The sequence below is a fragment of the Erythrobacter litoralis genome (assembly GCF_001719165.1).
GTDB classification, from domain to species: Bacteria; Pseudomonadota; Alphaproteobacteria; order Sphingomonadales; family Sphingomonadaceae; genus Erythrobacter; species Erythrobacter litoralis.
The window spans coordinates 1,232,979-1,343,470 of sequence record NZ_CP017057.1 but is presented as its reverse complement, the minus strand read 5'-3'; the positions used below and the strand labels follow the sequence as shown (position 1 = coordinate 1,343,470).

General features: G+C 65.6%; 115 protein-coding genes and 1 tRNA gene (2 of these 116 cut by a window edge). 44 read left to right on the top strand and 72 right to left on the bottom strand.

Annotated elements, in window-relative coordinates:
- Positions 1-1,278: the 3' portion of an ATP-dependent helicase gene (locus tag Ga0102493_RS06350; RefSeq protein ID WP_034904913.1), read on the top strand. 1,029 nt of this gene lie to the left of the window's left edge; the window shows 1,278 of its 2,307 coding nt (coding positions 1,030-2,307); its start codon lies off the left edge, out of view; the stop codon is at positions 1,276-1,278.
- A gap of 19 nt (positions 1,279-1,297) precedes the next feature.
- Here Ga0102493_RS06350 and Ga0102493_RS06345 read toward each other — a convergent pair whose 3' ends face one another.
- From Ga0102493_RS06345 to Ga0102493_RS06330, 4 genes are all read right to left on the bottom strand, one after another.
- Positions 1,298-1,876 carry a fasciclin domain-containing protein gene (locus tag Ga0102493_RS06345; protein WP_051698168.1) on the bottom strand — a complete coding sequence of 193 codons (579 nt, stop codon included), beginning with the start codon at positions 1,874-1,876 and terminating at the stop codon, positions 1,298-1,300.
- A gap of 10 nt (positions 1,877-1,886) precedes the next feature.
- Positions 1,887-2,888 (bottom strand): hypothetical protein, encoded by a 1,002-nt coding sequence (locus tag Ga0102493_RS16125; protein ID WP_034905207.1) that lies wholly within the window; start codon positions 2,886-2,888, stop codon positions 1,887-1,889.
- A 244-nt stretch (positions 2,889-3,132) separates the two neighbouring features.
- Positions 3,133-4,563 (bottom strand): DEAD/DEAH box helicase, encoded by a 1,431-nt coding sequence (locus Ga0102493_RS06335; RefSeq protein WP_034904914.1) that lies wholly within the window; start codon positions 4,561-4,563, stop codon positions 3,133-3,135.
- Between the two features lie 143 nt (positions 4,564-4,706).
- Positions 4,707-5,345, bottom strand: coding sequence for a hypothetical protein (locus Ga0102493_RS06330; protein ID WP_236922311.1), 639 nt, complete (start codon positions 5,343-5,345; stop codon positions 4,707-4,709).
- 124 nt (positions 5,346-5,469) lie between these two features.
- Here Ga0102493_RS06330 and Ga0102493_RS06325 point away from each other — a divergent pair, with 124 nt between their 5' ends.
- Both Ga0102493_RS06325 and Ga0102493_RS06320 read left to right on the top strand, forming a co-directional pair.
- On the top strand, positions 5,470-6,918 hold the full coding sequence (locus Ga0102493_RS06325) for an FAD-binding oxidoreductase (RefSeq protein ID WP_034904915.1): 1,449 nt from the start codon (positions 5,470-5,472) through the stop codon (positions 6,916-6,918).
- A 188-nt stretch (positions 6,919-7,106) separates the two neighbouring features.
- Positions 7,107-7,904: a SapC family protein gene (locus Ga0102493_RS06320; RefSeq protein WP_034904916.1), complete on the top strand. Its 798-nt coding sequence runs from the start codon at positions 7,107-7,109 to the stop codon at positions 7,902-7,904.
- 282 nt (positions 7,905-8,186) lie between these two features.
- On the opposite strand, the gene Ga0102493_RS06315 is transcribed toward Ga0102493_RS06320, so the two are convergent.
- The gene (locus Ga0102493_RS06315; RefSeq protein ID WP_236922310.1) at positions 8,187-9,218 is read right to left on the bottom strand and encodes an N-formylglutamate amidohydrolase; all 1,032 of its coding nucleotides are present in this window, start codon (positions 9,216-9,218) and stop codon (positions 8,187-8,189) included.
- A 158-nt stretch (positions 9,219-9,376) separates the two neighbouring features.
- On the opposite strand from Ga0102493_RS06315, the gene cpdR reads away from it, so the two are divergent.
- From cpdR to Ga0102493_RS06285, 6 genes are all read left to right on the top strand, one after another.
- Positions 9,377-9,781 (top strand): cell cycle two-component system response regulator CpdR, encoded by a 405-nt coding sequence (gene cpdR, locus Ga0102493_RS06310; protein WP_051698174.1) that lies wholly within the window; start codon positions 9,377-9,379, stop codon positions 9,779-9,781.
- A 98-nt stretch (positions 9,782-9,879) separates the two neighbouring features.
- Positions 9,880-9,954, top strand: a tRNA-Val gene (locus tag Ga0102493_RS06305).
- Between the two features lie 225 nt (positions 9,955-10,179).
- Positions 10,180-11,400, top strand: a complete 1,221-nt coding sequence (locus Ga0102493_RS06300; protein ID WP_034904918.1) for an NADP-dependent isocitrate dehydrogenase — start codon at positions 10,180-10,182, stop codon at positions 11,398-11,400.
- A 106-nt stretch (positions 11,401-11,506) separates the two neighbouring features.
- Positions 11,507-13,147 (top strand): bifunctional GNAT family N-acetyltransferase/carbon-nitrogen hydrolase family protein, encoded by a 1,641-nt coding sequence (locus Ga0102493_RS06295; RefSeq protein ID WP_034904921.1) that lies wholly within the window; start codon positions 11,507-11,509, stop codon positions 13,145-13,147.
- 34 nt (positions 13,148-13,181) lie between these two features.
- Complete coding sequence (locus tag Ga0102493_RS06290; RefSeq protein ID WP_034904922.1) at positions 13,182-14,981, top strand: cation:proton antiporter domain-containing protein; 1,800 nt, start codon at positions 13,182-13,184, stop codon at positions 14,979-14,981.
- A gap of 78 nt (positions 14,982-15,059) precedes the next feature.
- A complete protein-coding gene (locus Ga0102493_RS06285; RefSeq protein WP_034904924.1) occupies positions 15,060-15,242 on the top strand; it encodes a hypothetical protein in 183 nt (60 codons plus the stop codon).
- A 24-nt stretch (positions 15,243-15,266) separates the two neighbouring features.
- Here the strand turns inward: Ga0102493_RS06285 and alaS are convergent, their stop codons facing one another.
- The 6 genes from alaS to dapA form a co-directional block, all read right to left on the bottom strand.
- The gene (gene alaS / locus Ga0102493_RS06280; RefSeq protein ID WP_034904925.1) at positions 15,267-17,930 is read right to left on the bottom strand and encodes an alanine--tRNA ligase; all 2,664 of its coding nucleotides are present in this window, start codon (positions 17,928-17,930) and stop codon (positions 15,267-15,269) included.
- A 233-nt stretch (positions 17,931-18,163) separates the two neighbouring features.
- Positions 18,164-19,228: a recombinase RecA gene (gene recA, locus Ga0102493_RS06275; RefSeq protein ID WP_034904926.1), complete on the bottom strand. Its 1,065-nt coding sequence runs from the start codon at positions 19,226-19,228 to the stop codon at positions 18,164-18,166.
- A 132-nt stretch (positions 19,229-19,360) separates the two neighbouring features.
- Positions 19,361-21,805, bottom strand: a complete 2,445-nt coding sequence (locus Ga0102493_RS06270; RefSeq protein ID WP_034905217.1) for a response regulator — start codon at positions 21,803-21,805, stop codon at positions 19,361-19,363.
- Positions 21,806-21,947: 142 nt separating this feature from the next.
- Positions 21,948-22,481, bottom strand: a complete 534-nt coding sequence (locus Ga0102493_RS06265; RefSeq protein WP_034905221.1) for a DUF2062 domain-containing protein — start codon at positions 22,479-22,481, stop codon at positions 21,948-21,950.
- Between the two features lie 265 nt (positions 22,482-22,746).
- Positions 22,747-23,229, bottom strand: a complete 483-nt coding sequence (gene smpB, locus Ga0102493_RS06260; RefSeq protein ID WP_034904927.1) for an SsrA-binding protein SmpB — start codon at positions 23,227-23,229, stop codon at positions 22,747-22,749.
- Positions 23,230-23,285: 56 nt separating this feature from the next.
- A complete protein-coding gene (dapA, locus tag Ga0102493_RS06255) occupies positions 23,286-24,167 on the bottom strand; it encodes a 4-hydroxy-tetrahydrodipicolinate synthase (protein ID WP_034904928.1) in 882 nt (293 codons plus the stop codon).
- A 147-nt stretch (positions 24,168-24,314) separates the two neighbouring features.
- On the opposite strand from dapA, the gene Ga0102493_RS06250 reads away from it, so the two are divergent.
- The 3 genes from Ga0102493_RS06250 to Ga0102493_RS06240 are packed head-to-tail and all read left to right on the top strand — an operon-like array spanning position 24,315 to position 27,302.
- Complete coding sequence (locus Ga0102493_RS06250) at positions 24,315-26,294, top strand: lytic transglycosylase domain-containing protein (protein ID WP_034904929.1); 1,980 nt, start codon at positions 24,315-24,317, stop codon at positions 26,292-26,294.
- 14 nt (positions 26,295-26,308) lie between these two features.
- Positions 26,309-26,791: a transcription elongation factor GreB gene (gene greB, locus Ga0102493_RS06245; protein ID WP_034904937.1), complete on the top strand. Its 483-nt coding sequence runs from the start codon at positions 26,309-26,311 to the stop codon at positions 26,789-26,791.
- Complete coding sequence (locus Ga0102493_RS06240) at positions 26,784-27,302, top strand: invasion associated locus B family protein (protein ID WP_034904938.1); 519 nt, start codon at positions 26,784-26,786, stop codon at positions 27,300-27,302. Before greB ends, Ga0102493_RS06240 begins: the two co-directional genes overlap by 8 nt.
- 59 nt (positions 27,303-27,361) lie before the next feature.
- Here Ga0102493_RS06240 and Ga0102493_RS06235 read toward each other — a convergent pair whose 3' ends face one another.
- Positions 27,362-28,027 (bottom strand): outer membrane protein, encoded by a 666-nt coding sequence (locus Ga0102493_RS06235; RefSeq protein WP_034905223.1) that lies wholly within the window; start codon positions 28,025-28,027, stop codon positions 27,362-27,364.
- Between the two features lie 283 nt (positions 28,028-28,310).
- Between Ga0102493_RS06235 and rlmN the strand changes: the two genes are divergently transcribed.
- The 3 genes from rlmN to Ga0102493_RS06220 all read left to right on the top strand — a co-directional run bounded on the left by rlmN (position 28,311) and on the right by Ga0102493_RS06220 (position 30,642).
- Positions 28,311-29,561 (top strand): dual-specificity RNA methyltransferase RlmN, encoded by a 1,251-nt coding sequence (gene rlmN / locus Ga0102493_RS06230; RefSeq protein ID WP_034904940.1) that lies wholly within the window; start codon positions 28,311-28,313, stop codon positions 29,559-29,561.
- A gap of 164 nt (positions 29,562-29,725) precedes the next feature.
- Positions 29,726-30,277, top strand: a complete 552-nt coding sequence (locus Ga0102493_RS06225) for a hypothetical protein (protein WP_034904941.1) — start codon at positions 29,726-29,728, stop codon at positions 30,275-30,277.
- Between the two features lie 26 nt (positions 30,278-30,303).
- Positions 30,304-30,642, top strand: coding sequence for a PRC-barrel domain-containing protein (locus Ga0102493_RS06220; RefSeq protein ID WP_150132434.1), 339 nt, complete (start codon positions 30,304-30,306; stop codon positions 30,640-30,642).
- Positions 30,643-30,646: 4 nt separating this feature from the next.
- On the opposite strand, the gene Ga0102493_RS06215 is transcribed toward Ga0102493_RS06220, so the two are convergent.
- On the bottom strand, positions 30,647-31,870 hold the full coding sequence (locus tag Ga0102493_RS06215; protein ID WP_034904943.1) for an APC family permease: 1,224 nt from the start codon (positions 31,868-31,870) through the stop codon (positions 30,647-30,649).
- Between the two features lie 193 nt (positions 31,871-32,063).
- Here Ga0102493_RS06215 and Ga0102493_RS06210 point away from each other — a divergent pair, with 193 nt between their 5' ends.
- From Ga0102493_RS06210 to Ga0102493_RS06195, 4 genes are all read left to right on the top strand, one after another.
- The gene (locus Ga0102493_RS06210) at positions 32,064-32,594 is read left to right on the top strand and encodes a glycine zipper 2TM domain-containing protein (RefSeq protein ID WP_034904944.1); all 531 of its coding nucleotides are present in this window, start codon (positions 32,064-32,066) and stop codon (positions 32,592-32,594) included.
- A 135-nt stretch (positions 32,595-32,729) separates the two neighbouring features.
- Positions 32,730-33,509, top strand: a complete 780-nt coding sequence (locus Ga0102493_RS06205; protein WP_034904945.1) for an SDR family oxidoreductase — start codon at positions 32,730-32,732, stop codon at positions 33,507-33,509.
- On the top strand, positions 33,506-34,189 hold the full coding sequence (locus Ga0102493_RS06200) for a cytochrome b/b6 domain-containing protein (RefSeq protein WP_034904946.1): 684 nt from the start codon (positions 33,506-33,508) through the stop codon (positions 34,187-34,189). The genes Ga0102493_RS06205 and Ga0102493_RS06200 overlap by 4 nt, the downstream gene beginning before the upstream one ends.
- Positions 34,182-34,931 (top strand): molybdopterin-dependent oxidoreductase, encoded by a 750-nt coding sequence (locus Ga0102493_RS06195; RefSeq protein ID WP_034904947.1) that lies wholly within the window; start codon positions 34,182-34,184, stop codon positions 34,929-34,931. The genes Ga0102493_RS06200 and Ga0102493_RS06195 overlap by 8 nt, the downstream gene beginning before the upstream one ends.
- On the opposite strand, the gene Ga0102493_RS06190 is transcribed toward Ga0102493_RS06195, so the two are convergent.
- Entirely contained in the window at positions 34,928-35,371 is a 444-nt protein-coding gene (locus Ga0102493_RS06190) for a DUF1801 domain-containing protein (protein WP_034904948.1), read from the bottom strand. The two genes, Ga0102493_RS06195 and Ga0102493_RS06190, sit on opposite strands and share 4 nt — an antisense overlap.
- A 96-nt stretch (positions 35,372-35,467) precedes the next feature.
- On the opposite strand from Ga0102493_RS06190, the gene Ga0102493_RS06185 reads away from it, so the two are divergent.
- The gene (locus Ga0102493_RS06185; RefSeq protein ID WP_034904949.1) at positions 35,468-36,736 is read left to right on the top strand and encodes a class I SAM-dependent methyltransferase; all 1,269 of its coding nucleotides are present in this window, start codon (positions 35,468-35,470) and stop codon (positions 36,734-36,736) included.
- Positions 36,737-36,760: 24 nt separating this feature from the next.
- Here Ga0102493_RS06185 and Ga0102493_RS06180 read toward each other — a convergent pair whose 3' ends face one another.
- On the bottom strand, positions 36,761-37,189 hold the full coding sequence (locus Ga0102493_RS06180; RefSeq protein ID WP_199796943.1) for a hypothetical protein: 429 nt from the start codon (positions 37,187-37,189) through the stop codon (positions 36,761-36,763).
- A 237-nt stretch (positions 37,190-37,426) separates the two neighbouring features.
- On the opposite strand from Ga0102493_RS06180, the gene Ga0102493_RS06175 reads away from it, so the two are divergent.
- Positions 37,427-38,641 carry an argininosuccinate synthase gene (locus Ga0102493_RS06175; protein ID WP_034904950.1) on the top strand — a complete coding sequence of 405 codons (1,215 nt, stop codon included), beginning with the start codon at positions 37,427-37,429 and terminating at the stop codon, positions 38,639-38,641.
- 352 nt (positions 38,642-38,993) lie between these two features.
- Here the strand turns inward: Ga0102493_RS06175 and Ga0102493_RS06170 are convergent, their stop codons facing one another.
- Positions 38,994-39,284 (bottom strand): hypothetical protein, encoded by a 291-nt coding sequence (locus tag Ga0102493_RS06170; RefSeq protein ID WP_069297476.1) that lies wholly within the window; start codon positions 39,282-39,284, stop codon positions 38,994-38,996.
- A gap of 330 nt (positions 39,285-39,614) precedes the next feature.
- Between Ga0102493_RS06170 and Ga0102493_RS06165 the strand changes: the two genes are divergently transcribed.
- Positions 39,615-40,304 carry a septal ring lytic transglycosylase RlpA family protein gene (locus Ga0102493_RS06165; RefSeq protein WP_034904952.1) on the top strand — a complete coding sequence of 230 codons (690 nt, stop codon included), beginning with the start codon at positions 39,615-39,617 and terminating at the stop codon, positions 40,302-40,304.
- 84 nt (positions 40,305-40,388) lie between these two features.
- Here Ga0102493_RS06165 and Ga0102493_RS06160 read toward each other — a convergent pair whose 3' ends face one another.
- Complete coding sequence (locus tag Ga0102493_RS06160; RefSeq protein ID WP_034904953.1) at positions 40,389-40,862, bottom strand: CHRD domain-containing protein; 474 nt, start codon at positions 40,860-40,862, stop codon at positions 40,389-40,391.
- A 184-nt stretch (positions 40,863-41,046) separates the two neighbouring features.
- A complete protein-coding gene (gene uvrA, locus Ga0102493_RS06155; RefSeq protein WP_034904955.1) occupies positions 41,047-43,974 on the bottom strand; it encodes an excinuclease ABC subunit UvrA in 2,928 nt (975 codons plus the stop codon).
- A 271-nt stretch (positions 43,975-44,245) separates the two neighbouring features.
- Here uvrA and Ga0102493_RS06150 point away from each other — a divergent pair, with 271 nt between their 5' ends.
- The 14 genes from Ga0102493_RS06150 (at position 44,246) to Ga0102493_RS06085 (ending at position 61,606) form a co-directional block, all read left to right on the top strand.
- Positions 44,246-45,385 carry a hypothetical protein gene (locus Ga0102493_RS06150; RefSeq protein WP_150132433.1) on the top strand — a complete coding sequence of 380 codons (1,140 nt, stop codon included), beginning with the start codon at positions 44,246-44,248 and terminating at the stop codon, positions 45,383-45,385.
- Positions 45,386-45,645: 260 nt separating this feature from the next.
- Positions 45,646-46,383: a lysozyme gene (locus Ga0102493_RS16365; protein ID WP_034904958.1), complete on the top strand. Its 738-nt coding sequence runs from the start codon at positions 45,646-45,648 to the stop codon at positions 46,381-46,383.
- Between the two features lie 587 nt (positions 46,384-46,970).
- Positions 46,971-48,035, top strand: coding sequence for a cell wall hydrolase (locus Ga0102493_RS06140; protein WP_236922309.1), 1,065 nt, complete (start codon positions 46,971-46,973; stop codon positions 48,033-48,035).
- 238 nt (positions 48,036-48,273) lie between these two features.
- The gene (locus Ga0102493_RS06135) at positions 48,274-48,633 is read left to right on the top strand and encodes a hypothetical protein (RefSeq protein WP_034904959.1); all 360 of its coding nucleotides are present in this window, start codon (positions 48,274-48,276) and stop codon (positions 48,631-48,633) included.
- Between the two features lie 161 nt (positions 48,634-48,794).
- Entirely contained in the window at positions 48,795-50,765 is a 1,971-nt protein-coding gene (locus tag Ga0102493_RS06130; RefSeq protein WP_069297475.1) for a putative bifunctional diguanylate cyclase/phosphodiesterase, read from the top strand.
- 257 nt (positions 50,766-51,022) lie between these two features.
- Positions 51,023-51,985 (top strand): malate dehydrogenase, encoded by a 963-nt coding sequence (gene mdh, locus Ga0102493_RS06125; protein WP_034904961.1) that lies wholly within the window; start codon positions 51,023-51,025, stop codon positions 51,983-51,985.
- Entirely contained in the window at positions 51,969-52,469 is a 501-nt protein-coding gene (locus Ga0102493_RS06120; protein ID WP_150132432.1) for a hypothetical protein, read from the top strand. The genes mdh and Ga0102493_RS06120 overlap by 17 nt, the downstream gene beginning before the upstream one ends.
- Positions 52,470-53,360 carry a succinate--CoA ligase subunit alpha gene (gene sucD, locus Ga0102493_RS06115; RefSeq protein ID WP_034904967.1) on the top strand — a complete coding sequence of 297 codons (891 nt, stop codon included), beginning with the start codon at positions 52,470-52,472 and terminating at the stop codon, positions 53,358-53,360.
- Between the two features lie 77 nt (positions 53,361-53,437).
- A complete protein-coding gene (locus Ga0102493_RS06110; RefSeq protein WP_034904968.1) occupies positions 53,438-56,257 on the top strand; it encodes a 2-oxoglutarate dehydrogenase E1 component in 2,820 nt (939 codons plus the stop codon).
- A 49-nt stretch (positions 56,258-56,306) separates the two neighbouring features.
- Positions 56,307-57,572, top strand: a complete 1,266-nt coding sequence (gene odhB / locus Ga0102493_RS06105; protein ID WP_034904970.1) for a 2-oxoglutarate dehydrogenase complex dihydrolipoyllysine-residue succinyltransferase — start codon at positions 56,307-56,309, stop codon at positions 57,570-57,572.
- 10 nt (positions 57,573-57,582) lie between these two features.
- A complete protein-coding gene (locus Ga0102493_RS06100; RefSeq protein WP_034904971.1) occupies positions 57,583-57,924 on the top strand; it encodes a hypothetical protein in 342 nt (113 codons plus the stop codon).
- Positions 57,917-59,335: a dihydrolipoyl dehydrogenase gene (gene lpdA / locus Ga0102493_RS06095; protein ID WP_034904972.1), complete on the top strand. Its 1,419-nt coding sequence runs from the start codon at positions 57,917-57,919 to the stop codon at positions 59,333-59,335. Before Ga0102493_RS06100 ends, lpdA begins: the two co-directional genes overlap by 8 nt.
- Before the next feature lie 25 nt (positions 59,336-59,360).
- Positions 59,361-60,719 (top strand): amidase family protein, encoded by a 1,359-nt coding sequence (locus Ga0102493_RS06090; RefSeq protein ID WP_034904973.1) that lies wholly within the window; start codon positions 59,361-59,363, stop codon positions 60,717-60,719.
- A gap of 128 nt (positions 60,720-60,847) precedes the next feature.
- Positions 60,848-61,606 (top strand): trimeric intracellular cation channel family protein, encoded by a 759-nt coding sequence (locus tag Ga0102493_RS06085; protein ID WP_034904975.1) that lies wholly within the window; start codon positions 60,848-60,850, stop codon positions 61,604-61,606.
- A gap of 6 nt (positions 61,607-61,612) precedes the next feature.
- Here Ga0102493_RS06085 and Ga0102493_RS06080 read toward each other — a convergent pair whose 3' ends face one another.
- The 35 genes from Ga0102493_RS06080 to rpsL all read right to left on the bottom strand — a co-directional run bounded on the left by Ga0102493_RS06080 (position 61,613) and on the right by rpsL (position 86,044).
- On the bottom strand, positions 61,613-62,638 hold the full coding sequence (locus Ga0102493_RS06080; RefSeq protein ID WP_150132431.1) for a hypothetical protein: 1,026 nt from the start codon (positions 62,636-62,638) through the stop codon (positions 61,613-61,615).
- Between the two features lie 249 nt (positions 62,639-62,887).
- Positions 62,888-63,445: a hypothetical protein gene (locus Ga0102493_RS06075; protein WP_034904978.1), complete on the bottom strand. Its 558-nt coding sequence runs from the start codon at positions 63,443-63,445 to the stop codon at positions 62,888-62,890.
- Between the two features lie 173 nt (positions 63,446-63,618).
- Positions 63,619-65,064 (bottom strand): serine hydrolase domain-containing protein, encoded by a 1,446-nt coding sequence (locus Ga0102493_RS06070; protein ID WP_034904980.1) that lies wholly within the window; start codon positions 65,062-65,064, stop codon positions 63,619-63,621.
- An 87-nt stretch (positions 65,065-65,151) separates the two neighbouring features.
- Positions 65,152-65,574: a 50S ribosomal protein L17 gene (gene rplQ, locus Ga0102493_RS06065; protein ID WP_034904982.1), complete on the bottom strand. Its 423-nt coding sequence runs from the start codon at positions 65,572-65,574 to the stop codon at positions 65,152-65,154.
- Between the two features lie 120 nt (positions 65,575-65,694).
- Complete coding sequence (locus Ga0102493_RS06060) at positions 65,695-66,750, bottom strand: DNA-directed RNA polymerase subunit alpha (RefSeq protein ID WP_034904983.1); 1,056 nt, start codon at positions 66,748-66,750, stop codon at positions 65,695-65,697.
- Positions 66,751-66,862: 112 nt separating this feature from the next.
- Positions 66,863-67,252 (bottom strand): 30S ribosomal protein S11, encoded by a 390-nt coding sequence (gene rpsK / locus Ga0102493_RS06055; protein WP_034904984.1) that lies wholly within the window; start codon positions 67,250-67,252, stop codon positions 66,863-66,865.
- Positions 67,253-67,310: 58 nt separating this feature from the next.
- Positions 67,311-67,679 (bottom strand): 30S ribosomal protein S13, encoded by a 369-nt coding sequence (gene rpsM, locus Ga0102493_RS06050; protein ID WP_034904985.1) that lies wholly within the window; start codon positions 67,677-67,679, stop codon positions 67,311-67,313.
- 376 nt (positions 67,680-68,055) lie between these two features.
- Complete coding sequence (locus tag Ga0102493_RS06045) at positions 68,056-68,796, bottom strand: SRPBCC family protein (protein WP_069297473.1); 741 nt, start codon at positions 68,794-68,796, stop codon at positions 68,056-68,058.
- A 63-nt stretch (positions 68,797-68,859) separates the two neighbouring features.
- Positions 68,860-69,504, bottom strand: a complete 645-nt coding sequence (locus Ga0102493_RS06040) for an adenylate kinase (protein ID WP_034905238.1) — start codon at positions 69,502-69,504, stop codon at positions 68,860-68,862.
- A 94-nt stretch (positions 69,505-69,598) separates the two neighbouring features.
- Positions 69,599-70,963: a preprotein translocase subunit SecY gene (secY, locus tag Ga0102493_RS06035; RefSeq protein ID WP_034904986.1), complete on the bottom strand. Its 1,365-nt coding sequence runs from the start codon at positions 70,961-70,963 to the stop codon at positions 69,599-69,601.
- 173 nt (positions 70,964-71,136) lie between these two features.
- Positions 71,137-71,652: a 50S ribosomal protein L15 gene (rplO, locus tag Ga0102493_RS06030; protein ID WP_034904992.1), complete on the bottom strand. Its 516-nt coding sequence runs from the start codon at positions 71,650-71,652 to the stop codon at positions 71,137-71,139.
- 87 nt (positions 71,653-71,739) lie between these two features.
- On the bottom strand, positions 71,740-71,916 hold the full coding sequence (gene rpmD / locus Ga0102493_RS06025) for a 50S ribosomal protein L30 (protein ID WP_034904994.1): 177 nt from the start codon (positions 71,914-71,916) through the stop codon (positions 71,740-71,742).
- 22 nt (positions 71,917-71,938) lie between these two features.
- Positions 71,939-72,769, bottom strand: coding sequence for a 30S ribosomal protein S5 (gene rpsE, locus Ga0102493_RS16360; RefSeq protein WP_051698184.1), 831 nt, complete (start codon positions 72,767-72,769; stop codon positions 71,939-71,941).
- Positions 72,769-73,113, bottom strand: a complete 345-nt coding sequence (gene rplR / locus Ga0102493_RS06015) for a 50S ribosomal protein L18 (RefSeq protein WP_034904997.1) — start codon at positions 73,111-73,113, stop codon at positions 72,769-72,771. The genes rpsE and rplR overlap by 1 nt, the downstream gene beginning before the upstream one ends.
- Position 73,114: 1 nt before the next feature.
- Positions 73,115-73,648, bottom strand: coding sequence for a 50S ribosomal protein L6 (rplF, locus tag Ga0102493_RS06010; RefSeq protein ID WP_034905000.1), 534 nt, complete (start codon positions 73,646-73,648; stop codon positions 73,115-73,117).
- A complete protein-coding gene (gene rpsH / locus Ga0102493_RS06005; RefSeq protein WP_034905002.1) occupies positions 73,648-74,043 on the bottom strand; it encodes a 30S ribosomal protein S8 in 396 nt (131 codons plus the stop codon). The genes rplF and rpsH overlap by 1 nt, the downstream gene beginning before the upstream one ends.
- An 11-nt stretch (positions 74,044-74,054) precedes the next feature.
- Positions 74,055-74,360: a 30S ribosomal protein S14 gene (gene rpsN / locus Ga0102493_RS06000; RefSeq protein ID WP_034905004.1), complete on the bottom strand. Its 306-nt coding sequence runs from the start codon at positions 74,358-74,360 to the stop codon at positions 74,055-74,057.
- Positions 74,361-74,402: 42 nt separating this feature from the next.
- The gene (rplE, locus tag Ga0102493_RS05995; protein ID WP_034905006.1) at positions 74,403-74,984 is read right to left on the bottom strand and encodes a 50S ribosomal protein L5; all 582 of its coding nucleotides are present in this window, start codon (positions 74,982-74,984) and stop codon (positions 74,403-74,405) included.
- A complete protein-coding gene (rplX, locus tag Ga0102493_RS05990; protein WP_034905007.1) occupies positions 74,977-75,297 on the bottom strand; it encodes a 50S ribosomal protein L24 in 321 nt (106 codons plus the stop codon). Before rplX ends, rplE begins: the two co-directional genes overlap by 8 nt.
- A 2-nt stretch (positions 75,298-75,299) precedes the next feature.
- A complete protein-coding gene (rplN, locus tag Ga0102493_RS05985; protein ID WP_010411138.1) occupies positions 75,300-75,668 on the bottom strand; it encodes a 50S ribosomal protein L14 in 369 nt (122 codons plus the stop codon).
- Positions 75,669-75,744: 76 nt separating this feature from the next.
- A complete protein-coding gene (gene rpsQ, locus Ga0102493_RS05980; protein WP_034905009.1) occupies positions 75,745-76,035 on the bottom strand; it encodes a 30S ribosomal protein S17 in 291 nt (96 codons plus the stop codon).
- Between the two features lie 10 nt (positions 76,036-76,045).
- Positions 76,046-76,255, bottom strand: a complete 210-nt coding sequence (gene rpmC, locus Ga0102493_RS05975) for a 50S ribosomal protein L29 (RefSeq protein WP_034905242.1) — start codon at positions 76,253-76,255, stop codon at positions 76,046-76,048.
- Positions 76,256-76,266: 11 nt separating this feature from the next.
- Positions 76,267-76,701 (bottom strand): 50S ribosomal protein L16, encoded by a 435-nt coding sequence (rplP, locus tag Ga0102493_RS05970; protein ID WP_034905010.1) that lies wholly within the window; start codon positions 76,699-76,701, stop codon positions 76,267-76,269.
- 31 nt (positions 76,702-76,732) lie between these two features.
- Positions 76,733-77,428 carry a 30S ribosomal protein S3 gene (rpsC, locus tag Ga0102493_RS05965; protein WP_034905011.1) on the bottom strand — a complete coding sequence of 232 codons (696 nt, stop codon included), beginning with the start codon at positions 77,426-77,428 and terminating at the stop codon, positions 76,733-76,735.
- A 3-nt stretch (positions 77,429-77,431) separates the two neighbouring features.
- On the bottom strand, positions 77,432-77,809 hold the full coding sequence (rplV, locus tag Ga0102493_RS05960) for a 50S ribosomal protein L22 (RefSeq protein ID WP_034905014.1): 378 nt from the start codon (positions 77,807-77,809) through the stop codon (positions 77,432-77,434).
- Positions 77,809-78,084, bottom strand: a complete 276-nt coding sequence (gene rpsS, locus Ga0102493_RS05955) for a 30S ribosomal protein S19 (protein WP_034905016.1) — start codon at positions 78,082-78,084, stop codon at positions 77,809-77,811. The genes rplV and rpsS overlap by 1 nt, the downstream gene beginning before the upstream one ends.
- Before the next feature lie 6 nt (positions 78,085-78,090).
- Positions 78,091-78,927 carry a 50S ribosomal protein L2 gene (gene rplB / locus Ga0102493_RS05950; RefSeq protein ID WP_034905018.1) on the bottom strand — a complete coding sequence of 279 codons (837 nt, stop codon included), beginning with the start codon at positions 78,925-78,927 and terminating at the stop codon, positions 78,091-78,093.
- Positions 78,928-78,940: 13 nt separating this feature from the next.
- Positions 78,941-79,249 carry a 50S ribosomal protein L23 gene (locus tag Ga0102493_RS05945; protein ID WP_034905019.1) on the bottom strand — a complete coding sequence of 103 codons (309 nt, stop codon included), beginning with the start codon at positions 79,247-79,249 and terminating at the stop codon, positions 78,941-78,943.
- Complete coding sequence (rplD, locus tag Ga0102493_RS05940) at positions 79,242-79,865, bottom strand: 50S ribosomal protein L4 (RefSeq protein ID WP_034905021.1); 624 nt, start codon at positions 79,863-79,865, stop codon at positions 79,242-79,244. Before rplD ends, Ga0102493_RS05945 begins: the two co-directional genes overlap by 8 nt.
- A gap of 3 nt (positions 79,866-79,868) precedes the next feature.
- Complete coding sequence (rplC, locus tag Ga0102493_RS05935; protein ID WP_034905243.1) at positions 79,869-80,672, bottom strand: 50S ribosomal protein L3; 804 nt, start codon at positions 80,670-80,672, stop codon at positions 79,869-79,871.
- Positions 80,673-80,930: 258 nt separating this feature from the next.
- Positions 80,931-81,242, bottom strand: coding sequence for a 30S ribosomal protein S10 (gene rpsJ / locus Ga0102493_RS05930; RefSeq protein WP_034905023.1), 312 nt, complete (start codon positions 81,240-81,242; stop codon positions 80,931-80,933).
- Between the two features lie 334 nt (positions 81,243-81,576).
- A complete protein-coding gene (gene tuf, locus Ga0102493_RS05925) occupies positions 81,577-82,767 on the bottom strand; it encodes an elongation factor Tu (RefSeq protein WP_034905026.1) in 1,191 nt (396 codons plus the stop codon).
- A 93-nt stretch (positions 82,768-82,860) separates the two neighbouring features.
- Positions 82,861-84,954, bottom strand: coding sequence for an elongation factor G (fusA, locus tag Ga0102493_RS05920; RefSeq protein WP_034905028.1), 2,094 nt, complete (start codon positions 84,952-84,954; stop codon positions 82,861-82,863).
- Between the two features lie 161 nt (positions 84,955-85,115).
- Positions 85,116-85,586, bottom strand: a complete 471-nt coding sequence (gene rpsG / locus Ga0102493_RS05915; protein ID WP_034905030.1) for a 30S ribosomal protein S7 — start codon at positions 85,584-85,586, stop codon at positions 85,116-85,118.
- Between the two features lie 86 nt (positions 85,587-85,672).
- Positions 85,673-86,044 carry a 30S ribosomal protein S12 gene (rpsL, locus tag Ga0102493_RS05910; protein ID WP_006831873.1) on the bottom strand — a complete coding sequence of 124 codons (372 nt, stop codon included), beginning with the start codon at positions 86,042-86,044 and terminating at the stop codon, positions 85,673-85,675.
- A gap of 2,189 nt (positions 86,045-88,233) precedes the next feature.
- Between rpsL and Ga0102493_RS05905 the strand changes: the two genes are divergently transcribed.
- Positions 88,234-88,923 (top strand): hypothetical protein, encoded by a 690-nt coding sequence (locus Ga0102493_RS05905; RefSeq protein ID WP_051698186.1) that lies wholly within the window; start codon positions 88,234-88,236, stop codon positions 88,921-88,923.
- Here the strand turns inward: Ga0102493_RS05905 and Ga0102493_RS05900 are convergent.
- Together Ga0102493_RS05900 and Ga0102493_RS05895 are read right to left on the bottom strand one after the other, a co-directional pair.
- Positions 88,920-89,663, bottom strand: a complete 744-nt coding sequence (locus Ga0102493_RS05900) for a PilZ domain-containing protein (RefSeq protein WP_034905033.1) — start codon at positions 89,661-89,663, stop codon at positions 88,920-88,922. The genes Ga0102493_RS05905 and Ga0102493_RS05900 overlap by 4 nt on opposite strands.
- A 581-nt stretch (positions 89,664-90,244) precedes the next feature.
- Complete coding sequence (locus Ga0102493_RS05895) at positions 90,245-90,523, bottom strand: hypothetical protein (RefSeq protein WP_034905037.1); 279 nt, start codon at positions 90,521-90,523, stop codon at positions 90,245-90,247.
- A 184-nt stretch (positions 90,524-90,707) separates the two neighbouring features.
- On the opposite strand from Ga0102493_RS05895, the gene Ga0102493_RS05890 reads away from it, so the two are divergent.
- Entirely contained in the window at positions 90,708-91,940 is a 1,233-nt protein-coding gene (locus Ga0102493_RS05890) for a hypothetical protein (protein ID WP_034905039.1), read from the top strand.
- Here Ga0102493_RS05890 and Ga0102493_RS05885 read toward each other — a convergent pair.
- From Ga0102493_RS05885 to Ga0102493_RS05840, 10 genes are all read right to left on the bottom strand, one after another.
- Positions 91,868-92,443, bottom strand: a complete 576-nt coding sequence (locus Ga0102493_RS05885; protein WP_051698216.1) for a GNAT family N-acetyltransferase — start codon at positions 92,441-92,443, stop codon at positions 91,868-91,870. The genes Ga0102493_RS05890 and Ga0102493_RS05885 overlap by 73 nt on opposite strands.
- Positions 92,444-92,451: 8 nt before the next feature.
- Entirely contained in the window at positions 92,452-93,240 is a 789-nt protein-coding gene (locus tag Ga0102493_RS05880) for a LysR family transcriptional regulator (protein WP_034905046.1), read from the bottom strand.
- A 60-nt stretch (positions 93,241-93,300) separates the two neighbouring features.
- A complete protein-coding gene (gene apaG, locus Ga0102493_RS05875) occupies positions 93,301-93,714 on the bottom strand; it encodes a Co2+/Mg2+ efflux protein ApaG (RefSeq protein ID WP_034905060.1) in 414 nt (137 codons plus the stop codon).
- 144 nt (positions 93,715-93,858) lie between these two features.
- Entirely contained in the window at positions 93,859-94,236 is a 378-nt protein-coding gene (locus Ga0102493_RS05870) for a hypothetical protein (RefSeq protein WP_034905063.1), read from the bottom strand.
- Positions 94,237-94,285: 49 nt separating this feature from the next.
- A complete protein-coding gene (locus Ga0102493_RS05865) occupies positions 94,286-94,588 on the bottom strand; it encodes a hypothetical protein (RefSeq protein WP_150132430.1) in 303 nt (100 codons plus the stop codon).
- Positions 94,589-94,705: 117 nt separating this feature from the next.
- The gene (locus Ga0102493_RS05860; protein ID WP_051698188.1) at positions 94,706-95,500 is read right to left on the bottom strand and encodes a helix-turn-helix transcriptional regulator; all 795 of its coding nucleotides are present in this window, start codon (positions 95,498-95,500) and stop codon (positions 94,706-94,708) included.
- Between the two features lie 101 nt (positions 95,501-95,601).
- Positions 95,602-96,222 carry a 2-hydroxychromene-2-carboxylate isomerase gene (locus Ga0102493_RS05855; protein ID WP_034905068.1) on the bottom strand — a complete coding sequence of 207 codons (621 nt, stop codon included), beginning with the start codon at positions 96,220-96,222 and terminating at the stop codon, positions 95,602-95,604.
- Between the two features lie 141 nt (positions 96,223-96,363).
- On the bottom strand, positions 96,364-97,878 hold the full coding sequence (locus Ga0102493_RS05850; protein WP_034905072.1) for a SulP family inorganic anion transporter: 1,515 nt from the start codon (positions 97,876-97,878) through the stop codon (positions 96,364-96,366).
- Between the two features lie 333 nt (positions 97,879-98,211).
- Entirely contained in the window at positions 98,212-99,429 is a 1,218-nt protein-coding gene (locus Ga0102493_RS05845; RefSeq protein ID WP_034905074.1) for a trans-sulfuration enzyme family protein, read from the bottom strand.
- Positions 99,430-99,487: 58 nt separating this feature from the next.
- Positions 99,488-100,012 (bottom strand): TetR/AcrR family transcriptional regulator, encoded by a 525-nt coding sequence (locus Ga0102493_RS05840; RefSeq protein ID WP_034905076.1) that lies wholly within the window; start codon positions 100,010-100,012, stop codon positions 99,488-99,490.
- A gap of 94 nt (positions 100,013-100,106) precedes the next feature.
- Here Ga0102493_RS05840 and Ga0102493_RS05835 point away from each other — a divergent pair, with 94 nt between their 5' ends.
- Both Ga0102493_RS05835 and Ga0102493_RS05830 read left to right on the top strand, forming a co-directional pair.
- Positions 100,107-100,526 (top strand): hypothetical protein, encoded by a 420-nt coding sequence (locus tag Ga0102493_RS05835; RefSeq protein ID WP_081845693.1) that lies wholly within the window; start codon positions 100,107-100,109, stop codon positions 100,524-100,526.
- 59 nt (positions 100,527-100,585) lie between these two features.
- Positions 100,586-101,944: a phospholipid carrier-dependent glycosyltransferase gene (locus tag Ga0102493_RS05830; protein ID WP_081845694.1), complete on the top strand. Its 1,359-nt coding sequence runs from the start codon at positions 100,586-100,588 to the stop codon at positions 101,942-101,944.
- Here Ga0102493_RS05830 and Ga0102493_RS05825 read toward each other — a convergent pair.
- The 5 genes from Ga0102493_RS05825 to Ga0102493_RS05805 all read right to left on the bottom strand — a co-directional run bounded on the left by Ga0102493_RS05825 (position 101,941) and on the right by Ga0102493_RS05805 (position 105,653).
- Positions 101,941-103,041: a glycosyltransferase family 2 protein gene (locus Ga0102493_RS05825; protein WP_034905078.1), complete on the bottom strand. Its 1,101-nt coding sequence runs from the start codon at positions 103,039-103,041 to the stop codon at positions 101,941-101,943. The genes Ga0102493_RS05830 and Ga0102493_RS05825 overlap by 4 nt on opposite strands.
- A 15-nt stretch (positions 103,042-103,056) precedes the next feature.
- Positions 103,057-104,115: a 3-isopropylmalate dehydrogenase gene (gene leuB / locus Ga0102493_RS05820; RefSeq protein WP_034905081.1), complete on the bottom strand. Its 1,059-nt coding sequence runs from the start codon at positions 104,113-104,115 to the stop codon at positions 103,057-103,059.
- A gap of 10 nt (positions 104,116-104,125) precedes the next feature.
- Entirely contained in the window at positions 104,126-104,740 is a 615-nt protein-coding gene (gene recO, locus Ga0102493_RS05815) for a DNA repair protein RecO (RefSeq protein ID WP_034905083.1), read from the bottom strand.
- Between the two features lie 18 nt (positions 104,741-104,758).
- Complete coding sequence (locus tag Ga0102493_RS05810; protein WP_034905085.1) at positions 104,759-105,010, bottom strand: accessory factor UbiK family protein; 252 nt, start codon at positions 105,008-105,010, stop codon at positions 104,759-104,761.
- A gap of 85 nt (positions 105,011-105,095) precedes the next feature.
- Positions 105,096-105,653: a TspO/MBR family protein gene (locus Ga0102493_RS05805; protein WP_034905087.1), complete on the bottom strand. Its 558-nt coding sequence runs from the start codon at positions 105,651-105,653 to the stop codon at positions 105,096-105,098.
- Between the two features lie 376 nt (positions 105,654-106,029).
- On the opposite strand from Ga0102493_RS05805, the gene Ga0102493_RS05800 reads away from it, so the two are divergent.
- Positions 106,030-106,284, top strand: a complete 255-nt coding sequence (locus Ga0102493_RS05800; RefSeq protein WP_051698190.1) for a hypothetical protein — start codon at positions 106,030-106,032, stop codon at positions 106,282-106,284.
- Between the two features lie 119 nt (positions 106,285-106,403).
- On the opposite strand, the gene Ga0102493_RS05795 is transcribed toward Ga0102493_RS05800, so the two are convergent.
- Entirely contained in the window at positions 106,404-107,168 is a 765-nt protein-coding gene (locus tag Ga0102493_RS05795; protein ID WP_034905090.1) for a TlyA family RNA methyltransferase, read from the bottom strand.
- A 34-nt stretch (positions 107,169-107,202) separates the two neighbouring features.
- Between Ga0102493_RS05795 and Ga0102493_RS05790 the strand changes: the two genes are divergently transcribed.
- From Ga0102493_RS05790 to Ga0102493_RS05780, 3 genes are all read left to right on the top strand, one after another.
- Entirely contained in the window at positions 107,203-107,805 is a 603-nt protein-coding gene (locus tag Ga0102493_RS05790) for a hypothetical protein (RefSeq protein WP_034905091.1), read from the top strand.
- Positions 107,806-108,470: 665 nt separating this feature from the next.
- Complete coding sequence (locus Ga0102493_RS05785; RefSeq protein ID WP_034905092.1) at positions 108,471-109,550, top strand: branched-chain amino acid aminotransferase; 1,080 nt, start codon at positions 108,471-108,473, stop codon at positions 109,548-109,550.
- 34 nt (positions 109,551-109,584) lie between these two features.
- The gene (locus Ga0102493_RS05780) at positions 109,585-109,965 is read left to right on the top strand and encodes an STAS/SEC14 domain-containing protein (protein ID WP_161490047.1); all 381 of its coding nucleotides are present in this window, start codon (positions 109,585-109,587) and stop codon (positions 109,963-109,965) included.
- Positions 109,966-110,072: 107 nt separating this feature from the next.
- Here Ga0102493_RS05780 and Ga0102493_RS15690 read toward each other — a convergent pair.
- The gene (locus Ga0102493_RS15690; protein WP_150132387.1) for an IS5 family transposase occupies positions 110,073-110,492 on the bottom strand (it continues 341 nt past the right edge of the window). Within the gene, positions 110,073-110,492 belong to an annotated coding region that runs on past the window's edge; the region does not span the whole gene.

Here is a 110,492-nt window from a genome sequence, read left to right as displayed (position 1 = left end):
GAAGCGCGCCGCGTGGGCGAGGAGATCGAGCGGCTGGAGGGCGAAGGCGCGAGCCTCGACGAGGTCGCGATCCTTGTCCGCGCGCAATACCAGACCCGCGAATTCGAGGACCGCTTCATCCAGATCGGGGTCAATTACCGGATCATCGGGGGTTTCCGCTTCTACGAACGCGCCGAAATCCGCGATGCGCTCGCTTACTTGCGCGTCATAGCCCAGCCGCAGGACGACCTCGCCTTCGAACGCATCTACAACCAGCCCAAGCGCGGATTGGGCGCGAAGACGCTGGAAAAGATGCACCAGCACGCGCGCCGCGTGGGCCTGCCGCTCGCCGCCGCCTCGCTGCAACTGGCCGACAGCGACGAATTGCCCAAGCGCGCGGCGAACACAATCGGCGGCCTGCTGCGCCAGTTTCTCGCGTGGCGGGAGGCGGCGGAACAGATGACCCCGGCCGACCTCCTTCGTCTCGTGCTCGAGGAATCGGGCTACAACGCGATGCTTTCCGCCGACCGCTCCGCCGAAAGCGCGGGGCGCGCGGAAAACCTCACCGAACTCGCCCGCGCGATGGAGGAATACGAGACGCTCGGCGATTTCCTCGAACACGTCTCCCTCGTCATGGACAACGATCGCGGAGACGAGGAGGAGACGGTCACGATCATGACGATCCACGCCGCCAAGGGGCTCGAATTCGACCATGTCTTCTGCGTCGGCTGGGAGGAAGGCGTCTTTCCTTCCCAGCGCGCGATCGACGAAGGGGGGCTCGCCAGCCTCGAGGAAGAGCGCCGCCTCGCCTATGTCGCGATCACCCGCGCGCGCAGGCGCTGCATGATCCTCCACGCCGCCAATCGCCGCATCTACGGCCAGTGGACGAGTTCGATCCCCTCGCGCTTCATCGAGGAATTGCCCGAGGACCATATCGAGCAGGAAACGACGCTGACCGGCGGGGCGAGCCTGTGGCGCGCGAACTGGAGCGAAAACGAGGACCCCTTCGCCCATGTCGCGCGAGACCGGCCCGACCGCGCGCAGGCCCGCGGCCCCGGCTGGCAGCGCGCCATCGCATCCGGCTACGAGACGAAGCAGCAGCGCATCCGCGAAAGCGGGCGTTCGGCGGCGAGCTTCGCCGGACAGGCGCGCAGCGACATCGCGATCGGCGCGATGGTCCACCACGACAAGTTCGGCACCGGCTGCGTGATCGACCAGGAAGGCAACAAGCTGACGATCAATTTCGAGGAAGCGGGCGAGAAGCGCGTGATCGACAGCTTCGTGACAGTGGTGGGCTAGGCCGAACCGCTTCGACCGGTCATGAACCGGGCAGTTGCGACGGATCGACGAGCACGGTGTCGATCGGGATCACCACGCCGTTGCCGGCGCGAATCGCGGTTCCTGCAAGCGTCGCCTCTCTGCCGCCGTCGGTAGCGACGACGAGACGGTCGTCCTTGCGGCTGAAGACGAGGACTTCTCCGGCGAAATTGGTCATGGTCGCCTCGCCGTCAGCATCAGGGAGCGCCTGTCCGATCGAGTCCGGATCGAGCGCGCCCGGAATGATGTGGCTGCGCAGGACAGCGGCCGCGATGGCGCCGTTTTCCTCGTTTTCGAAAACGTCATTGCCCGCGCTGCCAAGGGCGCCGAATGCCTCGTCCGTGGGGACCAGCACCGTGTAGCTCGCCGGACCTTCGAGGATCCCTGCAAGGCCCGTTCGCTCGAACGCATCGCGCGCCTTCGATAGCGAATTCTCCCCGGCGATGGCCTCGGCGAGCGTTCCCGCCTCTTTCATCACGGGCGTTTCGGATGCGGCGATGTCGCCCGCTTCCTCGTCGCAGGCGGCAAGCGTGAGGGCCAGAGCCGTCAGGAGGCCGGTCACGCCGGTCCGATTGTTCATGCGTATCCCCTCAGAGCGCGAGTTCGATAGCGGACGCCACCAGCGCGGTCTCCGGATCGATCTCGTAGATGTACCCGTCGGCATAGCGATAGCGCGCTTGGGGCGTGTCGTAATAGCGGTCGCGGTAGGCATAGGGAACGTTGTAGACATCGTAACCGCGGGGCATCGGACGCCCGATCCGGATATCGCTCCCGGTCAGCAGGGCTGCGACCGAAGTGATCGCGGCGGTTTCAGGCTCCACGCGATAGATGACGTTGTCGGCGTAGCGATAGCCGCGCGGATTGCCGAGCCGGTAATAGTCGGAATAATAGCGCGGCAGCGGCCGAGGCTCGTAGAACGACGGCCAGACATTGCCGATGCCCAGTGCCCCGCCGAGCAGCGGCAGGAAGCCGGCAAGGCCGTCGTCGCGGTAGCGCAGCAGATAGCCGTCATTGTAGAAATATCGCCCGCGCTCGGCCCCGAACAGGCCGAAGAAACCGGGATCGTAATTGCGAAAGCGCTGGCGCGCCTGTCCGGGGGGAAGGCAGCCATTGCGCTTCTTTGCAAGACCGGGGGGACACCCGCCGATGAGACGCGGACGAACGCCGAAGGTGTCCCTGAGGTCGCGCAGCGCGAAATTCAAGGCGTACTCGCCCCGCCCGTCGCCACTGCGATCGGTCCGGCGCGCACTGCCCCGCTGACCGCCGGGAGGCGGATTGCCGCCGCCGCGGCGCCCATCGAAAGCCTGCCCGGCATTGCCTCTGCCGCGGGCATCGTTCCCGCCTTCCTGCCGCGGGTTTCCACGGGGATCGCGCGCGCCTGCCTGCCCGGGAGGCCCGCCACGCTCCTTTCCCGCATTGCCTCGACCCGCGCTTGGCGGTCCGCCGCCACCCGGCTTGCCGCGATCCTTCTGCGCGGCGGCGGGCGGCCCGCCTGCGTTCTTGTCATTGCCCTTGCCCTGCGCAAGCAGAGGCGGCGCGGCGATCAGCGCTAGCAGCGCTGCGCCGGTTTGCAGGATTATCAGGCTCCGCATCTTCACGCTATCTCTCCTCGCTTGGCTCGAGCTTAGCAGAATGCGGGGATTGCGAAAGCGGTCCGCCTCGGCCGCTCAGGCACAGGCGATGAACGCGGACGGCAGGCTGGCGCGCGTTATCTCAACCCCCGATCCGGAACCACAAACAGGGGATGAAGGACTTGCGAGCCGATCCTGAAGGCAGTCCCCCGGTCGGGTCAGCGCGCTTGTCTTTTGTCGCTTTGAGCCTGCTAAGAGAAGGCCGTCAGCCCACGCCGACGTCGAGAAAGCTCGGCCTCGGGCCGTTCCATTCGCCCGGCGGGACCGGCTCGTCATCGTCGTCGCGGCGACGCGAGCGGGGCTTGCGCTCGGGTTTTTCGTCGGCGCGCTCCTTGCGCGGCGCACGCTCGCGCCTCGGCTTTTCGGCGGGGCTGTCGGCCTCGTCCCGGCGTCGGCGCGACTGGCGCTTTGGCTTTTCCTGGGCTTCGGGCTCGGAATCGTCCTCGCCCTTGCTGCTTTCCTTGTCGCTGCCCGCGCCCTTGCCTGCGTCGGAGCCGGGCTCGGCGAGGGGGACGCGCACGTCCTCCTTGCCAAAGACCTTGATCGCGCTGCCGGTCAGTTTCTCGACATTTTCGATCGCCTCGGCATCGTCTTCGGAAACGAAGGTGAAGGCGCGCCCCTTGGCCCCGGCGCGGCCGGTGCGACCGATGCGGTGGACGTAATCGTCCGGGTGCCAGGGCGTGTCGAAATTGAAGACGTGGGAGACGCCCTTGATGTCCAGCCCGCGGGCGGCGACGTCGGAGGCGACGAGGATGTTGACCTCGCCCTTCTTGAAGCGGTCGAGTTCCTTGATCCGGCTCGACTGATCCATGTCGCCGTGGATCTCGCTCGACCGGAAACCGTCGCGCTGCAACTGCTTGTTGAGTTCGCGCACCGTCGTCTTGCGGTTCGAGAAGATGATAGCGGTCTCGACCTGGTCGTTCTCGAGCAGCCAGCGCAGCGTGTCGCGCTTCTGGCGGGCCTTCACGGGAATCTTGAAGGCGGTGATGTTCTCGTTGGTGGATGCTGCCCGGCTCACCTCGATCCGCTTGGGATTCGACAGGAATTTCGCCGCCAGTTTCTCGATCGGCGGCGGCATGGTCGCCGAAAACAGCATGGTCTGGCGCGTCTCGGGAAGCTTGGAGCAGATGAACTCGATATCGGGGATGAAGCCCATGTCGAGCATCCGGTCGGCCTCGTCGATGACGAGCAGTTCGCACCCATTCAGCAGGATCTTGCCCCGTTCGAACAGGTCCATCAGGCGGCCCGGCGTCGCGATCAGCACGTCGACGCCTTCATCGAGGGTGCGCAGCTGGTCGCCCATCTGCACGCCGCCGATCAGCAGCGCCATCTTGAGGTCGTGATTGGCCCCGTATTTCTCGAAATTCTCGGCAACCTGGGCGGCCAGTTCGCGGGTCGGTTCGAGGATCAGGGAACGCGGCATCAACGCACGGCGGCGTCCGGAGGCCATGACATCGATCATGGGGAGCACGAAGCTCGCGGTCTTGCCGGTGCCGGTCTGGGCGATGCCGATGAGGTCGCGCATCATCAAGACGGCGGGAATGGCCTGGGCCTGAATCGGGGTCGGCTCGGAATAGCCGGCGTCCTCGACGGCCTTGAGCAATTCGGGGGAAAGGCCGAGATCGGCGAAAGTCATGCGTGTGGTAATGTCCGGGTAAAGGCAGGACTGCCCTGCCGCTTGCTGTATCCGGCAGGCGCAATGCGCTGCCAGCCGCGCGCGCCTTCGCCGAAACGGCTGCGAAAGTCAAGGAAACCCGCGCGCGGCGGGGCCGAAAGGCGCTATTCCTTCACCGCGACGAGCTGGCGCATGCGTTCGACATCGCACTTCACCCCGGTGCGGCTCTTGATCTTGTCGCGGCTGGCACAAAGATTCCCGTCCTCGTTCTTCTCCACATAGAAGCCCGAGTAGAAATCGCGCGCGCGGCAATTCTTCTCGAGATTGACGGTGACCATGCGCTTGTCGGTGAGGAACAGCAGCAAGCGGTTGCCCGAGCCCGTCTGGACGCCCGCGATCCGCTCGACGGGCAGGCACTTGTCCATCTTGCGCTCTTCGAAGCGGGTCTCGATCTCCTCGCGCGGGAGAGTGGCGAGCAATTGCTGGCGCGCGGTCGGGCGCTGCGGGCTGATGCGGATGACGACGCGCTGCTCGATCCGGACCTGGTGCGCGACCTGCCGTTCGCGGAAAGCCGAAAGCGGCGCTGCCGCCGGGAGCGGGGCCGGCGGGACGGCGCGCGCAGAGGCCTGTTCAGGCTCCTCGTGATCGGGGCCGCCGGGTGCGATCATGGCCGGCTCCCCGGCGAGGGCCTGCAAGGGCACGGCAAGCCCCTGCCCCAGGACAGGGACAAAAAGCGCAAGCGGCGCTGCATAGGCCAGCAGGCTTGGCATGAATGCGGTGAAGACCTCCTTTATCGCGGGCACGCCCCCGGTGCGATCACGCGAACATCTGCAAACTAGCCCGCGCGATTGAACCCCGGCTTAATCGCCCCTCTTCTCATGGCAAGCCACTGGTCACTTGGCGCCGAACTGTGGCATGGGGGCCACAATGACACTGACCGCTGAAAGAACCGCCGCCGAGACCTTTCTCGCCGAAGCCACCGAATTGCTGGGCGCCAAGGGCATCACCCAGGATCCCGATCTGATGGAGCCGTGGCTGACCGACTGGCGCGGGCGCTATACGGGCCGCGCGCTCGCCCTCGCCTCGCCCGGCTCAACCGAGGAGGTCGCCGGGCTGATGAAACTGTGCGCGCGCCACGGCGTGCCGATCGTGCCGCAGGGCGGGAATAGCGGCATGGTAGGCGGGGCGACCCCCGATGAAAGCGGGCGCGGCATCCTCCTTTCACTGCGGCGGATGGACAGGGTGCGCGACCTCGACACGGGCGCCGGCCAGGTCGTGTGCGAGGCGGGCGTGATCCTGCAATCGCTTCACGAGCTTGCCGATGAAAACGGCCTGCGTTTTCCCCTCACGCTGGGCGGCAAGGGATCGGCGACAGTGGGCGGGCTGATCTCTACCAATGCCGGGGGCACGCAGGTGCTGCGCCACGGGACGATGCGCGCGCAGGTGCTGGGGATCGAGGCGGTGCTCGCGGACGGATCGGTCTATGACGGGCTGACCGCGCTGAAAAAGGACAATCGGGGGTTCGACTTGAAGCAATTGCTGATCGGTTCGGAAGGCACGCTCGGCATCGTCACCGCCGCAACGCTGCGCCTTCTCCCCGCACCGACGGCGCGGGTGACGGTATGGGCCGGGCTTTCGGGCATCGTCGAAGCACGCACCCTGCTCAGGGCGATGGAGCGAGCGATGGGCGACACGCTCGAAGGGTTCGAGGTCGTGCCCGCCCATTGCCTCGACAGCGTGGTCGCTCACCTGCCCGATGCCCGCCCGCCGCTTTCGCAGCGGCACGAATGGAACGCGCTCATTGAATTCGTCGCCTCCGGAATGGACGAGGGACGCCTGCGCGAACGGGCCGAGAGGGCTCTTGCCGAGGCGATGGAAGACGGCCTGTTCGACGATGCCGCGATCGCGGCGAACGAGACCCAGGCGGAAGACTTGTGGACCCTGCGCGAATCGATCTCCGCTGCCGAGCGCGCGCGCGGCCCGGCGATGCAGCACGACATTTCGGTGCCGGTCGAGAAGATGCCCGAATTCATCCTCGCCGCGATCCCCGCGATCGAAGGGGAGTTTCCCGGTACGCGCGGCATTGCATTCGGCCATCTGGGCGATGGCAATGTCCATTTCCACATCCTCGCCCCGGCGGGGGCGGTACCGGGCGAATGGGAGGAGGACGAAGGCAGGCGCGTGAGCGGCCGGGTCTATGACCTCGTGACCGATTGGGGCGGCTCGATCAGCGCCGAACACGGCATCGGGCAGGTCAAGATCGGCGAACTTGCCCGGCTCGGCGATCCCGTGGCGCTGGCGATGATGCGCAGCGTGAAGCGGGCGCTCGATCCCGACGGCCTGCTCAATCCCGGCAAGCTCGTGCCCGGAGCCTGAGCGGGGGGGCCTGAGCGGGGGGGGCGTTCTGTCGCCCGTGCGATGACCCGTGCCGGATGTGGGCGGCAGGCGGCTTGCGCCTCCAAGCACAAGCGCCTAAAGCGCGCCGCGACCGGCGGAAGGGGGCTGGCCATGGGGCCAACCGTTCGCTGCGAACAGACACAGAACCAGTCTTCGGAGACATATTCATGGCCAGCGCGCCGCAGCAGCCGCAACTTCCGCTGTTCTACAAGGACCTCCTGCCGCTCAACAGCCGCGACCACGCCGACTGGAAGGTGAGCCCGTTCGGCACCGCCGCCCATGTCGCGCAGACCCACGCGATCCCGCTCACGGTCGACGAATTCATCGACGCGCAGCGCAATTACCCGATCGTCTTCACCGCCGGCGACAATCCGCTGCCGATCGCGCTCATGGGCCTCAACGAAGGGGTCAACACCTTTGTCGGCGACGATGAGAAGATCATCGCGGGCGTCTATGTCCCGGCCTATATTCGCCGCTACCCCTTCATTCTCGCCAAGATGCGGCCCGACAGCGACGAGATGTCGCTGTGCTTCGATCCGACCGCGGGCGTGATCGGCAAGCAGGACGCCGGCAACGAGGGGGGCCAGGCCCTGTTCGACAGCGAGGGTAAGCCGACCGACTACACAAGCCAGGTGCTCGATTTCTGCTCCAAGTTCGAAGAATCGGGCCAGCGCACGCGCGCCTTCCTCGAGGAGCTGAAGAAGCTCGACATCCTGATGGACGGCGAAGTCGCGATCACCCGCGGCGACAATCCCGACAAGCCCTTCGTCTATCGCGGCTTCCGCATGGTGGACGAGAAGAAGCTGCGCGAATTGCCGACCGAAACGCTCGAAGCGCTCAACAAGAACGGCCTCTTGATGCTGATCCACGCGCACCTGTTCTCGATGAACCTCATGCGCATGATCTTCGAACGCCAGATCGCGCAGGGCAAGATGCCGCAAGCCCAGGCGGCCCCCGTCAACTGACCTCCGACAGGATCGCGCAAGCGACTGCGAAACGGCGGGAAACAGCCGTTCCGGACCCATTTCGAGGCGGGCGGGGCTTGAAGTCCCGCCCGCCTTTTACCATGTCAGATAAAGGCGGTGTTTCCCCTCATCTACCGCCTGGAGCCGCGCCTCAGAGCGCGCTCCCCCCTGAACCTGGTCCACCTCGTGCATCCCCCCTCTTGCACGGGGTGGCGCTTTTTGATCGGGGGCAGCTTCCTTCTCGAAGAACCTGGCTTGTCGAATTACCTGACGCGCGGCGACTCATTCGGCGGCCTGCGCGAAATCGCCTCCTGATGCGAGCCTTGCCGTCTCCGCGCCCAGTTCGCGGACCAGCGACGCGATCATCCTAGCGACAGGGACAAGGCCCGGCGAAGGCTCGGCCAGATCGACATCGAGATAGGCCGAACGGCAGATCTCGACCTGGATCGCATGCAGCCCGCGAGCGGGAGCGGCGTGTCGGTCGAGCACGTAGCCCCCGGCATAGGGCCGGTTGTGCGCGCTGGCGCAACCTTCCGCATCGAGATGACGGAAGGCGCGGCCGATGAGCCGCGCATCGCACGAAGCGCCGAACCGGTCGCCGAGGACATAATGCGGCGCGCGGCTCTCCCCGGCCTGAAGGCGCAGGGGCGGCATCGAGTGGAGATCGATCAGCAGTGCTGCGCCCCATTGCGCGCGCACCCGGCGCAGTTCGCGTTCGAGCAATTCGTGATAGGGCCGATGGATACGCTCGATCCGGCCCTCGATCTCGCCCATTGCGAGCGGTCGCTTCCAGATCTCGCCGAAGCCCGGGAGTCGGCGCGGAACCAGACCGAGCCCGCTGCGGGCGCGGCGGTTGGAGCGCCCCTGCCCTTCGACCCTCGCTGCCCCTTCGCCCTGACAATCGGCCTGACGATCGCTTAGGCGCCCGCCTTCGACCATGCCCCAGTCGACATCGTCTTCCGCGCGGTTGAGATCGAGCAGCGCGCGCGGCGCATGGGCGATCAGGAGCGCCGCCCCGGTGGTGCGCGCGACCTCCTCTGCGACGAGATCGACCAGCCGGTCCTCGAGCCGCAATTGCGACAGCCGCACATCGCGCATCGCCGCCAGCGTCTCGGCCGGATAGACCCGGCCCGCATGCGGCACGGCGACGATCACGGGAAGCGGCATCACCCCCGGCGCGCGATAGGTGAAGGCCGGCCCGCATACCGGATCGCCGACCGCGCCGCCCTGCAGCGTCACTCCGCCGCGCGGGCTGCCCGGGGTCGCACCGTCGCCCGGCGCATCGCTGTCATCGGAGGGGTCGCGCATGATCATGGGGGCTGCCTTGCTGAACGCATTGCGCGCGCGTGTCAAAGCGTAGCTTCGCGTGAAGCGCAGGCGCAGTTGAGGTTCGCGATCCGACCCGTTCCAAAGCTGGTCACGGGAGAAGGCCAGACAAGATTTCTTAAGCGCCACGTGTTACGCATGCGTGCATGACAGCAGACCATTCCCCCAAGAGCGATTCCCCCCGCATCCTCCTTGCTGAAGACGAGGAGGCGATGCGCACCTATCTGGCCCGCGCGCTGACCAATGCCGGCTACGAAGTGCGCGCGGTCGATCGAGGCACCGAAGCCATCCCGCTGCTCGAAAGCGAGCGCTTCGACCTGCTGCTTTCCGATATCGTGATGCCGGAAATGGACGGGATAGAGCTCGCCCAGTGCTGCGCCGAGATTTCGCCGCACACACGGGTCATGTTCATCACCGGCTTTGCCGCAGTAAGCCTGCGCGCGAGCCGCGAGCAGCCCGAGGCAAAGGTGCTTTCCAAGCCGTTCCACCTGCGCGACCTCGTGCTGGAGGTAGAGCGCGTTTTCGAGGAACAGGCCGAAGCAAGCCTCTAGCCGCTTCGAATCGCTTGCAAGCGCGCGCGGGCCGCGCTAATGGGCCGCTCCGCCTTCGGACCGGCTCGGTCACGAAGGACGCTCCGGCAGATGGGTTCGGGCGTATAGCTCAGTGGTAGAGCACTGTGTTGACATCGCAGGGGTCGGAAGTTCAACTCTTCCTACGCCCACCATCGCCGACCGGCCGCTTTCGCGTAGAAACGATGCCGGATGGAAAGCCCGCCGCAAGGCGGGTTTTTTGTGTCCGGCGCGCAGTTGCGAACCCCCTCGCCGCCCGGCTTGCACAGCCGCTTTGCTCTGCTAAAGCCTGCGCCAGGGATTACACCAGACATTGAAACGCGGCGCGCATACCCCCGTTCGCGGCGCCGCAGGACACCTCAAGGAAGGCGGGACACTCCATGCAGAAAATTCAGGTCAAGAACCCGGTCGTCGAACTCGATGGCGACGAAATGACGCGGATCATCTGGCAATGGATCCGCGAGCGGCTGATCCTGCCCTATCTCGATATCGACCTGAAATATTACGACCTCTCGATCGAGAAGCGCGACGAGACCGACGACCAGATCACGGTAGATGCCGCGAACGCCATCAAGGAATACGGCGTCGGCGTGAAATGCGCGACGATCACGCCGGACGAAGCGCGGGTCGAGGAATTCAGCCTCAAGAAGATGTGGCGCAGCCCCAATGGCACGATCCGCAACATCCTGGGCGGCGTCGTCTTCCGCGAACCGATCGTGATCGACAACGTGCCGCGGCTCGTGCCGGGCTGGACCGACCCGATCGTGGTCGGCCGTCACGCTTTCGGCGACCAGTACCGCGCGACCGACACGCTGATCCCCGGTCCCGGCAAGCTGCGCCTCGTATTCGAGGGCACCGACGGCGAAAAGATCGACCTGGAAGTGTTCGAGTTCGAAAGCTCGGGCGTCGCGATGGCGATGTACAATCTCGACGATTCGATCCGCGCCTTCGCCCGTGCCTCGATGAATTACGGCCTCGACCGCAAGTGGCCGGTCTATCTCTCGACCAAGAACACGATCATGAAAGCCTATGACGGGCGCTTCAAGGACCTGTTCGAGGAGATCTACGAGAACGAGTTCAAGGACAGGTTCGAAGCCGCCGGCATCCATTACGAACACCGCCTGATCGACGACATGGTGGCCTCCGCCCTCAAATGGTCGGGCAAGTTCGTCTGGGCGTGCAAGAACTATGACGGCGACGTTCAGTCCGATACCGTCGCGCAGGGCTTTGGCTCGCTGGGCCTGATGACGAGCGTTCTGATGACCCCGGATGGCAAGACCGTGGAGGCAGAAGCCGCGCACGGCACCGTTACCCGCCATTTCCGCCAGCACCAGCAGGGCAAGGCGACTTCGACCAACCCGATCGCCTCGATCTTCGCCTGGACCCGCGGCCTGATGTATCGCGGCAAGTTCGACGAGACGCCCGACGTGGTGCGCTTTGCCGAGACGCTGGAAAAGGTCTGCATCCGCACGGTCGAAAGCGGCTCGATGACCAAGGACCTCGCGCTGCTGATCGGCCCGGGCCAGAACTGGCTGACGACCGAACAGTTCTTCGAGGCGATCGTCGACAATCTCGAGAAGGAAATGGCCAACTGGGCCTGATCCGCATCGCAGGGCACTGGAACAGCCGCGCCCATGCGGCGTAGGTCAAGGGCGGTCCCGTTTCTTCGCGGGGCCGCCTTTTGCAATTCGTGAGGAGGGGCGTTTCATGGCATCCACCAGCAGCAAGGCACGGCTCGAAATCAGGCAGGCCAAGCTCAAGGACGTTCGCGCGATCGGCGATCTCGTCCGGCGCGCCTATGCCGAACTGCCCGCCTACACGCAGGGCGAGATCCGCGGGCAGATCAACAACTACCCCGAAGGCTGCTTCGTCGCCAAGCTCGACGGCAAGCTGGTCGGCTATTGCGCGACCATGCGGCTGGACGAGGATGTCGCACTGTCCGATCACAGCTGGGACGAGGTGACCGGCAACGGCTTCGGCGCGCGGCACGATCCCACCGGCGACTGGCTCTATGGCTATGAGATGTGCGTCGATCCCAAGGTGCGCGGAACCCGGCTCGGCCGCAGGCTGTACGAAGAGCGCCGCGCGCTGGCCGAACGGCTCGATCTGAAGGGCATCGTTTTCGGCGGGCGCATGCCGGGCCTTGCCCGGGCGATGCGGCGCAAGAACAACCGCGCCGAAGGGCCGGAGGACTACCTCCAGAAAGTGATCGACACCAAGATCCACGATCCCGTCCTGCGGTTTCAGCTGGCGAACGGTTTCGAGCCGCATGGCATCCTCGAAAACTACCTGCCCGAGGACAAGGCGTCGCGCGCCTACGCCGTGCGCATGATCTGGCGCAACCCCTATGTCGATGTCGATTCCCCGCCAAAACACCGCATGCCGCGCAATGTCGAAGGGGTGCGCATCGCGACCTGCCAGCTCCAGGCGCGTGCGGTCGCCGATTTTGACGAATTCATGCGCCAGATCGAATATTTCGTCGATGTCGCGGCGGATTACGAAAGCGATTTCATCGTCTTTCCGGAAATGTTCACGCTGATGCTGCTTTCCGCGGAAGGCCGCGAGCAGAGCCCACTGGAAGCGATCGAGACGCTGAGCGAATTCACGCCCAAGATCCGCGCCGCGCTGTCCGAAATGGCGCTTTCCTACAACATCAACATCATCGGCGGATCGCATCCCACCCGCATGCCCGACGGCGACATACATAATGTCGCGATCGTCTGCCTGCGCGACGGATCGGTCCATTCGCAGGAGAAGATCCACCCGACACCGAACGAGGCATACTGGTGGAACATCAAGGGCGGCGATTCGATCGACGCCATCCCGACCGATTGCGGGCCGATCGGCGTGCTCATCTGCTACGACAGCGAATTCCCCGAACTCGCCCGCCGGCTGGTCGATGAAGGGGCGCGGATCATCTTCGTACCGTTCTGCACCGATTCGCGGCAGGGATACATGAGGGTGCGCTATTGCGCACAGGCCCGCGCGATCGAGAACCAGTGCTATGTCGTCCTTTCGGGCAATGTCGGCAATCTGCCCAATGTCGCCAACATGGACATCCAGTACGCCCAGTCCTGCATCCTCACCCCTTGCGATTTCCCCTTCGCGCGCGACGGGATCGCGGCGGAGGCTTCCGAGAACGTCGAGACGCTGACGATCAGCGACGTGAACCTTGCCGACCTCAGCTGGGCACGGGCCGAGGGCACGGTCCAGAATCTCGCCGACCGCCGTTTCGACCTCTACCGCATCGAATGGGACAAGCGCGTGGGCAACATCACCGATCCCTTCGGCGAGGACCACGACAGTTCGATCTCCCGGCCTCTCGGCCCGCCCCATGGCGGCGGTTGATGACTTGCTGAGCGGGGCGCGCTAAGTCTCACGCATGGCAGGCGAATTGACCCTTTCCCCGGTGATGTCGGACGCCCTGGTGATCCTGGGCTCGGCCGGCATCGTCATCCCGGTCTTCGCCCGCTTTCGCGTCACGCCGATCATCGGCTTCATCCTGATCGGCGTTCTCGTCGGCCCCTATGGGCTGGGGATGCTGGTCGAGGACGTTCCCTGGCTCAGTCACATAACCATATCCGATTCAGAGCGATTGGCCCCCTTTGCGGATTTCGGCATCATCCTGCTGCTGTTCGCGATCGGGCTGGAGCTGAGCTTCAACCGCCTGTGGCAATTGCGAAAACTGGTGTTCGGGCTCGGCAGCCTCGAACTGCTCATCATCGGCAGTTTTTCCGCGCTGTTCTTCGGCTATGCGAGCGACATGGAGACGACCGCGGCGCTCGCGCTCGGTTTTGCGCTGGCTTTCTCCTCGACCGCGATCGTGCTGCCGATTTCGGGCACGAGTTCGCCGGTCGGGCGCGCGGCGCTTTCGATGCTGCTGTTCGAGGACATCATGATCGTGCCGATCATCTTCATCCTCGGCGCGCTCGCCCCCAACGCGGAAGGCGGCTGGGGCGCGATTACGGACACGCTCTGGCAGGGCGCGGTGGTGATCGCGATCCTGCTGGTGCTGGGCCGCGTCGCCCTCCCCCGCCTGTTCAGCCAGGCCGCGCGGACGAAAAGTCCGGAACTGTTCCTCGCCGCCTCGCTGCTGGTCGTGATCGGCGCGAGCCTCGCCACCGCCGCGGTCGGCCTGTCGCCCATCGTCGGCTCACTGATCGCAGGGCTGCTGATCGCCGAGACCGAATATCACGGCGAGGTCGAAAGCATCATGGAACCGTTCAAGGGCCTCGCTCTGGGCGTGTTCCTCATCACCATCGGAATGAGCATCGACCTGATGGCGATCTGGAGCGATCTCGGGACGATCATGGCAGCGGTGGTCGGCGTGCTTGTCTTCAAGGCGATCGTGACCGGCACGCTTCTCAGGCTGATGGGCGCGCGGCGCAGCACCGCGACAGAGACCGGCGTGCTGATGGCCTCCCCCAGCGAGACGACACTGATCGTCCTTGCCGCCGCGACCAGCGCGCTGGTGATCGATCCCGAAACCGCGCAGTTCTGGCAGATCGTCACCGCCATCGGTCTTACGGTGACACCGCTTCTCGCCAAGCTTGGCCGGGTCATCGCCCGCCGTGTCGACGGGGTACCCGAAGTGCTCGACGGAGACGGCGAGGATGAACCGCGCACGATCATCATCGGCGGCGGGCGCGTGGGGCGGCTCATCGCGGACATGATGACGCGGCACGAACAGGCCTATGTCATGCTCGATTCGGACCCCGACCTTATCTCGCGCGCACGGCGCGAAGGTTACCGTGCGGTGTTCGGAGATGCGGGGCGCGGCGATGCGCTCTCGCGGCTCGGGGTCGAAAGCGCGCCCGCAGTGGTTCTGACCATGGACGAACCGGTCCTCGCCCAGCGCCTCGTCGCCAAGCTGCGCGGCGAATATCCCGACCTCCTGATCGTCGCCCGCGCGCGCGACAGCGAGCACGCCGCCGCGCTCTACCGGGCGGGGGCGAGCCATGCGGTGCCGGAAAATCTCGAAAGCTCGCTCCAGCTGTCCGAGGCCGTGCTGGTCGATATCGGTGTCGCGATGGGCCCGGTCATCGCCTCGATCCATGACAAGCGCGACGAATATCGCGAACGGATCGAACGCGAAGGCGGCCTTGCGCACAAGCCCGCCCTGCGCACGACGCCGAGCAGCAAGCCCGCCGCCGCCCGCGACGCGCAGGGTGCCACCACCTGACCGTTCCTCTCGTGCAACTCACGGATTTTCCGGAGCTTTCACCTTCCCTCATGCATTGATCGGGAAAGGAGAAAGACCATGGGCAAGGACATCGATCCCACCAAGCCGATCCCGAATGACGAAAAATTCAAGCCGCAGAACGTCAAGGGCCCGCTCAAGGACCGCGCCCCGAATTCCGGTCGCGGCAAGCCCGGCGACACTGAGGGCGACGACATCGAACAGGGCAGTCAGCCCGTCACCAACAAGCGCCCGAGCAGGTAGGGCACCGGCGGGGCGCGGGCCGGGCTAGCCGGCGAGGACGCGCCGTACCGCTTCGATTGCCTCATCCGCTTTCGAGCCGTCGGGCCCGCCGCCCTGCGCCATGTCGGGCCGGCCGCCGCCGCCCTTCCCGCCGAGCGCCTCGACGCCCGCACGCACCAGATCGACAGCGCTGAACCGCTCGGTCAGATCGTCCGTCACCGCAGCGGCAATGCTGGCCTTGCCGTCATTGACCGCGACGATCGCTGCGACGCCGGAGCCGAGCCGCGACTTTGCCTCGTCCAGCAGCGGCCGCAATTCCTTGGGGTTGAGCCCGTCGAGCACCTGCCCGGCGAAACTGACCCCGGCGACCTCTTCCTGCGCGGCGCCCGCGCCGCCCGAAGTACCGCCGCCGCCGCCGCCGAGTGCAAGGGCCTTCTTCGCTTCGGCCAGTTCCTTTTCGAGCCGCTTGCGTTCGTCGAGAAGCGCTGCGATGCGCCCTGGCACTTCCTCGGGCGTCGCGCGGATCGCGCTGGCAGCCGCTTTCAAGGCTTCCTCGCGCCCGACGAGCCACTCGCGCGCGGCCTCGCCCGTCAGCGCCTCGATCCGGCGGACGCCCGACGAAACGGCGCTTTCGGATACGATCCGGAACAGGCCGATATCGCCGGTCGCCTCGACATGGGTTCCGCCGCACAATTCGACCGAATAATTGCGCCCTTCCTCGCCCGGCCGGCCCATTGCAAGCACGCGCACCTCGTCGCCGTATTTCTCGCCGAACAGCGCAAGCGCGCCGGCCTCGACCGCTTCGTCCGGGCTCATCAGGCGCGTCGTCACCGTCTCGTTGGCGCGGATTTCGGCGTTCACCTCTGCCTCGATCGCGGCGATGTCTTCGCCCGTGAGAGCGCTCGGGTGGGCGAAATCGAAACGCAGCCGATCCTCGGCGACCAGCGAACCTTTCTGCGTGACATGCCCTCCGAGCCGGTTGCGAAGCGCCGCGTGAACCAGATGGGTCGCCGAATGGTTCGCCCGGATCTTCGTCCGGCGATCGGCATCGACGTCGAGTTGCACGTTGTCGCCGAGAGCGACCTCGCCCGCTTCGATCGTCGCATGATGCGCGTGGAGCCGGCCGAGCGGCTTGCTGGTATCGGTCACACTGGCGCGCAGGCCCGCCGGGGTCGAGATCGTGCCGGTATCGCCGGTCTGTCCGCCGCTCTCGCCGTAAAAGGGCGTCTGGTTGGTAAGGATCACCACGTCCTCGCCCGCCTTCGCGGTTTCGACCTCGGCGCCGTCCTTGAGGATCGCCACGACGCGGCCTTCCCCGGTGGTCGCGGCATAGCCGGTGAATTCGCTCGCGCCCTCGCGCTCGGCGATGTCGAACCAGATTTCGCCCGACGCGGCCTCGCCCGAGCCCTTCCATGCGGCGCGCGCGGCCTTTTTCTGCCGGGCCATCGCCTCGTCGAAGCCCTCGCGGTCGACCCCGAGCCCGCGCGCACGCAGCGCGTCTTCGGTCAGGTCGTAGGGAAAGCCGTACGTGTCGTAGAGCTTGAACGCGGTCTCGCCGTCGAGCTCGCCGCCTTCTTCGATGTCGCCGGTCGCTTCGTCGAGCAGCTTGAGACCCTTCTCCAGCGTCTTCCTGAACTGCGTCTCCTCGCGCTGCAGGACTTCCTCGATCAGCGCCTGCCCGCGGACGAGTTCGGGATAGGCCTGCCCCATCTCGGTGACGAGATGCCCCACGAGCCTGTGCATCAGCGGCTTTTCCGCGCCGAGCAGATGGGCGTGGCGCATCGCGCGGCGCATGATGCGCCGCAGCACGTATCCGCGCCCCTCGTTCGACGGCAGCACGCCATCGGCCATCAGGAACGAGGTCGAGCGCAGGTGATCGGCGATCACCCTGTGCGAGGCGGTGTGCTCACCCTGGGCGGCCACGCCGGTGAGGCTTTCCGAAGCCGCGATCAGTGCCTTGAAGGTGTCGGTATCATAATTGTCGTGCACGCCCTGGAGGACGGCGGCGATGCGCTCGATCCCCATGCCGGTGTCGATCGATGGGCTCGGCAGGTCGCGGCGGGTGCCGTCGGCCTGCTGGTCGAACTGCATGAAGACGAGGTTCCAGATCTCGACGAAGCGGTCGCCGTCCTCATCGGGCGATCCGGGAGGCCCGCCGAAGATGTGATCGCCATGGTCGTAGAAGATTTCCGAACACGGCCCGCAAGGACCGGTTTCGCCCATCGACCAGAAATTGTCCGACGTCGCAATGCGGATGATGCGTTCTTCGGGAAGGCCTGCGATCCGGCGCCACAGGTCGAAGGCCTCGTCATCGTCGTGATAGACGGTCGCCGTCAGTTTCTCCGCCGGCAGCCCCCATTCGCGGGTAAGCAGGGTCCAGGCATGTTCGATCGCCTCGGCCTTGAAATAGTCGCCGAAGGAAAAATTGCCGAGCATCTCGAAGAAGGTGTGATGCCGAGCCGTGTAGCCGACATTGTCGAGATCGTTGTGCTTGCCCCCGGCGCGCACGCATTTCTGCGCAGAGGTCGCGCGCGGGCCCGGCGGCGTTTCGAGCCCGGTGAATACGTTCTTGAACGGCACCATGCCCGCATTGACGAACATCAGCGTCGGATCGTTGTAGGGAACGAGCGGCGCGCTCTGGACCTGTTCGTGACCGGCCTTGCCGAAATAGTCGAGGAAGGAGCGGCGGATTTCGTTGGTCGACGTCATGGGCGTTCGTTTCGCGGGAGGCTGCGGGAAAGGGGCGTTTTCATGAACCGGCAGTTAGGCAATGCGGAGCCGGGCGGCAAGCCGCGCTTTGCCGGGCGATCGGGAGGTGAATGACGGCAAGAAAAAACCGGCGCCCGTCCCTGCCCTCAAAAAGGGCTCGGGACCGGCGCCGGTTCACCAAATTCCGGGAAACGTGTCCGCCGCGCAGCCCTGCTGCGCAGGCGTTCGCCCGATCAATCTTCGGATTCGGCGTCCGGACCCGTCATCATCTCCTCGGCGACTTCATCGGTCTTGCCGCGAATCGCCGCTTCAAGCCTGTCGCAGACCTCGGGATTTTCCTTAAGATAGGTCTTCGCATTCTCACGGCCCTGGCCGATGCGGATGCTGTCGTAGGAGAACCAGCTGCCCGACTTCTCGACGATGCCCGCCTTCACGCCCAGGTCGAGGATCTCTCCAATCTTGGAGATGCCCTCGCCATACATGATGTCGAATTCGACCTGCTTGAAAGGGGGCGCGACCTTGTTCTTGACCACTTTCACGCGGGTCGAATTGCCGATCACCTCGTCGCGGTCCTTGATCTGGCCGGTGCGGCGGATGTCGAGGCGGACCGAGGCGTAGAACTTGAGCGCGTTGCCGCCCGTAGTCGTCTCCGGATTGCCGTACATCACGCCGATCTTCATGCGCAGCTGGTTGATGAAGATCACCATGCACTTGGACCGGTTGATCGAGCCGGTCAGCTTGCGCAGGGACTGCGACATGAGGCGCGCCTGCAAGCCGACATGCGAATCGCCCATCTCGCCCTCGATCTCCGCCCGGGGGACGAGAGCGGCGACCGAATCGACCACCAGCACGTCGATCGCGTTGGAGCGCACCAGCGTATCGGTGATTTCGAGCGCCTGTTCGCCGGTATCGGGCTGCGAGACGATCAGTTCCTCGATGTCGACGCCCAGCTTCTTGGCATAGACCGGGTCGAGCGCGTGTTCGGCATCGACGAAGGCCGCGGTCCCGCCCGCCTTCTGCGCTTCGGCGATGACATGGAGGGCAAGCGTCGTCTTGCCCGAGCTTTCGGGGCCATAGACCTCGATCACCCGGCCCTTGGGCAGGCCGCCCACGCCCAGCGCGATGTCGAGCCCGAGCGAACCGGTGGAGATCGCTTCCACCTGCATCGCTTCCTTCTGGCCCAGCTTCATCGCCGAACCCTTGCCGAATGCCCGGTCGATCTGGGCCAGCGCAGCGTCGAGTGCCTTTTGGCGGTCCACGTCCTTTTCCTTCTCTACCAGCTTGAGTTGGGTAGCCATCGCACGCACTCCTTCGCTTGCCTAGGGGTGACCGGGTAGTTTTCGACCAGCCCTTTCCTGACGAAGGATGTATCCCATTTGTTCTCATGGAACAAGTAGGGAACGAGATTTATCTTCGCGCCTGTCGAAATCCTACCCGGAAGCACCGGCGCGAGTGTTGCGCGCGGATCGCATCACGCCTGCGACCTTGTCCGATATCGACGCCACGCTGAACGGCTTGGCGATGAAGTGCATGTCGGGAATGTCGATGTCCTTGCGCAGCTGTTCCTCGGCATAGCCGGACATGAACAGCACCGGGATGTCGGGATGGCGTGCCCGGATCTCGCGGACCATGGCAGGGCCGTCCATGCCGGGCATGACGACATCGCTGACCACGAGATCGAACGGCTCGGCTTCCCCCTGCGCGCCGAGCGCCTCGAGCCCCTCCTCGCCGCCGGAACAGGCGGTGACTTCGTATCCGGCGCGGGCCAGCGCGCGTTCGGCGACGGCGCGGACCATGTCCTCGTCCTCGACCAGCAGGATGCGCCCACCGACCGACCATTCGGACGAACCCGCAGGCTCAGGCGCCTCGCGCTTCTTCGGCAGTTCTCCGCGATGGACCGGGAAATAGATCGTGAAGCGCGCGCCGGTGGGCCGTCCCTCCCTGTCGAGCACGTTGTCGGCGAAGATGAAGCCGCCCGATTGCTTGACGATGCCATAGGCGGTGGAAAGACCGAGCCCGGTGCCCTTGCCCTGCTCCTTTGTGGTGAAGAACGGCTCGAACAGCTTGGGCAGGACGTGGGGCGGGATGCCGCCTCCGGTGTCCTGCACGATCAGCACGGTGTAATCGGCCGCGGGCAGGATCTCGCTGCCGAGCTTGATCACCTCCTTCGACTGCAGGCTGCGGGTGAGCAACGAGATGCGGCCCACGCCGGACCCGCTCGACTGGATCGCGTCGCGCGCGTTCACCGCGAGGTTCATGATGACCTGTTCGAGTTGCTGCGGATCGGCCCGTACCGGACCAAGATTGCGGTCGTGCTGGACGTAATAGGTGATCTTCTCGCCGAGCAGCCGCTTGATGAGCGGGTTCACCTCGCTCACCACGTCGGGCAATTGGAGGATTTCCGGGCGCAGGGTCTGCTGGCGCGAAAAGGCGAGCAATTGCCGCGTCAGCGAGGCGGCGCGGTTGGAATTGGCGCGGATCTGCTGGATGTCGTCGTAATCGCTGTCGCCCGGAGTATGGCGCAGCAGCATGAGATCGCAGGTCCCGATGATGGCGGTCAGCACGTTGTTGAAATCGTGCGCCACCCCGCCGGCGAGCTGGCCCACGGCCTGCATCTTGGTGGCCTGCGCGACCTGCCGCCTGAGCTGGTTTTCCTGCGTCGAATCGGCAAGGCTGATGAGCACCGCCGCCTCGCCCAGCCCGCGCACCCCGGCAAGGCCCATCGAGACCGGCTCCTCGGGGCTGGAGACGAGGCGCACGGCCATGTCGCCGCTGGTCGCCGGGCCTCGCCCGTGACGCCGGACCGCGTCCGAGAGAGCGGCCTTGTCCTCGCGCACGACGAGGTCGGTCGGGAAGGACGGCAGCCCCCTGCCCTCGCGGTCGACAGAGCGCAGGAAGGCCTCGTTGCCGAACAGGAATCGCCCGTCGCGATCGGTCATCGCAAGGCCGAGCGGCAGCTGCGAGAGCAGCGCGTCGAGCTGCGCGACGCCCGCCTGCATCGCCCCGTCCCAGCTGTTGCCGATGCCGACCCCGCTGTCGACCAGCAGCATCAGCGACTCGCCCGCCGGGGGCCCGCTCGCCGCGTTCTTGCGCGCTGGAGCGTCGGTGAGCGGCACGTCGATCAGTGTCTGCGGCGTCCCGCCCCGCCCCTCGCGCGCGAAATAGATCCGCTCGCGATCGTCGGAACGCAGGAAGGAAACGAAATCCTGCCCGACGAGCGTCGCGCCTTCGTCGCCTGCAGCGCGCTCGGCGAATCCCGCGCTGACCGAACGCACGAGACCATCGGCGCAGACGATCGCGGCTTCGATCCCCGCGCGGCTCAGCATCCGGCCGAACGGGCCGCCGAGATCGAGGTCGATGAGCGCAGCGGGCGTGTCCGCCTCGATCCGGCGAAAGCGCCAGACGAGATGGTCCTCGGCGCGGCCCGCGCGCGCCACGGCGACCCGCCAGGGCGCTTCGCCCGACCGCGAGAGGGCGCCGAGATCCTCGACGCTCGCACCGCCGTCGCGCCAAGCTTCGCGTGCGAGCCGGGTCAGCGCCTCCAGCGCGGGGCGATCGAATGGCAGCAGGGGCGGCGCGCTGTCGACACCGAAGGCATCGACGAAACCGCTGTTCGCGCAGACCAGCCGGTTCGCCCGGTCGGTGATCGCGACCGCTTCGCCCGCCTCGGCGCCGAGCCCTTCGATCGCGGCGGCGGTGACCGACCAGTCGGGTGCGGCCATGGCCTCGGCCGAAGGTTCGCTGCGCATCCGCCCCAAGGCGAAGACACCGGCGAGCAGGACCGCGAGGCCCGCTGCATAGGCGAGCGTTACAAGAGGATCGAAAGTGGCGAGATAGAGGATCGCGACGCTGAGAGAGAGCGCGCCGAGCAGCATGGCGTTGAGGCCGAACGGCCCGTCGCCGCCATCGGCTGCGCCGCCATCCTTGCCCCCGGCCGACATGCTGAACCCCTTCACGCGCTTTCCCCGCCCATTGCGAACACCGCCCGCAAGACTTCGGGCGGCGACGGGCGCCTGTCTAGTTTGCCTTGAGCCTGCGGTCGAGACGCGCCTCCATCAGACGCAGGCGTTTTGCCCGCCTGCGCGCGACGATGATGCGCCACACCGCGCTCGAGAGAACATAGCCGAGCGCGGCCGAAACGACCGCGAGAACCAGAAAGCCGACCACCGTCACCCCGGCCATCTGGAAGAAATCCACGAATGCCTGCCACCAGGAGTTTTCCAGCCGCCCGCTCGCATAGCCGGCGGTCGCCGCATCGATCTGGAGCATGAAATTGCCGATCCGGTTCGCGATCAGGATCCAGAAGGCGTAGGTGAACGGGTTGGTGATGAACGTCACCGCCGCGGCAAGCGGGACATTGGCCCTCGAAGGCAGCGCGAGGAAGGCGGCGAGGAAGATCTGGCCGAGCGGGATGATGAAGGCCGAAAACAGCCCCAGCGCCACGCCGCGCGGGACGGAACGGCGCGTAAAGCGCCACAGTTCGGGCGACAGGAACCGGTGCGCGATCGGCGCGAGAAAGCGGTTGCGCGCCATCTCTTCCCGGGTCGGCATGTACCGCCGGATCGTGTCCGCCGCCCAGGTCTTGGAGCGGAAATTCGAGAAGAAATCGCGGATCATGAGCCGACGCGGCCCGTGCTCCCGAAAAGCCGGGATGGCAAGCGAATTGCGCCGGGGTTTTCGCGCTCCACCATGATCGCCGATATGGGTATCCTCGGCGCTATGACCAGTGGGTGAACCGCACCGGTCGGGAAAATGCTTTCCGGCTCACGCAAGGCGCATTTCGGCTCGATTCCGGCCCCCGATTCGGCCGCTCCTCTCAGCCGCGTTCGCGCAGCAGCCGTGCCTTGTCGCGCTTCCAGTCGCGCTCCTTGATCGTCTGGCGCTTGTCATGCGCCTGCTTGCCCTTGGCGAGAGCGAGTTCGACCTTCGCCCGGCCCGTCGCATTGAAATAGATCGACAGCGGCACGAGCGTCATGCCCTTCCTCTCGACCGCTCCGAACAGGCGTTCGATCTCGCGGCCATGCAGCAGCAGCTTGCGCGGGCGGCGCGGTTCGTGGTTCTGGCGATTGCCGTGGCTGTATTCGGGGATGTTCGAATTGACGAGCCAGACCTGGCCGTCCTTCACCTCGGCATAGCTTTCCGCAATCGACGCCTCGCCTGCGCGCAGCGCCTTGACCTCGGTCCCCTGCAGGGCGAGGCCGGCCTCGAACGTGTCCTCGATCGCATAGTCGAACCGCGCGCGGCGGTTTTCGGCGACGATCTTCTGCTTGTCGAAGGAGGGCGGTTTGGGCTTTGCCATGGGGGGCGCACATAGGCGCTTCGCGCGGCTAACGCAAAGCCCTGCGGGCGCGTTCGTTAGACAAGTCCCGCGAATTCGAGCGCCTCGTCGACCGCCTTGCGCGACGCCTCGCTCGCGGGGACGAGCGGCAGGCGGACCTCGTCGGTGAAGCCGTCCATCACCCGCGAAAGCGCGTATTTGACGGGCGCGGGGCTCGCATCGGAGAACATCGCGTAATGCAGCGGGAAAAGCCGGTCGTTGAGTTCGCGCGCCGTCGCCAGTTCGTTCGCTGCGATCGCATCGTGGAATTCGGCGCACAGTTTCGGCGCGACATTCGCCGTGACCGAGATCGCCCCGCTGCCGCCTGCCGCGCTGTGCGGCAGCCACAATTCGTCATTGCCCGAAAGCTGGCAGAAATCGCGCCCGATCCCCATGCGGTGATCGGCCACGCGCGAAAGATCCCCGCTCGCATCCTTGATCGCGACGATCCGGTCGGGATAGCGGCGGACCAGTTCGATCACCGTCTCGTCCTCGATGTCCGTGACCGTGCGCCCGGGGACATTGTACAGCACGATCGGCAGGTCGCTGTTCTCCGCGAGAAAGCTGAAATGGGCGATCAGCCCGGCCTGGCTCGGGCGGTTGTAATAGGGCGCGACGCAAAGTCCCGCTGCCGCACCCGCCTTCTTCGAGAAATTCATGTGGAGGAGCGCATTGCGCGTGTCGTTCGACCCGCAGCCCGCGATCACCGGCACGCGGCCCGCGGCCTGCTCGACGCAGACCTCGATCACGCGGTGATGCTCGGCATTGGAAAGGGTCGAGGCCTCGCCCGTGGTTCCGCACGGCACGAGCGCGCTCGATCCCTGCTCGATCTGCCAGTCGACCAGTCGGCGAAAGGTAGCCTCGTCGAACGATCCGTCGCGGAAAGGAGTCGCCAGAGCGGGAATTGATCCGCTGAACATTGCAAAAATCCTGTCACTCAAAGAAAAGCGTCTTCACGAAAAAGCGGGGCGCGCGGTTCCGGGTTCCCGGGGGGGCCTGCCCCATGTTCTGCCCCACGTTTCCACCTCGATGGGCGTTCAGGGACTGATAAGGAGCCGACCGGCATAATGTCCAGCATGGTCATACGAACGATAAAGCGCAAAGGCGCGACCCTGGCCCTGCTCGCAGCGGGGACAGCCACGGTGTTTGCCGGACCCTCGGTTGCCCAGATGGCGGGCTCGCCGGGTGTGCAGGACGACCGCGCGAGCCTTGTCGCGCGCCAGCCGACACCGATCGGCGCGGCGCTCGATCGCTGGGAAGCGCTGCAATCGGACCGCGTGTTCGGCTTTTCCGACTATGCGGGCTTCGTCCTGTCCTATCCGCAATTCCCGCTTGTCGACACGCTGCGCCTGCGGGCGGAGAACACGCTCGATTCCGAAGCGCCCTCGCAGGCCGAATTGCTGCGCTATTTCGACCTTCACCCCCCGCTCACCAATGCGGCCCGCGCGCGCTACGCGCTGGCGCTGACCGGAGCGCAGCGGCCCGAGGCGTTCGAAGTCGCACGCGAGGCATGGCGCAAGGGCACGATGAGCGATCCGGCCGAGCTCTACCTGCACAGCCTCTATCACGCGCGCCTGTCGCCCGAAGATCACGCCGCACGGATGGACGCGCTGCTGTGGCAGGGAGATGCCGATGCCGCAGCGCGGCAGATGATGCGCCTTGCGCCGGGGGACCGCGATCTCGCCATGGCCCGGCTTGCGCTGGTCCGCGGCGCGCTGCCCGAGGAAGCGGGCATGAGCGTGCCGGCAGGCGCGATGAGCGATCCGGGCTATGTCTATGCGCTCGCGAACCACCTGCGCCGGACGGGCCGCACGGCCGAAGCGGTTCGGGTTCTGGCATCGCGCGCCGATTTCGCGGCTCCGGCGCATGACGGCGAAGCGATGATCGGCCTGATGCTCGCGCTTGCCGAAGCGGGCGGGCCGAGCAATGCGGTGCGCATCGCGAGCAAGGTCGACGATGTCTTCCGCGAGAATCGCGACATTTCCGAAGGCTCCTTCCGGCTGCGCGACCGCTACACCGACCTGATGTGGCTGGGCGGCACGTCGGCGCTGTGGAACCTTGGCGACGGGGCGCGGGCAGCGCCGCTGTTCTATCGCTACGGCGAAGGCGCGCGCACGCCGCTGACGCGGACCAAGGGTTTCTACTGGGCTGGTCGCGCCGCGCGCGCTGCGGGCAATGAGGAGGATGCGGCACGCTATTTCGACCTCGCCGCCGAGCATCCCGAATATTATTACGGCCAGCTCGCGATTGCCGCGCTCGGCCGCAGCATGCCTGCGTTCGAGCCGCTGCCCGCGCCCGCCATCGACGAGGCGACCCGCGCCGCATTCGAACAGCGCCCGCTGGTCCGCGCGATCCGCGCGATCGCCTCGAACCGGCGCGACTGGCGGACCGAGCGGCGCTTCTTCCAGGCGCTGGGCGACAGCGCCGCCACCCCCGAGGACATGGCCATGGTCGCGCAGCTGGCGCGCGAGACGGGACTGGAGGAAATGGCCGTCGTGCTCGGCATGAAGGCGGGCGAGAACGGCCTTCCCGGTTTTGAACGGGTCGGCTTTCCCGTGGTCGAAACGCCGGTCGTGAATGACTGGACGATGGTCCACGCGATCAGTCGGCAGGAAAGCGAATTCGACCGCACCCGCGTCTCCCATGCCGGGGCGCGCGGCGTGATGCAGCTGATGCCGGGCACCGCGCGAGAGCAGGCAGGCAAGCTCGGCGTGCAATACATGTCGGCGAATCTGATCGGCGACCCTTCCTACAATATCCGTCTGGGCGATGCCTATTTCGCGCGGATGATGGATTATTATGGCGGCGCCTACCCGCTGGCCATCGGGGCCTACAACGCAGGGCCGGGCCGGGTGAACCAGTGGCTGCGCATGAACGGAGACCCGCGCACCGGCGAGATCGACTGGGTGACCTGGGTGGAAAAGATCCCGTCCAATTTCGAGACCCGCTATTACATCATGCGCGTGCTCGGCAATGCGGTGAGCTACAGCCACATGTATCCCGACAAGGCCGGGCTGCCGCGCACGATCGACAAGTTCCTGCGCTAGGCAAACGTCCCGCAATGTCATCCCGCCAGGGCCCCCCGATTACGCCCGCAGGCTATGCCGCGCTCAGGGCGCGATACGATCACCTGCTCGGCACCGAGCGGCCCGAGATCGTCGAGATCGTCAGCTGGGCCGCCGGAAACGGCGATCGCTCGGAAAACGGCGACTATCTCTATGGGCGTAAGCGCATGCGCGAGATCGACCGCGAGCTTGCCCATCTCGCCCGGCGGATGAAGGCGGTGCGCGTCGTCGATCCCTCGCAGCAGCGCGATGCGAACCGCGTCTTCTTCGGCGCGCGGGTCGAGCTTGCCGACGAGGAGGATGAACGCAAGGTCGTGACCATCGTCGGCGATGACGAACAGGATGCGGGCGCTGGCCGCATCGGTTGGAACTCGCCGCTTGCAAGGGCGCTGCGCGGTGCGGCCCTTGGCGACCTTCGCACCGTGCGCCTGCCTACGGGCGAGAAGGAATGGGAAGTCATGAGCATCGACTATGCCTAGGCTCGCCCTCGCCCTCGCCCTTCCCGTCGCTTTCGCCGCCCTTGCGCTTGGCGCCGCTCCCGCTTCTGCCCAGCCTGACGGCAGGGAAAGCCTCGGCGTCTATTCGAGCTGGGCCGCGTTCAGGGACGATGCGTCCGCGCGCTGCTATGCCATAGCCAAGCCGCGCGGCGGCAACGAGGAGGCCGCGTTCGCCAGCGTCGCAACCTGGCCGAAGCGCGGCATCCGCTCGCAGCTCCACATCCGCCTTGCCCGCCCTGCGGCGGAGGACAGCAATCCCCTGCTCAGGATCGGCTCGCGCCGGTTCGAGCTGGTGGCGAGCGGGCGCGATGCCTGGGCGAAGGACGGCGCCATGGATGCTGCGGTCGTCGCGGCGCTGCGTTCGGCGACGGATCTGCGCGTGACCGCGCGCTCGCCGGGCGGCAGGCGCTTCACCAGCCGCTATGATCTCACCGGAGTCGCGACTGCGATGGATGCGGCCGCTGTCGGCTGCGCGAACCTGCGCCGCGGGTGACGTGCGAAAAGGGCCGGACGCGACAACGCCCGGCCCCCTTCCTGCCCGGTCCGCGGGGATCAGAAGCGGAAACCCACGCCAGCCATCACCTGGTGCCGGTCGAGATCGATCTCGCCGAGATCGACGTCGGGGATCGTGTCGTCCTCGAAATCGAGCTCCGCCTCGCTGTAGTTCGAATAGCGATATTCGATCTTGGCGAAGGTGTTGGTGCCGAAGCGGTATTCCGCTCCCGCGCCCACGCGATAGCCGTCGGCGTCGATCTTCTCGTCGTAATCCTCGCCGTCGAACGTGCTCTCGATGTTGTAGCGGGCATTGGTGTAGCCGCCCTTGGCATAGACGAGCAGGCCGGGCGAGGCGACGAAGCCGGCGCGCGCGCCGACATAGATGTCGCGCCCCGTCTCGACATTGCCGAGCCCGATGCCTTCGAAATCGCCGTCCTCGAAGCCGGTGTCGGCGGTGCTGTCGGTCAGTTCCGCCTCGACCCCGACGACGACGCCGCCGAAGTCCATGTCGTATCCAGCGCCTGCGCCGTAGATGAGGCCCTCGATCGACTGGTCGTTGTCATCGTCTATGTCGTCATCGACGCTGCTCCCGGCCTTGCTGGCATCGAAGCCGGCAAGCGCTTCGAGCCGGAAGCCGGTGAAGTCGCCTTCATCCTGCGCCATGGCCGGCGAGGAGACGGCGAAAGCGGATCCTGCGAGGAGGAATAGGGTAAGCTTTTTCATTTCTGTTCTCCATGTTTCGTTGCACGGCGCGGCGGCCGTGTCGAACAGGGAACGGGCCGGTTTTTCCCTTTGTTTCATGAACATGGCGCAACAAGCTGGTGTGGCAGGAAGGCCACGAAACCCTCGGTCACCCGTGATCTGGCTGCGCTGGAACGTGGACTGCGAAATCCATCGACGAGCCGAAAAACCTGTGCGTTGGTCGGCGGGAACTCTCGCGGCCCTGCGCTCCTTCGCGCGCGGGCTTTGATTTGTTCCGGGCAAGCGCTTATATGCGCTGCCGATCATGACACAGACGAACCTCATGACCATTCCCGGGCAGGTCGACCCGGTCCCCGTCGCGCGTGACATCACGCCGCGCGAGGACGGGCGCGTGGACCTTATCGGGCTGCCCAAGGCGCGGATCCGCGAACTTTTCGAGGAAGCCGGGCTCGACGCCAAGGCTGCAAAACTGCGCGCCAAGCAGGTGTTCCACTGGCTCTATCACCGCGGCGTCAACGAATTCGAAGCGATGACCGATATCGCCAAGACGATGCGCCCCTGGCTCGCCGAACGTTTCGTCATCGGCCGCCCCGACGTGGTCGAGGCGCAGCATTCTTCCGACGGCACGCGCAAATGGCTGCTGCGCACCAGCGACGGCCACGATTTCGAGATGGTCTTCATCCCGGATGAAACCCGCGGGACGCTGTGCGTGTCGAGCCAGGTCGGCTGCACCTTGAACTGCACCTTCTGCCACACCGGAACGATGCGGCTGGTGAGGAACCTCACGCCTGGCGAGATCGTCGGCCAGGTCATGCTCGCGCGCGATGCGCTGGGCGAATGGCCGCGCGGGACGATGGCGGGACTGGACGAGTTCGATGAGGATCGGGGCCACTACACCGCCGACGGGCGCCTGCTCACCAATATCGTGATGATGGGCATGGGCGAACCGCTCTACAATTTCGACCATGTGCGCGATGCGCTCAATCTCGTCATGGACGGCGACGGGCTTGCCCTGTCAAAACGGCGCATCACGCTGTCGACCAGCGGCGTCATCCCGATGATGGACCGCTGCGGACAGGAGATCGGCGTAAACCTCGCCGTCTCGCTCCATGCCGTGCGCAAGGAGGTGCGCGACGAAATCGTGCCCCTGAACAAAAAATACGGGATCGAGGACCTGCTGCAGGCCTGCGCCGATTATCCCGGGGCAAGCAATGCGCGGCGCATCACTTTCGAATACGTGATGCTCAAGGACAAGAACGATAGCGACGAGGATGCGCGCGAGCTTGTTCGCCTGCTGCGCAAGTACGATCTGCCCGCCAAGGTCAATCTCATCCCGTTCAATCCGTGGCCGGGCGCTGGCTACGAATGTTCGACGCCGGAACGCATCCGCGCCTTTTCCGACATCGTCTTCGAAGGCGGGATCAGCGCGCCAGTGCGCACCCCGCGCGGGCGCGACATCGATGCGGCCTGCGGACAGCTGCGCACGGCGGCGGAGAAGAAGAGCCGCGCCCAGAGGGACCGCGAGGCAGCCGGGACGGCAGCGGCCGCTTCCTGATTTTCGCCCGGGCGCACTAGCCGCACGGCCCAGCCTGAGCAACACCCCCTTATTCTACATAGGTTACTGTTTTCCCGGAACATTGTGCGCTTCCATCGGCTCGCTTGGCATGGCCGGCACGCATTCCTGCGCGCGGCCCCAAAGGCCAAGGAGGAGGCACGAACATGGCGGAAATACCCGTAGAGAAGAAATCGGGCGGAAAGGGCTGGCTCTGGCTGATCCTGCTTCTGCTCATCGTCGCAGCGATCGCATGGTGGCTGCTCGAGGAGGCGGCCGAGGGCGATCTCGACGATGACGAGGTGGCGATCGAGCGGACCGAACCGGTCATCACCGACACCGATACCGACACTGCGCAGATGGCCGGAGCCGGCGCGATGACCATCGCCGCGATCACCGCCGACCCGTCCGCCTTTTACGGACGCGAAGGATTTTCCGGGACGGTCACGGTCGGCGGCCCGCTCACCGATCGCGGCTTCTGGATCGAGAATGGCGGCGCGCGCATGTTCGCCATCGTCATCGACCAGCCGCGCGAACGTCCCGTCGACATCAATGTCGGCGCAACGCTCGACATCACCGGCGGCACGGTCCGCAATCCGGGCGAGATCGAGGACCTGACCGGCGACGCGCTCGACCAGGACACGATCGACGCGATGGAGGGCCAGCAGGCCGTCCTCGTCGTCAGCGAAAGCGATATCGACATCAGCGACGAGGCGTGAAGCGCCGCTCGCAAGGGAGCAACATCATGAACACCGACAATTACGTCGATCTTGCCGAGCTCGACGATTACAAGCTCGAAAACAGCCACCAGGACCTGCGCGGTCACGCGCTCTACAGCTCCGACGGCACCAGGCTGGGGACGATCCGCCGCATGCTGGTCGATCCCGAACGCGAACATGTGGCGGCACTGGTGCTTGATGACGGGCGCGGCGTGCCGGTGAGCGAGATCGAGATCCGAAAAGGCGACGCCTATATCGATCCGGTCGAGGAAACCCGCTGGTTCCGGCCCGAGGACAGCCGCCGCGACGTCGCGCGCGGGCCGGTCCAGGTTCGCCGGCGCGAACATCCCGGCGGGCCGGCCTGAGGGCCTAGCCGCCGATGCCGGTCGTCCACAGCACGACCTGGCCGACAATTGCGAGCGCGCAGGTCACCACCCCGAGGACGGGCACGAGCTTCCACATGTTCGGCACGTCCTCGGGCTGGCTCTCGCGCTTCAACTTCCACAGCGCCGCGTTGACCGCGGTGAAGACGAAGAGGATCGCAAGGCTCGTCCCGCTCGCCAGCGTGCCGAGCGGGACGAACAGCGCCAGCACGAGGATGACGCCAAGCGAGGCGAGCGTCGCGATGATCGGCGTGTGCGTCGTCCCGTTCACCCGGCCGAACAGCGCGGGCGTCGACAGCAGGTCGTCGCGGCCCATGTCCATCAGCAACCGTGCCGCCGCGATCACCTGGGTGAGCGCGCCGTTGACGATCACGAACAGGCTCGCGATGGCAAGCGGCAGGGCGGGAAAGCCGGTGTCCTGCGTCGCCGCGTAGACCAGAGGCGCATCGGCCCCGGCGATGCCCTGGATATCGGTACGCCCGGCCAATGCGGCCGCTACGGCGAGATAGAAGACGAACACGATCAGCAGCACCAGCCACATGGCGAGCGGCAATGTCTTCTTGACGTCCTTCACCTCTTCGGCGGTCTGTGCGACATCGCCGAAGCCGATGAAGGAATAGATCGCAAGGAAGGCCCCGCCGAGAATCGCGCCGACCGCGCCCGCGCTGCCCAGTTCGCCGCCTTCCGCGAGCTTGCCCGGCCAGCCGATCAGGCTGTCGCGCAGCAGCCAGAGCACGACCAGCAGCGTCGCGATCCCGATCGCGGTCGTGACCGACATGAACCATGCGCTCTGCTTCATCCCCGCGATCGAGATCGCACCCAGCAGCACGACAAGCCCGCTCGTCGCGATCCAGTGCGGCACGTCGAGAAAGCTGTTCAGATAGGACACGAAGCCGGTGGTGATGGTCGCCCCCGACACGATGTTGGCTATGATCATCATCCAGCCGATGACCCCGGCGAAGCGGTCGGACCCGAAACCTTCGCGGACATAATCGATCGCCCCGCCCGCGCTCGGCACGCGCGCGGCGATCTCGGCAAAACTCAGCGCGGTGAAGACCGCGACCACTCCGGCGGCGGCATAGGCGAGCGGGGCGAGAGTCCCGGCCCGTCCCATCACCTCGCCGATGACGACGAAGATGCCCGCCCCCAATATCGTGCCCGTCCCGTAGAGGATCAGGCTCGTCAGACCCATCGAACGCTTGAGTGGCATGGTTCTCCTTCGTCACCGGTGTCGTCAAACCAAGCCATGAGGGGCGTGGCCGTTCCCTGCCCCGCACGGCTCGTCGCCTGCGCCGGGCGGTCCGGCGGAGGGGGCACTTGAAAGTGCAGTCGTTCAGCTTGCGTTCGTCTTGCATGAACGAAAACCGTCTCGTCCGCATCACCGGACAGGAAAGGACTGGGTCATGAAGACGATTGCACTGTTCGCCGCCGCCGGCTCGCTCGCCGCCTTCGCCGCGCCTGCCGCTGCGGCCGATATCGCGCCCCCCGCCCCGCAGGCCTCCGCCCTGCAGACCGCAGCCTTTACCGGCTTCGGAACCGGGATGGAGGCACCCGCCAATTTCGAACGCGATCCCCCGCGCCACGCCCGCGCCTGGGGTCGCCGCGACCGGGATTGGGATGACCGCTGGGACGACGATCGCTGGGACGATGACGACGACTGGCGCGAGCGCCGCTGGCGGGACCGCGACCGCGATCGCTGGCGCGAGGGCCGCCGGCTTGGCCGCCGCGACCGGATCTGGCGCGGGCGCGACGGGCGCTTTCGCTGCCGCCGCGACGACGGGACGGTCGGCCTCGTGATCGGCGCGGGCGTCGGTGCGCTGCTCGGGCGCGAAATCGACCGGCGCGGCGACCGCACGCTCGGCACCGTGCTCGGCGCGGTTGCGGGCGGGCTGCTCGGCCGCGAGATCGACCGCGGCGACGTGCGCTGCCGCTGATCGCCCCGCCTGCAAGACGACAGGGCCGCCGGAAACAGCTTCCGGCGGCCCTTTTCTTGCGCGTTGCCGAGGCACGGAGGCGCTGATAGGTCTTCTGTCGATGCAGCAGTCAGCCCCCCGACCCGCGAGGATGTCATGACCCGCCCCGCGATCCTCGTCACCGGAGGCGCGACCCGGATCGGCGCGGCCATCGTCACCGGCTTCGCCGAGGCGGGCTGGCACGCCGTGATCCATTACGGCACCTCCGCCGACGCGGCCGAGGAACTCGCAAGGTCGCTGCCCTCAGCCGAGACGGTGCAATGCGATCTTGCCGACGACGAGGCGGCCCACGCGATGATCCGCAGCCTCGCCGGGCGTCTTTCGGACTGGCGCTGCCTCGTCAATTCGGCCTCGGTTTTCGAATATGACGATGTAACCGGCTGCGACCCGCAAACGTATCAGAGGGCGATGCAGGTCAATGCTCTTTCCCCGGCGCGCATGGCGCAGGCCTTTCTCGCCAATGCCCACAGCGATGCCGGGCGCGTCGTCATCCAGATAACCGACATGAAGCTTGCCAATCCCAATCCCGATTTCTTCAGCTATACCATGTCGAAACACGCGCTCGCCGCGACGATCCCCATGCTGGCAAAGGGCGCAGCGGGGCCGGAAGACCGGGTCTATGGCCTTGCGCCCGGAGCGATCCTGGCAAGCCACGACCAGCGCGAGGAGGAGACCGAGGTCTCGCACCGGCTGAACCTGCTCGGCCGCAAGACCGGCGCTGACGAAATCGTCGCCGCTGCGCGTTTCCTCGCCACCCGCGCGATGCGCAGCGGGTCATCGCTGTTCGTCGATTCGGGCCAGCACCTGCTCGACCAGGACCGCGACGTGATCTGGCTCGCCCGGGAAAGGGTGCGTGCCGGGGAAAGCCCGGCATGAGGCACGCGCTCTCGACCCGGCTGTGGCACTGGATCAACGCGGCCGCTTTGGTGGTGCTGTTCATGTCGGGCCTCACCATCTCGAACGCGCACCGGCGGCTCTATTGGGGCAATTACGGCTTCGCGCCCGAGGATGCCTGGCTTCACGTCATGCGCTTTCCCGGCTGGGCGACGCTGCCGATGTTCCGCTACGACCTGGCCGAGGCGCGCGACTGGCACAACACGGCCGCCTGGCTGTTCGCGGTCGGCCTGCTCGCCTACTGGATCGTGATCCTCGTCAACGGCCATTTCCGGCGCGACATCGCGGCAGGGCCACGCGCCTACACGCCGCAGGCGGTCCTGGGCACGATCCGGGGCTATCTGACGGGCGAGAACCGGCGCGCGGAAAAGGCCGACTACAACCCGCTCCAGCGGATCGCCTATGCCTTTGTGCTCGGCGTGTTCCTGCCGGGGATGGTGCTGACCGGCCTCGCGATGAGCCCGGGGATCGAGCCTGCCGCGCCGTGGCTGGTCGAGGCCTTCGGCGGGCGGCAGAGCGCGCGCTCCTTCCATTTCATCTTCGCCTTCGCGCTGCTCGGTTTCCTGATCGTCCATGTCGCGATGGTGTTCGTCGCCGGGCCGGTGAAGACCCTGGGCGGGATGATCGTCGCGCGCTCTCCCAAGGACCGCGCCCATGGCTGAATTCGAACGCCGCCATCTTCTTGCCGGCCTTGCCGCTCTGGGCGTTGGTGCCTGTTCGCGGGTGGGCGAAAGCGAGACCGCAAGCTCGATCGTCGACACCGCCGAAAGCTGGCACCGCGAAGCCCACCGCGCGCTGGCCGGGCGGCAGCGGCTCGCACCCGAATTCGACCGTTCGCAAGTGTCGCCAAGCTTTCGCGGCAACGGCTCGCTCACCGTCGACACGCCCGAATACCGCGCGGAACTCGCGAACGGCTTTCCCAACTGGCGGTTGGCGGTGACCGGCCTTGTCGACAGGCCGCTCAACCTGTCGATCGAAACGCTGCGCGCCCTGCCCCAGCGCGTGCAGGTCACCCGCCACGACTGCGTCGAGGGCTGGAGCGCGATCGGCGAATGGACCGGCCCTCAATTATCGACCATTCTCGATGCTGCGGGCGTGCGTCCGGAAGCGAATTTCGTCGTCTTCCGCTGCGCCGACACGCTCTATGGCCGCCGCTATTACGAGAGCGTCGACATGGTCGATGCCTACCATCCGCAGACGATCATCGCCCACCAGCTGAACGGCGAAAACCTGCCCGAGAAGAACGGCGCGCCGCTGCGCATGCGGATCGAGCGGCAATTGGGCTACAAGCACGCCAAGTATCTGACCGGGATCGAGGCGGTCGCCAGCCTCGACGATGTGGGCGAAGGCAAGGGCGGGTTCTGGGAGGACGTCGCCGATTACCAGTGGTATGCCGGGATCTAGTTTGCGGGCGGAAAGATCCGCTGCATCGCCTGCCAGTCCGCCGCCACCAGCTGCTCCAGCACGCCCATGTCCACGTCGGCCAGTTTGTTGATGTAGAGACAGCTCTTGCCCTTCGAATGCCTGCCGAGCCGTTCGAGCAGCCGGGCGCGTTCGGCCGCGGCGAGATCGTCGCAATAGCCGCCCATCAGGTAGAGCGAATGCTTCGCCTTGCGCGGAGAAAAGCCGCTGCGCATCCAGCGCACGGCGCGCCCGCTGGCATAGACGGTTTCGTATTCGCCGTAGCCAATGATCGCATCGCCCCACATGACCGGCTCTGCCCCCGTCACGCGGCGGAACAGCGCGTCGAGCGCTCGCGCATCCTCGCGCCTTGCGGGAGGCTCGACCGAGGCGAGGAACGTCTCGACACTGGCTGCATTGGGCTGGATTTTCGCATCGGCCATGACAGACAGGATAGCGCAATGTAGACAACGCCGGAAGGCGGGGCACCTTGCGCGCCCAGGGGCCCGCGGCAAAGTTCCGGCGAACAGGGAGCAGGCATGAGCAAGACCCTTCTCGATCGTTTTCTTTCAGGCGCGGTGGAGCGGGGCCGTCTCGGCGTCGTCTTCGCCGATGGCGAAGCGCGGGTCTATGGCGGTTCGGCCGAAGGTTTTCCCGACATCGTGATCCGCTTCACCGACGATGCCGTACCGCGCGACATCGTGCTCGACCCGCGCCTCGGCGCGGCGGAGGCGTTCATGGACGGGCGGCTCGTGATCGAGGAAGGCGACGTGATGGGCCTTGTCGGCCTGCTGCGCATGAACGGGCGCTGGGAACGCGGCGGCGACCGGCTGCGCCCTAGCCTGCCCAAGAGGCTCGTCAACAAGGCCGCGGTCGCGGTCGACAAGTTCAACACCGCCGTCAGCGCGCGGCGCAATGCCGCGCATCATTACGATATCGGCAATCCGCTCTACGCCCTGATGCTCGATCCCGATCATTTCCAGTATTCCTGCGCCTACTGGAACACCGACCATTTCGGCCCGGAGATGACGCTGGCAGAAGCGCAGGAAGCGAAGCTCGCCCATATCGCGGCGAAGCTGGCGATAAGACCGGGCCAGAAAGTGCTCGATATCGGCTGCGGCTGGGGCGGCATGGCGATTTATCTTGCGCGCCATTACGATGTCGAGGTCACCGGCATCACCCTGTCATCCGAACAGGCCTCGCTCGCGCGCAAGCGCATCGCCGAGGCGGGCGTTGCAGGCCAGGTGACGATCGAGCTCGTCGATTACCGCGATTTCGCCGCATCCGGGAATACCTTCGACCGGATCGTCTCAGTCGGCATGTTCGAGCATGTCGGGCAGGCCCAGTTCGACACCTTCTTCGAATGCTGCGCGCGGCTGCTCGATCCGATGGGCGTGATGCTGATCCACACGATCGGGCGGATGGGATCGCCCGGCGTGACCGATGCCTTCACGCGCAAGTACATCTTTCCCGGCGGCTATATCCCGGCCCTGTCGGAAACCGTCGCGTCGTCGGAGAAATTCCGCCTGATCGCCGCCGATGTCGAGGCGCTGCGGGTCCATTACGCGAAGACGATCCGGCAATGGTATGCGAACTGCATGGCCAATCGCGACGCGATCATCGCGCTCCATGACGAGCGGTTCTTCCGGATGTGGACCTTCTATCTCGCCGGTGCCGCGACCGTGTTCGAGCATGGCGGCATGTGCAATTACCAGGTCCAGTATGTCCGCGACCGCCGCGCCCTTCCCCTCACCCGCGACTGGATCGCGCAGGAGGAGAAGCGGCTGCTGGCGGATGCGAAAGCCTGAGCCGCGCCGGCGCGCGGCAGGCGATCAGCGCGCGGCGAGCTGGGCCGGATCGACCAGCGCGACGGGGCCGTGATCGTCCATGTGATCGCCGTGCACGAAATGCAGGCGGCCCTCGTGGATGTAGTCGATGTGATCGCCGTGCTGGACCGTGGCGTGTTCCTCGCCTTCATGGCCGTGCATGTGATCGTCGGTGGTCACCATGCTGGCCAGTTCCTCGGCGACCGGATTGGTCGAGGAGACCGCAAGCGCATGTTCGTCGTAATGTCCGCCATGCGCGGAGTGGAGGTGGCCGTCATGGAGATAATCGACATGGCCCGCATGTTCGAGCGCCACGTGGCCGCAATCGGCGCCGTGGGCGTGGCCTTCGTGTCCGGCATGGAGCACTTCGTGGGCATAGGCACCCGAAGCGAGCGTGGCGGGGGCGATGGCAAGAAGGCAGAGGGATCGTTTCATAGGAGCTTTTCCTTTGTGTTCAGATCCCGCGCTGGCCCCTAGCCGCATATCCCCCCCCTGTCATGCGAAAAACGATGATACTTTAACACGTTACATTTGATCGCCGCGATCCGGAGCGGCCGTCCCCCCTGCGCCGACTGCGCCCTGCTGGCGATTGCCTATCGCGCGGCGGCTTGATACGGGCGCTCCACCTTGTGCGCGGCCCCACCGGCCCGCCACGCATCCGGGACCAAACCCATGAGCGACATCAAGCGCGTCGTCCTTGCCTATTCGGGCGGCCTCGACACTTCCGTCATCGCCAAATGGCTCGCGGTCGAACGCGGGCTCGAAGTGGTTACCTTCACCGCCGATCTCGGACAGGGCGAGGAAATCGAGCCCGCGCGCGACAAGGCGCGCGCGATGGGGATACCGGACGAACACATCTATATCGAGGACCTGCGCGAGGAATTCGTGCGCGATTTCGTCTTCCCGATGATGCGCGCCAATGCCCGCTACGAAGGCGATTACCTGCTCGGGACCTCGATCGCCCGCCCGCTCATCTCCAAGCGTCTTGTCGAGATCGCGCACGAAGCCGGCGCGGACGCGATCGCGCACGGCGCGACCGGCAAGGGTAACGACCAGGTCCGCTTCGAACTGTCGGCCTATGCGCTCGACCCCAGTATCAAGGTCATCGCCCCTTGGCGCGAATGGGACCTCACTAGCCGAACCGCCCTCATCGCCTGGGCCGAAGCGCACCAGATCAAGGTTCCGACCGACAAGCGCGGCGAAAGCCCGTTTTCGACCGACGCGAACCTGCTGCACACCTCTTCGGAAGGCAAGGTGCTCGAGGATCCGTGGCAGGAGACGCCGGACTATGTCTATTCGCGCACCGACCACCCGGAGGACGCGCCCGACATCCCCGAATATATCGAGATCGGTTTCGAGAAGGGCGACGGCGTGTCGCTGAACGGCGAGTCGATGAGCCCCGCGGCCCTGCTCGCGGCCCTGAACGACCTCGGGCGCAGGCATGGCATCGGCCGGCTCGACCTCGTCGAAAACCGCTTCGTCGGCATGAAGTCGCGCGGCATGTACGAAACGCCCGGCGGCGAGATCTATGCCCGCGCGCATCGCGGCATCGAACAGATCACGCTCGATCGCGGCGCGGCCCATCTCAAGGACGAGCTGATGCCGAAATATGCCGAGCTCATCTATAACGGCTTCTGGTTCGCCCCCGAGCGCGAGATGCTGCAGGCCGCGATCGACCTTTCCCAGGAAAAGGTCACCGGCACGGTGCGGCTCAAGCTCTACAAGGGCCTCGCCAGCGTCGTCGGGCGCAAATCGCCCCATTCGCTCTATTCCGAAGCGCATGTGACGTTCGAAGACGATGCCGGGGCCTATGACCAGCACGACGCGGAAGGCTTCATCAAGCTGAACGCGCTGCGGCTGCGGCTGCTCGCCCAGCGCGACCGCTGAAGCGGCGAGTCGCAGCGAATCGCACCGGTTGAAGCGCAAGATCCGGAAACCCCATCTTTGCGTTCGTTACCCTCATCGAGGGGCGAACTGGGATCGGTTTCCGCGCAGGGATGTCCAATGCGACGAACGGTTGAGTTGTCCACCCTTCTCCACAGATGAGTCGGGGAAAAGTGGATAAGTCGGGGTTGCGCAGCTTGCGAACAGGGCGGTCCGGGCGCAATCTCAACTCGTCTTCGGAACGGGAAATCGCGAAAAGTCGGGGCCGCAAGGCCTTGAAGTTTCGAGGTTTTCCAGACCAAGGACTGCGCTGGCGACTGTCCACGCGCTGTCTGAGAGACGGGATGCAGGAGGTTCACGCCGAATGCAAGCCGGCTTGTTTGAAGATGGTGCGAAGCGACGTCAGCGTGAAGGCCGCGATACCGGCCGGCAAGGGCAGCAGGAAAGAGGCTTCGGCCTTGGAACTGCACCCGCCCCTTGCCAGCCACACGGGATCACGGTCTCGGCCCGGCAAGCAGCCGGTCGGCTTGGCGAAGGACCCTTGCGGTTCGTTGCGGAGCCAGATCGGAAAGGCCACCAGGCCGGATGCCGGCGCGAGCGCCGGTGAGGAAGCCTTCGGGCAGGCCGCGCCTTCGGGCGAGGCCACCGGAGGCCCAGACATCGGGCGCCAAGTGCGCTGGTCGGAAAGTGCGGGAATGACGGTTCGCCGGAAGACCCGAACAGGAAGGCAGCGTCCACGCGCCGGTGAGAGTGGGGTCGGCAGCAATGCCGGCCCCATTTGCTTTACCCCACTCTACCCCTCGCCCTCTTTCCACCGCCCGTCCGGCTGCGATCGCCGAACATCCCGGCGCGCCCCCACGCGGCGTTGCAGCGCGGGCACAGGCGGCCGGAAATACGGCAAACGGCCCCTTTCGCGCGACATGGGTAGGCTGCCCCGATTGCCTCTCCCACCCAAGCCGCGCTAGGCCTTCGTCTCATGGGAGAGGGCCCCCGTCACGATCCGCGCAACCCGCGCATTGCGTTCCGCACGCTCCGCATGGCCGCCGCGCTGCCGCTTGCCATCGGACTTGCCGGGCTTTCGGCATTGCCCGTTCAGGCGCAGGAAAACCTTGCCGAGGATACCGGTGAGACTGCGAACGCCGCCGCAGCCCCTGCCAAGTCCGCCAATCCAGCCATTCGCGAAACGCTCGCCGCGCCGTCCGGGGATGCCATGCCACCGGCCGCAACCCCAGCGAGCGCGGACGAGGCGCGCCCCGCCTCCTTTGCCGCCGCCTTTGAGCCGCTGGCCGAGGCCCCTCGCCCGGATCTTGCCGTGCCGCAGAGCGCGGTCGACCTCACCATCATTGAACCGGAAGTCGAAACCCCCGCCTTCCGCAGTCTGGGCACCGGCAGCGCTTCGTATTACGGGCGGCGTTTCCACGGTCGGCGCACGGCGAATGGCGAGCGGTTCGACATGAACGCGCTCACCGCTGCGCATCGCACCCTGCCCTTCGGCAGCCTGGTGCGGGTCACCAATCCGGCCAACGGGCGCAGCGTCACCGTGCGGATCAACGATCGCGGCCCCTTCGCGCGCGGGCGGGTGATCGACGTGAGCCGCGCGGCCGCGAAGGAGCTCGGCCTTATCCAGCGCGGGCATGGCCCGGTGGAGCTCGAACTGCTCGAATAGGGAGCCCGGCTTCGTCCCGGCCGTGGATGAAGGAACCTCGCCGGCGCAGCCCGCCGCTATGGCGCGGGGCCACTTGCGGGCCTGTTACGTCCCGGCAGCCATGATCTGCCCGCGCACCGCGCCGCCCGGGAACTGCTCGTTGTGGACATTGACGTAGAAGCCGTCCGGATCCTCGAGGATTTCGCGCGCCAGTTCGCCGTCGATCGCGGTGCAGCCTGCCGAAGGCTCGCCGCCGGCAGGAGCGGTGAGAGGAACGGCGACCGGCCCGTTCTCGCCCGCGGGGCCGCGATGGATATGCGAGCCGGTGGGGGCGGCGACGGCGTCGACGTCGAGTTCGTAGCAAAGCTCTCCGCCCGGATCGAGCGAGGCCTCGAACACGCCCGTCCCGTCGGCATCGCCCGGCCCGACCTCGGCCGGCCCCGAGAGATTGGCGGCTAGCCGCGTGCCATAGCCAAGCCCCTGACGGCCCTCGCCATAGGTCGAGCAGGCCGACAGCGCGAGCGCGCCGATGGCGGCGAAAGCGGCGGTTCTGGGGAGGCTGGTGCGAGTGCGGGTCATGGGATGCTCCTGCGCTTGTTTTTTGTGCATGACGTTAGCGCGTGGGGGAGCGGGTTGTTCCGGGGTGGGGGTGATCCTCGACGCGGCAGCCCAGAGCCTCCTGCCACACACACACACACACACACACACACACACACACATTGGATTGCCGCGCCGCTTCGCGGCTCGCAATGACGGGCGCACCCTACTCCGCCGCCTCCCTCTTCGCCCGCAACAACGGCTTCAGGTAATGGCCGGTAAAGCTCCGCGGCTCGCGCACCACCTCCTCCGGCGTGCCCTCCGCGACGATCTCGCCGCCGCGCACCCCGCCCTCCGGGCCGAGGTCCACGATCCAGTCCGCGGTCTTTATCACGTCGAGATTGTGCTCGATCACGATGACCGAATTGCCCTGCTCCACCAGCCGGTGCAGCACTTCGAGGAGCTTGCGCACATCCTCGAAATGCAGGCCCGTCGTCGGCTCGTCGAGGATGTAGAGCGTCTGCCCGGTCGAACGCCGCGCCAGTTCCTTGGCGAGCTTGACCCGCTGCGCCTCGCCCCCTGACAGCGTCGTCGCCTGCTGGCCGACCTTGACATAGCCGAGGCCCACCTCGTTCAGCATCCGCATCTTGTCGCGGATCGACGGCACCGCCTTGAAGAATTCCTCCGCATCCTCGATCGTCATGTCGAGCACGTCGGCGATGCTGAGGCCCTTGAACTTCACCTCCAGCGTTTCGCGGTTGTAGCGTTTGCCCCCGCATTCCTCGCAGGTGACGTAGACGTCGGGGAGGAAGTGCATCTCGATCTTGATGAGGCCGTCGCCGGTGCACGCCTCGCAGCGCCCGCCCTTGACGTTGAAGGAGAAGCGGCCGGGCTTGTACCCGCGCGCCTGGCTTTCGGGGAGGCCGGCGAACCAGTCGCGGATCTGGGTGAAGGCGCCGGTGTAGGTCGCGGGGTTGGAGCGCGGGGTGCGGCCGATCGGGGACTGGTCGATCTCGATGACCTTGTCGCAGTTTTCGAGGCCCTCGATCCCGTCGTGCTTGCCCGCGATCATGCGCGCGCCGTTGAGCACGCGGGCGGCGCCGGCATAGAGCGTGTCGATGGTGAACGAGGACTTGCCCGAACCCGACACGCCGGTGATGCAGGTGAAGGTGCCGAGCGGGATCGAGGCGGTGACGTTGCGCAGGTTGTTGGCCTGCGCGCCCTTCACCGTCAGCTTGAGCCCGTTGCCCTTGCGGCGCTGTTCGGGCACCTCGATCGCGCGGCGGCCCGTCAGGTAATCGGCGGTGAGCGAGCCCTTGGCCTTGAGCACCTGTTTGAGGGTGCCCTGCGCCACAACTTCGCCGCCATGCACGCCCGCGCCGGGGCCGAGATCGACGATGTGGTCGGCGCTGCGGATCGCGTCCTCGTCGTGTTCGACCACGATCACCGTATTGCCGAGATCGCGCAGGCGTTTGAGCGTTTCCAAGAGCCGGTCATTGTCGCGCTGGTGCAGGCCGATCGAAGGCTCGTCGAGGACGTAGAGCACGCCCGAAAGCCCGCTGCCGATCTGGCTGGCAAGGCGGATGCGCTGCGATTCCCCGCCCGACAGCGTGCCGGATGTGCGGTCGAGATTGAGGTAGTCGAGGCCCACGTTGTCAAGAAAACCGAGCCGTTCGTTGATCTCCTTCAGGATCGGGCGGGCGATCTGGGACTGCTGCTCGGTCAGGTGATCGTCCGCCTGCTCGAACCACGCCTTGGCCTCGGCCACGCTCATGCGGACGGGTTCGGCAATGTCGATCGGGCCGGTGGGTCCGGGAATCTTCACCGCGAGCGCCTTTTCATTGAGCCGCTTGCCCCCGCACGCCTCGCACGGCTGCGCGGTCTGGAATTTCGACAGCTCCTCCTGCATCCACGCGCTTTCAGTCTGGCGCATCCGGCGGTTGAGATTGCCGATCACGCCCTCGAACGGCTTGGTCACGGTGTATTGCTTGCGCCCGTCCTTGAAGGTGAGCGGGACCGGCATGCCGCCCGTGCCGTGCAGGATGATCATGCGCTGATCAGGCTCGAGGTCCTTCCACGGGGTCGTCAGGTCGAAATCATAGGCCTTCGCGAGGCTCGCGAGAACCTGCATGTAATAGGGCGAAGGCGGGTTCGATTTCGCCCAGGGCACGATCGCGCCCTGTTTGAGGGTCAGGGCCTCGTTCGGCACGACGAGCTGTTCGTCGAACAGCTGCTTTTCCCCGATCCCGTCGCAGGCCGGGCACGCGCCCTGCGGCGAGTTGAAGGAGAACAGGCGCGGCTCGACCTCCTCGATGGTGAAGCCGGAGACCGGACAGGCGAATTTCTCGGAAAAGACGATGCGGTTGGCGGGGATCCCGGCGCCTTTCATAGCGCCGCCCGCATCCTCGCCCTCGCCTTCGCGTCCCGGCACGACGCCGTCGGCGAGATCGACATAGGCCAGCCCCTCGGCGAGCTTCAGCGCGGTCTCGAAACTGTCGGCGAGGCGTGTTTCCAGCCCCTCCTTCACCGCGAGACGGTCCACCACGACCTCGATGTCGTGCTTAAATTTCTTGTCGAGGGCGGGCGCCTCCTCGATCGGATAAAGCTCCCCGTCGATCCGCACGCGGGTAAAGCCCGCCTTCTGCCATTCGGCGAGCTCGCGGCGATATTCGCCCTTGCGCCCGCGCACGACGGGGGCGAGCAGGTATGCCCTCGTCCCCTCCGGAAGCGCCATCACGCGGTCGACCATGTTCGATACGGTCTGCGCCTCGATCGGCTTTCCGGTCGCGGGCGAATAGGGAGTTCCGACCCGCGCCCATAACAGGCGCATGTAATCGTAGATCTCGGTCACCGTCGCGACGGTCGAACGCGGATTCTTCGAAGTCGTCTTCTGCTCGATGCTGATGGCAGGGCTTAGCCCGTCGATATGCTCGACATCGGGCTTCTGCATCATCTCGAGGAACTGGCGCGCATAGGCCGACAGGCTCTCGACATAGCGGCGCTGGCCTTCGGCATAGATGGTGTCGAAGGCCAGCGACGACTTGCCGCTTCCCGACAGGCCGGTGACGACGATCAGCGCGTCGCGCGGCAGGTCGATGTCGATGCCCTTGAGATTGTGTTCGCGCGCGCCGCGGACGCTGATCTTGGTCAGCATGTGGCGGGCCGATGCTTATGGGTCTTGGTAAGGCTCATGGGCGGGCTTTGTTCCGGAAATGTTCGTGGGTGTAAAGGGGGTGAAGGGATGGCACTCGCGGTCGCATCCCAAATGCCGTTTCATCTGGCGATTACAACCGTCGGAGCCCGCTTTGGTTTCGCGCGCCGGGGCGTCGATGACGGGCCTGTCCGACCGGACCCTTTAGGAATAACCAAGTTGTCTGCTGCGCCCTCGGCTCTATCGTGACGCGGGTTTCGAAAAAGGGGGACAGATGAAACGCAGGGCCTTTCACATGCTGGCCGGAGCGCTCGCTCTTGCGCTCGGGCAGCCCGTCGCCGCGCAGGAAGAGGGCGATTCGTCGAGCGATGCGGAAACCACTGCCCTGCTCGCCTATCTCGGCCTCTCCGCTGCCTCGGGAACGACGTCGGTGAACGAAGGGGCCGGATCCTCGGAGGCCTATCTCCTGACGACGATCCTGCTCGATCGCGCGGCCGGCGAGATGCTCGGCCACTTCACGGACGGCAGGCGCTACATGGTCGTTGCCGAAAAGGACAAGGTCGACCTTTCGGTCCATTCGCGCGTGGAAGCACGGCTGGGCAGGCTGCTGGACGCGGCTCTCACCTTTGCGCGCAGCGATGAGAACGTGCGGGCATGTCGGGACGGAGTTTCGGGCAACGCCAAAGGGCTGATGGAACTGGGCGAAATGAACCTCGAGGAAAACGGGGCGAAGGCGGCGGCCACCGAATTGACCGCGGCGGACATTTTCGGCGCGGTCAGAGTAAGCACCGACATCAGCCCGATTGCGGTGGATATCGACACGTCGCTGCTGGTCACCGCGCTCACCAAGCGGGCGGCAGCCGCGAGGACGAGCGAACCGGCCGATCTCAGGGTCTGGACGGAAATCGCCAACTCGCCGCAGCCATCTGCGCTCGCAAGCAAGCTGGCCGCCGTCGAAAACGAGATCGCGGCGCTGGAGGCAGCCGGTTGCAAGGAGGTGCTTCCCAAGGAGCAATTCGCCGAATTCACCGCGGATCTCGCGAAGATCAAGGCCGCTGCGGCCAGTTTCAGGAAGCCGGCGAGCGATGGCGCTCTCAGTCCGATCGAAGCGGCGGACCGGGTCGCCGGCGCTCTCGGCGACAGGGGCAACGAGGCCCGGATCCTGCGCCTGTCGGTCGACAAGGCCGGGGGCACCCTGCTCAACAATTCGAGCATCTGGACCTCTCTGGGCATTCCGGGCACGACCGTGCGCGCCGCTCTTGTGGTCTCCTACCGCTCGATCGTCCCCGATACGGGCCAGATCGAAAAGGCGGGCATCATCGCCTGCAACTTTCCCGTCAGACTGCTCAAGCATGTCACTTCGGCGAAAATGACCGCGCTCAAGGAGCTGGGGCACTGCGATCACCTGATCTAGCCGCAATGCGACGATGTGGGCCGCGCTGGGCGGGCCGCGCTGGCGGGATGCAGCCCATGACGCCCCGCCCCGTGCCTCAGCCCCGGTGAAGCGTGGACATTTCCCCTCATCTCGTCCGTTGATTCAGTGAAATACCGCAAGGCACTGGAATTACGAACGAAACGAGGAACCCCATCACCGGCACCACCCCCGCCATCGCTCCCGCACACGACCATCGACACATTGCCCGGTCCGCGCCGCCCGCCCTCCCACAAACGCGCGTGCCGACCCCGCCCGCCGCGCAACGACCCGCAGCGCTTCGCCGCCGCCGTTTTCTCGGCTCGCTACGCGAACGCTGGAGCCGCCGGCGGGGCCGGGCGAAACGCCTGCGGCTTTCCCGCCGCAAGGGCGCAGCCGCGCTGCTGAGCGTTTCGGCGGTCGCGCTGGCGGGCGCGTCCGATCTCGCGATCCAGCCCGGACAGGCCACTCCCGACATCGAACAGGCGGCGGTCTTCGACCCCGCGATCCGGCGCGATGCGGCGAAGCTTTCGGCAAGCGAGGCGATGGTGGAGGCGCTGGTCGAGGAGGAAGGCGTGCGCTACCGCGTCTATCGCGACGTGGCCGGCTTTCCCACGGTCGGCGTCGGCCACCTCGTCCTTCCGCAGGACAATCTCAGGGTCGGCCAGCGGATCGGCCATGTCCGGGCGATGGAACTGCTCGATGCCGACCTCGCCAAGGCCGAGGACGGGGTTCGCGAACTGCTCGACGGGCTGCCGGTCAACCAGCACGAATTCGACGCGCTGGTCGATCTCGTCTTCAATGTCGGGATCGGCAATGTCTCGCCGGAAGAAAGTCCGCGCCTCAACGCCGCGATCCGTGCAGGCGATTACGCCGGGATAGCCGACGAACTCGACTACACCGCCGCCGCCGGGCGCGTCGCGCGCGGGTTGATCCACCGTTCCCAACGGCGCACGCGAATCTTTCTCGAGGCCGATTACGGCGATCCGCGCACCGCCTGATCGTGCGCGAAACAGCCAGAGGCGACCTACAGAAAATCTGAAGTGCCGACGCTTTTTCAGAGCGTTATTGTCGGGCTCTCTTTGCAAGTCCTCGCAAGAGCCTTTCGGGTCGCACCTGTCCGGGCCAGAGCGACAACTTGCTCGGAAAGGGCCGGGACGGTCGGTGGCGAGTCCGCTTTGCATTGGGGGCGGTATGCCGCCGGTCCGGCCCGGTTTCTTCTCCCCCGATCCATATCCCCGACCAGATCGGCACCATGATACGCGCGACACAATGCGCGCCGACGGTCCGCGCCGGGTCGCGCATCGGCAAGCACCGCTCGTGAAAAAACCCGTCCGTTGCAGGTTTAATCCGGCCGATCAGCCTGTTCGCTTTCGGGACGCGGCCTTCGCCGCGCTCGCGGGAGGCCGGGTAGGACGCTAGCCCGGCAATCGTGTCCCGCGCCCTTGTCCTTCATCGCGCTTGCGAAGAGCCCACACGTCCCAAACGTCCCGCGCGTCCGCAGGCGGCGCTGCGCCGCTTCGCGCTTTTCGGCTCGAGGCTCCGCCGCGACGAGGCTGCGGCCCATCCGCTGCGCAAGCGTCTGGCCGTGCTCGTGCTCGCGCTCGCGGTCCCGGCAATGGCCGCGCCGGGCGATTTCGGCCGCATCCCGGGCGATGCGGGGGCCGACCGCAACCTTGAAAGCATAAAACAGGCGCAGGCCGAAAAGTCGCCCATGCCCTTTGAACGGCCGGGCATGAGTTTTCCCGGCTCGGCCTTCTACTTTCTCGCCGATCCGCCTGCGCGCAGCGCTCTGATCGCCCTGCCGGGGGCCGATCCGCTCTCCGGCGACGAGCCTTCGGCAGCCGGCGGAGCGCTCGATCCCGGCCCCGCCGCCGCGCCCTTCTTCGCGGGGGGCATGGCGACGCGGGCCGAGCAATGCCTCGCCGAGGCGGTCTATCACGAGGCCGCGAGCGAAAGCGAAGCGGGCCAGCGCGCGGTGGCGCAGGTCGTGCTCAACCGGGTGCGCCATCCGGCCTGGCCGAACAGCGTGTGCGCGGTGGTGTTCCAGGGGTCCGAACGCGCGACCGGGTGCCAGTTCACCTTCACCTGCGACGGCAGCCGCGCGCGCACGCCCGGCGGCGCGCCCTGGGCGCGCGCGCACCGGATCGCGCGCGCCGCGCTCACGGGGGAGGTCTATGCCCCGATCGGCCTTGCGACGCATTACCACACCCACTGGGTCGCCCCGCGCTGGGCCGGATCGCTCGATCATGTCGGCACGATCGGCGCGCATCGTTTCTATCGCGCGCGCGGGAAAGCCGGGATGCTCGCCGCTTTCGATGCAGCCTATGCGGGCTTCGAGCCGCCGGCGCCGGTACGGGCGAGCGGGCGGCGGGAGATGACGCAGGCCGCTGCGCCCGAGGCCACTCTCGCAAGCGCTCCCGACGCCGCTGTCGCCCCTTCTGCGATGCGGGAGGCGGCTGCATTGACCGCTCCGCCCGCCGCGCGCAGCCCCGCCGAACCGGCGGCGGGAAGCGGCAGCGTGCGCAGTGAATACCGCACCGCGGGGCGCTGGAAGACCGTCCCCGGAGCGCGCGCCCCCGCGGGCGAGCGGCCAGCCCCGATTGCGCCTGCGCCTCCAGCCGAGATCCCGCGCAAGCCACCCGCCGACTGAGCATGGCTCCGCCGCCGCGCCATCGCCAAGCCCCCTGGCTGCCGGAAGAAGAGGGTTAACGGGCCCGAAACCCTGACTCCACACCAAGCCTTAGCGCCGATGCACGTAATTGCCCCCCACAGACTAAACGCCTGCGCCCCGTAATCAGGCGCCGCCAGCGAGCCTTGCCCGGGGGTCCCCTTCCCCGAACAGGCCCCGGCGCGCCGCAAGGGGCCAAGACCCGGGAACACGCGCTCCCATGACGATCCATTTCGCGGCTGCCTCCGGAACCGCCCATGCCCCCGCCGCCGCGCCGATCGCACGCGGGCTGGCCCGGCGCGCAAGGGCACGGGCTGCCAACGACAACCTCATGGGCACGAACGGGCACGCGCGAGGGTCGGCACGCAATCGCGCGCCGAGCGAAGAGATCCTGCGCGCCGCCCTTAAGCATTTCGCCGAACATGGCCTCGGTGCCGCCCGCACCGCGCGGGTCAGGGCCGAAGCGGCGTTCTTCGCAGGCGACCGGCAGGCCTATGACCACTGGCTCGAAATCACCCGCACGCTCGACCGCCGCCTCGCCGCACAGGTCGCCGCCGGGGCAGAGCGTCCCGCCACCTGACCCGCAGGTCCGACGGATCCTGCCGCACTCACAGCGCGCCCTTCGGCGCGATGCTCCCGCCTGTGCGCGCTCCCCATCGTAAGCGCCGGATTTCAGGGCGGGAAAACGGTAAGTGATCCGTTAACCGGGCTTTGACCAGTTTGCGCTAGCCGGGGAAGGATATGGGAGCGAGCGGACCCTTTGCGAAGCTGCGCCTGCTGGCGCCGCGTCCGCGTGCGGACCGCGTGTCCGCACGTGCGCGCAGGATGCTGGTCAAGACGCTCTACACCCAGCCGGCCAGCCTCGCGATCGGTGCGCTGACGGGGATCGCCGCAACCGGCGTGTCGGCTTTCGTCTCCGGCATCCCGCAGCTCTATGTCGGGGCGACGGTGCTCATCATCATCGCGCTTCTGAGAGTCGTGACCGCGATAACCCTGTCGCCCGACAGCGGCCGGACGAGCACCGCCAAGCTCGAGATGGTCTACGAAATCGGCGCCTTCAGCTACGCGATCGCGATCGGCGCGGTGGGGGCGATGACGATCTGGTTCGGCGCGCCGGGCGAGGTCCAGGTGCTGATGGTGGCGAACACGCTGTGCTACGGGGTCGGCGTTTCGGCGCGCAATGCGGGCCGGCCCAGCATCGCGATCGGCCAGCTCACGCTGTCGCTGCTGCCGATCATGGCGGCCTGCGTGGTCGAGGGTTCGCTGGCGCTTGCAACCCTTGCGGTAACGATCGCGCTGCTGATCCCGGCGATGATGTCGATCGTGCTCAACATCTTCAAGGTGCTCGAGGATTCGATCGCCTCTGCCGAAACCAGCGCGCAGCTCGCCGACAAGATGCAGCTTCTCGCCCGGACCGATGTCGTCACCGGGCTCGCCAACCGGGCGGGGCTGAACCATGCGATGGTCGAGACGATGATGTCGCTGGAAGAGGAGGCGCGGCTTGCGCTGATCTGGATCGATCTCGACCGTTTCAAGGAAGTGAACGACCTGCTCGGCCACCCGGTCGGCGACCGCGTCCTGACCGAAGTCGCGCGGCGGCTGCGCGAAGTCTCGCCGCCGGGGGCGACGGTGGCGCGTTTCGGCGGTGACGAATTCGTGGTCTTCGCCGCCGTCGACGACCGCAAGCATTCCGAACGCATCGCGAGCGAGATCCATGCCGAGATCATGCGCCCGGTGCGGGTTGACGGCGACCGGCTGGAAGTGCGCGCCTCGCTCGGCGTCGCGCTGCTGCCCGATGACGGGGCCGATGCCGACACGCTGATGCAGAGCGCGGATCTTGCGCTTTACCATGCCAAGGTCGGCGGACGCTCGCAGACGCGTTTCTTCGACCGCGCGATGACCCGCGACCTCATCCGCCGGCGCGAGATCGAGGACGAATTGCGCGCCGCGATCCAGCGCGAGGAGCTGTCGATCTTCTTCCAGCCGATCGTCGACCTCGAGACGGGCCGCATCCGCACGTTCGAGGCGCTGGTGCGCTGGTTCCACCCGGAAAAGGGCGAGCTCAAACCCGACGAGTTCATCCCCGTGGCCGAGGAAACCGGCGTGATCGTCACGCTCGGCAACTGGATCACCGCGCAGGCCGCACGCACGGCGGCGACCTGGCCCGAGGATGTCAATGTCGCGGTCAATCTATCGCCCCTGCAGATCCGCGCGCCGGGCGCCGCTCTGGGCATCCGCAACGCTCTGCGCGAGGCGGGGCTCGACCCCTCGCGGCTGGAGCTCGAAGTGACCGAGAGCCTGTTCATCGAGGACAATCACGCCACCGCCGCCTTCATCGAGGAACTCGCCGCGATCGGCGTCACCTTCGCACTGGACGATTTCGGGACGGGTTATTCCTCGCTCGGCCACATCAACACCTTCCCGTTGAAGAAGATCAAGGTCGACCGCAGCTTCGTCTCGGGCGCGCATGTCGGGCGCAAGAGCGATGCGATCATCCGCGCGGTCGCCGAAATGGGATCGACGCTCGACATCGAGATCGTCGCCGAGGGGCTCGAGACGGTCGAACAGGTGCAGACGGTGCGCGAGGCGGGGTGCACCCTGGGACAGGGTTTCTATTTCAGCCGCGCCGTTCCCGATTACCTCGCCGCCCTGCTGATCGCGCAGGAGCGCGAGGGCGAACTGGGCGAAGCGACGCTGCGGGCGCAGGCCTGAGCGGCCATCCATTCTGCCTTCGCACAGCCCGCTCCGCCGTGCCCGAGCAACGGATCGCCGCGCCGTAAGCCAGCTTATTGCAACTGCGAACTGTTATCAAAGATTTCCGCCGATCCGGGGCTTTTGACGGTTGCAATGCCCTCTACGCGCGCCTAGGCCCGCCCGCGAGATCACGGCGCTTGGCAAGGCTTGGGACGGGCCGCTTTCGCGCCACAGACATGGTTTTCGTCCCAAGGATCAGGGAAGGAAGTCCAATAATGGCCCGCACCAAGATTGCGCTGATCGGCGCCGGGATGATCGGCGGCACGCTCGCCCACCTCGCCGCGAAGAAGGAAATGGGCGACATCGTCCTATTCGACATCGCCGAAGGCATGCCGCAGGGCAAGGCGCTCGACCTTTCGCAGTGCGGACCCATCGAAGGCTTCGACGCGAAGATCACCGGCACGAACGACTATGCCGACATTGCAGGCGCCGACGTGGTGATCGTCACCGCGGGCGTGCCGCGCAAGCCCGGCATGAGCCGCGACGACCTGCTCGGCATCAACCTCAAGGTGATGAAGGCGGTCGGTGAGGGCATCAAGAACAACTGCCCCGACGCCTTCGTGATCTGCATCACCAACCCGCTCGACGCGATGGTCTGGGCGCTGCGCGAATTCTCCGGCTTGCCGCACAACAAGGTCGTCGGCATGGCGGGCGTGCTCGATTCCGCGCGCTTCGCGACTTTCCTCGCGTGGGAATTCGGCGTCTCGGTGCGCGACGTCAACGCCTTCGTCCTCGGCGGGCACGGCGACACGATGGTGCCGGTCCTGTCCTACTCCACGATCAACGGCATCCCGGTGAAGGACATGGCCAAGATCAAGGGCGTCTCCGAAAGCCGCCTCGATGAAATCGTCGACCGCACCCGCAAGGGCGGCGGCGAGATCGTGGGCCTGCTCGGCAACGGCTCGGCCTATTACGCGCCCGCCACCAGCGCGATCGCCATGGCCGAGGCCTATCTGGGCGACCAGAAGCGCATCCTGCCGTGCGCGTCCTATGTCGAGGGCAAGTACGGCCTCGACGGGCTGTATGTCGGCGTGCCGACGATGATCGGCGCGGGCGGCACCGAGGACGTGATCGAGATCGAGCTGTCGGATGAAGAGCGCGGCAACCTCAAGGTCTCGACCGACGCGGTCGAGGAATTGCTCGAAGCGTGCAAGGGGCTGGATGAGAGCCTTGCTTAAGCGCAGCCTCGTCGCACTAGCGGCCCTCACTTTGCCCATCGCTCCGGCGGCGGCGGAGCAGATGCGGGAGGCCGCGCTGCCCGAGATTTTCGAGACCTTCAACGATTGCTTCGCCGCCACCGAAAGCGGCGGGATCTCCGTCGCCTCGCTCGAGGGACGGGGATGGTCGCGCGCCACCCTGCGTTCGGGCGATGGCGAGGTGATCGAAGGGGGCCCGATCTTCTATGGACACGCCGAGCGTGCACCGATCATCATCCTCAGCACGCTCGAAGGCCAAGGCGTTTGCATGGTCAATGCACGGATCGAGAGCTTCGAGGTCTTCGAGCAATTCAAGCAGGCCTTTGGCGGGAAGCTGCCCCCGGCCGATGACGAAGGCACGATCACGTTCATGGCCGAAGGTCGGCCGGTCCAGATCGCGCCGACCGGATCGCGCGAGGCGCCTGCGCTGCGTCTCGCTGTTCTTACTGAAAGAGAGAGCAACTGAATGTCCATCCTCGTAAACAAAGACACCAAGGTCATCACGCAGGGGATGACCGGCAACACCGGCACCTTCCACACCGAGCAGGCGCTGGCTTACGGCACGCAGATGGTCGCAGGCGTTACCCCCGGCAAAGGCGGTACGGAGCATATCGGCCTGCCGCAGTTCGACACGGTGAAGGAGGCCAAGGCCGCGACCGGCGCGACCGCTTCGTGCATCTACGTGCCACCGCCCTTCGCCGCCGACGCGATCTGCGAGGCGATCGATGCGGAGATCGAGCTCATCATCTGCATCACCGAGGGCATCCCGGTGCTCGACATGGTCCGCGCCAAGCGCGCGCTCGAGGGTTCAAGCTCGCGCCTGATCGGCCCGAACTGCCCCGGCGTCCTCACGCCCGAAGAATGCAAGATCGGCATCATGCCCGGTTCGATCTTCAAGAAGGGTTCGGTCGGCGTCGTCAGCCGTTCAGGCACGCTCACCTATGAAGCCGTCCACCAGACAACGCAGGTCGGGCTCGGCCAGTCGACCGCGGTCGGCATCGGCGGGGACCCGGTCAACGGGACGAACTTCATCGACGTGCTCGACCTCTTCCTCGACGACCCGGAAACGGAAAGCATCATCATGATCGGCGAGATCGGCGGCAGCGCAGAAGAAGAAGCCGCCGCCTTTTTGAAGGCCGAGGCAGCGAAGGGCCGCAAGAAGCCCACCGTCGGCTTCATCGCGGGCCGCACTGCGCCTCCGGGCCGCCGCATGGGCCATGCCGGCGCGATCGTTTCCGGCGGCCAGGGCGGCGCCGATGACAAGATCGCGGCGATGGAGGATGCGGGCATCCGCGTCTCGCCCTCGCCGTCCGAACTCGGCACCACGCTTGCCGCGATGCTCAAGGAAACGGCCTGACCCTTATCCGCGCGCCCCGGTTCCGCCGGGGCGCGCCTTCTCCTCCCCTCCCCTTTTTCCCCAGCGGGACATTCGCCATGAACAAGGAAACCGCCAGTTTCATCCCCGAGATGACCGACCAGGAAGGCCCCCAGCCCGGACCGTCCTGGGGCAACAGGCGCTGGCTCGACACGGTCAGCGGCGCCGATGCGGATCTCGCCGCGGCGATGGACCCGACGCAGATGCGCGTCACCGACATGAAGGGCGCGGTGGAAAAAGCCGCGGCCAAGTCGGGCAAGGCGATGGACCCCGAAGCGATCCAGCGCGCAGCGAGCATGTCGATCGCGGCGATGACGCTGGTGCGGCTTTACCGCGTGCGCGGCCACATGGCGGCCGATCTCGACCCGCTGGGCCTGTCGAGCCAGCGCGAAGTGCCCGAGGACCTGACGCTCGAATTCCACGGGCTTGCCGGGCTGGAAAAAGAGGAAGTCTATGCCGGCGGCGTCCTCGGCATGGAATGGACCACCGTGGGCGAACTGCACAAGCGGCTGATCGAGGTCTATTGCGGCAAGGTCGGCCTCGAATACATGCACATCGCCGACACCGAGGAACGCCGGTTCCTGCAGGACAAGTTCGAAAGCCCGGGCGAGACGATCCAGTTCACTCCCGAAGGCAAGAAGGCGATCCTCGCGGCCGTTTTGCGCGGCGAGCAATACGAGGAATTCCTCGGCAAGAAATATGTCGGGACCAAGCGTTTCGGCCTCGACGGCGGGGAATCGATGATCCCGGCACTGGAAGCGGTCATCAAGCATGGCGGCAGCGCGGGCGTGCGCGAGATCATCTACGGCATGGCCCACCGCGGGCGGTTGAACGTCCTCGCCAACGTGATGGCAAAGCCCTATCGCGTGATCTTCCACGAATTTTCCGGCGGCAGCGCCAATCCCGACGATGTCGGCGGTTCGGGCGACGTGAAATATCACCTCGGCACCAGCACCGACCGCGAATTCGACGGGATCAGCGTGCACATGAGCCTGACGCCCAATCCCAGCCACCTCGAGGCGGTGAACCCCGTCGTTCTCGGCAAGGCGCGCGCGCAGCAGGCGATCCGCGACGACCTGACGCAGAAGCTGGAAGTCCTGCCCGTCCTCATCCACGGCGATGCCGCCTTTGCGGGCCAGGGCGTCGTGTGGGAAAGCCTCTCGCTTTCGGGCGTGCCCGGATACGACACCGGCGGGTGCATCCACTTCATCATCAACAACCAGATCGGTTTTACCACCAGCCCCAAATTCGCCCGCTCCTCGCCCTATCCCTCGGACGTTGCGAAGGGCGTCATGGCGCCGATCCTCCACGTCAACGGCGACGATCCCGAAGCGGTGACGTTCGCCTGCAAGCTCGCGGTCGAATATCGCCAGACCTTCCACCGCGACGTGGTGATCGACATGTGGTGCTATCGCCGCTTCGGCCACAATGAAGGCGACGAGCCCAAGTTCACCCAGCCGCTGATGTACGACGCGATCCGAAGCCATCCCAAGGTGTCGAAGATCTACGAGACCCGGCTGATCGAGGAAGGCGTGGTCGAAAAGGGCCACCGCGAGGAAGCCGCTAAGGAATTCATCGACCTGCTCGACCAGGAATTCGAGGCGGCCAAGAGCTACAAGCCAAACGAGGCGGACTGGTTCGCGGGCCGCTGGGCCGGGCTCAACAAGCCCGCCGATCCCGAAACCGCGCGGCGCAATGTCGAGACCGCGATCGAGCGCAAGGCGTTCGACCATCTCGGCAAGGTGCTGACCGAGGTGCCGGGCGATCTGGAAATCCACAAGACGCTGGGCCGCGTGCTCGCCGCCAAGGCCGAGATGTTCGAAACCGGCGAAGGCTTCGACTGGGCGACGGCCGAAGCGCTCGCTTTCGGCAGCCTCGTGATGGAAGGCTACGGCGTGCGCCTGTCGGGCCAGGACAGCGGGCGCGGCACCTTCTCGCAGCGCCATGCCGTGTGGGTCGACCAGCGCGACGAGCGCAAGTACATCCCGCTCACCACCCTGCCCCACGGCAAGTTCGAGGTCTACGATTCCACGCTGTCGGAATATGGCGTGCTCGGCTTCGAATACGGTTTCGCCATGGCCGACCCCAAATCGCTGGTGCTGTGGGAAGCGCAGTTCGGCGATTTCGCCAACGGCGCGCAGATCATGATCGACCAGTTCATCGCCTCGGGCGAAGCCAAGTGGCTGCGTGCCAACGGCCTCGTGATGCTGCTGCCGCACGGTTACGAGGGCCAGGGTCCGGAGCATTCCTCGGCAAGGCTCGAACGCTTCCTGCAGCTGTGCGCGAACGACAACATCCAGGTCTGCAACATCACGACGCCGGCGAACTATTTCCACGTCCTGCGCCGCCAGATGCTGCGCCCGTTCAGGAAGCCGCTCGTCATCATGACGCCCAAATCGCTCCTGCGTCATCCGATGGCGAAAAGCAGCCGCGACGAATTCCTCGGCGACCGCCAGTTCCGCCGGATCAAGTCGGACACGGCCGAGATCGCCGACGAAAAGGTCAGGCGCGTCGTCCTGTGTTCGGGCAAGGTCGCCTATGACCTCATCGAAAAGCGCGACGAAAAAGGCCTCAAGGACGTTTCGATCGTGCGGATCGAGCAGCTCTATCCCTTCCCCGGCGAACCGCTCGCGGTGCGGCTGAAGCGGATGACCGGTCTCGAACAGGTCATCTGGTGCCAGGAAGAGCCGAAGAACAACGGCGCGTGGTTCTTCGTCCAGAACCAGATCGAGGATTCGCTCACGCTTGCAGGTTTCGAGGGCAAGCGACCGATCTATGTCGGGCGCGAGGCGGCGGCTTCGCCCGCGACCGGCCTCGCCAACCGTCACAAGCAGCAGCAGGAACAGCTCGTCGCCGAAGCGCTCGGGCTGGAGGCCTGAGAACAGAACCAACCCGGCAGTCCCGTCCAAGGCTGAGGAAAAAGAAACAATGGCAACCGAAATCAAAGTCCCCGCCCTCGGCGAATCGGTCACCGAAGGCACGATCGGCGAATGGCTCAAGCAGCCCGGCGACGCGGTCGAGGCCGACGAGCCGATCGCCAGCCTCGAAACCGACAAGGTCGCGGTCGACGTGCCCTCGCCGGTCGCGGGCGTGATGAGCGAACACAAGGTCGCGGTCGGCGACACGGTCGAGGTCGGCGCGGTGATCGCTCTGATCGAGGAAGGGGCGAGCGCTTCCCCGTCCCCATCCCCCTCCCCGTCCCCTGCCCCGTCCCCGTCCCCCGCGACAAGCGAGGCGAAGGAACAGGACGACGGCGCGAAGGAAGGCCCGTCGGAGGAACTGATCGCCGCTGCGCAGACGCTTTCGCCCGCGGTGCGGCGCGCGGTGCTCGAACACGGCGTGGATCCCTCCACGATCAAGGGGACGGGCAAGGACGGGCGCCTGACGAAGGAAGACGTCATCGCCGCCGCCGAGGCCAGGAAGAGCGGATCGCCCGCTCCTTCGGCTGCTCCTGCCCCGGCGCCCTCGCCCGCTCCGGCGGCGACCGGCGGCGAACGCCGCGAAGAGCGGGTCAAGATGACCCGGATGCGCCAGACCATCGCGAAAAGGCTGAAGGGCGCGCAGGACAATGCCGCGCTGCTGACCACCTTCAACGATGTCGACATGACCGCGGTGATCGAGGCCCGCAGCAAATACAAGGACATGTTCGCCAAGAAGCACGACATCCGCCTCGGCTTCATGGGCTTCTTCGCCAAGGCCGCCTGCCTCGCGCTGAAGGACGTGCCGGCGGCCAACGCCTATATCGAGGGCGACGAGATCGTGTACCACGATTACGTCGATATCTCGGTCGCAGTCTCCGCACCCAATGGCCTCGTCGTCCCCGTCATCCGCGATGCCGACAAGAAAGGCTTTGCCCGGATCGAGAAGGACATCGCCGATTTCGGCCAGCGCGCCAAGGAAGGCACGCTGACGATGGAGGACATGTCGGGTGGGACTTTCACCATCTCGAATGGCGGAGTGTTCGGCAGCCTCATGTCGACCCCGATCATCAACCCGCCGCAGAGCGCGGTGCTGGGCCTTCACCGGATCGAGGATCGCCCGGTCGCGATCAATGGCGAAGTCGTCATCCGTCCGATGATGTATATCGCGCTCTCCTACGACCACCGCCTGATCGACGGGCGCGAGGCGGTGACCGCATTGAAGATCATCAAGGAGGCGATCGAGGATCCGACCCGGATGCTGATCGATTTGTAAGGCTGAACCGATGAAGAACGCCGTTCCCGCCCCTGCCGCGCTCGCCTCGCTCGCCGCCCTTGCCCTGCTTTCGGGCTGCGATGTCGCCAGCGAAATCGCCGGCGACGCCATTGCCGGAGAGCTGCGCGCGCAATATATCGAGCAATGCCAGGGCGTTGCCGAAAGTGCGGGCATCGCTGCCGAACGCGTGAACGCTGCCTGCGAATGCAGCGCGGATGATTTCGCGGCCGATCTTGCCGAAGACGGCGAATTGCGGATCGACCAGGGGCGGATCGAACAAGTCCTCAGAACCTGTGTGCAGGAGCAGCCGGGCACGGCCCCGCAAGATCCTGCGGAGAACAACAATGGCTGACCATTCCTACGATTACGACGTCCTCATCATCGGTGCCGGCCCCGGCGGCTATGTCGCCGCGATCCGCGCCGCGCAGTTGGGCCTCAAGGTGGCCTGCGTCGAAAGCCGCGAAACGCTCGGCGGGACCTGCCTCAACGTGGGCTGCATCCCGTCCAAGGCGCTGCTCCACGCCTCCGAATTGTTCGAGGAAGCCGAAGGCGGCCATTTCGCGACCTGGGGGATCGAGGCCAAGGCGACGTTCGACCTGAAAAAGATGATGGCCGAGAAATCCGCCGCGGTCGGCGATCTCACGGGCGGAATCGAATTCCTGTTCAAGAAGAACAAGGTCACCTGGCTGAAAGGCCATGCCGCTTTCGAGGACGCGCATACGGTCAAGATCGGCGATGCGACCCACACGGCGAAGGACATCGTCATCGCCACCGGTTCCAGCGTCACTCCGCTGCCCGGCGTCGAGGTGGACAATGACAAGAAGCGCATCGTGGATTCGACCGGCGCGCTCGACCTCGACGAAGTGCCCGAGCATCTCGTGGTGATCGGCGGCGGCGTGATCGGGCTGGAACTGGGCAGCGTGTGGCGCAGGCTCGGCGCGAAGGTCACCGTGGTCGAATTCCTCGACCAGCTGCTCCCCGGCATGGACGGCGAAGTGCGCAAGGAAGCGGGCAAGATCTTCAAGAAGCAGGGCATGGAAATGATGCTCGGCCACAAGGTCACCGGCGCCAGCGTCAAGGGCAAGAAGGTTACCCTTTCGGTCGAGAAGTCCTCCGGCGGCGATGAACAGAAAATCGAGGCAAGCCACGTCCTCGTCTCGATCGGGCGGCGGCCCAACACCGACGGGCTGATGCTCGAAAAGGCGGGGCTTAAGGTCAACAATCGCGGCCAGATCGCGATCGGCCACGATTTCCGCACCGAGGTCGAGAACATCTGGGCGATCGGCGACGTCGCGCCCGGCCCGATGCTCGCGCACAAGGCCGAGGACGAAGGCATTGCAGTGGCCGAATTCATCGCCGGGCAGACGGGAATCGTGAACCACGATGTCATCCCCAACGTCGTCTACACCGCGCCCGAAATCGCCGGGGTCGGCCTTACGCAGGAACAGGCGATCGAGGCGGCGGGCGGCGACAAGGCCAAAGTCAAGGTCGGCAAGTTCCCGATGATGGCGAACAGCCGGGCCAAGGCGAACCGCGACACCGACGGCTTCGTCAAGGTCATCGCCGATGCCGAAACCGACCGGGTGCTGGGCGTTTGGATGATCAACACGCTGGCGGGCACGATGATCGCGCAGGCCGCGCAGGCGATGGAATTCGGCGCCACGTCCGAAGACATCGCCTATACCTGCCACGCCCACCCGACCCATGCCGAAGCGTTCAAGGAAGCGGCGATGGCGGTGCAGGGCAAGCCGATCCACATGTGAGGCGGCGCGGGGTCGAGGGGGAGACATGGCCTATCCGCAACTGACGACGAAACCGGGCGCGCTCGAAACCGCGGCGGCGATCCGCGCGGGCAAGCTTTCGGTCGTGGAGGCGGTCGATGCCGCGATCGTGCGGATCGAACATCTCGATGCCGAGGTGAACGCGCTCGCCGTGCCCGATTTCGAGCGCGCCTGCGAGACGGCAAAGGCGATGGACCGCGAGGGGCCACGCAAAGACCAGCCGCTGTTCGGCGTGCCTATGACGGTCAAGGAAAGCTTCGATGTCGCAGGGCTGCAAAGCTGCTGGGGCCACGAACGGCTGACCGATTACGTGCCCGCGCGCGATGCCGAACTGGTCCGCCGGCTGAAAGCGGCCGGTGCGGTGATCGTGGGCAAGACCAACGTGCCGACCGATCTCACCGACTGGCAGAGCTTCAACCCGGTCTATGGCCGCACCAACAACCCGCACGACCATGCGCGCTCGCCCGGCGGATCGTCGGGCGGCGGCGCGGCTGCGGTGGCGAGCGGGATGGTGGCGTGTGAATACGGCACCGATATCGGCGGCTCGGTCCGGGTCCCGGCGCATTTCTGCGGCATCTGGGGGCACAAGACGACCCACGGCCTCGTCTCCAAACTCGGCCACGACCACCCGATGATGGCCCGGCGCAAAGGCTTCGTCGCGGCGCATGAAAGCGAATTGTCGATAGCCGGGCCGCTTGCTCGCAACCCGCAGGATCTTGCCGTGCTGACCGGGATCGGCGCGCGCTTCGCACTCCGCCAGTCGGGCAAGCCGCTTTCGCAATGCCGCCTCCTCGCGCTTACCGAGATGCCCGGCTGCCCGCTCGATGCAAGCGTCGCCGAGCCGACCGAGGCCGCGCTCGGGACACTCGCAAGGGCCGGTATCGCCATCGAGCGCGAGAGCGACCTCGTCCCCGACCTTGCGCAGCAGCACCGCGATTACCTCAGGATGCTCAACACGGTCATGGCCCGCGGCGCGCCCGCGCCCAACGGCAAGCGTGCCACCGCGACCGACTGGTTCGACCTGCTCGACGCGCAGGCCGCCAACCAGGCGCTGTGGGAGCGCGTGTTCGAAACCTTCGATTTCGTCCTCGCCCCGCCCGCCCCCGTGCTCGCCATCCCCCACCGCGACGAGGCGGTGTTCAAGGGCGCGCTCGACGTGAACGGCGAAGACGTCTCGGGCGGCGCAGGGCTCATCTTCTCCGGCCTTGCTACCTTCCCGGGCCTCCCTTCCACCGTCCTGCCGATCGGTTCCGGCACCTATCAGGGCGCAGAGCTTCCCTGCGGGATGCAGGTCATGGGGCCTGCCTTCGCCGATCTCGACTGCATTGCCGCGGCGGGCGAAATGGGCGAGATACTGCACGCCTGACGCGCCCCCGCGCGCCGGAACGCATCGCGCTTTCGAGCGTGGTATCTGGGGGCCTTGTCCCAGTGCCTGCGGGCGCCCGTCCGCACCGCCGGCATTGCGCCCGGCCCCGTCCCAATCGAAAGCGCCGCATGAACGAGACCATCCTTACCCCGATCCTCGACATTCTCGACATTCTCGGCATCGCCGTCTTCGCGCTGTCGGGCGCGTTGATTGCCGCGCGCGAACGCCAGAGCTTCGTCACGATGGGCTTCTTCGCGCTTGTCACCGGAGTCGGCGGAGGCACGGTGCGCGACCTTCTGATCGGCGCGCCGGTGTTCTGGATGTTCGATCCGTGGGTGGCGCCGGTCTGCCTGAGCATGGCGGTGATCGCGTGGAATTTCCCGGGCCGCATCTGGGACGGGCGCCTGTTCTTCTACGCGGACGGCGCGGGGCTTGCCGCCTTTGCGGTTCTCGGCACGGCCAAGGCGCTTGCCTATGGCATCCCGCCGGTCCCGGCATTGCTGATGGGGGTGTTCACCGGGGTCGCGGGCGGCATCATCCGCGATGTCGTGGCCGGGCGTCCGTCGGTCATCATGCAGCCGCAGATCTATCTCACCGCCGCCCTGCTCGCCTCGGCCCTGACAGCGGCGGGATCCTTTCTCGCCGAAACCCTGCGATTCAACGAAACGATCGCCTGGGCCGTGGCTTTCATTGGCGGCTTCGTCGTGCGGCTCGGCGCGATCCAGTTCCGCTGGCGCTGGCCGACCTATGGCAAGCTGCGCCGCAAGGCCGCTGCCGAAACCGCTGCGCAGATGGACGCCTTTTCGAAGAACGAAGCAGGCGAGCATCCGGCCGAAAGCGAAGACGGGAACGCCCCGTTCGAAGAGCGCGATCAGGCCGCCTCTTGAGGCGGCCTAGCGGCCGAGATCGCCGTCGATGGGCCGCGCCTCGGGAATGTCCTCGCCCGGGATCGGTCCGCCAGGATAGACCGGCTGGCGCTCGGCGCGCAAGGGGACCATCGGCTCGGCGGGGCGATCGTAATCGCGCTGGGGCACGGTACGTCCGGCAAAGGCCGCCTCGACATCGCGCGGGCTGGTGCCGAGAGCGACGCGCATTTCCTCGTCGGGCTGCGGGCCAAAGCCCGAGCGTTCCTCGATATTGGCGCGGGCGGTGAGATAGCGCACATCGCTCCACTGTTCGCCGCCTGCGCGCCGGGGCACGGAGCGTGGCGGAATGAAGGTTCCGTCCGAACCTGCCGCCCCGTCCGCACGGCCGACAAAGCCGCCGTAATCGATATTGTCGACCCGCCCGTCATTGCCGATCGTACAGAGGAATGCCGACCCGTCGAACAGGCTGCCGGTCACCGCCCACCCGCTCGCGGTGCGCTGGACGTTGTCGACTTCGTCCACCCGAACGTCGCGCTCGACTTCGGCAAGGCACATGTCGACCGCGTTTTCGAGGCCCGATGCGCCGCCCGCACGGCGCGAAGTCGCGCGCCTGTCGTCATAGCGCCTGTCGTCATAACGCCTGTCGTCATAGCGATCATCGTAGCGCACCCGGTCGCGCTCTACGACGACCACGTCGCGCTCGCGCTCGCGCCGGTTGTTCGAGGCCGCGCTGGCAATGGCAGCGATCCCGCCGATGATGACCGCGCCGGCAAGCACGTCGCCCGCGCTGACCCCGCGCCGCCCCCTCCAGCCGCGCCCGCGCCAGCCGCGGCAGCCCCAACGGCGCCAGCAGCGCCGCCAGTCGGCGGTGTCGGCCTCGGCGTCATAGGTGCTCGATCCGAAATCGGTCATGAAGGCGCCTGCATTCGCGGGCCGCACGAGATTGTCCGGAAGCTGCGCCGCGGAAACGGGGGCGGCGGTCATCGAAAGGGCAGCGGTGAAACCGGCGATTGCGGCCAGGCGATAGGCGGCGTTGCGGGATGGGGACGCCATGGACAGATCCTCCTCGAAGGGGCCTTCGAACAAAGGCGAAGGTCATCGTCAGGGTCGAGCGGCCACCAATCGCTCCAGTTCACGCCCATGACGCTATCGGGCTCCGGCTTGACCGGGGCTGAATGGCAGATGAGCGGCCCTTACCTAAGCAGCGCGCGAGGACCTGCGCAAGCCTGCCGGAACGAACGCCCCCGGCAAAGCCTTGCGGCTGCCGGGGGCGCAAAGATGGTCGGGATATCGAAGCGCGGCTCAGCGCAGGCCCCTCACCCCGTCGAAATCGATCCGCGGACGGCCGCGCCCGTCGAACCGGCAGGTGAAGCGGCCACGGTCGAAATTGCGGCGGAAGCGGAAATTGTCCTCGACCACGATCCGGCCGCGAATGCGAAAGCCATAGCGCCTGCGGTCGACATCGCGGATCTCGGTCACGTCGGCGAAACGCCAGCCCCCGAAACGGCGGGCCTGGTTCTCGGCGGCCCGCACGCAGCGATTTATCGCGAAGCGCGGATCGGCGAAGCGCCCGCCCCGCCTGTCGCCCCGCCAGCCGCGGCGATCGCCGCGCCAGCGACGGTCGCGCCGGTCGCGCCAGTCGTTGTCTCCGTCGAAGGCTCCGGCGAGCGCGGCGATCCCGCCGATAACGAGTGCGCCAGCGATGATCTCGCCCGCGCCGATCCCGCCGTCGCGGTCACGGTGGTCGTCGGCCATGGCAGGGGTCGCCGATCCGAAAGCCAGCGCGCCTGCGGCAAGCGTGCCGAGCGCGGCTTTCGCGAATCCGGAAGGAGGGGCGAGTTTGGAAGGGGGGCTCGTCATGGTCTCATCCTCGCATTGGGCCGGAACGGGATAGCCCCGGCTTGCGAGCCCAACATGTAGGAAAGGGGGTGAGACGAGCCTGAATCCGGCGTGCAGCACCCGTTCAGCTAAGACGGATCGAATCTGAACAGTTTTTCCGCTATTCGATGTCTCGGCGCGTGGAGGACGCGAACTTACGCCCCCTCCAGCGCCGCCAACACGTCGCGGGTGAAACCGGCGATGTCGAAGCGGGTTCCTACGCGGTCCTCCCCCCGGCGCACGATCACGACGTTTCGCGATGGCACGACGACGACGTACTGCCCGCGATTGCCGCGCGCGGCAAAGGCGTCGTCGGGGATGCCCTCGAACGCGTTTCCGTCCGGGCGGCGAAAGGTCCACCAGCCCGCGCCATAGCCCCACTCGGTGCTCTCGGGCTGGGGGCCGGACGGGTCGGACACGTATTCGCGCCAGCCTTGGGGCAGCAGCCGCTCGCCGTTCCACACACCATCATTGAGATAGAGCTGGCCAAGCGTCGCAAGGTCGCTCGCGGTCGACCAGACCTGCGAGGAGAGGACGTGATTGCCCCTGATGTCGGTCTCCGCAACGGTGTGGTCCATGCCGAGCCTGGCGAAGAATTCGTCGGGCGAATAATAGGTCAGCCAGCGCTCGATCGCCTTCACCGCCATCAGCGTGTCGTTGTTGGCGTAGCGATAGACCGTCCCGGGCCTGTGAAGCACGGGCCAGTTCGCGGCGCGCTCGTCCACCGTGGTCCCGCCCCAATAGAGCGGATCGGTGCGATTGCCCGGCGTGTCGGAATAGCGGCCCGTCGCCATGCGCAGGGCGTGGTCGATGGTGATGGTATTGCGCGGATCGCCCTCCGCCCCGGCGCGCCAGTATGGAAGGCCGACCGGATCCTCCACGGAATATTCGCCCGAAAGGACCGCAGCGCCGACAAGGGTGGCGGCAATGCTCTTGGCGACCGACCATGTGCGCTGCGGGGTCGCCGCATCGAAGCCGGGGGCGTAGCGGGCCTCCTCCTCGACCTGCGTGCCGTCGCCGTCGACCCGACGGACCAGCACGGCCGTGGTGCGGCCCTCGCCGTATCGCTCGGCGAATGCATCGGCGAAGACGCGGTCGAGCGGCCCCTGGCGCATCTCCCCGCCGCCGCTGTCGACCTCGACTTCGATGCCGCGCGTGTCCTCGTCCACCTCTCTGCCGCGTTCGACGAGCGGTGCTTGCGGATTGCTCACGTCCTCGGGCGCTCCGATCGGCAGGACGGAGCAGCCCGTGTCCTGCCCGTAATAGGCTGCGAGGCGATCAGGCATGTCCTCGGCCCATTCGACCTGGACGTGGGCAATCTGTCCGGTGGGGCGGCGAACGATTTCGAAGGGGAGGTCGCGGACAATGGCGTCGAGCGGGGTCTGGATGCCGGACAGCTCCCATTCGTGGACGCTTTCCGGGGAGCGGGTGGTCCCGTTGCGCTCGGCGACGGCGATCGCACTGCACAGCATCAGCGCCTTGTATCCCGCTGCGAGCGCGCGGTCATAGCGTGCGTCGAGGCGGTCCTGCGCGGATTGGGCGGCGACGGGAGGGGAGGCAAGCAGCAACGCTGCGGCGGCGGCCAGGATAAACGTTCTCATGGCCCGCGACACTAGGGCGAAAGCGCCAAAAGGAAAGGGGCCGACGGATCGCTCCATCGGCCCCTGTCATTCGCTTGTCGAGCGCGATTAGGCCTCGGCGTATTCGTCCACTTCGCTCATGTCGGGGCCCGAATCCTGGCCCTTGGCGTCCTCATCACGGTCGATCAGTTCGATCACCGCGAGCGGAGCGCTGTCGCTGGCGCGAAAGCCGGCCTTGATGACGCGGACATAGCCGCCTTCACGGTCCGAATAGCGCTCGGCGAGGACGTCGAAGAGCTTCTTGAGCTGGGTCTCGTCCTGCAGGCGGCTCATCGCGAGGCGCCGGTTCGAGAGGCCGCCGCGCTTGGCGAGCGTGATGAGCTTCTCGATATAGGGGCGCAGTTCCTTGGCCTTGGGCACGGTCGTGACGATCTGTTCGTGCTTGACGAGGGCCGCGGCCATGTTGCGGAACAGGGCCTTGCGGTGACCGGTCTTGCGACCGAGCTTGCGCTGCGAAATACCGTGACGCATTTTTCGTTTCCTTCGTTCGTAGGGAGCCCGTGTGAGGTAGCTCCATCCCGGTGACCGTTGCGGGCCGTCACCATCGCCCCCGAAGCGGCTCCGGGCGGATACCCGGAGCGCGCCAATTCATCAGCCGAGCAGTTCCTGTTCGAGCTTCTTGGCCATTTCCTCGATGTTCTCCGGCGGCCAGCCGGGAATGTCCATACCGAGGCGCAGGCCCATCGACGAGAGCACTTCCTTGATCTCGTTGAGCGACTTGCGGCCGAAATTCGGCGTGCGCAGCATCTCGGCCTCTGTCTTCTGGACCAGGTCGCCGATATAGATGATGTTGTCGTTCTTGAGGCAGTTGGCGCTGCGCACCGACAGTTCCAGTTCGTCCACCTTCTTGAGCAGGTACCGGTTGAGCTGGTTGGCGTCGTCTTCCTGCGGCTGGGCGGCATGGCCGATCATCGCCGATTGCGGCTGCGGGATGCCGTCCTCGAAGTGGACGAACAGCGTCAGCTGGTCCTGCAGGATCCGCGCGGCATAGGCCACGGCGTCTTCCGGCGTGACAGTGCCGTCGGTTTCGACCGTGAGCGAGAGCTTGTCATAGTCGAGCTCCTGCCCGACACGGGCGTTCTCGACCTTGTAGCTGACCTGGCGCACCGGCGAATAGAGCGAGTCGACCGGGATGAGCCCGATCGGCGCGTCGGCCGGACGGTTCTGCACGGCCGGAGCATAACCCTTGCCCACATCCGCGGTCAGTTCCATGTTGAGCGTCGCGCCCTCGTCGAGGTGGCACAGGACGAGGTCCTTGTTCATCACCTCGATATCGCCGGTGACGGCGATGTCGCCGGCCTTGACGGTGGCGGGCCCGGTCATCGACAGCTGGAGGCGCTTGGGCCCCTCGCCTTCCATCTTGAGCGCGATCTGCTTCACGTTCAGGACGATGTCGGTCACGTCCTCGCGCACGCCGGCGAGCGAGGAGAATTCGTGCAGCACGTTCTCGATCTTGATCGAGGTGATCGCCGCGCCCTGAAGGCTGGAGAGCAGCACGCGCCGCAGGGCGTTGCCGAGAGTGAGGCCAAAGCCGCGCTCAAGCGGTTCGGCGACGAAGGTGGTCTTGCGCTGCTTGTCGCCGCCTTCCTTGATTTCGAGAGCGTTGGGTTTCTTGAGTTCCTGCCAGTTCTTCGTGTTGACGGACATGGATTTCCCCTAATTCGCCTTTCAGCGGTTCAAATTCGGGACGGGCCGTAAGCGCTGGCGGCTGGCAACCCGTACGGTGTCGGCGGCCCCGATGGCCGCCGGACGGGTTGTGTCAGACGCGGCGACGCTTGGACGGGCGGACGCCGTTGTGCGGGATCGGCGTCACGTCGCGGATCGACGTGATGTTGAAACCCACCGCGGCAAGACCGCGCAGCGCGCTCTCGCGGCCCGAGCCGGGGCCCTTGACCTCGACTTCGAGCGTGCGGACGCCGTGTTCGGCGGCCTTCTTGCCGGCATCGTCGGCGGCAACCTGTGCGGCATAGGGCGTCGACTTGCGGCTGCCCTTGAAGCCCATCATGCCGGCGCTGGACCAGCTGATGGCATTGCCCTGCGCGTCGGTGATGGTGATCATGGTGTTGTTGAAGCTGGCATTGATATGCGCAACGCCCGAAGAAATGTTCTTCTTGTCGCGGCGCCTCACTCGGCCGGGTTCGCGTGCCATTGTGCGTGTTCCTCTTGAATTCGGATGAAGGGAAAAGCGTGGACTTTAAAAGCCGCGCTTACTTCTTCTTCCCGGCGATGGGCTTCGCCTTGCCCTTGCGGGTGCGGGCGTTGGTGTGGGTGCGCTGTCCGCGAACGGGCAGCTGGTTGCGATGGCGCAGGCCCCGATAGGAACGCAGGTCCATCAGCCGCTTGATGTTCATCGCGGTCTGGCGACGAAGATCACCCTCGACGGTGTAGTCCGAATCGATCGTCTCGCGGATACGCAGCACTTCCTCGTCGGTGAGGTCCTGCACGCGCGCGCTGAGCGGGATGCCCAGCTTGTTCGCGATATCGACGGCCGTGGTGCGGCCGATTCCGTGAATGTAGGTGAGCGCGATGATCACGCGCTTGTTGGTGGGGATGTTTACCCCGGCAATACGAGCCACTTAATTCTCCATGCTCCACAGGGGTTTGCGGACGTGATGCCGGAGCCCCTATCTCATCGCTAAACAACCGCCACGCTCGGCCCCCATGCCGTGCCGCAAGCACCGCAAGGCGATGCCCGGCGGTCAAACGGCAAAACGCCCGAGCGGTACGCGCGCTGGGCGGCGACCTGCCGGACGGGGTTCGAGCGTGTCGAATGAACCGCGCGCATAAGGCGATTCGCGAGGTGCGTCAACCGCTGCGCGCACAAAAGAAAGCCGCTCCCGACGAACGGGCGGCGCCGCATCCTATCCTTTGTTGGTTACACCGCTTCGGCGGGTCAGTCAAAACTCGGCTTGTCGAAAGCCGGTCCGGCCGGGGTTCGGCCGGAAGGGCAATTCAGGCTTCGTCCTCGACCAGGTCGCCGAAAGCCTCCTCGACGCTGGGTGCGCGTTCGTCGGGCGTTTCCTCGATGACCTCCTCGCCCTCGATCGCGGCCTCTTCATCGCTATCGTCATCGGGTTCGCTTTCTGGCTCGGGCCGGGGCTCGGGCCGGGGATCGGCTTCGGGCTTTTCCACTCTCCCCAGCATGTCCGCGAGGCCGGCAAGCTGCTGGCTCATCACCCCGTCGACGGCGGCCGCGATCGCCTTTGTCTCGAACCGCATGAAACCGCCGACATTGTATTCCCACACGATCCGCGTGCCCTCCTCGACCTCGCTGATCGCTATGGTGAGAACGCCTGCCACCGGTTCGGGCTGGAGCGGCCCCAACGCCCCGCGCATCACCAGCGCGCGTTCGGGATAGGCCTGGATCACGCGCATGTGTTCGACACTGCCCTCAAGCGTGAAGCGCCCCGGCTCGTCGACTTCGGGAATGGTCTCGCAGAAGCACCCGCCGGCCTGCGGGGTGAGCTTGAGATTGGTCGCATCGCCCGACCACGTGTGAGCCGAATTCCACCAGCGCGCCGGACTGATGAGCGCGAGCCAAACCTCCTTGGGGCTGGCTGAGACCACCGCCTCGTCGCGGGTGAGAAACCGGCGTTCCTCGATCTGCTCGATCTCGGCCAGTGCGGGGACCGCGACGGCAGCAAGGCCGAGCGCGCTTGCAAGCTGCGCGGCCCAGATGGTGAGACGGATCATTGGCCTTTCCTCCCTCATGCCCAGCCAGCCTCTAGGAGATCGGCGCGCCGCGGGGAAGAGCGATCAGGCGAGCACCCGGTCGATCGCCGAGGCGACCTCGTCGATACCGGCCATGCCGTCGACCCGCGTGACGATCCCGCGCGCTTCGTAGCCGGGCAGGATCGGTGCGGTCTTGGCGCGGTATTCGGCCATGCGGTTGCGCACGGTTTCCTCGTTGTCGTCGGGGCGCCGCTTGAAATCGGTCGAACCGCACGCATCGCATACGCCTTCGACCTTCGGCGGGTTGGCGGTGTCGTGGTAGAGAGTGCCACAATTCGCGCAGGAAAATCGTCCGGTGATGCGTTCGACGAGCGCGTCCTCGTTGACCTCGAGTTCGATCACGCGATCAAGCGCGCGGCCGTGCTTCGCCAGGATTTCGTCGAGCTGTCCGGCCTGCGCGGCGGTGCGCGGATAGCCGTCGAAGATCGCGCCCTGCCCTTCGCCCATTTCGGCGAGCTTCGCATCGATCATGGCCGAGACGATGTCGTCCGAGACAAGCCCGCCCAAATCCATGATGTCGGCGACCTTGCGGCCGAGTTCGGTATCGGCCTTGCGTGTCTCGCGCAGCATGTCGCCGGTCGAGAGCTGGACCATTGCGTGGCGTTCGACGAGTCCCTTGGACTGCGTTCCCTTGCCCGCACCGGGAGGCCCCAGAAGAATGATGTTCACGAAAGCTCCCCCGTTATCGCGCCGCGGGTTCATGGCCCGCAGGTCGCTCCTCTCATAAGCGGACGACGAATGGCAACAGTCAAGCGAGAATGCTTCAGCGCATCCGCCCCTTCAACTTCGCCTTCTTGATAAGGTCGCCATATTGATGCGCGATCAGATGCGACTGGATCTGGCTGATCGTATCGACAGTCACGTTGACGACGATGAGCAGGCTGGTCCCGCCCAGGAACAGCGGGATGCCGGTCTGGCGGATCATCCATTCCGGCAGCATGCAGACCAGCGCAAGATAGAGCGCACCGACCACCGTTATGCGGGTGAGGACATATTCGAGATAGTCCGAAGTCCGCTTGCCCGGACGGATGCCCGGAATGAAGCCGCCCGCCTTCTTGAGGTTTTCCGCCTGCTCTTCCGGGTTGAATACGACCGCGGTGTAGAAGAAGCAGAAGAAGATGATCCCAGCGCCATAGAGCAGCATGTAGATCGGCGCGCCCGGCTGGAGATACTGGTTGAGCGTCACGATCACATTGCCGAAGCCGCTCTCGGTGTCGACCGAATTGCCCGCGAACTGCGAGATCGTGAGCGGCAGGAGCAGAAGCGAGCTGGCGAAGATCGGCGGGATGACGCCGGCGGTGTTGAGCTTGAGCGGCAGGTGCGAACGATCCGCCTGCATCACGCCCTGCTGGGTCGCGCGCTTGGGATACTGGATCAGCAGCCGCCGCTGCGCCCGCTCGACGAAGGAAATGAGCAGGATCAGAGCGATCACCATGACGACGAAGAAGACGATGATCGTCGCCGAGATGGAACCGGTCCGGCCGCCTTCGAACAGGTTGGCGGCGAAAGTCGGGAACTGTGCGACGATGCCCGCCATGATGATCAGCGAGACGCCGTTACCGATCCCGCGGCTGGTGATCTGTTCGCCAAGCCACAGCAGGAACATCGTCCCCCCGACGAGGCTGATGACCGCTCCGATCCGGAACATGTAACCAGGGTCGACCACCGCGCCGATGCCGTTCTGCGAGGCAAAGCCTTCAAGCCCGACCGCCAGGAAGTAGCCCTGGATCGCGCAAAGGAAGACCGTCCCGTAACGGGTGTACTGGTTGAGCTTCTGCCGCCCGGTCGCGCCTTCCTTCTTGAGCGCAGCCAAAGTCGGATGCAGCGCCGAGGCCATCTGCACGACGATCGAGGCGGTGATGTAGGGCATGACGCCCAATGCGATGAGGCTCATCCGCTCGAGGCTGCCGCCAGAGAAGGTGTTGAAAAGGTCGAGCACCCCGCCCCGCCCCATTTCAGCAAGATCGCGCAGCGCGGACGGGTTGACGCCCGGCAGCGGCACGAAGCTCAGGAAGCGGAAGACGATCAGCGCGCCGATCGTGAACCAGATGCGCTGGCGCAGCTCGGTCGCCTTGGCGAAATTGCCGAAGTTGAGATTGCTGGCGATGTTGTCGGCGCGTGATGCCATGTCGTCGTTTCGATCCTAGCCTTCGGCCGCGACGCGCCCTAGCGCTGCGGCCCGAATATGGGCGGCCTTCCGCGAAGTTGGACCGGACGCTTGCCGGGCCAGGCGGGCCGCGCAGAGGCGTAAATAGGGAGCGGGAGGCTGCTTGTCGAACCCCCCGCTCGCCTTTTGTCGCATTATTCGTCGCCGTCGCCCGACTTGGCGGCCTTGGCAGCCTTGAGTTCGGCATTTGTCGGGGCGGTAACCACGACACTGCCGCCGGCCTTTTCGACCGCAGCAACGGCGCCCTTGGTCGCGCCGGTGACGATGAACTTGGCCTTGGCCGAGAGCTCACCCTTGCCGAGCAGACGCACGCCATCCTTGCCCCCGCGAGCGACGCCGCAGGCGCGCAGCGCGTCCTCGGTGATGTCGCTCTTGGCATCGAGCTTGCCGGCGTCGATGAACTTCTGGACCATGCCGATGTTCACCTCGGCATAATCCTTGCCGAACGGGTTGTTGAAGCCGCGCTTGGGCAGCCGCATGTGGAGCGGCATCTGGCCGCCTTCGAAGCCCTTGATCGAGACGCCCGAACGGCTCTTCTGGCCCTTCTGGCCGCGCGCGGCAGTCTTGCCCTTGCCCGAGCCGATGCCACGGCCCTTGCGGACGCGCCCCTTGCGGGCGCCTTCGTTGTCGCGGATGTCGTTGAGTTTCATGAGTGCACTCGCTTTCGCTTTTCTTCGCGCTTCAGATATTGGCTGAGCCCCCGCCGCGGCGGAGGCTCAGCCATGATTTCGTGCCGCTTATTCGACGATTTCGACCAGATGCGGGATCTTGGCGACCATGCCCCGGATCTCCGGAGTGTCTTCGCGTTCGACGACCTTGTGCATCTTGTTGAGACCGAGCCCGATCAGCACCTTGCGCTGAACTTCGGGGCGACGGATGGGCGAGCCCACCTGCTTGATCTTGATGGTAGCCATGTTCGTTTACTCCACGCCCTTCTTATTCGGTCAGGGCCGCGGCGTCGGCTTGCGCCTCGGCCTCGCTCGCGCCGCCGCGACCGAGCAGGTCGGCGACCTTCTTGCCGCGACGCTGGGCGACCGACTTCGGAGAAGTCTGGTTGGTCAGCGCGTCGAAAGTGGCGCGGATCATGTTGTAGGGGTTCGAGGTCCCGACCGACTTGGTCACGACGTCGGCAACGCCAAGGCTCTCGAACACGGCGCGCATCGGACCGCCGGCGATGATGCCGGTACCCGGAGGCGCGGTGCGCACGGTGACCTTGCCGGCACCGAAATGACCCTTGGCGTCATGGTGCAGCGTGCGACCTTCCTTGAGCGGGACGCGGATCATCTTCTTGCGCGCGGCCGCCGTTGCCTTGGTGATCGCCTCGGGAACTTCGCGAGCCTTGCCGTGGCCGAAGCCGACGCGGCCCTGACCGTCGCCGACCACCACGAGCGCGGCGAAACCGAAGCGCTTGCCGCCCTTCACCGTCTTGGAGACGCGGTTGATGTGGACGAGCTTCTCGATGATGCCGTCGTCCTCTTCCTCGCGCCGGCCGCCACGGCCACCGTCACGGCCGCCGCGCCCGCGGCCGCGGCCACCGCCGCCGCCGTCCCGGCCACCGCCGCGTCCACCACGACCGCCGCGGCCCTGACGGGGCTCTTCGGTCGGCTGGGCGCTCGGTTCCTGGGCCGCCGACTGGTTGTCGGCAGCTTCCGAAGGAGTTTCGGCCTTTGCCTCGGCCTGAGGCGCCGAAGTTTCCTTGGGCGTTTCCGCTGCGGCGTTTTCCGTCGCTTCGGTGTTCTCGGTGTTTTCGTTGTTCTCGGCCATCATCAGAACTCCAGCCCGCCTTCGCGAGCGGCATCGGCCAGCGCCTTGACGCGGCCATGGTACAGGAACCCGCCGCGATCGAACACGACAGTGGTCACGCCCGCCTTCTTGGCGGCCTCGGCGATGTCCTTGCCGACCTTGCTCGCGGCATCGACATTCGCGCCGCTGCCCTTCACGCCGAGCGTCGAGGCCGCAGCAAGGGTCTTGCCCTCGGCATCGTCGATGATCTGCGCGTAGATATGCTTGCCGGTCCGGTGGACCGACAGGCGCGGCTTGTCGCCCGAGCGCTTGCGGAGCGCGCTGCGCACCCGCATGCGGCGGCGTTCGAAAAGGGAAAGCTTTGCCATCTTACTTCTTCTTCCCTTCCTTGCGGAAGATGTACTCGCCGCGATACTTGATGCCCTTGCCCTTGTAGGGTTCGGGCTTGCGGAACTCGCGGATCTCGGCCGCGAACTGACCGACGGCCTGCTTGTCGATACCCGAGATTTCGACCGTGGTCTGGTCCGGAGTCTTCACCTCCAGCCCTTCGGGTACGTCAAGGTCGACGTCGTGGCTGAAGCCGAGCTGAAGCTTGAGCTTCTTGCCCTGGGCCTGCGCGCGGTAACCCACGCCCGCGATCTCGAGCGTCTTGGTGAACCCTTCGGTCACGCCCTCGACAAGGTTCGAGACCATGGTGCGCTGCATGCCCCAATAGGCACGGGCCTTCTGGCTGTCATTGGCCGGGGTGACCGAGATCTCCCCGTCCTCGAGCTTGTACTCGACGAGATCGGACAGGCCCATCGAAAGGGTGCCCTTGGGGCCCTTCACGCTGAGCAGGCCGTTGTCGATATTGGCGGTGACGCCCGAGGGGATCGTCACCGGCCTCTTGCCAATGCGGCTCATCAGAACACCTCCGCCAGCACTTCGCCGCCGACATTGTTTGCGCGGGCCTCGGCATCCGAGAGCACGCCGCGCGGCGTCGAGACGATGGTGATGCCAAGGCCGTTGCGCACCGAGGGCAGTTCCTTGCAGCCCGAATAGATGCGGCGGCCGGGCTTCGAAACGCGCGCGACATGCTTGATCGCCGGCTCGCCTTCGAAATATTTCAGTTCGATCCGCAGCGCCTTGTGCTTGCCGCTCTCGTCCTCGGAATAGCCACGGATGTAGCCTTCACGCTGGAGCACTTCGAGAACGTTCGCGCGCAGCTTGGACGCGGGCGAGAGGACCGAGTCCTTCTTCGCCTGCTGGCCGTTGCGGATGCGGGTGAGCATGTCACCCAGGGGATCGGTCATAGCCATCTGTCAGGTCCTCACCAGCTCGACTTGGTCAGACCCGGGATCATTCCCCGGTTGCCAAGCTGACGCAGTTCGATGCGGTTGATGCCGAACTTGCGGTAATAGCCGCGCGGGCGGCCGGTGGTGGCGCACCGATTGCGCACCCGGGTCGGGTTCGCATTGCGCGGGATCTCGGCCATCTTGAGGCGCGCCATGAGACGTTCCGTCTCATCCAGGCTCTCGTCATTCGCGATCGCCTTCAGCTTCTCGTACTTGGCCGCGTACTTCTTCACGAGCTTCTTGCGACGCTCGTTCTTGTTGATCGAACTCAGTTTCGCCATGGACTTAAGCTCTCTTCTTTCGTGTCTCTGTCAGGAAACGGCTCACGCCGCTTCCTTCTGTTCAGCCTTGGCTTCGCCTTCGAAGGGGAAGCCGAACAGGCGCAGCAGCTCGCGCGCCTCTTCGTCGGTCTTGGCGGTGGTGGTCACGATGATGTCCATCCCCCGCACCTTCTCGATCCTGTCGTAGCTGATCTCGGGGAACACGATCTGTTCCTTGAGACCCATCGCGTAGTTGCCGCGACCGTCGAACGAACGCGCGTTGAGGCCGCGGAAGTCGCGGATGCGCGGCATGGCGACGGTCACCAGGCGATCGAGGAATTCGTACATGCGTTCGCGGCGCAGGGTGACCTTGCAGCCAATCGGCATGCCTTCGCGCAGCTTGAACTGGGCGATCGACTTCTTGGCCTTCGTGATGACGGGCTTCTGCCCGGCGATCAGTGCCATTTCCTCGGCAGCGGTCTGAACCTTCTTCTTGTCCTGACTCGCCTCGCCCACACCCATGTTGAGCGTGATCTTCTCGAGCTTGGGAACTTCAAGCCGGTTCTTGTAGCCGAACTTCTCGGTCATCGCCTTGACGATCTCCTCGTCGTAGCGAGCCTTCATACGGGGCGTGTAATCAGCCATCGATCGTCTCCCCACTCTTCACGGCGACGCGCACCTTCTTGCCATCCTTCTCTTCGAAGCGGACACGGGTGGGCTTGCCATCCTTGGGATCGGCCAGCGCAACCTTAGACACGGGCATCGGGGCCGGGAAACGGTCGATGCCACCCTGCGGGTTCTGCTGGCTCGGCTTGCGGTGACGGGCGACGACGTTGACGCCTTCGACCACGATCTTGCCTTCCTTGGGAAGGACCTGGGCGACCGTGCCGGTGCGGCCCTTGTCCCTGCCCGAAAGCACGACGACGCTGTCACCCTTGCGGATCTTTGCGGATGCCATGGTCAGAGCACCTCCGGAGCGAGCGAAATGATCTTCATGAAACCGCGGCCGCGCAGTTCGCGGACGACGGGGCCGAAGATGCGGGTGCCGATCGGCTCCTCGCTCTTGTTGACGAGCACCGCGGCATTGCTGTCGAAGCGGATCACGCTGCCATCGGGACGACGAACGTCCTTCTTGGTGCGCACGATCACCGCACGGTGAACGTCACCCTTCTTGACCTTGGCTCGCGGCTGAGCCTCCTTGACGGAGACAACGATCACGTCGCCGACGGAGGCAAAGCGACGCTTCGACCCGCCCAGCACCTTGATGCACTGGACGCGCTTGGCGCCGCTGTTGTCCGCGACGTCGAGATTGGATTGCATCTGGATCATCGATCCGGTTCCTTCTCACTGGCTTTCCGGGACGCCCAATTCGACTGGAGCCCGGCAGTTCCGTTTACGCGCTAATTCAGTTGCCCGCGGCCTCGACGTCGAGATCGGCCTCGATCGCCTGGGTGCCGCCGGAGACGACCTGGTCCTTCACGGTCCAGCTCTTCGTCTTCGAAATCGGGCGGCATTCCTCGATCCGCACGACATCGCCGACCTGGTATTCGTTCTTTTCGTCGTGAGCGTGGTAGTTCTTCGAACGACGGATGATCTTCCCGTAGAGCGGGTGCTTCACCTTGCGTTCGACCTTCACGGTCACGGTCTTGTCGGTCTTGTCGGAGGTGACAGTCCCGATCAGGATTCGTTTCGGCATTGTCTGCTCCTTAAGCCTTTGCGTCAGCGCTCTTGGCGCGCTCGGTCTGCAGCGTCTTGATCTTGGCGATGGTGCGACGCACCTCGCGGATGCGCGCCGGATTCTCGAGCTGGTTAGTCGCCGCCTGGAAACGCAGGTTGAACTGCTCGCGCTTGAGATCGGTCAGCTCGGCGGTGAGCTGATCATCGGTCTTCGTGCGCAGGTCTTCGATGCTGGTCATGTCAGCGGCCATCATTCGCCTCCCAGATGCGAGGTGTCGCCAAAGCGGGCGACGACCTTGGTCTTGATCGGCAGCTTCATAGCGGCGCGCTCGAACGCCTCCGCAGCGAGCGGCCCGGCAACGCCGTCGAGCTCGAAAAGGATGCGGCCCGGCTTCACGCGCGCGGCCCAGTATTCGACCGAACCCTTGCCCTTGCCCTGACGGACTTCGGCAGGCTTCTTCGACACCGGCACGTCCGGGAAGACGCGGATCCAGAGACGGCCCTGGCGCTTGATGTGACGGGTGATCGCACGGCGCGCGGCCTCGATCTGGCGGGCGGTGATCCGCTCCGGCTCAAGCGCCTTGAGGCCGTACGAGCCGAAATTCAGCGTCGTGCCACCCTTGGCCTCGCCCTTGATCTTGCCCTTGAAGGCCTTGCGGTACTTGGTTTTCTTCGGTTGAAGCATTGTCTCTTACCTATCTGGACGTCCGTGCGCCTCAGCGCGCCGGACGAACACCCGAAGTCTGCGATTCCATCATCAGACGGTCCTGCGCGGTCGGATCATGGCCGAGGATCTCACCCTTGAAGATCCACACCTTGATCCCGATGATCCCGTAGGCGGTCAGAGCCTCGGTCTCGGCATAGTCGATGTTGGCACGCAGCGTGTGAAGCGGCACGCGGCCTTCGCGATACTGCTCGACGCGGGCGATTTCCGCCCCGCCCAGACGGCCGCCGCACACGATGCGGATGCCTTCCGCACCGAGGCGCATGGCCGACTGCATCGCGCGCTTCATCGCCCGCCGGAACGCCACGCGGCGGACCAGCTGATCGGCGATGCCCTGGGCGACGAGCTTGGCGTCGATTTCCGGCTTGCGGATCTCGACGATGTTAAGCTTCACCTCGCTCTCGGTCATGCTGGCGAGCTTGGTGCGCAGCTTCTCAATGTCGGCGCCCTTCTTGCCGATGATGACGCCGGGACGCGCGGCATAGATCGAAACGCGGCACAGCTTGGCCGGACGCTCGATCACCACCTTCGAGATCGCTGCCTGCGGAAGGCTCTCGAGGATGAACTTGCGCATCTTGATGTCTTCGGCGAGCAGGCCCGCATAGTCGCGCCCCTCGGCGTACCAGCGGCTGTCCCAGGTGCGGTTGATCTGCAGGCGCAGACCGATCGGATTGCTCTTCTGGCCCATGGTTTACGCCTCTTCCTGTTCGCGCACGACGATCCGAAGCCGGCTGAACGGCTTCAGGATCCGGGTCGACTTGCCGCGGCCGCGCGTGTGGAACCGCTTCATGGTGATCGACTTGCCGACCGAGGCTTCCGCCACGACGAGCGCGTCGACGTCGAGATTGTGGTTGTTCTCCGCGTTGGCGATCGCCGAGGCGAGCACCTTCTTCGCGTCCTTCGCCATCCCCTTCTTGGAGAATTCGAGGATGTTGAGAGCCTCTTCGGCCTTCTTGCCGCGGATCAGTTCGGCGACGAGATTGAGCTTCTGCGCCGACCCACGGATCGTGGTGCCGACGGCCAGCGCCTCGTTATCGCCGACGCGGCGGGGTGCCTTTGCCTTGCCCATTATCGCTTGCCCTTCTTGTCGGCGGCGTGGCCGGGGAAGTTGCGCGTGGGCGCGAACTCGCCGAGCTTGTGGCCGACCATCTCTTCCGAAACCGAGACGGGGATGAATTTCTGCCCGTTATAGACGTTGAACGTCAGCCCGACGAACTGAGGCAGGATCGTGGAGCGACGCGACCAGGTCTTGATCGGCTTGCCGCCACCGGCATCCTGAGCTGCCTCGGCCTTCTTCAGAAGGCTGAGTTCGACGAACGGACCTTTCCAGACGGAACGTGCCATCGTGCCTTACCTCTTCTTCTTCGCGTGACGCGAACGGATGATATCTTTGTCCGTCTGCTTGTTCTTGCGGGTGCGGGCGCCCTTGGTCGGCTTGCCCCACGGAGTGACCGGGTGACGGCCACCACTGGTGCGGCCTTCACCGCCGCCATGCGGGTGATCGACCGGGTTCTTGGCGACGCCGCGGGTCAGCGGGCGACGGCCCTTCCAGCGGGTCCGACCGGCCTTGCCGAAATTCTGGTTCTGGTTGTCGGGGTTCGACACCGCGCCAACCGTCCCCATGCAATCGGCGCGCAGGTAACGCTGCTCGCCCGAGTTGAGGCGCACGATCACCATCCCGCGGTCACGACCGACGAGCTGGACATAGGCGCCTGCCGAACGGGCGATCTGTCCGCCCTTGCCCGGCTTCATCTCGACATTGTGGCAGATCGTGCCGACCGGCATCTGGCCGAGCAGCATCGCGTTGCCCGGCTTAGTATCGGTCTTCTCACCCGCGACAACCGTATCGCCAACTGCGAGACGCTGCGGTGCGAGGATATAGGCCTGTTCGCCGTCCTCGTACTTGACGAGAGCGATGAACGCAGTGCGGTTCGGGTCGTATTCGATCCGCTCGACAGTGGCGGGAACGTCCCACTTGCGGCGCTTGAAATCGACGATGCGATAGCGCTGCTTGTTGCCACCGCCGATGCCGCGGCTCGTGACGTGGCCCTTGTTGTTGCGGCCGCCGGTCTTGCGCTTGCCCTCGGTGAGCGACTTTACCGGCTTGCCCTTCCAGAGCTGGGTCTTGTCGATCAGGATGAGGCCGCGGCGCGCCGGGCTCGTCGGTTTGTAGTTCTTGAGTGCCATTTTCTATACGCCCTCAGATACCGCTGGTGATGTCGATCATCTCGCCTTCGGCGAGGGTCACGACAGCCTTCTTGAAGTCCGAACGCTTGTAGGGCTTGCCCCGCCAGCGCTTGGTCTTGCCCTTGGTGACGATCGTGTTCACGGAAGCGACCTTCTTGTCGTAGATCGCCTCGACCGCTTCCTTGATCTGCGGCTTGGTCGCGTCGTTCGCCACACGGAAGACAACCGCGTTGTTCTCGGAAGCCAGGGTCGACTTCTCGGTGATGTGCGGCGCCAGGATCACGTCGTAGTGACGCGCATCGATCTCGCTCTTCTTAGCCATTGAAGCGCGCCTCCAGCTTTGCGACCGCGTCCTTGGTGAGGACGAGCGTGTCGTGGTTGAGGATGTCGTAGACATTGGCGCCCATCGCCGGGAGCACGTTGATGCCCGGGATGTTGCCGGCGGCCTTCTTGAAGCCGTCGTTCACGGCGTCGCCGTCGATCACGAGCACCTTGCCGTTCAGACCCGCCTTGGCGAAGTGGCCCTTCAGGACCTTCGTCTTGGCTTCGGTCAGATCGAGACTGTCCACCACGACCAGACCGTCCTTGGCCTTGGTCGAGAGCGCCATCTTGAGGCCGAGCGCGCGGATCTTTTTGTTGAGCGACTGCTCGAAGTCGCGCTTGCGCGCGCCATGTGCCTTGCCGCCACCGATGAAGATCGGAGCGCCGCGGTCACCGTGACGTGCACCGCCGGAACCCTTCTGACGCACGAACTTCTTGCCCGTGCGCGCAACGTCGGCACGCTCGCGCGTCGGACGCGCGGTTCCGCGGCGGTTCTCGAGCTGCCAGGTCACGACCCGGTGCAGGATATCGGCACGCGGCGTGACGCCGAACACGTCGTCCGACAGTTCGATGTCGCCCGACGCCTTCCCGTCGATTTTCTGGACCTTCACCTTCATGGCTCAGTCTTCCTTGCTTGCGTCGCCGGCCGGGGCATCAGCCTCGGGCGCGGGAGTGTCGACAGCTGCTTCGACCGCGGTCTCATCGACCGGCGTTTCGGCAGCGGGTTCTTCGCTCTGCGGCGCGTTCTTCTCGATCACGGCACCGGGAAACGGTGCGCCTTCGGGAAGCGGCAGCTTGACCGCATCACGGACGAGCAGCCACCCGTTCTTCGCGCCGGGCACCGAGCCCTTGACGAAAAGCAGGCCGCGCTCGGCGTCGGTGCGGACCACTTCGAGGTTCATCTGGGTGCGCTGGCGATCGCCCATGTGGCCCGCCATCTTCTTGCCCTTGAAAACCTTGCCCGGGTCCTGGTTCTGACCGGTCGAACCGTGCGAACGGTGCGAAATCGAGACGCCGTGGCTCGCGCGCAGGCCTGCGAAGCCCCAGCGCTTCATGGCGCCGGCAAAGCCCTTGCCCTGCGTGTGGCCGGTGATGTCGACCTTCTGGCCCGCCACGAAGTGATCGGCGCTGATCTGGGCACCCACCGGCACGAGGCCGTCTTCACCTTCGACACGGAATTCCGCGGTCCGCTTCTTGAGGCCGACGCCCGCCTTCGCGAAATGCTCGCGCTGGGGCTTGGCCACGTTCTTCTGCTTCGCTTCGCCCGCGCCGAGCTGGACGGCGAAATAGCCGTCGCGGTCAGCGGTGCGGTGCGAGACGACCTGGCAGTCCTCCAGCGCGAGAACGGTAACCGGCACGTGCCGACCGTCCTCCTGGAAGAGGCGGGTCATCCCGACTTTCTTTGCGATCACGCCGGTGCGCATCGTCATAGACTCCTAAACAGAGGCACAAGGGGACCATCCCCAGGTGCTTGGCAGCCCGAATTGTGATGCATCGCCCCGTCCGGGCTGATTTGCTCGAGACAGCCACATGGCGGTCTGAGCGAGACGGGGGACGCAGCCCGGTTGAAACCGGCGGTATCCCAATGTCTTGCCGATCCTCGCGGACCGACGGGGCCGTTGGAGCCCCTTGAAACTCCCGGCCTGTTTAACGTCCGGCCGGAGGGACAGGATACAAGCGACTCAAGCCAGCTTGATCTCGACATTGACGCCCGCGGCGAGATCGAGCTTCATGAGCGCGTCCACGGTCTGGGCGTTGGGCTGAACTATGTCCAGCAACCGCTTGTAGGTGCGCACCTCGAACTGCTCGCGCGACTTCTTGTCGATGTGCGGGCCGCGGTTCACGGTGAACTTCTCAATGCGCGTCGGCAGCGGAATGGGGCCACGAATAAGAGCACCCGTGCGCCGAGCGGTGTCGGCAATCTCGCCAGTGGCCTGGTCGAGAACGCGGTGGTCGAACGCCTTGAGGCGAATGCGGATATTCTGTGCTTCCATGTCCTACTACCGATGCGAAAGAGCCAAGGAGCGCTCACCTGACGGGTCACGCCCCAAAAATAAAAGGCCCGCCCCGCTTGAGCCCGGTTTCCCGGAACGGGCGGCCTTTGTTGATTTCGTTGCAGCCGAAACGAATCCGACGGCGTTGGCGCGCGTATACGGAGACGCGGCTGGGAGCGCAAGCCCCCTTCTGTCACCGACTTTACGCGAAACCGAGATTGGCCGCCCCGCCCTCGCCAATCGGCGCCGTAACGGGGCTTCCATAAATTGGGGCCCGGCTCCCCAGAAGGGAACCGGGCCCCGAATTCGCGTCACCCCTGCCGGGGCGCATCTCTTACTTGGTGATCTTCGAGACGACACCCGAGCCGACGGTGCGGCCGCCTTCGCGGATCGCGAAGCGCAGGCCTTCGTCCATGGCGATCGGGGCGATCAGCTTGACACCGATCGTCACGTTGTCGCCCGGCATGACCATCTCGGTGCCTTCGGGAAGGATCACTTCGCCGGTCACGTCGGTGGTGCGGAAGTAGAACTGCGGGCGGTAGTTGGCGAAGAACGGCGTGTGACGACCGCCTTCGTCCTTCGACAGCACGTAGACTTCGGCGCTGAATTCGGTGTGCGGAGTGACCGAACCGGGCTTGGCGAGGACCTGGCCACGCTCCACGTCGTCACGGGCAACGCCGCGGATCAGGGCACCGATGTTGTCGCCGGCTTCACCCGAATCGAGCAGCTTGCGGAACATCTCGACGCCGGTGACGGTCGTCTTGGTGGTGTCCTTGATGCCGACGATCTCGACTTCGTCGCCGACCTTCACGATGCCGGTTTCGACACGGCCCGTCACGACGGTGCCGCGACCCGAGATCGAGAACACGTCCTCGATCGGCATCAGGAAGTCCTTGTCGATCGGACGGTCGGGCTGCGGGATGTGCTCGTCCACGGCCTTCATCAGCTCGATGATCGAGTCCTTGCCGATGTTGTCATCGCGACCTTCGAGAGCGGCGAGAGCCGAACCCTTCACGATCGGAATGTTGTCGCCGTCGAAGTCGTAGTTCGAAAGCAGTTCGCGCACTTCGAGTTCGACGAGTTCGAGGATTTCCTCGTCATCGACCTGGTCGACCTTGTTCATGTAGACGACCAGCGCCGGCACGCCGACCTGACGCGCAAGCAGGATGTGCTCGCGGGTCTGCGGCATGGGGCCGTCGGCGGCGTTCACGACGAGGATCGCGCCGTCCATCTGCGCGGCGCCGGTGATCATGTTCTTCACATAGTCGGCGTGGCCCGGGCAGTCGACGTGGGCGTAGTGGCGCGCTTCGGTCTCGTACTCGACGTGGGCGGTCGAGATGGTGATGCCGCGCTCGCGCTCTTCGGGAGCCTTGTCGATGTTCGCGAAATCGACAGCCGAACCGCCATAGGTTTCGGCCATGACCTTGGTGATAGCCGCGGTCAGCGTGGTCTTGCCGTGGTCGACGTGACCGATCGTGCCGATGTTGCAGTGCGGCTTGTTCCGCTCAAATTTTTCCTTCGCCATTTCTCAGTTTTACCTTCTCTTGAGATGATTTCTTAGCGGGAGAAAGGGCGGGCCCGCTCGAAACAGGCGCCGCCCCTAGCCTTGGTTTGCCGCTTAGGCAAGCTTCTCCTTGACCTCCTGCGCGACGTTCGCCGGAACTTCGTCGTAATGCGAGAACTGCATCGTGTACTGCGCGCGGCCTTGCGTGAAGGAGCGCAGTTCGTTGACGTAGCCGAACATGTTCGCAAGCGGGACGAACGCCTCGACCGCCTGGGCATTGCCGCGGCTGTCGGTGCCCTGGATCTGGCCGCGACGGCTGTTGAGGTCGCCGATCACGTCGCCGAGGTAATCCTCGGGCGTCACGACCTCGACCTTCATGATCGGCTCGAGCAGCTTGATGCCGGCCTTCTGCGCGGCTTCGCGCATCGCACCGCGACCGGTGATCTCGAACGCGACCGTGCTGGAGTCGACGTCGTGATACTTGCCGTCGACCAGCTTGATCGTGAAGTCGATGATCGGGAAGCCGACGAGATGGCCACTTTCGGCCTGCTCACGCATGCCCTTCTCGACCGACGGGATGTATTCGCGCGGAATGTTCCCGCCCTTGATCTGGTCCTCGAAGATGATGCCCTGGCCCCGTTCACCCGGAGTGACGATGACCTTGGCTTCACCGAACTGACCCGAACCACCCGACTGCTTCTTGTGGGTGTAGGTGATCTCGACTTCCTTCGCGAGCGATTCGCGATAGGCCACCTGCGGGGCACCGACATTGGCCTCGACCTTGAATTCGCGCTTCATGCGATCGACGAGAATGTCGAGGTGAAGCTCGCCCATGCCCTTGATGATCGTCTGGCCGCTTTCGTGGTCGGTTGAGACGCGGAACGAGGGATCCTCGGCCGCGAGACGGTTGAGCGCGACGCCCATCTTTTCCTGGTCGGCCTTGGTCTTGGGTTCGACCGAAAGCTCGATAACCGGATCGGGGAATTCCATCCGTTCGAGGATGATCGGAGCCGACGGCGCGCACAGCGTGTCGCCGGTAGTCGTCTCCTTGAGGCCCGCGATAGCGACGATGTCGCCGGCGAATGCCTCATCGATGTCCTCGCGGTTGTTCGAATGCATGAGGAGCATGCGCCCGATCTTTTCCTTCTTGTCCTTGACCGAGTTGAGCACGCTGCCCTTCGACAGCTTGCCCGAATAGATCCGGGTGAAGGTGAGCGAGCCGACGAACGGGTCGTTCATGATCTTGAACGCGAGCGCAGCGAAGGGCTCTTCGTCCGAGGACGGACGGTTGGCCTTCTCCTCGCTGTCGGGCAGCACGCCCTCGATGGGCGGCACGTCGATCGGCGAAGGCATGTAGTCGATCACGGCGTCAAGCAGGGGCTGCACGCCCTTGTTCTTGAACGCGGAGCCGCACAGCACGGGCACGAAGTCACGCGCCATCGTGCCCTTGCGGATGAGCCGCTTGAGCGTCGCCGCGTCGGGCTCCTCGCCTTCGAGGTAGGCTTCCATCACGTCATCGTCCTGCTCGACGGCGGTCTCGATGAGCTTTTCGCGGTATTCGGCGGCCTTGTCCTTCAGGTCGTCGGGGATGTCGACATAATTGAAGCTCGCGCCGAGCCCTTCGGACTCCCACACGATGCCACGATTGTTGACGAGATCGACCACGCCCTGCAGGTCGCTTTCCGCGCCAATCGGGAGATAGAGCACGAGCGGGGTCGCACCGAGACGGTCGATGATCGACTGCACACAGTAATAGAAGTCGGCGCCGGTGCGGTCCAATTTATTGATGAAGCACATCCGCGGAACCTTGTACTTGTCCGCCTGACGCCACACGGTTTCCGACTGGGGTTCGACACCGGCAACGCCGTCGAACACCGCAACGGCGCCGTCGAGCACTCGCAGCGAACGTTCGACTTCGATGGTGAAGTCCACGTGGCCGGGGGTGTCGATGATGTTGATGCGGTGTTCTTCGCCCTGGCCGTCTTCGGCTTTCCAGAACGTGGTGGTCGCGGCCGAGGTGATGGTGATGCCGCGTTCCTGCTCCTGCTCCATCCAGTCCATGGTCGCGGCGCCGTCGTGCACCTCGCCGATCTTGTAGGACTTGCCGGTGTAATACAGAATCCGCTCGGTCGTGGTGGTCTTGCCGGCGTCGATATGCGCCATGATACCGATATTGCGGTAGCGTTCGATCGGATGGCTGCGTGCCATGGTGGTTTCCTCAGCTTTGTTGGAGCCTCGAGCCTGCTTCCTACAGCCTCTGCCCGGACCTGCCTCGGTCCGAGCGCGCCCCATATAGGGATTAATGTGACGGCGGTAAGACGGGGGAGCCCTTTATCGACAGCCCCCGCCTCAGCCTGCGCACGGCCCGCCTACCAGCGGTAGTGCGAGAAGGCGCGGTTCGCATCGGCCATGCGGTGCGTGTCCTCACGCTTCTTGACCGCATTGCCGCGATTGTTGGCCGCATCCATCAGCTCGCCCGAAAGCCGCGCGGCCATTGTCGTTTCCGGACGCCCGCGCGCGGCGGTGATCAGCCAGCGGATCGCGAGTGCCTGGGCGCGCTCGGGGCGAACCTCGACCGGCACCTGGTAGGTCGCACCACCGACGCGGCGGCTGCGGACCTCGACCTGGGGCTTCACGTTGTTGAGCGCTTCGTGGAAGAGCTGAACCGGATCGGCCTTGGCCTTGGCTTCGACCGTGTCGAGCGCGCCATAGACGATCTTTTCGGCAACGGCCTTCTTCCCGTCGAGCATGAGGTTGTTCATGAACTTCGACAGCACCTGATCCTTGAACTTGGGATCGGGCAGGATTTCCCGCTTTTCGGGACGACGACGACGTGACATCTTTTCTAAACTCCTTCGGAGTGGGGCCCTGCCCGGCAGGACACGCGCTTTCGTTGGATTTCCCGAAAGCGCACCCAACAAAAACCTTACTTCGGCCGCTTGGCCCCGTACTTCGAACGCGACTGCTTGCGGTCCTTCACGCCCTGCGTGTCGAGCACACCGCGCAGCACGTGATAGCGCACGCCGGGAAGGTCGCGCACACGCCCGCCGCGGATCAGCACGACCGAGTGCTCCTGCAGGTTGTGGCCTTCGCCCGGGATGTAGGAGATGACCTCGCGCTGGTTGGTGAGACGCACCTTGGCGACCTTGCGCAGCGCCGAGTTCGGCTTCTTTGGGGTCGTCGTGTAGACGCGGGTGCACACGCCGCGCTTCTGCGGGTTCTGCTCCATCGCAGGGACCTTGCTCTTGGCCTTCTGCGGAACGCGGCCCTTGCGGACCAGCTGGTTGATAGTCGGCATATTCTTCGCTCGTTCCTCGCTTGCTCACCTCATCCGGGCGGAAAAGTGGTGCCCACTTTTCCTGATGAGGTTTGGTACTCGTCTTTGTCTCGCGCCCCTTCCGGGCGCAAAACCGGTTCCCACTTTCGCTGAAGGGGCGCGGCGCGTGACCGCTGGCTTCAGTCAGGGCGGAGACCCAAAACACGTATTTTCGGCGCGCACCCGCGAGCATGGCTCCTGGGCGCTGGCCGGATCGGCAGCCTGTCGGACGGTGTGGAGATGGAAAGTCTGGCCTTGTGCCCTGCCCTTGCGACTTCCGCGGGGAAGCGGAAGATCCGACGGGCGCGCCGCGTGGCGCATTCACCCGCAAGGGAGCACAAGCCGAAACGGTCCACCCGCATGACCGGCCATCAAGGCCACCACTGGGTTACTCTGACGGCTGCCCCAAACACGAAAGGCCCGCCTCGCTATCGAGGCACGGGCCGAAGGGACGAGGACCGCCATTGTTCAGCTCTATGTCTTTCGGCTTGAGCGAGCGGCGCAAAGGCCAACGCTCACCGAACGAGCGGGCCTTTATGTTGGATTTGGGGCGGGGTCAAGGGTGTGGATGGGGCACGGGGTCAACTTGCCTGTGAGGTTAAAAGGAGGTCTACTCGAAAAAGGAGGAAACCGGGTGCCTTTCGAAAATCTCCGCCTCAGTCAGTTGCAAGTGAACCCTGCAAATGATCGTCACGGTGAACTTCGTGATGAGTCTGCTGCAATGGACGAGCTCTTCCGTTTGCATGAGCCGAGAATGAAAGTTTTGACGAGAGATATCGTAGAGAAGAAGCGGATTTTCGACCCCCCCTCGTGATGCTTCACGTTGACCGATACGTTGTATTTGAGGGAAATCGTCGCGTGACCTGCATGAAGCTTCTTCGCAATCCGAACGAAGCGCCGAACGACGAGTTGAGGCAATTCTTTCAAGATTCTAGGAATGATTGGGAGGGGAGGTTTCCTTCGCGTATTGCTTGCCAAGTAGAGACAGACCGGGACACGGTCGATGACATACTTTCAAGGCGGCATACAGGGTCGCAGAGTGGGGTTGGACAAATTAGTTGGGACGACCGGGCAAAGCATAATTTTGTCCAGCGCACAGGGCGCGGGGGAACGGTCAATGTAGGAGCCTCGGTTGAGCAACTACTCCAGCAGGAAGATCGACTTCCGGACGACCGCATCCCTTGGTCTACCTTAACCCGGCTTCTCTCATCTGAAGAATTCAGGAACCGCGTGGGAATTTCTACAGCCGGTCGTCGTTTCACGTTCACGCATCAACGAGAACCAGTTTTAAACGCATTGGAACGGATTGCGCGAGATTTGGCCCAAGGGCATCTCACACTTGGCCAGTTGTGGAACAACGAGTCCAAGCGGCGATATCTCGACAACCTAGAAGCGGATGGTTTGCTGCCGACAGAAAGACACCGGCTCGAGGAACCGGTAGATGAGCAGAGAGCAAGGCGGCCAAACAGGGGGCGGCCCCCACGGCGCCAACCACCTTCAAGAACAGTCATCCCGTTCGGCACCGAAGGGCCACAATGGACAGCCGATCAACAAAAGGTTGCACATGTCTGGGATGAGTTGAGTAGCATTCCGATGCGATCCTATCCGAACGCTACCGCCGCATTGCTTCGGATGTTGATCGAACTATCAGTCGAAAACTACATAAGGTCGCACGGCCTCCAAGCTCCCGACAGTCTTTCGGGGAAGGTGGGCGCAGTAGCCCGTTCGCTACGCGAGCGCGATCTGATTGATCAGCGATATTCTGAAGAGATAGAGCGCCTTCGCAGGAATGACGAATTGATTTCCATAGCGAGTATGCAGAGGCTGCTGCACTCCCCTGATTTCGCACCACTTGAACATGAATTCCGAGCCTATTGGAGTCGACTAGGTCGCTTCTTGCTCGCGGCCCTTTCTCGCTAAGAGAATGCGTCTACGAACTTAGCCGACTGGGGAATATCGGCGGCCTACCGCCGCAAGGGCGACCGCCCGCCCGCAGGTGCCCCGTAGCGAAGCGGAGGGAACAGCACCGAGGACGCTCGCCCGGATGGGCGAGCGCAAAGCAAAAGACTCCCGCTCGCCGCAAGAAACCACCCCCCGACCCCCTCCTTGGGAAGGAGGGGGAGAATCTCCATTTTCCTACTCCCGCGAAACGTGCAATCTCCCCGCGGGGCATGCCCAAACGCCCCCGCTCCACCCCGCCGCTCTCGCGCGATCCTTCCCGCCCCATCCTGCGCAACAAGCGCGCGATCCCGCGCCAGGCGTGCTCGCAGGTCGCCTTCGTGCGGGAGAGGCCTGCGCCCGACGATCCGCTGCTCGCTTTCGAGCCGGTCGTCACGCGCACCGTGCGCAAGAATTCGATCACGCCCGAACTCCAGCGCGAATTCATCGCCCACCTCGCCTCCACCGGCATCGTGCGCGATGCGGCGCGGCATATCGGGCGCAGCAACGAGGCGCTCTATCGCCTGCGCCTGCGCCCCGATGCGGCGGGCTTTCGCGCGGCGTGGGAAAGGGCGCTCGACTGGGCGATGACGCGGCTGGAGGATTCGGCCTTTGCCCGCGCGATCAACGGGGAGGAGAAGCCGATCGTCTACCAAGGCGAGGTGATCGGATACGAACGGCGCTGGAACGATGCGCTCGTCATGTTCTTCCTCAGGAACCGGATGGCGGACCGCTATGCGCCCGAGGCACACATGACCCCCGGCCACCCGGTCTATGAACGCATCCGCCGCGAGATCGAGGCGGAACAGCGCGCACGGGCGAACGATCCGGCGAACCTTGCCCGGGTGCGCGAGGCGATCGATGCCAAGGTGCGCGCGCTCAAGATCGATCTTGCGCGCGATGCGGAAGGCGGCGCGTCCTAGGCCGCGTCGCTTTCGGGCACGTCCGCGCCCACGCCCATTCCCGCGCCCATGCCGGTGAGGATGCTGGCGAGCTGCGCGCGCGTGAGCGGGCGTTCGAACCGGATCCCCGTTTCATCGCCGCGGCACCAGCGCACGCTCGCATTGGCCAGCTCGACCTCGCCGAGCCTGACGGTGAGCAGCGCGCCGCGCGGGGCGCGGAACCCGCTCACCCGCATGCCGCCCAGCGACAGGTTTTCGAGCGCGGCATGGTGGCAGAGGCCGTTCGCGAAGATCTCCGCGCGCATGGCGCAGGGGACGCGGACCGAACGGTAGGGAAAGGGATTGGCGAAGGGGCGCGCGGCCTGAGCATTGTCGAGCCCGTGCGAGCGGCCTTCGGACCAGGCGACGACGGCGTCGATGATGTTCGTCTCGTCCCAGAAATAGCGCACGCGCGTGCCGGGCTCGAGCGCCTCTTCGAGCTCGATCATGACGCCGCCCGCCGACAGGTTGCGGATGAGGCCGAGCAGCATGCGCCCCTCGACAAGGACGCAGCCCGGGCGGAAGGCGGAGACGACCCGGCGATCGGCGCGCCGTTCGGGGGTGCGATCGTCGATCGGGGCCGGGGCGTGGTCGGTCAGGACCACATCGCCCGCGCCGGACGGTTCGACATGGCCGGCCAACGGCTTGTCGAAGGCAGCATTGCCCAGTGGATCATCGTAAGCGAACGGCTCGCCGCGATGCATGTCATGCGAAATCGACATAGAACGTCACCTCCCTATCGCCATTCCTTTCGGAACGACGTGCCACCCGTGAATGAGAGACGTCGGCGCGACCCGAGGTCTCGTGCGCATAGGGCCTTCCGGGCGGGGCTGAGGACCAGTTCAGCCGCTCGCCCGGAAGAACCCGCGCAGAAACGGTCGTCGTCGCCGGCGGGGGCTTGGAAACACCGCCCGCGGCATTGCCCGGCTCGTTCTCTTTTGCATCGGCCCTCACGCAGACAAGGAACGCGATGCAGACAACGCCGATACCGGACAACGACCGCTTCATTCGGCCCTTATGCCGTTTTCACCTTGGTCAAACGAGTATCACACCGTATATGTAACGTTACGCATTGCAGAGCCGCAGAATGCCTAGGGCGACCTGAAAGCGTTTCTTCAAATGCTAACGGTTTGTTAACCGGTCAGGCGGCTTTCGTGATTACTTCTGGAATTTCAAAGTGACCTTCGGCGACCATCTGCGCCGGGAGGCTGACTATGTGCTGGATGACGTTATATTCCAGCGCTCTCCGACTCAGGCCATGCTGCTGCGTTTCCTGGTCGAGCGCGCCCTCTCCGGCGGCCCTTCACCGACCCAGCATGAAATCGCGGTCGAGGCGCTCGGCAAGCCGGACGATTTCGACCTCGCCAATGACAGCTATCCGCGCGTGCAGGTTTCGCGCCTGCGCGCCAGTCTCGACAATTACTATTCCCGGACCCAGCCGCATGACGGCCACCGGCTGACGATCGAGCAGGGGCAGTACGAAATCACCCTGACGCCCTATCAGCGCCCCGCCCCGCCCACGCCCCCTAACGTGCCGGACGCAGCGGACGATGACGAGCAGGCGGGCGACAGCGTCATGCACGAGGATCGGGCCGGCAGGTCCGAGGCGGCAGGCGCCGCGCCCGCGCCCTTAGCCGATGACGCTTTTGCCGGCACGATGGCGGCTTCGGCCCGAGCCGAACCGTCCGCGCCCGCCGCCCGCCGCCGGGGCCGGGCCTTCGTCATCACCCCGATCGCAATCATCGGCCTGCTCGTTGCCAGCCTGCTTGCATGGCGCATGGCCTCGCCGGAAGAGACCCTGCCCGCAGCCCGATCTCGAAAAGCCGACGATCGTCCTGCAGGCCGATCTCACCGGGCTCGAAGGCAATGGCAGCGCCGATCGCGACACCGCGCAGTTCGCGGTTCGGCTGGCCGAGATCCTGCTGGCCTATTCGCTGGTCACGGGCACGCGGCCTGCATCCGAGGAGGAGCGGGCCGATTACACCCTCACCATGAGCTTCGTTCACGAACCGGACGGGGCCCTGCAGGCCTTTCTCAGCTTCGCCGATGCGGATGGCGACGTGCTGCTCAACGAACTTGTCGAGCACGACCGGACCCGGCGCGAACGTTTCGCCGACGAAATCCGCTCCGCGCTCACCCACATAACCTCGCCCACCGGCGAAGTCGCTCAGGACCGGCGCCGCATTTTCGGAAATTCGCTTGAAAGCGGATATACCTGTTTCATCACGATCGAGAACGTGCGCGCCGATGGCGGCGCTGTCGCGGACATGGTCGACAGCTGCATCGATCGCTTCCCGAAAAGCGAATTCACCCCCTATTTCCGCGCCCGCCGCGCCTTCGCCGCCTATCAGGGCGACCGGCTTGAGGGGAAACCGATCCGCGCATCCGGGCCTGCCTGGCGCGATCTCCAGCTCGCGCTCGATGCCGACCCGTTCAATTCATTCGCCAATGTCGTCGCCGCCAAGGTCCTGCTGGCCAGCGGCCAATGCGACGCGGCGCGGGCGGGAATGGAAATCGGTTTCGAACAGGCGACCAATTACCCGGCCCTGCGCGCAGCGATCGATGCCGAGGCACCAAGCTGTCCGTCCTATGCCGGAGAAGTCGGCCTTTCGGACGAGCAATTGCGCGCGATGATCGCGGCCAACCCTGCTCCCGATGCGCTCCAGCACCTCTACATGCTGGTCGCAGCGCTGGCCGAGAACGACATGACAAGCGCGAAAATGCTCGCTGCCCGCCCGTTCAAGCCCGCCTCCGCAGGGCGCGAGAGCGAAACGGTCGCGAAGCTGCACCGTGCGCTCGACGATCCGGCCTTTGCGCGCGCGAACGCGGACCAGCTGCGCACCGACATCGCGCTCAACATATGGGGCGAGCGGACGGTCGATCTCGTGATCGAGAACCTGACGCGCGATCCGGCGGCCTTGCCCGATCAGGCGGCGGATGGCGGGGCGATGTCCACAGGGACCGCGCCCACTTCGCCTACGAGAAGTCCGTATAGATAGACATCGCACATGCCCGCATGGGTTTCCTCGTATTCGCGAAGATGCGCCTCGCGCGTGAAGCCGAGCGTCTCGAGCAGGAGGATGGAGGGCACGTTGCGAGTGTCGACCTCGGCGATGACCTTTCGCGCGCCGCCGCCTTCCTCGCGGGGGGCGAGGATCAGGTGACGCACCAGCGCCGCGGCGCATTCGCGCGCGACGCCTTCGCCCTGGCGATCGATGCACACGATATAGCCGATCTCCTCGACGCCGTCCTGGCCTGCGGGGACCGCGGTAAAGCGCCCGGCGACCGCACCGCTCTCCCGGTCCTCGGCGATCCAGGTGCGCCCCGGCCAGTCGGGGGCTGCGAGCCATTGCCACAGCTCTGTATGCGAGGTGAAGGCGGGCCGCGTGAGATAGCGCGCAAGATCGGGGTCGGACATGGTCGGATAGAGCGCGCCAAGGTCCGTGCGGCGCAAGGGCCGCATGCGAAAGCGGGGCGTTTCGATTTCGGTTACGGTGCGCATCGGGCGGATCACGCCGTCAGAAATTCGACGAGAGCGCGGACCTTCTTCTGGCGCCATTGCGGCAGCGGGGCGACCAGCCAATAGGCGCGGCGACTGTCTTCGGGATCGCCGAGAGCTTCGAGCCTGCCATCGCCGATCGCATCTTCGGCAAGCGCGAGCGGGAGGACCGTACGGCCCATGCCCGCCAGCACGCTGGAGAGCGCCTGGCCGGGATTTGCGGCACGGATGCAGGGCGAAACGCCATCGGGCAGGGCTGCGCCCGGCCAGTCGATCCACGCATCCCGGGCCCCGGGGGCGGCGACGGTCACGCGCCTCGCCGCGGTCAGCTGCACGCCTTCGAGATCGCCCGGCCCGTCGATCAGGCGGACGGCGAGATCGAGATTCGCCTCGGTGAAATCGGTCTCCTCGCTGCCTGCGAGGATGTACTGGATGCCGGGCCGTCCGGCCTGAAACTGGCCGAGGCGCGCGGCGAGCCAGACCGAATAGAATTCGCGCGGCGCGGCGATGGTGTAGCGGTCCGATGCCTGCCCGGCCTGCATCGCCTGCACGCTTTCCTCGAAACGCAGGAATCCTTCGCGCAGGGGATCGAGCCCGGCCGCGCCCTCGGGCGTGAGTTCGAGCCCCTTGGAAGTGCGGCGGAACAGGACGACGCCGAGATGGTCCTCGAGCGCGCGGATCTGCTGGCCGACGGCGGCGGGTGTGACGGCGAGTTCGTCCGCCGCGCGGGTGAACGACAGATGCCGCGCCGCAGCGTCGAACACGCGCAGGGCATTCAAGGGGAGATGGGTGCGCTTCACGACGGTTCAGCGCCTAGCCAGCGCCCCGGCCTTAGGCAAGCGCTCCGCTCACCCAGACGATCAGGCCGAGGAGCGTCCGTCCGCCGTTTCGGGCGCGGCGAGCGGGAAGAACGGGATGCGCACCTCGAGCGGCGAACCGTCGCCCTTGGCGAAGGTGTAGAAGCCTTCCATCGATCCGTGCGGCGTCGTCAGCGGGCAGCCCGAGACGTAATCGTGGCTTTCGCCGGGCGAGAGGACGGGCTGTTCGCCGACCACCCCTTCGCCGTCGACATGGTTCACCATGCCGCGCGCATCGGTGATGCGCCAGTGGCGCGTGCGCAGCTGCAGCGTTTCGTGCGAGCCGTTTTCGATCCGGATGTGATAGACCCAGAACCACTTGCCAGCCTCCGGATGCGATTGCTCCGGCAGGAAGTTGACGGCGACCCGGACGGTGACCCCGTCGGTTACGGCAGCGTGTTGGAACAGCTCTTTCATAGTGGCTCCAAGGTAACGATTCCCGTCGTCCCGACAAGGGGGCAACGTCGCTATTCCCCGTTGTATCCTTCGGGGAGCCGGAATGATCGAACCTCAGTGCCGCTATGCGGGAAACTGCGACATTTGCGCAACGCCCGCTCTGCGTCAGCAGCGAGCGAGTTTCTGGGGCAGCCGGGTGGTGAAATGCTCGGGGACGAAGGGACCGGTGATAAGGGTCATCTGGCCGTCTTCCTCACCCGGAGCGATTTCGAACTTCGCCGTATCGGATTTCAAAACCACGTTTCCGTTGTCGAGCACCTCGCCTTCGAGATTGTCGAATTCCTTCAGCAAGTATCCGCCGACCCCAAAGAGAACCCGGTCTCCGTCGATGATGATGGCCCGGCCCATCCCGCACCCCAACGCATCGCGCATCGAGGCGCTGACCCATTTGCCCTCGAGTTCCGACGCGGGATTGCCGCAGGCGGTGAGCGCAGCGGCGAGAACGGAGACGGGTATCGCGGCCCTGAAGAGGCGCTTATGCATATTCAATTCCTTCTTCGGGGAAACCGCACAGCCCGTGCTGCGATGATCCCTACCTGCATTCTTTGATTTCGACCGAGTCGCCCTCGCGCATGTTGCTAACGACGGTCTCGTAGATGTCTTTCGAATCCACCCGCGCCGTATGCGTTTTTCCTTCGGCTCCGTCGCCACGGATGATGCCGATCGTCACCAGCTTGGCTTCGTCCGTGGTGTTGCGCACGAGGACCGAGGTCTGGCTGAAGCGATCGGGCTCCGTCGACAGTTCCACTCCCGAACACGCTCCGCCCAATGCGCCGCATCCGCCAAGGACACTCGTCGCCGCGAGCAGCACGAATGAATTGATAATCCTAGTCATCTTGCCTCCAGACCCTGTTCCGGAGACCGGGAAACCGGCCCCTGCAAGAGGTCTAGAGACGCCCGGTGCGGCGCCTAACCTATAAAAAGATAAAGCTCGCCGACCGTTCGATGCGGGTCAGCCCCGCGCCGGATTGCCGAGCAAACCGCAGCGATATGCCCTCGGGATGATTTCCCGATTGAGCCGGCAACCCAGCTTTTCGCGCAATTGCCTGAGATGGAATGACACGGTCACTTCCGTCACGCCGAGCCGTTCGGCGATCTGCTTGTTGGGCAGCCCATCCCAGAGCCCCATCAGAATATCGTGCTGGCGCGCAGACAGGTTCACCGCTTCGCGCGCCGAAACCTGCCTTAGTTCGGGATGCAGTTCGTTGTAGGCGATCGAATAGATCGTGTAGAGCAGCGGCAGCTTTTCCTGCACCGTCAAAGCGAAATCCTTGGCCGAAAGCATATCGCTACCAAGCGCCACTCCCCCGTCGATGACGCCATCGGCATTGCGGTGGGAAAAACCGATCGCCCGCTCCATGCCTGCATCCTTGGCCTCGGCGATCAGTTGCCTTCCCTTTTCGCACCAGAAAAGCGGCTGGCGTTCATCCACGCCGTACATCAGGGCAGGCAGGTTGCTCGTGAGGACGTGAGGTATCAGCGCGTCAACGCTGCCATAATCCTGCGCAGCGTAATGTTCGCTCCAGCCATTGCGAAAGTTCTCAATGAAGACCGGGGCGCCGTGATCATCGGTGTTGGGAAACACCGTATAGTTGACGACGTTGAAGCCCAATTCGGCATAGGTATCGACGAGGCAGCGCCATTTTTCGTCCCTCCCGCCAGCCGCGTTGAAACGCGACAGGAAATCAATCAGAAAGTACTGCATCCCCGAAAGACCTGCCCCGTGCTCGGTCCTGACCTCCGACATCGGCGTCAAGAACAGAAAATCAAACACATCGGCATGATCGGGTCAACTAAGGGACCGTTGCCGACTTCGACCGATCCGGTCCCGGTGCAACGGCAGCGTGTTCACCCCTTCGCCAGCTCGTCCTCGACCTGATCCAGCCGTTCCTTGCCGAAGAACATTTCGGTCCTGCCACCTTTGGGCCCGACGAACATGGTGGGAATGCCGAAAGCGCCGCGTTCGACCATCTGATCGGTGTTTGCGGCCAGTTTCGCCTTCACCGCCTCGTCCTGGGCGCGAGCCAGCAGCGCCTGCGGATCGAACCCCGCCGCCGCGATCGCCTGCCCGAGCGCCTGCGGGTCGGTCACGTCAATGCCGTCCTCCCAGATCGGGCGAAGCAGACCCTCGGCGAACTGCACCCCGCGCCCGTCCTCGCAGGCGGCCACAAGCATGCGTTGCAGCGTGATCGAATTGAACGGGAATTGCGGGTGCAGGCGGTATTGCGTGAGGCCGTGCTTCGCGATGAAGCGGTCCATTTCGAGCTGGGCGTATTCGTTCTTGCCCCTCACGTCCTTATCGCGGATCATCGGCGGGGCATTGCCCGTGATGCGGTGCATTCCCGCGAGGAACACGGGCGCGACGACCAGTTCGGCATCGCAGCGGGCGCAGATTTCACGCAGCGGCCACCAGACGAGATAGAGGTTGGGGCTGACGAAATCGAAGACCAGTTCGACGCTCTTGCTCATGCGGCGGCTCCATCCAATTGCAGCGCGAGCGATTGCACGTCCGGTCCGATGCGGCAACAGTCCCCGGCACGGGGGGCCAAGCGGCCGGCCGCAGCGCCCCGGGAGACGAGGATGTCACAGCCCGGATGGGCTGCGCTAAAATCAGTGCGGGGCCAGTCCGAGTTCGAGACCCGTCCGGTCCTCCAGCGCGAACCTGTCGAACAGGTCCGCGCTCGCCTGGTTCAATCCGACGACCCGCGTGTGCCGCCCGTTGCGACGCATCCTCTCGACCACCTTTTCGAGCGCGCCGATCGCCGAGATGTCCCAGAAATGCGCCTTGGACACGTCGATCACGACGTTGTGCGCCGCGTCCTCGTAAGCGCTTTCGGGGCCGAGCTTCTCGATGAACTTGTCGACGCTGGCGAAGAAAATCTCGCCGGTGACGACATAGACCGCCGAATGGGGCCGGCGAATGCGTTCGACATCGAACAGGTTGCGCACCTTGCCTGCAAAGAAGATGCCCGACAGCAGCACGCCCGTCAGCACGCCCAGCGCGAGGTCATGGGTCCACACCACGACAACGACGGTCGCGATCATCACCGCGCTCGAGGTCGGTGGGTGGCGCCTGAGGTTGGGGATCGAGTTCCAAGAGAACGTCCCGATCGACACCATGATCATCACCGCGACGAGTGCCGGCATCGGCACCTGCCCGACCCAGTCCCCGAGCACGGTAAGAAGGAACAGCAGGAACGCTCCTGCCGTGAAGGTCGACAGCCGCCCGCGCCCGCCGCTCGCGACATTGATGACCGACTGCCCGATCATCGCGCAGCCGCCCATCCCGCCGAACACCGCCGCAAGGACATTCGCCCCGCCCTGTCCGGCGCATTCGCGGCGCTTGTCGCTGTCGGTGTGGGTCATGTCGTCGACGATCTGCGCGGTCAGCAGGCTTTCGAGCAGGCCCACGGCGGCCATGGTGGCGGAATATGGCGCGATGATGCGCAAGGTTTCCATCGTCAGCGGCACGTCCGGCAAGCCGAAGAACGGCAGGCCGTCGGGCAATTCGCCCTCGCCCGCCACCGTGTTGACCGGAAGGCCCAACCAGATCGCCGCGCCCGTCAGCAGCAGGATCGCGACCAGCGGGCTCGGCACCGCCTTGGTCACGCGCGGGAAGAGGTAGATGATCGCAAGGCCTGCCGCGACCATTACATAGGTCTCGACCCCGACGCCGGTGAGCTGCGGGATCTGTGCCATGAAGATGAGAATGGCGAGCGCGTTGACGAAGCCGGTGATGACGCTGCGGCTGACGAATTGCATCAGCAGGTCAAGCCGCAGCACCGCCGCGATCGCCTGGAACACGCCCATCAGGATCGTCGCGGCAAAGAGATATTCGACCCCGTATTCGCGCACCAGCGGGATCACCACCACCGCGACCGCCGCGGTCGCCGCCGAGATCATGCCGGGCCGACCGCCGGTGAAGGCGATCACCATCGCGATCACGACCGAGGCGTAGAGGCCGACGCTGGGATCGACGCCCGCGATCAGGGCAAATCCGATCGCCTCGGGTATGAGAGCGAGCGCGACGACGATGCCGGCGAGCATGTCGGCGCGGGGCTGGGCGAACCAATCCTTTTGCCAGTCGCGGCGGAAGGTGGCCGCGGAGGAGCGGTCTGGAGTCATTGACGGGATTTCCGGGATACCTGGGCCCGTTCGCATGATCGGGCACGTGAATGTGAGCCGGACCTTTAACGAAATATGCTGCGCCGCACAACCACGCCCACCCCTTGCGGAAACGTGGTTGATGCAGCGTTACCCGAAATCCTGCGGGTTTTCTTAGGGCACGGGGGCCAAAAGGGTCAGGTCTTCGGGGACCTCAAGGCCTTTACCGGCACGGTTCCTGACAGGTCGTTTCCGAGCGGTCCTGCCTTCAGGCAGCCGTCATGTGCACCGGCCGGGCCTTTCGCTCTCTCAACCGAGGCACAAGCGGAGGGCCCGGCCCTTTGCATTTGCGTGTCAGATCCCTGCGGCGGCGAGCGCGCGGTCCATGTCCTCGGTAAGGTCGGCGATATCCTCCAGCCCGACATTGATCCGGATGAGGCCGTCGGTGACGCCCATCTCGCCGCGCGCCTCATCGCCCATGTTCGCGTGGGTGGTCGAGGCCGGGTGGCACATCAGCGTCTTCGCATCACCGATATTGTTCGAGATATCGATCAGTTCGAGCGCGTCGAGCAGCGCGAAGGCCCTTTCCCGGGTGCCCACGTCGAATGCGAATATCGGTCCTGTCGCGTCCATTTGCTGCATCGCCAGCTTGTGGCGCGGGTGGCTCGAGAGGCCGGGGTGGAGCATGTGCCCGCCCGCCGCGTCGATCCGTTTCTCCATGAAACGGCCAAGAGCGACCGCATTCGCGCTTTGGCGGTGGGCGCGCAGGTCCAGCGTCTCGAGCCCCTTGAGGACCACCCACGCATTGAAGGCAGAAAGCGCCGGGCCGGTGTTGCGCTGGAAGGGCATGAGGACCTCGTCGATCCACCGCTTCGAGGAACAGATCGCGCCCGCGAGCACCCTGCCCTGCCCGTCCATCATCTTGGTCGCGCTGTAAGCCACCACGTCCGCGCCAAATTCCATCGGGCGCTGGAGCACGGGCGTGGCGAAGGCGTTGTCGACCACGGTCGTGATCCCGCGCGCGCGAGCGAGGTCGCAGACGAATTGCAGGTCAACGATGTCGAGCGTCGGGTTCGCCGGGGTTTCGAAGAAGAACACCCTGGTGTTGGGCCGGATCGCGGCTTCCCATGCGGCATTGTCGGCGCTGTCGATGACGGTCGTTTCGATCCCGAAGCGCGGCAGGAGGTTGTCGACCAGCCAGCGGCACGAACCGAACGCGGCGCGGGCGGAAACGCAGTGGTCGCCGGTGGAAAGCTGGCACAAGAGAGCCGCGGTCATCGCCGCCATCCCGCTCGCCTGCGCGCGGCAGCTTTCCGCGCCCTCGATAAGGGCAATGCGTTCTTCTAGCATGGCAACGGTCGGGTTCTGGAGGCGCGAATAGGTCATGCCCTCGGCTTCGCCCGCAAACCGGTCGGCGACGGTCTGGGCATCGTCGTAGGAATAGCCCGAGGTGAGGAACATCGCCTCGCTCGTCTCGCCATGATCGCTGCGCCACGTGCCCCCGCGCACGGCCTGGGTCGCGGGGCGCCATTTCTGCGTGACCTTGCGGTCCATTCCGGTCGTCTTCTTCATGGGGGCAAGCGATTAGGCGGTGGCAGGGTCGCTTACAAGCGCGGCTTGCAGGCAGGTGTCACAGGCCGCTCGCATTGAGCCCCTCGCGCGCGAAACGCGGGCGTCCGGCAGCCGTGAGCATCATCGCCCCCTCGATCAGGGTAAGGAGATAGCGCGCGCCGCCTTCGGGATCGGGATCGCCTGCCGGCATCTGCCCCTCGAGCCATTCGAGCATCCGGTCCATCACCGCGCCCGCCGCCTCGCGGTAGCCGGGAAGGTCGCGCACCGCACCCGCGACGATTTCCCACCACAGCGCCATGAAGGGCTGCATCGCCTCCTCGCGCGCCCGGGCGAGGATACGCGCGGCGACTTCCTGCCGGGTGGCCGCGGGCGTATCGCCCATGGCGCCGTCCAACGCCGCGGCATAGCGCTCCGCGAGGAAGGCGAGCAGGTCGGCCACGAGTTCGGCCTTGCTCCCGAAATGATAGATAAGCATCCGGTCGCTCGTCCCCGCCGCGCGCGCGAGCGGGCGCAGGCTCGCGCCCGCAAGGCCGTGTTCGAGCACATGGGCGGCAAGCTTCGGTAGCAGCGTCTCACGGGACATCGGCGTTTTTCTCATGCCGATCTTGTAGCGTCCGCTACATTGCGCTACAAGCCTGCGTAGCAATCGCTACGCCAAGACTGGAAAGACCCCCGCAATGCCCCTCGAAATCACGCCGCAAGTCATCCTGTTCATCGCCGGCATCGCCGGGGCGCTGATCGCAATCGGGTTTGTCCTCGCCCGCCCGCAGGCGCGCGCCAACGCGCATCTCGCCGCCGCCCTTTCCGCGGGTTTCGCGGCATTCACCGCTGTCGTCCTCGCGAGCGAGGGGGTGTTGCCGGTCTGGGAGAACCACACTGCCAATCTGTGGGGCGTGCAGGTCTGGTGGGACCTGCTTATCGCCGTCACGATCGCGCTCGTGCTCATCGCCCCGCGGGCACGGGCGGCGGGCATGAACCTGCCGCTCTGGGGGCTGTTCGTCGTTACGACGGCGAGCATCGGCCTGCTCGCCCTGTGCGCGCGGCTGTTCTGGCTCGAAGCGCGCGGCGCGCCCGAGGCAACTTCGCCCTCCGCCTGAACCCGGCTGGCAATCCGTCTTGCAGGGCGAGCGGCGCTTTCGTAAGCCCGGCCTCAGCCATGCATGAGGTCGCCGCCCCGCCTGTCGCTCTTCCGCCCGATCGTCATCCTGTCGATCATGGCGGCCCGCCCGAACATGCCCGCGATCCGTGGGCATGGTGCCTCGCACTCCCGATCGTATTCGCCGCGCTGGCGAGCATCCGGCTGACCGTCCCTTCCGCGCCCTATTTCGACGAGGTGCATTATCTCCCCGCCGCCCGGGCGCTGCTCGAAGGCGGACCATATCTCAACCGCGAGCACCCGCTTCTTGGCAAGGAGGTGATCGCTCTCGGCATCGCGGTTTTCGGCGACGGGCCGCTCGGCTGGCGGATCACGCCGCTTGTCGCGGGCACGCTCGTGGTGGCGGCGAGCATGCGGGCGATTTGGCATGCGAGCATGGACCGCTATGCCACCATCGCCTTTGGCGTATTGCTGGCGAGCGGCTTTCACCTCTTCGTCCAGTCGCGCATCGCCATGCTCGATATCTTCATGGCCGCTTTCCTCGCGCTTGCCGCGTGGGCCTTTGCCGCCGCCATCCGCGAGCCGGAGACCGGCCGCTGGCGGCTCGCGCTTTGCGGCCTGGCGATCGGCTGCGCGCTCGGGGCGAAATGGAACGCGATTGCCCTGGCCATGCTGCCCGGCCTCGCCTTCTTCGCCGCGCGCCTTTCTGCCGGACGGCGCCGCCTGCTGATGAGCCGCCGGGGCATCCCGGTGCCGGGCGTGAGCCTGATCGAGGCGTTCGCGTGGCTCGGCCTCGTCCCGCTTGCGGTCTATGCGCTCACCTTCCTGCCGGGCTACTGGATGGGCACGCCCCTGCGCCCATCGCCGTTTGCAGGAGAGCTGTTTCCCTTCGGCCTGGTCGAATTCCACCGCGAGATTCTCGACCTGCAGCGCTCGGTCATGGCCCCTCACAGTTACCAGAGCACCTGGGCCCAATGGGTCACGAACACGCGCGGCATCTGGTATCTCTACGAATTCGCCGACGGGGCCCAGCGCGGGGTGCTGCTGATCGGCAACCCGCTGACCATGCTCCTTGGCCTGTTCGCGCTGGTGTGGTGCATGGTGACCGGATTGTGGCGGCGCGAATGGGCCAAGGTCGCGGCGGTGATCGGCTATGCCGCGAGCCTCGGCCTGTGGGTGATCGCGCCCAAGCCGGTGCAGTTCTATTACCACTACATGATGCCAAGCGTGTTCCTGCTGGCCGCGCTCGCGCTGGCGCTGTCGAACCTGCGCCAGGTGGAGCGGCTGCGCTGGCTCGGCTGGGCGGTGCCGCTTGGGAGCGCGCTTTTCTTCGCGCTGTTCTGGAAAGTCCTCTCCGCCGCGCCATTGGACGGGCCGATGAGCTTTGCCGACTGGACCTGGATTTCGGGCTGGCGCTAGAACCGACCCCAGACGAAGCGGCTGGAGAGCGCATAGTTCCAGACCGACCCGACCAGGATCCCGGCCAGCGCAGCGAACGCCCAGAACAGCCCCTGCGATTCGAGCAAGGTCGCCACCGCCACGTTGGCGAAGCCGCCGATCGCGCAAGTTCCGCAGAAACCCAGCCAGCCGCGCAGCACCGCGCCCCAGCCCTTCAGCCGCTGGTCGCGATAGGTAAGGTAATTGTTGAGCCAGAAATTGAAGCTCATCGCCACCAGCACCGCCGCGCCCTGCGCGAGAGTAAAGCCTTCCTCGAACACGAGGAGCAGCGCAGAAAGCACCGCGAAATGAACAATCACGCCCAGCGCGCCGACCGTGCCGAACAGGGCGAAACGGGTGGGGACGAGGCGGCCCATCGTCCGGTCATAGAGCCCGGCGAGAAAATCGAACAGGATCGCGCGGTCCAGTTTGCTAGTGCCTTCGCGCCGTGCGGCGAAATCGAGCGGGAATTCCTTCACGCGCAAGGGCCGGTCCGATGTGGCGAGGAGATCGAGCAGGATCTTGAAGCCGATCCCCGAAAGGCGCGGGACCATGGCGCGCGCGGTCGCGGTCGGGAGCATGAAATAGCCGCTCATCGGATCGGTCAGATCGACGCCCGTCAGCGCGCGCGCGACGCGGTTGGCAAGGCCGGAGAGCTTTTCGCGTTCCGGATCGGCCCAGTTCGCCGTGCTCGCCCCTTCGGCAAAGCGGCTGGCGACGCAGACCTCCGCCTCCCCGGCTTTCAGCGCGGCGAGCATTTTCGGCAGCAGCGCCGGATCGTGCTGGTGATCGGCGTCCATCACGGCGGCGAAAGGAGCGGCGGTGGCGCAGAAACCCTCCATCGCCGCGCTGGCGAGGCCGCGCCGCCCGATCCGCTGGATCACCCGCACGCGCCGGTCCGTTAGCGCCAGCGCGCGCGCCTCGTCCGCCGTGCCGTCCCGGCTGTCGTCGTCGACTATCAGGACTTCCCAGCCCCCATCCCCCAGCATCGGCCCCAACGCGCCATCGATCCGCTCGACCAGCGAGGCAAGGTTGCCGCGCTCGTTGAGCGTCGGAAGAATGATCGCCAGCTCGAGCATGGCCCGCGCCCGGCGTCAGAGCCGCTCGCGCACCGCCGCGCCGATCGCCTCGGTCCCGTGATCGCCGCCGAGGTCGCCGCCGCGAATCCCGTCGGTCAGTGCCTTCGCAACGGCGCGCTCGATCCGCGCAGCCTCGTCCTCTCGGCCGAAGGAATGGCGCAGCATCATCGCCGCCGACAGGATCGTCGCCATCGGGTTCGCCTTGCCCTCGCCTGCGATATCGGGCGCGCTGCCGTGGATCGGTTCGTAAAGGCCGAAGGTTCCGTATCCGGTCTGCCGTTCGCCCAGCGAGGCGCTGGGCAGCAGCCCGATCGAACCGACGGCCGCGCTGGCGAGGTCCGACAGGATGTCGCCGAACAGATTGCCGGTGAGCATCACCCGGAACTGCGCGGGATTCGCGATCACCTGCATCGCCGCGTTGTCGACATACATGTGGGATAGCGCGACTTCGCGATATCCCTGCGCCACCTCGGTTACCGTGTCACGCCAGACCTGGCTGGTTTCGAGCACGTTCGCCTTGTCGACGCTGGTCAGCCCTGCCCCCATGGCCTTCGCGGCGCGAAAGGCGACATGGGCGATGCGCCGGATTTCGGGGGCGGAATAGGCCATCTCGTCCCAGCCCTCGCGCTCGCCGTCCTCGGTCGTGCGCTCGCCCTTCTTCCCGAAATAGACGTCCCCCGTAAGCTCGCGCACGATCAGCATGTCGAGAGTGCGGGCGATCTCGGGGCGCAGCGGGGAGAGATGTTCGAGCCCCTCGAACACCCGCGCCGGGCGCAGGTTCGCGAACAAGCCCAGTTCCTTTCTGAGGCCGAGGATCGCCTGTTCGGGGCGCAAATGGCGTTCCAGATCGTCGCAGGCGGGATCGCCGACCGCGCCGAACAGGACCGCATCGGCGTGATGCGCCATTTCCAGCGTCTCAGGAGGAAGGGGCACGCCGTGGCGCCTGTAGGCCGCGCCGCCGACATCGCCCTCGGACAAGGCGAGATGCGGCAGATCGAGGCTTTCGAGCACCTTTACCGCTTCGCGCGTCACTTCGGGACCGATCCCGTCGCCGGGCAGAACCGCAATCTTCATGACCAGCCCCTCACTCCATCATCCGGGCGAGCCGTTCGCCCAGCAGCACGCGCGCGGCCATACCATCGCCCGCCGCTCCTGCAAGGGCATGGCGGCCCATTGGCCGGTGCAGCACGCGGAACGCCTCGAACTGGTCGGCAAGCGGCGCATCGAGCGGCGGGGCGCTGTCGCCGAGCGGCGCGCCATAGCCCATCTCGCGCAGCAGCAGCGCCTCGTACCCGACCATCGCGCCGAGCCAGCCGCGCGCCGAAGGCGCATGGCAGATCGCGGCGAGCAGCGCGTCGAGCGCCGAATGGAGCGCGGGATAGGGATTGCGTTCGGGCAGCGCCGAGGCGGTGAGCGTGCAGGCCCACTGGATCGCGGCGGCAGGCAGCGGCTCGGTCATCCACGGCGCGCGGCTTTCCTCGAGCTCAAGCCGGGCAAAGGGAAGCTGGGTGTCGGATTTCGCGCTGAGTTCGAGCGCGACGCGGTTTCCGGGGATGACGACCGGGCGCATCCGCCGCCCGCGCCCGCCCGCGACATAGGCGGCGACAAGGCCGTATTGTTCGGTCATCAGCCGCGCGATCGCGGCCGTTTCTCCGTGCGCGCGCGATGCGACGAGGATGGCCGGGGCGCGCAAGTGCATGACGCGCGCCTCAGCGGGTCACTTCTTCGCGAGCTTCGCCTCGAGTTCGGCGACCTTGGCTTCGAGCGCGTCGGCCTGTTCGCGGGCCTTCTGCGCCATCGCCTTGACCGTATCGAATTCCTCGCGGCTCACGAAGTCGATGCCGCCCAGCCGTTCGCGCAGGCGTTCGCGCGCATTGTCGCGCGCCTCCCGGCTCATGCCGGCGACGGTCCCGGCCGCGCTGTTGGCGAGTTTGACGAAATCGGCGATGATAGGATTCTGGCTCTGCATGATGCCCTATTTGGTCGCGCTCCGCCCGTTTGTCCAGACGGCCCCGTATCTCGGGAAGGGCCGGTTCATCCCGAAGGCAGGACGATCACTCCTCGCCCAGGTCAAAGCGTTCCACCGCGCCATTGGGATCGGCAGCCCCGCCACCGGGATTCTGGACGATGAACTGGTAGTTGAGCACCGTGGCAAAGCTCGCCCAGGCGAAATAGGGCAGCAGCATGATACCGGCCAATCTGCGCACTCGCCAGTAAAGGACGATCACCACCAAGAGGCTCACCACCGAATAGCCGAGCACGTAGAGCGCGATCTGCATCTCCTGCAGGCCGAAGAAGACCGGCGTCCATGCCATCGGGCCGACGAAATGCAGCGCGAATGCACCGAGCGCCATCGCCCGGCCGCGCGCTCCCCATGCGCTCGCCACCATGGCTCCGGCGAGCCCGATCATGACGTAGAGCACTCCCCACACGATCCCGAAAACGGCCGGTGGCGGGAAGATGGCGGGCTTGTCCAGACCTGCGAACCAGGGCGTGTCGGCACCGCCGAATTCGCCCGAGACGAAGCCGAGCAGCAGGATCAGCGGCACGAAGAACAGGGCCCAGCGCACGAAACTTGCCCGCAACTGACCCTTGGAAGCGAGTGTCTGCATCACGTCTCCCGACCTTCCGGGCGTTCCGGCGAGCGGGCCTCCTGCCCGGCCGCGCCGGCCCTGCCCCCAGCGATTCGCCCGTTAAGTTTCGGACGCACCGGCGATACACAAGCCTCGCGCCAAGGCCAATCTTGCGCGCATTGCGCCGCGCTCTCGTGTTTCGGCGTGTCCCGAAAGCCTCGAAATTGCGCGCTGATCGGCGTTCGAGCGGCGAAATGGGGCAAAAATATGTTTAATCCGTTAGCGTCGGCCGCTCGATCTGCTAATCACGCCACATTCTTGCCGTGATTCGGGGCGCTAGACGGCAGGAAATTCCCATTCGCGCTCCAAAGACCGATCATGGTCCCCCAAGGGGGCTGATTAGGGGAACACGAAAATGAAGAACACCAACCTTTTCTCGCTGATCGCCGTTGCCGGCGGCCTCGCTCTCACCGCCGCCTGCGCCGAGCCGGCCGACGAAGCCACCGAAACCGAAGCCGACACCATGTCGGTCGAGGAAACCACCGAAGACGCGATGGCCGAAGGCGAAATGATGGCTGAAGACGCCATGGCCGAAGGCGAAGAAATGATGGCCGAAGGCGAAGAAGCCGTCGAAGGCGAAATGACCGAAGAAGCGGCCGAAGCGGAGTAATCCTCCCTTCGCGCGACCCTGGTCGCGAAATCAGGCGGCCGGTGGCAGTTCTCTCTGCCGCCGGCCGTTTTCATTGGGCGCCGCCTTTTCAGCCGTTCGCCCTTTCAGCCGCACCCCTTTCAGCTGCGCCGCGCGCTGACCAGGAATTCGATATTGCCCTGCGGCCCGGTGATCGGGCTTGTCTCGACACCCTCGACCGAAAAGCCGATCCCTTCGAGCCAGTCGCGCACTTCGCCGCAGACCCGTTCGTGCAGGCGGGCATCGCGCACCACTCCGCCCTTGCCGACTTCTTCGCGGGCGACTTCGAATTGCGGCTTGATAAGGGCGACCACCCGGCAGCGCGGCGCGGCGAGTTCAAGCGGGCGTTCAAGCACCTTGGCAAGCGAGATGAAGCTCGCATCGCACACGACGAGGTCGCATTCGCGGTCAATCTGATCGCGGGTGAGGATCCGCGCGCTGGTCTGTTCGAGCACGGTGACGTGATCGTCCTGCCGCAATTTCCAGGCGAGCTGGTTCGTGCCGCTGTCGACGGCAAAGACATGCGCCGCGCCGCGCGTGAGGAGAACATCGGTAAAGCCGCCGGTGGACGATCCGATATCCATGGCCACCGCGCCCGCCACGTCGATCCCGAAATGGGCGAGCGCATGGTCGAGCTTGATCCCGCCGCGGCTGACCCAGGGATGGTCGCGCCCACGCACCTCCAGCGGGGCATCCGCGGGCAATTGCTGCCCGGGCTTGTCCACCTTCGCTTCGCCCGCGAACACGACCCCCGCCATGATGAGCGCCTGCGCACGGGTACGACTTTCCGCCAGGCCACGTTCGACCAGCAAGTGGTCGGCGCGCCGTTTCGCCGCCTTTGGAGAGGATTTCGCCGGATTGGTCATGGACGCTTCATTCGTTAGCGCGCATTGAGGGGGCATGAAAGCGACCTATCTGACCGCCATTGGCGCGCTGGCGCTGACGTTCGCCCTTGCCGCCTGCATTCCCGAGCCCGACGTGCCGCTGCCGCCGCCCCCGTCGCAGTCACCGCCCCCCGCTCCCGCGGCGGCGCCCCGCACTGCACCGACGCCGGCACCGACGCCGACTCCGCAGCCTGCCCCGCCCCCGGTCTCTTCCGGGCCGGTCTACGAGAACTATCTCGATGCCCCGCAGACGCCGGGCGACTGGGGCTATGCGCGCGAGCCCGGCGAGACGTTGGCGCAGTTCGGCACCGGCATTTCCGAGGCGCGCTTCATCCTGCGCTGCGCCGACGGACAGGTCGGGCTCGCCTATGTCACCGGGCGCGCCCAGACGGCCGCGCGCGCGATGACGATCCGCACCGAAACGCTCACCCGCACGATCGAAGCGCGGCCCGTCGCCGGACAGGGCGAATTGCTGGCCGCCTTCCTCGCGCCCTCCGACCCGTTGCTCGACGCGATGGCGATCACCAAGGGCCGTTTCGCCGTCCTGGTCGAGGGCCAGAGATCGCTCTACCTACCCGCCTGGGTCGAGGTCAGCCGGGTGATCGAGGACTGCAGGTAAGCACGCACGGATTCGCGCTTTTCCACAGGCGCGAACACCTATTCGGCAGTCACGCGCATGTAACAGAAAAAAGGCGCCCGGAATTTCCCCCGGACGCCTTGATAAGGCCTCAATGCAACGGCGGACCATTCTGACGTGGGAAAAGATTTTTTCAAGTCTTGCGGACGCCTTTTGCATGATTCACATATGGGGACGAGGCCAGCGGCGAACGCGGTTCTCGGCCCCCGGTGATACGGCAGGGTCTTGGCTATCTAGCGCGAAAGGAGGTGATCCGATGTCTCATGGTTCAGCAGAGAGGTCGGCAAGTTTCCGCGCGGAGCACTATCGGTAAGACACAACCCTTAGAGGCTTCGTGAGCGGCACTTCCTGGCCGCTGACCATGAAGGGGCGTTTCCACCGACGGGCTGGAAGCGCCCCTTTCATTTCCTTTCTTTCGATCGCCGATCCGGGCGGGCGTCGCCCTTTCGGCGGCTACGAACGCCGATGAGCGCTTCTTCGCGGATGTATTCCTCTCCCGCGCTGGCGTATGGCGCTGGTCCGGCCCGCGCAGCGGGCCGCAGGGGCGACCGCCCGCCCGCAGCGCCGAAGGCGTAACGAGATCGCACGCCGGATGGCGCGCGCAAACAAGGATTGCCCAACCCGCCGGGCCATATTACCGGCAAGCCATGCAATTCACCCGCCTCCCCCACCCCTCGCCCACGCCCGCCGAGCGGCGCGCCGAGCTCATCGCCGATCCCGGTTTCGGCAAGATCTTCACCGACCACATGGTCGTGATCGACTATGACGAGGATCGCGGCGGCTGGCAGGCAGCGACGATCGGCCCGCGTGAGCCGCTGACGCTCGATCCGGCGGCGAGCGTGCTGCATTACGCGCAGGAAATCTTCGAGGGCATGAAGGCCTTCGCCCATGCCGATGGCGGGCTCGCCCTGTTCAGGCCAGAGGCCAATGCGCGGCGCTTCAGCGACAGCGCGCGGCGCATGGCGATGCCCGAATTGCCCGAGGAAACCTTTCTCGCCGCGGTGCGCGAGGCCGTCGCCGCCGATGCCGACTGGCTCCCGCCGATCGAGGGCGGGTCGATCTATATCCGCCCCTTCATGTTCGCATCGGAAGCATTTCTCGGCGTGCGTCCGGCGAAACAGTACAAGTTCATCGTCCTGCTGTCGGCGGCGGGCAGCTATTTCAAGGGCGGCGTCGCCCCGGTGAAGATCTGGGTTGCGCAAGGCTATGTCCGCGCCGCGCCCGGCGGGACGGGCGCGGCCAAGACCGGCGGGAACTATGCCGCCAGCCTCGTGCCGCAGGCGCAGGCGACCCAGCACGGCTGCGACCAGGTCGTCTTCCTGGATGCGGTCGAGAACAGGTGGATCGAGGAGCTGGGCGGCATGAACCTGTTCTTCGTGCGCGCCGACGGCAGCGTCATCACCCCGCCGCTCACCGGCACGATCCTGCCCGGCATCACCCGCGACAGCCTCATCCAGCTGCTGCGCGAAGAGGGGCTCGACGTGCGCGAGGAGCCCTATTCGCTCGACCAGTGGCGTGACGAGGCGCAAAGCGGGGACCTGCTCGAGACGATGGCATGCGGCACCGCTGCCGTGGTGACACCGGTCGGCACCGTCGCCTCGCCCGAGGGCGAATTCACCATCGGCGCAGGCGGAACCGGGCAGCTCACCACGAAGATCCGTGAACGGCTGGTCGGCATCCAGCGCGGTACCGCGCCCGACCCCCATGGCTGGGTCACGCGGATTTAGGAGGCGTTTACCGCGACTTGCTATGGGCGCGGACATGGCCAGCCTGGCTCCCACCTTCACCGTCACCCGCGACGATGCGCGGCGCGAAGTGCATTATGCGCTGACCGGCCTGTTCACGATCGAGGCGATCGACCGCTTCTTCGAGGAATTGCGGCGCGTGGCCGGTCCTTTCATGGAGGACCGCAAGGGTTTCCGCGCGATCGGCGATCTGAGACAATACAGCGTCCAGCCGCGCGACGTGGCCGAACGGATGCAGATGTCGCAGGACATCTCGGCCAAGGTGGGCGTGACGAAAATGGCGATCGTCTACAGCTCGGTTCTCCAGATGCAGCAGCTGCGCCGGGTCAGCAACGCGCTCGACATGGGCTATTTCACCGAGATGGCCGAAGCGCTGGACTGGCTTCGCAAGGACTGATCGACTTTGCCGCTCATGGCGTAGCCGCAAGTCGAACGACCCAAGAAGTAAAGAAAAAGCCGCACAGATTATCGATATATTTACGCAGGCAAGGCTAGGGTCAGGACTCATTGCGGCAGCCAGAAGATGACGGTTGCGGCGATGCATATGGCGGACATGAACGTGTGGGCGCATCGGTCGTAACGGGTGTGGATGCGTCGCCAGTCCTTGAGTTTGCCGAACATGTTCTCGACTTTGTGGCGTTGGCGATAGAGCACCGCGTCGTGGGGGATGGGCACTTTGCGGTTCGTTTTTGACGGGATGCAGGCAGCGATACCGCGCTGTTCCAGAGCGGCGCGGAACCAGTCGGCATCGTAGCCCCGATCGGCGAGCAACGCCTCGGCCTTGGGGAAGGCTTCGATCATCAGCGCAGCCCCTTTGTAGTCGCTCATCTGCCCTTCGCTGAGCAGCATGATCAATGGCCGGCCCTTGCCATCGCAGACTGCATGCAGCTTGGAGTTCAGTCCGCCTTTGGTGCGGCCGATACG

Bases quoted from the DNA above. Each gene is read 5' to 3' on its own strand.
- cpdR (WP_051698174.1), top strand. From the start codon at position 9,377: ATGACAGCAGACCATTCCCCCAAGAGCGATTCCCCCCGCATCCTCCTT.
- Ga0102493_RS05810 (WP_034905085.1), bottom strand. From the start codon at position 105,010: ATGCAGAGCCAGAATCCTATCATCGCCGATTTCGTCAAACTCGCCAAC.
- Ga0102493_RS06270 (WP_034905217.1), bottom strand. From the start codon at position 21,805: ATGCTGCTCGGCGCGCTCTCTCTCAGCGTCGCGATCCTCTATCTCGCC.
- dapA (WP_034904928.1), bottom strand. From the start codon at position 24,167: ATGTTCAGCGGATCAATTCCCGCTCTGGCGACTCCTTTCCGCGACGGA.
- Ga0102493_RS05800 (WP_051698190.1), top strand. From the start codon at position 106,030: ATGAAGAACACCAACCTTTTCTCGCTGATCGCCGTTGCCGGCGGCCTC.
- Ga0102493_RS06090 (WP_034904973.1), top strand. From the start codon at position 59,361: ATGGCCTATCCGCAACTGACGACGAAACCGGGCGCGCTCGAAACCGCG.
- Ga0102493_RS06175 (WP_034904950.1), top strand. From the start codon at position 37,427: ATGAGCGACATCAAGCGCGTCGTCCTTGCCTATTCGGGCGGCCTCGAC.
- tuf (WP_034905026.1), bottom strand. From the start codon at position 82,767: ATGGCGAAGGAAAAATTTGAGCGGAACAAGCCGCACTGCAACATCGGC.
- Ga0102493_RS06325 (WP_034904915.1), top strand. From the start codon at position 5,470: ATGACACTGACCGCTGAAAGAACCGCCGCCGAGACCTTTCTCGCCGAA.
- Ga0102493_RS16125 (WP_034905207.1), bottom strand. From the start codon at position 2,888: ATGCGGAGCCTGATAATCCTGCAAACCGGCGCAGCGCTGCTAGCGCTG.
- rplR (WP_034904997.1), bottom strand. From the start codon at position 73,113: ATGGCAAAGCTTTCCCTTTTCGAACGCCGCCGCATGCGGGTGCGCAGC.
- Ga0102493_RS05945 (WP_034905019.1), bottom strand. From the start codon at position 79,249: ATGGCTAAGAAGAGCGAGATCGATGCGCGTCACTACGACGTGATCCTG.
- Ga0102493_RS06130 (WP_069297475.1), top strand. From the start codon at position 48,795: ATGGGAGCGAGCGGACCCTTTGCGAAGCTGCGCCTGCTGGCGCCGCGT.
- rplB (WP_034905018.1), bottom strand. From the start codon at position 78,927: ATGGCACTCAAGAACTACAAACCGACGAGCCCGGCGCGCCGCGGCCTC.
- secY (WP_034904986.1), bottom strand. From the start codon at position 70,963: ATGGCATCACGCGCCGACAACATCGCCAGCAATCTCAACTTCGGCAAT.
- Ga0102493_RS05860 (WP_051698188.1), bottom strand. From the start codon at position 95,500: ATGTCGGAGGTCAGGACCGAGCACGGGGCAGGTCTTTCGGGGATGCAG.
- Ga0102493_RS06045 (WP_069297473.1), bottom strand. From the start codon at position 68,796: ATGATCCGTCTCACCATCTGGGCCGCGCAGCTTGCAAGCGCGCTCGGC.
- Ga0102493_RS06290 (WP_034904922.1), top strand. From the start codon at position 13,182: ATGGCAGGCGAATTGACCCTTTCCCCGGTGATGTCGGACGCCCTGGTG.
- Ga0102493_RS06110 (WP_034904968.1), top strand. From the start codon at position 53,438: ATGAACAAGGAAACCGCCAGTTTCATCCCCGAGATGACCGACCAGGAA.
- rpmD (WP_034904994.1), bottom strand. From the start codon at position 71,916: ATGGCTACCATCAAGATCAAGCAGGTGGGCTCGCCCATCCGTCGCCCC.
- Ga0102493_RS06295 (WP_034904921.1), top strand. From the start codon at position 11,507: ATGGCATCCACCAGCAGCAAGGCACGGCTCGAAATCAGGCAGGCCAAG.
- Ga0102493_RS06220 (WP_150132434.1), top strand. From the start codon at position 30,304: ATGAACACCGACAATTACGTCGATCTTGCCGAGCTCGACGATTACAAG.
- Ga0102493_RS05805 (WP_034905087.1), bottom strand. From the start codon at position 105,653: ATGCAGACACTCGCTTCCAAGGGTCAGTTGCGGGCAAGTTTCGTGCGC.
- Ga0102493_RS06185 (WP_034904949.1), top strand. From the start codon at position 35,468: ATGAGCAAGACCCTTCTCGATCGTTTTCTTTCAGGCGCGGTGGAGCGG.
- Ga0102493_RS06345 (WP_051698168.1), bottom strand. From the start codon at position 1,876: ATGAACAATCGGACCGGCGTGACCGGCCTCCTGACGGCTCTGGCCCTC.
- Ga0102493_RS05885 (WP_051698216.1), bottom strand. From the start codon at position 92,443: ATGCGCACCGTAACCGAAATCGAAACGCCCCGCTTTCGCATGCGGCCC.
- recA (WP_034904926.1), bottom strand. From the start codon at position 19,228: ATGGCTACCCAACTCAAGCTGGTAGAGAAGGAAAAGGACGTGGACCGC.
- Ga0102493_RS06285 (WP_034904924.1), top strand. From the start codon at position 15,060: ATGGGCAAGGACATCGATCCCACCAAGCCGATCCCGAATGACGAAAAA.
- Ga0102493_RS06120 (WP_150132432.1), top strand. From the start codon at position 51,969: ATGAGAGCCTTGCTTAAGCGCAGCCTCGTCGCACTAGCGGCCCTCACT.
- rpsC (WP_034905011.1), bottom strand. From the start codon at position 77,428: ATGGGCCAGAAGAGCAATCCGATCGGTCTGCGCCTGCAGATCAACCGC.
- Ga0102493_RS05830 (WP_081845694.1), top strand. From the start codon at position 100,586: ATGCATGAGGTCGCCGCCCCGCCTGTCGCTCTTCCGCCCGATCGTCAT.
- Ga0102493_RS06150 (WP_150132433.1), top strand. From the start codon at position 44,246: ATGAAACGCAGGGCCTTTCACATGCTGGCCGGAGCGCTCGCTCTTGCG.
- greB (WP_034904937.1), top strand. From the start codon at position 26,309: ATGTCATCCCGCCAGGGCCCCCCGATTACGCCCGCAGGCTATGCCGCG.
- Ga0102493_RS05780 (WP_161490047.1), top strand. From the start codon at position 109,585: ATGGCCAGCCTGGCTCCCACCTTCACCGTCACCCGCGACGATGCGCGG.
- Ga0102493_RS06190 (WP_034904948.1), bottom strand. From the start codon at position 35,371: ATGGCCGATGCGAAAATCCAGCCCAATGCAGCCAGTGTCGAGACGTTC.
- sucD (WP_034904967.1), top strand. From the start codon at position 52,470: ATGTCCATCCTCGTAAACAAAGACACCAAGGTCATCACGCAGGGGATG.
- Ga0102493_RS06315 (WP_236922310.1), bottom strand. From the start codon at position 9,218: ATGATCATGCGCGACCCCTCCGATGACAGCGATGCGCCGGGCGACGGT.
- Ga0102493_RS05905 (WP_051698186.1), top strand. From the start codon at position 88,234: ATGCCCAAACGCCCCCGCTCCACCCCGCCGCTCTCGCGCGATCCTTCC.
- Ga0102493_RS06195 (WP_034904947.1), top strand. From the start codon at position 34,182: ATGGCTGAATTCGAACGCCGCCATCTTCTTGCCGGCCTTGCCGCTCTG.
- Ga0102493_RS05825 (WP_034905078.1), bottom strand. From the start codon at position 103,041: ATGCTCGAGCTGGCGATCATTCTTCCGACGCTCAACGAGCGCGGCAAC.
- Ga0102493_RS06205 (WP_034904945.1), top strand. From the start codon at position 32,730: ATGACCCGCCCCGCGATCCTCGTCACCGGAGGCGCGACCCGGATCGGC.
- mdh (WP_034904961.1), top strand. From the start codon at position 51,023: ATGGCCCGCACCAAGATTGCGCTGATCGGCGCCGGGATGATCGGCGGC.
- uvrA (WP_034904955.1), bottom strand. From the start codon at position 43,974: ATGCTGACCAAGATCAGCGTCCGCGGCGCGCGCGAACACAATCTCAAG.
- odhB (WP_034904970.1), top strand. From the start codon at position 56,307: ATGGCAACCGAAATCAAAGTCCCCGCCCTCGGCGAATCGGTCACCGAA.
- Ga0102493_RS05870 (WP_034905063.1), bottom strand. From the start codon at position 94,236: ATGCATAAGCGCCTCTTCAGGGCCGCGATACCCGTCTCCGTTCTCGCC.
- Ga0102493_RS06335 (WP_034904914.1), bottom strand. From the start codon at position 4,563: ATGACTTTCGCCGATCTCGGCCTTTCCCCCGAATTGCTCAAGGCCGTC.
- Ga0102493_RS05865 (WP_150132430.1), bottom strand. From the start codon at position 94,588: ATGACTAGGATTATCAATTCATTCGTGCTGCTCGCGGCGACGAGTGTC.
- rplD (WP_034905021.1), bottom strand. From the start codon at position 79,865: ATGAAGGTGAAGGTCCAGAAAATCGACGGGAAGGCGTCGGGCGACATC.
- Ga0102493_RS06080 (WP_150132431.1), bottom strand. From the start codon at position 62,638: ATGGCGTCCCCATCCCGCAACGCCGCCTATCGCCTGGCCGCAATCGCC.
- Ga0102493_RS05900 (WP_034905033.1), bottom strand. From the start codon at position 89,663: ATGTCGATTTCGCATGACATGCATCGCGGCGAGCCGTTCGCTTACGAT.
- rpsQ (WP_034905009.1), bottom strand. From the start codon at position 76,035: ATGCCGAAACGAATCCTGATCGGGACTGTCACCTCCGACAAGACCGAC.
- rplN (WP_010411138.1), bottom strand. From the start codon at position 75,668: ATGATCCAGATGCAATCCAATCTCGACGTCGCGGACAACAGCGGCGCC.
- Ga0102493_RS05835 (WP_081845693.1), top strand. From the start codon at position 100,107: ATGCCCCTCGAAATCACGCCGCAAGTCATCCTGTTCATCGCCGGCATC.
- rpsE (WP_051698184.1), bottom strand. From the start codon at position 72,769: ATGATGGCCGAGAACAACGAAAACACCGAGAACACCGAAGCGACGGAA.
- apaG (WP_034905060.1), bottom strand. From the start codon at position 93,714: ATGAAAGAGCTGTTCCAACACGCTGCCGTAACCGACGGGGTCACCGTC.
- rplO (WP_034904992.1), bottom strand. From the start codon at position 71,652: ATGAAACTCAACGACATCCGCGACAACGAAGGCGCCCGCAAGGGGCGC.
- Ga0102493_RS05850 (WP_034905072.1), bottom strand. From the start codon at position 97,878: ATGACTCCAGACCGCTCCTCCGCGGCCACCTTCCGCCGCGACTGGCAA.
- rplF (WP_034905000.1), bottom strand. From the start codon at position 73,648: ATGAGCCGCATTGGCAAGAGGCCGGTGACGATCCCCTCGGGCGTCACC.
- Ga0102493_RS06250 (WP_034904929.1), top strand. From the start codon at position 24,315: ATGTCCAGCATGGTCATACGAACGATAAAGCGCAAAGGCGCGACCCTG.
- Ga0102493_RS06165 (WP_034904952.1), top strand. From the start codon at position 39,615: ATGGGAGAGGGCCCCCGTCACGATCCGCGCAACCCGCGCATTGCGTTC.
- lpdA (WP_034904972.1), top strand. From the start codon at position 57,917: ATGGCTGACCATTCCTACGATTACGACGTCCTCATCATCGGTGCCGGC.
- rplP (WP_034905010.1), bottom strand. From the start codon at position 76,701: ATGCTTCAACCGAAGAAAACCAAGTACCGCAAGGCCTTCAAGGGCAAG.
- rpsL (WP_006831873.1), bottom strand. From the start codon at position 86,044: ATGCCGACTATCAACCAGCTGGTCCGCAAGGGCCGCGTTCCGCAGAAG.
- Ga0102493_RS05785 (WP_034905092.1), top strand. From the start codon at position 108,471: ATGCAATTCACCCGCCTCCCCCACCCCTCGCCCACGCCCGCCGAGCGG.
- Ga0102493_RS06300 (WP_034904918.1), top strand. From the start codon at position 10,180: ATGCAGAAAATTCAGGTCAAGAACCCGGTCGTCGAACTCGATGGCGAC.
- rplX (WP_034905007.1), bottom strand. From the start codon at position 75,297: ATGGCATCCGCAAAGATCCGCAAGGGTGACAGCGTCGTCGTGCTTTCG.
- Ga0102493_RS06135 (WP_034904959.1), top strand. From the start codon at position 48,274: ATGACGATCCATTTCGCGGCTGCCTCCGGAACCGCCCATGCCCCCGCC.
- rplE (WP_034905006.1), bottom strand. From the start codon at position 74,984: ATGGCTGATTACACGCCCCGTATGAAGGCTCGCTACGACGAGGAGATC.
- rpsH (WP_034905002.1), bottom strand. From the start codon at position 74,043: ATGGCTATGACCGATCCCCTGGGTGACATGCTCACCCGCATCCGCAAC.
- rplQ (WP_034904982.1), bottom strand. From the start codon at position 65,574: ATGCGTCACGGTATTTCGCAGCGCAAGCTCGGTCGCAAGACCGGTCAC.
- Ga0102493_RS05795 (WP_034905090.1), bottom strand. From the start codon at position 107,168: ATGACCAATCCGGCGAAATCCTCTCCAAAGGCGGCGAAACGGCGCGCC.
- alaS (WP_034904925.1), bottom strand. From the start codon at position 17,930: ATGACGTCGACCAACGAAATCCGCCGCTCCTTCCTCGACTATTTCGGC.
- Ga0102493_RS06215 (WP_034904943.1), bottom strand. From the start codon at position 31,870: ATGCCACTCAAGCGTTCGATGGGTCTGACGAGCCTGATCCTCTACGGG.
- smpB (WP_034904927.1), bottom strand. From the start codon at position 23,229: ATGGCAAAGCCCAAACCGCCCTCCTTCGACAAGCAGAAGATCGTCGCC.
- rpsS (WP_034905016.1), bottom strand. From the start codon at position 78,084: ATGGCACGTTCCGTCTGGAAAGGTCCGTTCGTCGAACTCAGCCTTCTG.
- Ga0102493_RS06070 (WP_034904980.1), bottom strand. From the start codon at position 65,064: ATGAGAACGTTTATCCTGGCCGCCGCCGCAGCGTTGCTGCTTGCCTCC.
- Ga0102493_RS06160 (WP_034904953.1), bottom strand. From the start codon at position 40,862: ATGACCCGCACTCGCACCAGCCTCCCCAGAACCGCCGCTTTCGCCGCC.
- Ga0102493_RS06210 (WP_034904944.1), top strand. From the start codon at position 32,064: ATGAAGACGATTGCACTGTTCGCCGCCGCCGGCTCGCTCGCCGCCTTC.
- Ga0102493_RS06085 (WP_034904975.1), top strand. From the start codon at position 60,848: ATGAACGAGACCATCCTTACCCCGATCCTCGACATTCTCGACATTCTC.
- Ga0102493_RS06180 (WP_199796943.1), bottom strand. From the start codon at position 37,189: ATGAAACGATCCCTCTGCCTTCTTGCCATCGCCCCCGCCACGCTCGCT.
- rplV (WP_034905014.1), bottom strand. From the start codon at position 77,809: ATGGGCAAGGCAAAGGCACCCCGCCGCGTCGGCGATAACGAGGCGCTG.
- fusA (WP_034905028.1), bottom strand. From the start codon at position 84,954: ATGGCACGCAGCCATCCGATCGAACGCTACCGCAATATCGGTATCATG.
- Ga0102493_RS06265 (WP_034905221.1), bottom strand. From the start codon at position 22,481: ATGCCGACCCGGGAAGAGATGGCGCGCAACCGCTTTCTCGCGCCGATC.
- Ga0102493_RS06320 (WP_034904916.1), top strand. From the start codon at position 7,107: ATGGCCAGCGCGCCGCAGCAGCCGCAACTTCCGCTGTTCTACAAGGAC.
- Ga0102493_RS06060 (WP_034904983.1), bottom strand. From the start codon at position 66,750: ATGTCCGTCAACACGAAGAACTGGCAGGAACTCAAGAAACCCAACGCT.
- rpsN (WP_034905004.1), bottom strand. From the start codon at position 74,360: ATGGCGAAACTGAGTTCGATCAACAAGAACGAGCGTCGCAAGAAGCTC.
- Ga0102493_RS06225 (WP_034904941.1), top strand. From the start codon at position 29,726: ATGGCGGAAATACCCGTAGAGAAGAAATCGGGCGGAAAGGGCTGGCTC.
- rpsJ (WP_034905023.1), bottom strand. From the start codon at position 81,242: ATGGAAGCACAGAATATCCGCATTCGCCTCAAGGCGTTCGACCACCGC.
- recO (WP_034905083.1), bottom strand. From the start codon at position 104,740: ATGCACTTGCGCGCCCCGGCCATCCTCGTCGCATCGCGCGCGCACGGA.
- rplC (WP_034905243.1), bottom strand. From the start codon at position 80,672: ATGCGCACCGGCGTGATCGCAAAGAAAGTCGGGATGACCCGCCTCTTC.
- Ga0102493_RS05790 (WP_034905091.1), top strand. From the start codon at position 107,203: ATGAAAGCGACCTATCTGACCGCCATTGGCGCGCTGGCGCTGACGTTC.
- rpsK (WP_034904984.1), bottom strand. From the start codon at position 67,252: ATGGCACGCGAACCCGGCCGAGTGAGGCGCCGCGACAAGAAGAACATT.
- Ga0102493_RS05840 (WP_034905076.1), bottom strand. From the start codon at position 100,012: ATGTCCCGTGAGACGCTGCTACCGAAGCTTGCCGCCCATGTGCTCGAA.
- Ga0102493_RS05845 (WP_034905074.1), bottom strand. From the start codon at position 99,429: ATGAAGAAGACGACCGGAATGGACCGCAAGGTCACGCAGAAATGGCGC.
- leuB (WP_034905081.1), bottom strand. From the start codon at position 104,115: ATGAAGATTGCGGTTCTGCCCGGCGACGGGATCGGTCCCGAAGTGACG.
- rpmC (WP_034905242.1), bottom strand. From the start codon at position 76,255: ATGACCAGCATCGAAGACCTGCGCACGAAGACCGATGATCAGCTCACC.
- Ga0102493_RS06075 (WP_034904978.1), bottom strand. From the start codon at position 63,445: ATGACGAGCCCCCCTTCCAAACTCGCCCCTCCTTCCGGATTCGCGAAA.
- rlmN (WP_034904940.1), top strand. From the start codon at position 28,311: ATGACACAGACGAACCTCATGACCATTCCCGGGCAGGTCGACCCGGTC.
- rpsG (WP_034905030.1), bottom strand. From the start codon at position 85,586: ATGTCACGTCGTCGTCGTCCCGAAAAGCGGGAAATCCTGCCCGATCCC.
- Ga0102493_RS05855 (WP_034905068.1), bottom strand. From the start codon at position 96,222: ATGAGCAAGAGCGTCGAACTGGTCTTCGATTTCGTCAGCCCCAACCTC.
- Ga0102493_RS06240 (WP_034904938.1), top strand. From the start codon at position 26,784: ATGCCTAGGCTCGCCCTCGCCCTCGCCCTTCCCGTCGCTTTCGCCGCC.
- Ga0102493_RS06100 (WP_034904971.1), top strand. From the start codon at position 57,583: ATGAAGAACGCCGTTCCCGCCCCTGCCGCGCTCGCCTCGCTCGCCGCC.
- Ga0102493_RS06200 (WP_034904946.1), top strand. From the start codon at position 33,506: ATGAGGCACGCGCTCTCGACCCGGCTGTGGCACTGGATCAACGCGGCC.
- Ga0102493_RS06235 (WP_034905223.1), bottom strand. From the start codon at position 28,027: ATGAAAAAGCTTACCCTATTCCTCCTCGCAGGATCCGCTTTCGCCGTC.